This is a genomic window from Lysinibacillus fusiformis (assembly GCF_002845985.1).
Lineage (GTDB): Bacteria > Bacillota > Bacilli > Bacillales_A > Planococcaceae > Lysinibacillus > Lysinibacillus fusiformis_D.
This window is the reverse complement of sequence record NZ_PDFK01000009.1, coordinates 57,672-158,394: the sequence shown is the minus strand read 5'-3', so window position 1 is coordinate 158,394 and position 100,723 is coordinate 57,672. Positions and strand designations below refer to the sequence as shown.

Below are 100,723 nucleotides of genomic sequence, written 5' to 3'. Positions count from 1 at the left end.
CGGCCCGTTGGTCAAGTGGTTAAGACACCGCCCTTTCACGGCGGTAACACGGGTTCGAATCCCGTACGGGTCATCAAGCATGTAGCACAAATATTGTGTTACATGCTTTTTCTTTTATCAATAAATGATACATTAGTAAAGAGTGAAAGCTACGAATCCGCTATCAATGGTTCAGTAGCTTTTTTACATGACTAATATTTTGTTTCTCCTTTCTATAAGATGTCGCCCACCTCTTTTCCTTCTTCATTCACAATATCTTCTAATCATGATTCGATTCATTATAAATTTGAACAAACTATTTCATATATGCAATATGTATGTTTTTTTATAGCTATTTTCGTGGTGCTTGTCGTTTTGTTCCTCTAATATGAGGATAAGTGGAGGAATCGAAATGAATATACAGGAGATCCAGCAATTTTTAAGTTTATATCAGACAGAACAAGATGAATCAGAGCGTTGGTTAGCGAATAGATTACAACAGATTAAGAATGCAGGTGAGTACGACCCAACAACAGAGGAGCTAGCTTTTGGTGCACGGGTGGCGTGGCGTAATAGTAACAAATGTATTGGTCGTCTGTTTTGGCAATCATTGCATGTAGTAGATGCACGTGCCGTTTTAGATGAACAGGATATTTTTCAAAAACTACTGGAGCATATCGATTATGCAACAAATAGTGGAAAAATCCGTCCAACAATAACAGTATTTGCTTCGAACAGAGTGCGTATATGGAATCATCAGCTAATTCGTTATGCAGGCTATGAAACGGAAGCTGGCGTTATTGGTGATGCACATTCTATTGTTTTTACTAAAGTATGTGAATCGTTAGGTTGGAAAAGTGAGAGGACACCATTCGATGTGTTACCTCTTGTTATACAAGTAGATGAGCGAGCTCCGCAGCTGTTTACAATTCCTGTAGAATATATTTTAGAGGTGCCAATTCGTCATCCAGAGTCAGTGGATGTAGAGAAATTAGGAATGAAATGGTATGCTGTACCCATTATTTCAAGTATGCGTTTTCAAATGGCAGGCATTGATTTTCAAGCCGCACCCTTTAATGGCTGGTATATGGGGACAGAAATCGGTGCACGTAATTTAGCAGATCATGACCGTTATAATATGCTACCAGCTATTGCGGGGGTTTTTAATCTTGATACAACCAAGCAAGCTTCACTTTGGCGTGATCGTGCATTAGTGGAGCTTAATATTGCTGTCCTTCATTCTTTCAAAGAACAAGGCGTGAGCATTGTCGATCATCATACAGCTGCTCAGCAGTTTAAATTGTTTGAAGAAGCAGAGGAATCAGCAGGACGAGACGTTACAGGCAACTGGACATGGCTAATCCCACCACTTTCGCCCGCAACGACTCATATTTTCCATAAGCCGTATGTCAATATTTATCATACACCCAATTATTTTTATCAAAAACCATGCTATTAACTGATTGTGGAGAGGACGAAACGCTATGTTGAATGAGCAAATTCCGAGTATCCCGTGGTTACAATTGACGACACCTTATGGAAGAGGAACGGCTATCCCTCAACTGATTGAACAGGAGCAATATATAGAGCTAGCTGAGTTAGTGGAGCATCAAGGTACACTATGGCAGGTCACACCATGGGCTTTGCTTGTCCTTCTAAAAAAGCTTGCTAGCAAAAATACGGGGGATGTCTCTGTACAAGAAGTAGAGCTTTATTTAGCTGTGGCACATGCAATTTCTGAAGATTATCTAGACCCATCCTATTCAGTTCAAACTATGCAGGAGCTGTTAGATGTCAAATATTTATGGATGGATCACGAAGAGAATGATGAGCTGGAATGGGAGGAGGAAACGCCAAAGGGTTATGAGCAGAAAGCTTTTGTAAGCTATTATTATTTTAGTTATATACTCTTACAAGAGGCTGTTCCTATTTTTGCAGCAGTTATAGCTCACAACAAAGAAACAGCGGACCGTCTTACTGAACTGCTAACCTTACTACAGCAATTGGACAAATAAAACGTCTATACCTATATAGAAGTAAAGCAGATGGGAAATATGAGCAGTTATCCCATCTGCTTTATTTTAATGGACATATTCGTCTTTAGAAGCTCTCATTGAGCAAAAGAAAAGAATGGTCGCCACAGCTACAAAGAGCCAACCAGCAATATTCCAGCCACCAAATAAATCATGTAAGTAGCCAAAAAGAATAGGGCCAATGGCGGCAAATAAATAACCTAATGATTGTGCAAAGCCTGATAAATCTGCTGCTTCAAATGCCGTGCGTGTACGAAGTGTAAAGAACATCATCGCTAAGGCAAATGAAGAACCTCCTGCTAAACCTAAAAGAATCATCCACAGTACCCCAAGACTTGTCCACTCCATGACAACTCCAGTAAAGCCTATTAAATAGAAGAATGTAAACATCACTACAAGAGGTCTTTGAGAAGCCATTTTACTTGCAATGATAGGCACAGCCAATGCCATTGGTACTTGTGAAAATTGCATGATAGAAAACATCCAACCAGCTTTGTCAGGAGCCAATCCCTGGGCGATGTAGATTTCGGGAATCCAAGCAGCAGTCGTATAAAATAATAAAGACTGTAATCCCATTGCACCTGTGACAGCCCAAGTAACAGGTGACTTCCATAAGGGTGTACTCGTCATTTTAGAGGTAGTGGCTGGCTCAGGTTTATTTGATTTCAATTGAGGTATCCAAATTAAAATCGTTACGACCACTAGTACAAGTGCAATGGACAGCGCTCCTTGCCAGCCAAATGATGAATTGGCTATAGGATAGCTAATACCTGCGCCAAGCCCAGCCGTTAAGTTCATCGACATAGTGAAAAATGCCATTAATAAACCAACATGGTATGGAAATTTTAATTTTAATAATCCTGGAATCAGCACATTTCCAAATGATATGGCTATGCCGATGAGTACAGTACCAAATACAAGTAACCCCGTTGTACCAAGGGAACGTAGAACAATCCCCAAGGCTAATAAAATAGTGGATAAAAATAGTGTTAGCTCAAGCCCTAGTTTGCGTGCTACAACGGGCGCAAATGGTGAGATGGTAGCAAAAGCGAGCAATGGAATCGTTGTTAGAAAGCCTGCAAGTACATTAGAAATACCAAGATCGTCACGGATAAATGATATAATAGGGCCAACAACAGTTAGTGGCATTCTTAATGTAGAGGCTATAAAGATAACTCCGAAGACTAAAAGTAAGGTTGTTCCCCTCCAGCTAATTTTTTTACTCGGAAAACTAGCGGAATGATCATTTGTAGTCAAAATAAATCCCCCTGTTCGTAACCGTTCTAATTGAACTACTATAACACTTTAACAAACTAATAAAAATAGTAGAAGATTCACAAAATACAGAACATTTATTGTTATATTGAAATGTCAAAGGTCTTATGCTAATATAATAAGCATCATAAATTTAATAATTATATGCCTCATGTTTGTATTGAGGTAGAGGTCGCGATATTTATAAGTATGCTAATGGAAATGACAAGCATTGATGAGATTAGCTGAAAGGGAATATTGCCGAAGTGTGAGGGGACTTGAAAACCTCATGCTGGGGCTGTCTCCGAAAGGAACAGAACTGTCACGTTTGCACAACGTGTTGAGCTATCATTTAGGAAAAACTGAGGATTAACTTAGCCATCACAGTGTATATGTGATGGCATTTTTTTGCCTCGTAAATAGGAAGGAAGCTATATCGTGAGTGAAATAAAAGTAAATCAGCTCGGACATAAAGCGCCAAAGCTGAAAAAAGAATTGAAAAGCCGTCATATCACAATGATTTCTTTAGGCGGTACAATTGGTACGGGACTATTTTTAGCCAGTGGTGGTGCCATTGCACAAGCTGGACCTGGTGGTGCATTGCTTGCCTACGCCCTAATCGGTATTATGGTGTACTTTTTAATGACAAGCTTAGGGGAAATGGCTGCCTATATGCCATCATCCGGTTCATTTAGTACGTATGCAACAAAATTTGTAGATCCAGCACTAGGCTTTGCATTAGGCTGGAACTATTGGTATAACTGGGCAATCACTATTGCAGCAGAAATTGCGGCAGTATCCTTAATTATGAAATATTGGTTCCCTGATAGTTCATCAGCCCTTTGGACAGTATTATTTATTGCTGTTGTACTGTCATTTAATTTACTTTCTGTAAAGAGCTATGGAGAAAGTGAATATTGGTTTGCGATGATTAAAGTAGTGACAGTCATTGTTTTTATTATTATCAGTTTATTAATGATTTTTGGTATTTTAGGTGGACAGGCGCCTGTAGGCTTTACTAATTTCTTTATTAGTGATGGACCATTTCACGGTGGCTTCCTAGCTACATTTGGAATTTTCCTAGCAGCCGGATTTTCATTCCAAGGAACAGAGTTACTTGGGATTACAGCAGGTGAAACAGACGATCCAGGAAAAAATATTCCAAAGGCTGTTAAATCCGTATTCTGGCGTATTCTTTTGTTTTATATTTTAGCAATTGGTGCAATCGGAATGTTGATTCCATTTACAGATGAACGCTTATTATCAGAAGATATCGCAGTATCACCGTTTACATTAGTGTTTGACCGCTTAGGTATTGCCTTTGCAGCTTCGTTAATGAATGCCATTATTTTAACGGCTATGCTGTCAGCTGGAAATTCAGGGCTTTATGCATCATCACGTATGCTATGGCAATTAGCAGTGGATGGACATGCGCCTAAGTTCTTCACAAAGCTAAGTCGTCGAGGAATACCAATTTATGCATTGATGGCAACATTAGCTGTAGGTTGCTTAGCTTTTTTAGCGTCTTTCTTTGGTGATGGCGTTGTTTATATTTGGCTATTAAACGCCTCTGGTATGTCTGGTTTTATTGCATGGCTCGGCATTGCCTTTAGTCATTATCGCTTCCGTCGTGCATTTGAGGCACAGGGCCTAGATCCAAAGCTATTACCTTATAGAGCAAAATTGTACCCGTTTGGACCACTATTTGCCTTTACTGTTTGTATGATTGTGGTCATTGGGCAAAATTACACGGCCTTTACGGGAGACCAAATTGATTGGTATGGGATATTAGTTTCTTATGTTGGAATCCCACTATTTTTACTGTTATGGTTTGGCTACAAAATCAAGCACAAAACAAAAATGCTTTCACTTCAAGAATGTGATTTAAAAGTGGAAGATTAAATAGTAGGGCTGTTCTGTAAACTAATGAATGATTGGTTTATGGGACAGCTTTTTATGTCTTAATCGTCGTTAACTAGCCATTCGAAAGTCGATGTCTAATCAAATAAAAAACAGGTACCCATTCTTGAACTGCCCCGTAATAGTTAGAAATCAAACTTTTACGGGGCAGTTCATCTCGAGTACCTGGCTTTTTATTATCCAAATATTGTTTCCCACAGTAAGTAAATATTCAATGTCACAACGATAACAACAACAAACCAACCTAAAAACGTTGTAATACGGTGATTGACTAAACTGCCCATGATGTTTCGTTTGCTTGTAAACATCACAAGAGGGACAAGAGCAAATGCAATACCGAAAGATAAAACGACCTGACTTAGAACGAGCGCATAGGTTGCATTCACGCCTGATGCAATAATGACTAGAGGCGGCACCATAGTAATCGCTCTACGTAAATAAAGTGGTATTTTTCTTTGAATGAATCCTTGCATGACTACATCACCTGCTAACGTCCCGACAGAGGAGCTAGCTAGCCCGGCAATAAGTAAACCAAGACCAAATGAAATAGCAGCCATGGGGCCGAGCGCATCTTTTAAGCCATTGTAGGCAACATCTAAATCTTCTACAACCACGCCTTGTGTGTGGAAGACTGCTGCAGCAATGATCAGCATGCTCATATTAATCGCCCCGGCAATAATCATAGCAATGATAATATCGATAAATTCAAAACGGAAAATACGTTTTTTTTCATTTTCATTCCGACCAACAATACGATTTTGCGTTAACGATGAATGTAAGTAAATAGCATGAGGCATGACAGTTGCTCCTAAAATACCTGTTGCTAATAATAGTGAATCTACACCTTCAAACTGTGGCGTGAACATGCCAATCGCTACATCGCCCCATTCTGGCTGTGCTAAAAATGTTTGGAAGGCAAATGCTAAGACAACAATTAACACCATGCCCGAAATACCAGCTTCAAAGGCTCTAAATCCTCTTCTTTGAAGTTCTAAAATAGCAAATGAACCAACTGCCGTAATTAATGCTGCGGGCAGCATAGGGATATTGAAGAGCAAGTAAAGCCCTAATGCTGCACCAATAAATTCAGCGAGATCTGTAGCAATGATGACCAATTCAGCCTGTATCCATAAAAAGATGGATGTTTTTTTAGAAAAATGCTCGCGTGCTACTTCAGGCAAGTTTTTACCTGTCGCAATTCCAAGCTTGGCAGATAAGGATTGAATTAACACGGCCATTAAATTAGAAAAGGCTATAACCCAAAGTAGCAGGTAGCCATATTGAGAGCCTGCTGTAATATTTGTAGCAAAATTACCAGGATCGATATAGGCGACGGCTGCAATAAATGCAGGTCCTAAAAATGGTAAAAAGCGTCGCCAACCTTTTATATCTCCATCTAAAACCGCCTCGGCAGACGATTTTGTGACTCGTTTGTAAACCATATTGTTCCCTCGTTTCAAAAAGTATCATTAACGAAATAAAGTTTCCTATAGGAAAATAAGATATTAGTATTCTAACGCTAGGAATCAAAAAAGTGAAGTGGTTTGCTTTAAGTTTCTATAAGTATGTGCCATTCTCATCATTTTCTAATTAGACTTTCACCACCAGCATCGTTTACGATGAAAAGAAAAGATGAAGGACGGATTCGACATGACCAATCGAATTTTAATTATAGAAGATGAAGAAAATATTGCGAGAGTGCTACAGCTTGAGCTTCAATTTGAAGGCTTTGAGGCGGAAATGGCTCATACAGGGACAGATGGTTTGCTTCGTTACCGTGAACAGCCATGGGATTTGATCCTACTTGATGTCATGCTGCCTGAGATGAGTGGCATTGATGTGCTAAAGCGGATTCGTGCAACGGAATCCCAGACACCTGTTATTATGCTTACTGCCAAAAGTGAGGTGGAGGATAAAGTAAAAGGATTGGATTTAGGAGCCAATGATTATGTGACAAAGCCGTTTGAAATTGAAGAATTGCTGGCGCGTATTCGCAATGCTTTACGATTTTCACAAAAGGCTAGTTCAAAACAAGTTGCCCTTGCATTTGGACACTTATCGATAAACGAGCAAACAAGAGAGGTCGTATATTTTAATAAAGATATTCAACTGACACCTCGTGAATATGATTTATTGTTCTATTTACTAAAGCATCCTAAACAAGTACTGACTAGGGAACAGCTACTAGAGGCTGTATGGGGCTATGACTATTATGGGGATACAAATGTTGTGGATGTCTATATTCGCTATGTACGACAAAAGCTTGAAGCTGCTAATGCAACGCCTATTATCCAAACAGTTCGTGGAGTTGGCTATGTGTTGAAGGAACATCGTGATGAGACTTAAAACAAAAATTCATCTACTTACAACATTGCTGATGCTAGTAATATTAGTGGCCACAAACAGTGGAATTTATTTATTGTATGAGAAATCTGCCTATGATACGGAATATCATCAGCTTCAAACACGTGCCAATGATTTAAGCTCCACATTCAGTCAGTTAAATGCTCAAACTAACCTACAGCAAGTATTAAGAGCCTATATGCCGACAGATGGTGCCGTCTACATTTATGATGGAGAGCGTTTAAAAACAAAGGTTCAGGCTACCCTTGACATGCCAGAAGGCCCTTCCATTACCTATACAATGCCTGCTATTTGGATAGACGGAACGGTTGTGGATATCACATTACAGCAATCCATGGAAGAAGTGGAACGGACATTAAGTTTGCTAAAGGTTATATTGATTATTGTATCTGTTATTGCAACGATTCCTATTTTCTTAGCAAGCCTAGTACTTGGGCGACTTATTTTATTACCGCTAGAACGTTTAAATGAGACTATGCGAAAAAGTGCATCGACAGGAAAATATGAAAAAATGGATATACCAGTAAAAGGTGGGGATGAGTTAACAAACATTAACCGTACTTTTAATATGATGATGGAAAAGCTTGAACAGCATTATCGAAAGCAAGAAGAATTTGTATCGAATGCTTCCCATGAATTGAAGACACCCATTACGGTTATTGAAAGCTATACAAAATTACTGCTCAGAAGAGGTTTTGACAATCGGGAAGTTGCACAGGAATCATTACTAGCTATTGCCAATGAATCATCACGCATGCATGAAATGGTGCTGCAATTGCTAGAACTAGCTAAAAATAATGAGCATCTGGACATTCATTTTGAACAGCTAGAGCTTGCGCCGTTCTTGAATAAAGTGGCTTCCCAAATGCAGCATGCGTATCATCGAGCATTTATAGTTGATGTGAAGAAGCCAAGTTTTGTTTATAGTGATGAAAAAATATTAAAGCAACTACTCTTTATTTTGCTGGATAACGCTAGGAAATATAGTGAGGATGAAGTGCATATTCTCGCAACAGAAACAGCTAATCATGTATGCATTACCATCCAAGATTTTGGTATTGGTATTCCAGCGGAGCATATTCCACATTTGTTTGAGCGATTTTATCGTGTAACAGGAGATCGTAACCGTAAGACAGGTGGTTCTGGGCTAGGACTTGCCATAGCGCATGGGCTTGCAGAACAATTGGGGATAATGATGGATGTAAAAAGTACAATTGGAGAAGGGTCAAGCTTTACCTTATGTATACCAAAGGAGGGACAACAATGAGAAAGTGGCTGTTGATGATTGTTGTGATTGTCCTTCTCGGTAGCGGAACGTTTTGGTTTATTCAAACGCGTTATTTTCAAGTCGAGCCTCTTAGCGAAGCGGAGGCCATTCGCCATGTTGAAACAATCTATAAAGGTCATGTTACTCAGGTGAAGAAACAAGGAAAAACCTATGAAATGCTCTTTACGCGAGATCATATCAAGTATGGAGCTGTGCTCGATGCTACGACACAACAGGTGACTGATTTAAAAATAAAAGAAGGACAAAGTAAATTACTGTTAACAGAAAAGCAAATCAGGCAGATGGTTAAACAGGAATATGGAGATGTAGAAAGTGTTATGTTAACAGATTCCATTTATACAGTGCGAGTTAAAAAAGATAGCAAGCAAAAAGAAATCACACTTGATGGCTATTCCGGTGAAGTATTATCGGAGAAAATGGTGGAGCCACAAGAACAATCTGTAGAAGGGCCTATTATTACTGAGCAGCAAGCTGTTCAAATAGCACTGGAGCAATTGAAGGGAGAGGTGGATTCAGTCGATTTTGAAGAAACCTCAGAGGGTGGTTACTATTTAGTTGAAATTGAAACACAGGATGACGAAGCCACTTTTCAAATTCATGCCGTTTCAGGAAAGGTTCTGTCTGTTACATGGGATGACGAACAATAAATCACTTCTCATGAAATTCTAATGTTCCTCTTATAGTTCTATCATCTTCGCTTGCTAAGCTAAGAATAGATAAAACAAAGGAGAGATGAATATGAAAAAAATAATTATGATTCCAGCATTGGTAGTTACTCTTGGGGTTGGAGCAGCAATTGGCTCGACAACTTTATTATCAGGAAATGCGCAAGAAAATAAGGTATTAACAATGCAGCAGATTGAGAAGAAAGCATTAGCAATAGTTGATGGGACTGTTGCGGATATCGAATTTGATCAAAATCAATTTCGCTCTATTTACGAAGTAGAGGTGCATACCGAGACAGCGGAATATGATTTAAAATTTGATGCTTATACGGGAAAATTACTGAAGCAGAAAAAAGAGCGTCGAGATGACGATGATTGGGATAATTACATTTCTGTTAGCACGCCAACAGCGAAAATTATTACAAAAGAACAGGCTATCGAAACAGCCTTAACGAAAGCAAAAGGTACCGTGACAAAAATTAAGCTGGATGATGGCTTATATGAAATAGAATTGAAAGATGGTCAGTATGAATATGAAGTAGATGTGGATGCAATGACAGGGAACATTGTTGATTTTGAACAAGATATGGAAGACTAAAAGAGCGAGCTGTCTTAAAAGTAGAGCATACTTTTAAGACAGTTTTTTGTTGTAGCGAGAGTATTGGCAGCAATGACGAGTATTAACATATGCTCGAAAAAAGTCTATGTTTTTCACTCGTGAAAATGAAAAATTTTCTTCTTTACTTTTTCAATCAGCAGGCGTAATATGACATCATTATAAAAGTTTCAAATTTCTAAATCGCTGAAGCAACTAAACGCGGGGGAACCAATTTTGATGTATGGCATAAGCCATTCTTGGGGTGAATCTCTTCCATTTGGAGGGGTAGGGCTACTCAGGCCCGAATCCGACAGCTAACCTCGTAAGCGTTAAGAGCAGAAAAGTGGAGCTTGGCAGACGGATGAACGTCTACAAGTCTTATTTAGTGATGACTTGTAGACGTTTTTTGATGTTATTTAGAGAGGCGAAACACATTCTATGAAACTAGAAGGTGTTTATCAATGAAATCCTCATTCAAACGTTATGTAATCGGCAAACCATTAAGATCCGATGAGTTAGGGGAACAAAAGCTTAGTAAAGCAAAGGCATTGGCAATCTTATCGTCCGATGCTTTGTCTTCAGTAGCCTATGGACCAGAACAAATTTTAATTGTTCTTATGACAGTGGGCACACTTGCCCTTTGGTATTCTTTACCGATTGCCGTTGGAGTGGTCGTTCTGCTTGTGGCACTGATTTTATCTTATCGTCAGGTTATTTTTGCTTATCCACATGGTGGTGGCGCTTATGTAGTATCGCGAGAAAATTTAGGAGTGAATGCAGGTCTTGTAGCTGGAGGCTCTTTGCTTGTTGATTATATTTTAACAGTAGCAGTTAGTGTTTCAGCAGGTACAGATGCTATTACATCGGCATTTCCAAGCCTTCATCCATACAATGTACCCATTGCTATCGTTTTTGTGATTTTCTTAACAATTTTAAACCTACGAGGTGTAACAGAGTCAGCCTCTATCTTGGCATACCCAGTCTATCTATTTGTAGGCGTTATGCTCTTGTTAATTGGGATTGGGCTCTATCAGGTTACAACTGGTCAGGTGCCAGCAGAGCTGCATCCAAAGGTTGGTACACCAGTGGCAGGGATTAGCTTATTTATTTTATTAAAGGCATTTGCCTCAGGTAGCTCAGCGTTAACCGGGGTAGAAGCTATTTCTAATGCTATTCCTAATTTTAGAAATCCTGCTCCTAATAATGCAGCAAAAACACTTTTAGCGATGGGCGCCATTTTAGCTGTTTTATTTATTGGTATTGTAAGTTTAGCTTATTTTTATGGGATTGCCCCAACGGCAGAGGCAACAGTAGTTTCCCAACTGGCAGAAGCTAGTGTTGGTCGGAATTTCCTTTATTATATTGTACAGGGGACTACGGCAATGATTTTAGTACTTGCCGCAAACACAGGGTATTCAGCCTTTCCATTGCTTGCTGTAAATTTATCGAAGGATGGTTTTATCCCAAGAATATTCCAAATTCGTGGAGATCGTCTTGGTTATTCAAATGGCATCATGATGCTAGGTGTTGCGGCCATTGTCTTAATTATTCTTTTTGATGGAGCCACAGAGCATTTAATTCCGCTATATGCAGTTGGGGTATTTATTCCGTTTACATTAGCGCAAACGGGAATGATGCGAAAATGGTGGCGCGAAAAACCTAAAGGTTGGGTAGCAAAATTTTCTATCAATACAATTGGAGCAGCGATCTCTTTCATTGTAGCTATGATGTTCTTTGTGACAAAAATGCCCCAAGTATGGCCAGTGTTCGTCTTTTTACCAATCATTATTTTTGTATTTCATCGGATTAAGCACCATTATCAAGCCGTTGGAGAACAATTGAGATTGAATCAGGAGGAGCTGACTACTATTGAGGGAAATGTGTTCATTGTGCCAGTCGCTGGTATAACAAAGGTAGTTGAAAACTCTCTTCATTATGCTAAATCACTTAAGGTGGATAAAGTGATCGCCTTTTATGTAGCTTTCGATCAAGCAGAAGCAAAAGCTTTTGAAGAGAAGTGGAACGCATGGCAACCTGATGTACGGTTAGTGACTTACTATTCACCATATCGTAGCATTACACAGCCATTGATGAAATTTATTGATAAAGTAGAGCACCATTGTACTAAAACAAATCATAAAGTGACGGTTGTGATTCCTCAATTTCTACCGAAAAAAGGGTGGCATCATATGCTACACAACCAATCGAGTCTACTCATTCGTACGACACTGTTATTTCACAGAAATGTCGTCATTATGACAGTCCCTTTTCATTTATCAAAATAATGCTAGCAAGCTAGAAAATAGTCTGTTATAATCAGTACGTTGATTGAAAACACGAACGTTTGCAATTGAAAAGTTGCGAAATACCATTAAATTCCGAAAAATCAAACTTTATTTCGTAAAAGTTATAGGTTCTTGCCGAATAAAGTGATAAATTGGATATTCTGATAGTTTCATACAAATCCACTCATATAATAGCGAGAATAGGGCTCGCAAGTTTCTACCGATTTACCGTAAATAAATCGACTATGGGTAGCAATGCTTTTAGAGAACTTCAATTATAATGATGTTTTCTATTCGTTTCGACGTTTTTACGCTGAATGCTTTGCTCCACTCGTAGCTGAATGGAAACAAGGTATTTAGCGTTTTTTATTACTCTGAAAGAAAGAAGGATATAAAAGAAATGAAGTTATTACAAGACAAAATTATGCAAGAGGGTAAAGTATTATCTTCATCCGTATTAAAAGTTGATTCATTTTTAAACCATCAAATTGATCCAATGTTAATGAAGGAAATTGGTCATGAATTCGCAAACCGTTTCTCTGATCAAGTGATTACAAAGATTTTAACAATAGAATCTTCAGGTATTGCACCATCTGTTATGTTAGGGTTAGAAATTGGCGCGCCTGTCGTGTTTGCTCGTAAACGCAAATCGTTAACACTTTCAGATAACCTTTATTCATCAAAGGTACATTCGTTTACAAAAAATGAAACAAATGAGATCTCTGTATCACGTAATTTCTTAAATGAGGACGATAATATTTTAATTGTTGATGATTTCTTAGCAAATGGTGAAGCTGTCAAAGGCTTACTAGATATTGCTGCACAAGCTGGTGCGCATGTTGTGGGTGTGGGCATCGTTATTGAAAAGGGCTTCCAAGATGGTGGAAAATTATTGCGTGAGCAGGGAGTTCGCGTTGAGTCATTAGCGATTGTAGACTCTCTTGAAGATGGCAATGTAACATTTGCTACGGAGGCTCGCTCGTAATGAATACCTTTAAATCAACTGCGCTAGCGATTCAACATTTACTTGCGATGTATGCTGGAGCCATTTTAGTGCCACTGATTATTGGTGGAGCAATTGGCTTTGATTCAACACAAATGACGTATTTAGTAGCAATTGATATTATGATGTGCGGGATTGCAACACTTTTACAGGTATATTCAGGTAAATTCATCGGGATTGGCTTACCTGTAGTACTTGGCTGTACATTCACAGCAGTAAGTCCAATTATTGCGATCGGCACCAATCCAGAGCAAGGTATTACAGATATTTATGGTTCTATTATTGCCTCTGGTGTAATTGTAATGATTATTGCGGGCTTCTTCGGCAAGCTTGTGAAATTCTTCCCTCCAGTAGTAACTGGATCCGTTGTTTCGATTATCGGTATTTCCTTATTACCAGTAGCTTTAAACAATATGGCAGGTGGACAAGGTGCTGAGGATTTTGCTTCTGCTTCTAATGTGGCATTAGCGTTTATTACATTAATCATTATTTTAATCGTGTATCGTTTTTCTACAGGTTTTGTTCGTGCGATTTCTATTCTGATTGGATTAGTAGTAGGTACCGTTTTAGGTGCATTCATGGACAAAGTGGATTTCACGCCAGTAGCGGATGCTAATGTATTTCACATGGTACAACCTTTCTACTTTGGCATGCCAACATTTGATGTAACGGCAATTATCACCATGACACTTGTAGCAATGGTATCTTTAGTAGAGTCATCTGGTGTCTATTTTGCACTAAGTGATATTTGTAATAAAAAATTAGATTCAAAGGATTTAGCTCGCGGCTATCGTTCAGAAGGTCTAGCTTCAGTAATCGGTGGTATTTTCAATGCCTTCCCTTACACAACATTCTCACAAAACGTGGGACTAACACGTATGTCAGGCGTTAAGGACCGTAAAGTCATTTATATCACAGGTGGTTTACTAGTAGCACTTGGCTTCCTACCAAAAATCGCTGCATTAACAACGATTATTCCAACGTCTGTACTAGGTGCTGCCATGCTTGCGATGTTCGGTATGGTCATTACACAAGGTATGGGGATGCTTGTACCAGTTATGAACGAATCAGCAGAAAATGCGATGATTGCTGCTATTGCAGTAAGCTTAGGGGTTGGTGTATCAGTGGTTCCTGGCATTTTTGATGCACTACCAGAAAAAGTTTCTATTTTAACATCAAACGGTATCGTCTGTGGTTCTGTCACAGCGATTATCCTTAATATTTTATTCAATATGATTGGGCCGAAGCATAAGCAAGACCCGATGCATGGTGAAGTATAAAGGGAAAATTAAATAACTTTCATCTAAATACCCCACATGTTTTGATGAAAAGAACGTTGTAAAGTCGCCTATCTTTTGGCTATTAATTTAGTTGAAAGTAGGTGGCTTTTTTGTATGCGTAAAAGATTATTCTTTAGAAGAACAAGCTAAATTGAAATTCAGGTTATTAAGTTTTTTCTTATTTTTATTCTGCCAAAAAGGGGAAAGAAGTTAGAAAAGTATACTTCATAACTTATGATGAGCACTATATATTTTTTGTTCAATGGTTAGAGCTCTTGAATATAAAATAACTAAAGAAATGAAATAGTAGTCGCAAAATTGACATCAGACGTATTCGGAAGAAATTTAACTTTTTGTAATTGGATTAATTTGATATATGAATTAATTGTGAAAATTGGGAAAAAAGTAATATTTACCATTTATGTAAAATGGATTATAATAATATTTGTAATACATATTATGAAAATGGAGGTATTAATTTACATGTTAAAAAAACTTATATTAGGTGCAACAACAGTAGGATTGTCTTTAGGGATTGTTGCCAATGCAAATGCAGAAGAACCTATTGAAACTAATTTACCACATCAAGGGAATACAGTGATTAGCATAGATCTTCCTATTACTACTTTTAGTAATCAAATATATGAAAGAGTTTTTGAGCTGTATCCTAAAAGCCAGTATCAGATGGCAGCAGATACTCCTAAAACAAAATTTGTGTATAAACAACTAAATAATGGAAATAAATACGGAGGAACACTAAGCAAAGAAACCACAACCATTGAACACGGTGGCGTAAATGGTGACTATTGGAAAGTCTGGTATTCTGGTATGCTATCAAGATATCTTGATTAGTTTTTAGTAAGAGGCTGGGACAAAACTAGCTGATATTCAAGATAAAAGGGAAATCGATGTTGTTCGATTTCCCTTTTTACTTATTTGACTAAGTTTTTTGATTTTCTTTACCTCATTTCTTGATTAATGGCAATATATTTCCGAACTGCCATTAATGCTAAACGTATTTCGTTTTCAACCTTCGATTTTCCTCGTATTAAAAACCGAATGGAACTCAAATTAGCCTTTAAGAATCCAAAAACTGGGTCCGCATCGACTTTGCGTTTTCGATAGATGGCACTCGTTTTCTCTTCCGAAAGCTTGACTCTAACATATTCTTTTTGCTGTTTCCATTTTTCATTCACCATGATTTTCTAATTGGTGCCTTCCTTTGCTTTTGTACAAGATGAACGGAATGAACATCCTAAACAGTCTTCTCATGAACGTACGTTGAAAGCATGTACAATATTCCGTACAGATGGATATTCCAATTCTAGACGTTTCTGATGTTGGGTTATGTCCCAGTCTCTTTTTGATCGTATTCATAATATTGTGAGTGACCTGAAGTAATAACATCCTATTTTCGAAAATTAAGCTATAAAAATGTGACATTTCATGCTAATGGATTATGGAGCTGGCGAGAGTCGAGATTTTCACCCTCCATTTCCTATCATTTCTGAACATTGTTTTTTACAATTAAATAAAAAATCCTTTTAGCAGTCTAGTACTTACTTCAAGATAATATGGAAATACGCTAAATTTATTTTTATTGATACTTGTATCAATAGCACTACTTTCCCTTGTTTACATATAATCATCATTATTAATTATTTTACTCACTTTAAAATGATTTTTTCTTTCGAATCTGTTTCATACCATTGGTCAAACAAGAACCACTTTCCAAAAATATATAAATTTGTGTCTAAGTGCGATTAACATATCTCATAAGCAATACTTAGGTAGTATTATATCGCGCAATTAGTTTAGAAGAGCACTTTTAAAGCAATGCCATCTGCAATGTTTAAAATTAGGTTATAAGGGGAATTTAAAAATGAGGATGGTTTTTAATAGAATGTAATTCTCTCTTTCAACATACACTTATATATAACTACTCTGAGAAAGGTCTAGTACAAATGCAAAGTATCGTTTTAATATTAATTCTTCAATTAGTTTATGTACCTTTTTTAACATTGCGAACAATATTTTTGGTAAAGAATATCACGTTCCTTGCTGCGATATTTGGTATGCTGGAGATGTTAGTGTATGTATTTGGCCTTTCACTCGTTTTTAGTGGGAAGCAAAGCATGTTATCTATGGTTGTCTATGCAGTTGGATTTGGATTAGGTATATTTTTAGGAGCAAAAATAGAACGTAAGCTAGCGATAGGCTATGTTTATACAACCATTAATACGCAAAATAAGAATGAAGAGCTTGTGAAATTTCTTCGTAACGAAGGGTTTGCAGTCACGATTTATATCGGAGAAGGGCGAGATAGTAATCGCTATAAATATGAAATTTTAACGAAGAGAAATCGTGAAGGGGAGCTCTTTCAAATAGTAGAGCAATTTGAGCCGAATGCCTTTATTATCTCGTATGAGCCTAAATCATTTAAGGGCGGCTTTTTGCTTGCTCGTATGAAGGCTAAGCAAAAATAATTTAATAAGGAAGGACCTCTGCTAAATGCCGAGGTCCCTTTTTTAGGATGTTAATTAAATTTTGTTTCTACCCAGTCTTTAAATAAACTAAAGTCTGTGTAGACAATTTCCTTGTAGCTCATGGCTTGTAAAATTGTATGCTCTATAAATACATCACGCTCTTTGCCGATCGCTTTTAAAATCTCCTCCTCGCTGTGATAGGTAAAAACATGAGAATAATCGATATCAGCTCGTGCATGTATTTTAGCAGCAATTTTCCCCATAAGTGATGTTGTAGTAAAGTAATCCTCTACATCCTTATAGTTTTTAGGCTTAATCTTCTTTTTATAAGGAGAACGTTCACGAATATAAAATTCCTGTCCATTCATCGTGATAAAGGCTAAATGTGGGTCCTCTAAATGGTGCATAGCTTTTTGAGTTCCGACTACACGTGCTCCCTGATGCTCATAATGAGCCCAAAATAGTTCCTGATAAGGGAGGAAGTAGGCAGGAATTGCTGTACGTACCTCTTTCATTTCTAACACTAAATCCTCGACTCCTGACGCACCTTTTTCGTCTTCCACTAAAATATAGTAACGTTTTAAACCGATAGAAGCTGTACCAGAGCCATACTTATAAGCTATGTCCCTAATTTTATATGTAGATAGTGCGTTTGAAATGGCGCTGTATTCTTCACTAGTAACAGGTTGAATTTCTTCATTCCATAAGAAGGCACGCTGACCATCCTCATTTACATACGAAATATCCTGTAAAAAATGAGATCGCTGGCGTTTATCAAGCTTTTTCAATAATCTCTTTGCTGGTCCCTTTGTATTGTCCTTTGTGAACATCAAGGTTAAAGGATTATCCTGCTTACGCTGGAATCGTTTTAGCTGATCTATGTAGCTACGGAGAAAATACTGAATAGCCGTTTCCTGAGTTGTCTTATGTAAGCCTTGTTCTTCTAAATAGAGCGCAATACTGACGCTCATGCGAATAATATCGTATAAATAAGAGCCGACATAGCCCTCATCGAAATCATTAACATCAAAAACAATCTCGCCTGCCTCATTTTGAAAAGCACCGAAGTTATCCATATGCATATCACCTTGAATCCAAGTTGGTTTTCTATCAGGAGTATGGAAGATTGAGGCGGATTTTGTCATATCAAAATAAAATAGATAGGCACTTCCACGGAAAAAGCGAAATGGGCTTTCAAGCATTTTACGGTATTTTTCCAAGCGCTGTCCCTCTGTTAAACTCATTCGTTGAACATCAAATTCTTCAAAGATTGTTTCTAATTGTTCTTGTCTTAAAAAAGTTCTAGTATGTTTAACTTGTTCCAATAAAGCATGCTCCATACAATAATCCCCTTTGTTAAATCAAAATTTACCTGTATATACGAAAAATAATTGAATAGGTTTCGAAGAAATTTAGCAAATGTTCTCGATAAAAATGGTTATACATCTAAGGGTATTTCATAACATGTTCGATAACCTATTTTCATACTATAAGACATGCTTAATCACGGAGGGGGGTTATATGTATTTCTTTACAAAAGGTCTTGTCATTATAGTAGGAAGTATTTCATTGTCGTTAGGAATTAATTTATTTTTAACGCCATATGAAATTTTAGATGGGGGAGTAGTAGGGTTAGCGCTTATATTACATTATCTATATAAGCTCAAAATCGGTTTAATGATCATTATTATTAGTATTCCTATTTTTATTATTGCTTGGTTTAAATATAGAGCCTATTTTTACAATAGTATACACGGCTTAATAGCATCTTCCGTAATTATTGATTTGTTAAAGCCTGTGCGAAATCTTGTCCAAATGGATGCGCTTTACAGTGCCATTTTGGGAGGTATACTTGTTGGCTTCGGCATTGGTCTGATGCTGCGTTTTCAGACAAGCACAGGGGGGACAGACTTAATCGCTCAATTTATCTGTGACAAGACAGGTATTAATGTTGGAATATTAATATTTTTTATTGACTCCATTGTTATTGTTATAGGAGGCTTCCTACTATCCACATCGACCTTCCTATTATCCATTATTACCGTATTGGTAGTAGGCATTACGACAAGCGTTATTACTAGTCGAAGTCGAGTATCAGGAACGTAAAAATAGTCCCAGTATAAAACTGAAACTATTTTGGCGTCTGATTATCAAGTGTTTTCATTAGCTTCTTTTTAGGATGTGCTGGTTTGATCTCTGCAATGAGTATAGCTAGTAAAATAAGTACTGCACCTACGACCATGCGACTTGTTAAGATTTCATGCAAAAAGATGACGGATAACACCATACCGAAAAAGGATTCAGTCGATAGGATAATCGCAGCTTTAGTAGCAGTTGTATATTGATTGGCTACATTTTGGAAGAGGTAAGCAATTGTCGTAGAAAAAATACCTAGGTAAATAATCGAATAGATTGCTTCTTTTTCGAGTGATGTCGGGATATCCCCTTGGCTAATGACGACTAGAACACCTATAAAGGATGCCGTCAGAAATTGAATAATGGTAAGAGCAATGGCATCTTCTTTTTGAACAAAAAGATTAGTATAAAAGATATCAAAGGCAAAAGCAACGGCACATGCTAGAGAAAGTGCATCCCCAACATTCATTGTTAATGAGCCTTGTAGTGATAAAAAGCCGATTCCTGCGATCGCAATTAGAGAACCAATGATTTCATAGCCGTCAATGCGGCGTTTATAAACCGCATAGGCTATTAAAGGAACAATAATAACATTCACTGCGGTTAAAAAGGCATTTTTAGACGGTGTTGTATATTGGAGTCCAACGGTTTGAAGGGCGAATGCTATATACAGAATTGTACCTAATAAAGCTCCCTTCCAAATAACAGATTTCGAAGCTTTTTTTAATCGAGAACCAAATAAAACCAATAATATAATGGAAGCTAATAAAAATCTACCAGCCATCACTTGATAAGCTGTTAAATATTCTAAGGCAATAGCCGTTATAACAAATCCACTACCCCACACGATTGCAGTAATCAATAGCATGCCATCAGCTATGTAAGTTTTCATGTTTTCTTCCTCCTGACTTCAATAGAATAGCATAGGAGTGAGGAAAAGAATTTGATTTTATTTCTAAATATTCAGGCGTTTTTTTGTACTTATTCCAAAGCGATTACTCAAAACCTACCTTGCTATGTAATAAGTACAATTTAACGGCTGCAGCTAAGTGTTCATAAAAAACATAATCATTATCTGTCGGTGCTACTAAATGACGTATTTTAGCCATACGATAGCGAATTGTATTTGGATGACAAAATTGTGCTACGGCAACTTCCTTAATATTTCCTTTTTTTACGATATAGGTTATGGCAGTTTCCATTAAATCGGGATCAGCCTTATCATCAAGTAAAGGAGCTAAAAAAGAAGTAACATAATCCATTGCAAATATAGGATCTTTACGATACAACTCAATTAATAAACGATCCGATGCGAGATGCTTATAATGAAGGCTAGGCAGCATGTCAATCTCAGCTAATATACTAGCAAAGAAGGCTTCGCGTAAAGCAGTAGGAAAGCCAGTTTGAGTATCGTAGCTACTGCTATAGCCAAAAGTGATCTTTTCCGTTGGGATGGCATATAATGCTAACCATTCATGTAACACCTTGTCAAATTGAAACAGCTGGGATGGATGTGTCATGATGATAAAAAGGCTCTGCTTATAGGAACAAATCAGACCTGATTTAAGTAGTGGCTCTAACGAAAAAATAGCATGCATCCAGTTATGGTGAGATGTGTCACTTGCTCGTAAAGTTGCTACAAAAACATATTTTTCAAAGGGTCTATTGAGCTGCTGTAAAATGGATTTGATTTGCTCTTGTGTAATATCTTCCTCCATTAATCTCCGTAAGATCGTTTCTAAAAAGAATGAATAATCCTGTGTTTTAGCGTAGGCCATTGTTTCTAAAATAATCTTCTCAAAAAACTCATCTCCACCAAATCTTAAAATAGGAAAATCTTGTTCCTCTGCATAAGTCAAAACCTCTTCAGGTAAATCTCTGAAAATAACAGGCTTATAAGCTAAGGCACTCGCCCCGAGCTCCACTAGATTTTTTACTGCATTTAATAAATACTCAGGCTTTTGTTTGGCAAATAATAAACTACTTAATACAACGCTGTTGGGTGTGAAAATTGTATCTCGCACATGGGGTATGTCTGGTGAAAATTCAAAGTCTAAAATCTCTACATTTTGAACAGCTTTATGCAAACCGTTGTGGCCAGCGACAACAGTGAAATTCTTTGTAATGGGTAATTGTAAAAAATTTTCTACATTCATAAACGGACCATTGCCTTTCTTGTAGTAAGGTACTAACTTCTATTATAAATTTACTTGTTCATAAAAAACCATTTGTATTCATGCAAATGGATATCCACCACAAAAAAATCTGCTCATTCAGCGGTAAACCGTGAAGTGAGCAGATTTCAGTACTTATCGTTTAAATGTTAGCAAAAATATTTGGCTTTCTATTTCTCAGTGGATTCGTTTGCTCAACGGCATACCCTACATTTAAAATGCGTCCTTCTTTAAAGGCAGGGCCAATAATTTGTAGCCCTATTGGTAAATTCCCTTTAAAGCCACAAGGAACGGAAAGGGCAGGTAAGCCTGTTAAGTTGCTAGGGCCTGTAAAGCGAATAATATTATCAATTAAATCCACTTTTTGACCATTTAACTCTGCGAAATCATCACCAATTGTATTAGCCACAACAGGTAGAGTAGGGGTAATAAGCACATCTACCTTATTAAAAATCTCTGTAAACTCCTGTTTGATTTGACGACGTACCTGTTGTGCCTGTAAGTAATCGACTGCAGAAGGCAATTCACCGAGCTCAAAGAGTAGGCGTATATCGTCACCAAAATCTTGTGGTCTCTCTTGTAAATCGGAATGGTGTATAGCTGCCGCCTCCGAAAGGGACGTCACAAGCTCTGCCCATTCTGCATATTGTAATGAAGGAATTCGCACTACTTCCACTTTCGCACCTTGATCTACTAAGTTTTGAATACTTGCTCGAACAGCTTTTTCTATATCAGCATCCACATTTTTAAAGAAGTATTCTTCATTGATACCAATCACTAAATCCTTGATATTGCCAGAAAGCTGCTGCACGTAGTTGTCTGTTGGAACGTCAATGCAAGTAGGGTCTCGATGATCAAAGCCAGAAATGACTTCAAGCAAGCCTGCTGCATCCTTTACTGTCTTTGTCATTGGGCCAATATGGTCTAAACTCCAAGCGAGTGGGTAACAACCATATTTACTTACACGACCGTGTGTAGGTTTTAAACCAACAATGCCACAAGCAGAGGATGGAATTCGAATGGAACCAGCTGTATCCGTTCCTAATGAAGCAACACTGGCCCCTGCTGCAACAGCCGCCCCAGAGCCGCCGCTAGAACCGCCAGGGATTTTATCTAAATCCCATGGGTTGCGAACAGGTCCGTAATGAGGATTGTTATTGGTAATTCCCCAAGCATATTCATGCATGCTTAGTTTTCCAGTGAAAATTACACCAGCGTCACGAAGTTTTTCAACCACTGTCGCATCATAATCAGAAACGAAGTCCTTATGAATTTTTGAGGACATCGTTGTTATCTTATCTTTGAAATACAAGTTATCTTTTAAGGCCATCGGAATCCCGTGATACATGCCTTTATAGTGGCCTTGGAGAATTTCCTGTTCCACTTCTTTTGCCTTTGCTAAAGCTTCTTCCCTGTAAAAGGCCATATAGGAATTAATTTTAGGCTGACTTTCCTCAGCAAAATCTAAAATCGCCTTCGTTAATTCCACGGGAGATAGTGTCTTCGATGCAAGTAAGGGTGCCAACTCTTCAACGGATTTTAAATGTAAATCAGTTGTCAATATGATCACCTCCAGGAATACTACGTACCGCGATATCTGCATCATCAATCGCAATACCTTCTAAATTGCTACGAAGTGACTGCATGCCCTCCCAGCGTGTTTTTAATAGTTCAAGGTGTTCAGGTTTCGGTGTAATTCCTTTGTTCTCCAATAATTGTTGAATAGACAAGCTCATTAACAGGATCCTCCCTTGAATAATTTTTATATCTAAATAGGTTTCCCTATTAAGATCGATAGGGTAAAAACGCAAAATATTATAATAGGTAATATAAACCTATTATTACAATCATACACTAACAATAATTTATATCAAATAAATTATTTGTAATATATTTAATATTATGAAATATTTACTACGCTAATAAACGGTCAAAGTCTAGTGTGTGTGCTTGCTCTTTTTACATACGATTCACAGTCTATTTACAATCAAAGCGTACAATGAACCATAATAACCAATTGAAGAGGTGCAAGAATGGAGTCTGCTGTGGGGCAAAATATAAAAACTAGTAATATATTTTCTTTTGTTAAATATTTATATGGGCAACATCAAAGCAATACGTTATATATGAAACGTTTAAAAGCATTGAAACAAATTATTCAGCATAACGATTTACATACATATTTTCAACCTATTGTAGATTTACAGTCAAAACAAACGATGGGATTTGAAGCATTAAACCGTCCAGTTTCCTCAGCATTATTTAATAGTGTCGACCAGTTTTATGAGTTTGTTGGACAAACAGATTGTGTATTTTTATTTGAATGTTTTTGTCGAAATCTTTCCTTACAACGATTTAAGGAACGTATGCCTAACGATTTGGCGAATAAAAGCTTCTTAGTCTTTCTTAATATACATCCAAATGTATTAGTAGATAAAAATTATCATTGTGGAGAAACACTGCAATTGCTAAAGGAACTTGGCATTAAACCGCAGCAAGTCGTGTTTGAATTAACTGAGCGTAGTGTCGTGATAGATTTTGTAGAGTTTGAGCGTGTATTATCACATTATCGATCACAGGGCTATCGCATAGCAGTGGACGATGTAGGCTCAGGCTATAATAGTTTAAAAACGCTCATTTATTTAAAGCCAGAATTCATTAAATTAGACCGTTCCTTAATTCAATTTATCGATCAAAACAGCGAACAGCAACAACTCGTTACCTTATTAATGAAGTATGCCGAGCAAGCTAACACTAAAATGATTGCTGAAGGGATTGAGCGACAAGAAGAGCTGGCGTATCTGCATCATATTGGCATTCACTATGCACAAGGTTATGCAATAGGAAAGCCCGCAAAGGAAATACAATTGGGGAAAATAAGGGTGGGTGACAATGAAGATAGGGGAAGTCATTGAAAAGGTTCCATGTATTGATGAATTTGTGAAAAATAAAGAAGTAGATGTACTTTTTACAAGTAATCCTTCATTGCGTAGTATTGTTGTCGTTCGGGATGAAAAACCAATTGGACATATTACACGCACACATTTCTATCAAAAAATAGGTACTCAATATGGCTATCATTTATTTATGGGACGGCAAAATCAACTTATCATTAAAGAAAATCCTTTAATAGTAGATCGCTATACTCCAATCACTGAGGTTAGTACACTAGCGATGTCTAGACCTCCTGAAGACTTATATGATGATATCATTGTGACGAAAAATGACTTATATGACGGAATGGTTAGCATTCGTGAGTTACTGTTAAAGCTTGTTGATACACAAGTAGCTATCGCCAGTTTTTTAAATCCGTTAAGTAGTCTTCCAGGAAATACATTAATCGATGAAAAGCTAGAGGAAGCATTACAGCTAGCACACTATAGTTTGATCTATTTTGATTTAGATCATTTTAAATCCTACAATGACACATATGGCTTTAATAAAGGAGATAAAATTTTACGTTATTTAACAGATATACTAAAAAGATATATCTGTGGGGCGGAAGATTTTTTAGGACATATTGGTGGCGACGATTTTGTTGCCATCCTTCCGCATTATGAAATAGAAAAGATTTGTCAGAAGATCATAGATGACTTTGATGCCAATATTTTAAGCTTTTATGAGCTAGAGGATTTAGTGTATGTGCAGGTAGCTAATAGAGCGGGTGAGCTAGGTACTCTAACATGTACATCCTTATCCATTGCCGTTATTACGAATGAATATCAGTATTTTAACTCCGTCGAACAATTATCCAATGCGGTCACACACGTGAAAAAGCAGTGTAAAAAAATTGCAGGCAGCTGTTACCTTATCAACGAACAAAAAACCTACTTCGTTCATTAAACGATGTAGGTTTTTCATGTTGTTGAAAAAAGATCATGTCAACGGCAGAAAAAGCAAATTTGCAAGGTGAGAGGTTGATTTCCGTTCCTCCAGCGCCCTTTCCAGGGGGCGTCCGATGAGCCGCTTCACTCACTTACGCTCGCTCCAGGGTCTCATCTGTGACGCTATGAGCTGCACCCAAAATATTGGACTTAAAAATCTACTATAGGGGGTGCAGGTAGTGATTTCTGATGAACAAAAATTAGCCGCAGTTCTAGCTTACTTTGAAGAAAAAGAAAGTACGTATCAGATTGCCAATCGATTACAGAGGGATCGACAGTACATTCGATTATGGATTGAATTATATCGCTATCATGGCATCGAAGGAATTATTCGTCCTCAAGGGTTCACGAATTACGAAGATTCTTTTAAAATAAAAGTAATTCAACACCTGATAGAGACGGGCGATTCGCTCCTTCAGACTGCTGCGAAGTTTAATATTCCTTCCCGTGAAACCGTTCGGAGATGGAAAAAACAATGGATGTCAACGGCTGGTGAGGTGCTCTATCAAGTAGAAAAGGAGCGCCAATCAATGCCAAAAAAACAACCACCTTCGTCCGATTTAAATGGAAAAACAACGGATGAGTTAAAAGCCGAAATTGAGTATTTACGGATGGAAAATGCCTATTTAAAAAAGTTGAAAGCCTTAGTTCAAGAAAAGGATGCCTTCAAATCCAAGAAAAAGTAAGAGCTGTCTATGAGCTAAGGTTGGATTTTCCTCTTCAAGCTCTATTAAAAGTCGCGAAACTTAAGAAAAGTACGTATTATTATCATCTCCAAAAATGGGTAAAACCAGATAAATATCAGGCGATCAAAGAACGAATTCAGACGCTTTTTCATTACCATAAGGGGCGTTATGGCTATCGTCGTATTTGTTTAGCCCTCCGAAATGAAGGGTTTTTCATCAACCATAAAACGGTCCAACGATTGATGCAAGAATTGGGCTTAAAAGGGACGGTACGCCCTAAAAAATACCGTTCGTATAAAGGGACAGTCGGCTATGTCGCAGAGAATGTCATCCAACGTGATTTTGAAGCCACTGCACCCAATCAGAAATGGGTAACCGATGTAACGGAGTTTAAAATAAACGGTCAAAAAATCTATATATCCGCTGTATTAGATTTATTCAATCGAGAAATCGTTGGGTATGAGGTATCAAAATCACCTAATTTTGAGTTAGTTCAACAGTCTTTTAAGAAGGCGTTTACGTATACAAAGTTATCGAAAAAGAGTGGCTTAATCGTCCATTCTGATCAAGGATGGTTATATCAAATACCACGTTTTAAAGCGTTATTGGCAACACATGAAATCAAGCAAAGTATGTCACGGAAAGGAAATTGTTTAGATAATGCCGTGATAGAAAGCTTTTTTGGCATTATGAAATCAGAATTTCTATACGCAACAACGTTTAAGAACTACGAAGCATTCAAAAAAGCGTTAGTAGACTTTATCCACTACTACAATCATGAGCGGATAAAAATAAAACTCAACGGAAAAAGTCCAGTTGAGTTTCGAAGAGTTTCTTAAAAGTTCAAATTTTTGGGGTCAGTTCACTAAATCCCCTAGGAGTGACGCTGGCTCCACTACAATCAACCATTCTGCAAAGTGCCTTTACTTTTTTCATAGTAATATAGCGATTAAATAGCCCATTATTTTTAGAGGGAATAAGCTCTTATTTTCAATGTGGGGAAGTGATGTGTGACAACACCTCTCCATAAAGAGTAGTGAAGACCTTCGCCTTATTTGAAAACCTTTGCTAAAAAGGTAATACTTTTGTAGGTTGGAGTCAAGTAGCCTGCAACGGAAATCCATTTCTACCTTTCAATTGACTGTTTTGTTTTTCAACACTAAGAAAAACCTACTTCGTTCATTAAACGATGTAGGTTTTTTGTTCGTCAGTAAGGCATTTTGGGTATAGATTTTGTAGTTAATATGAACAATTTTAAAATTCTGGTAACCATTTTGTCACCAACTTCTATGTTTTTGACTAGAATATTAATACAACTGAAATGAGCAATTCTATCAAGCCTTATAGTTTAGCTGTCTATACGTTAAAAGTTAGCCTCATGAACGTTTTCGATAACTATCTACTATTCCCTTTTATAATGGCTCCTTTTACTTATTGCTAATAAATATTATTGATTTTAATTTTAAGGGCATAATCAAAGGAAGAAATCGTTTTTATTTTAGGAATTTATTAATCTTAATAAAACATACTTGAATTATAGGGATTATGGGTATATAATTCGATTACATTATTATAAAACATCTTAGGAGGCATTCCATTGTCGAATTTACAAATCATTCTTAACGTAGCAGTGTTACTTGTGTTCGTTGGAATTTTATATGTTATGAATAAAAAACACGTCAAGTTTTCAAATCGTGTTTTTGCAGGTTTAGGTTTAGGGATTGTACTTGGTCTTGGACTTCATTTTATCTATGGTATAGATTCTGAAGTGTTAGCCAAAACAACATCTTGGTACAACATTATAGGTACAGGATATGTAAAATTGCTACAAATGGTAGCAATGCCACTAGTCTTTATTTCTATTTTAATTGCCTTTACGAAAATGAAGATTGGCAAAAACTTTGGGAAAATGGCAGCTCTTATTTTAGCCATTTTAATTGGTACAACAGCGGTTTCTGCGGCTGTCGGTATTTTTTCTGCAACCGTATTTGATTTAGATGCAACACAAATTTTACAAGGTGATGCAGAAACTGCACGTGGTCAATATCTTGAAGAAAAAACAACGGGCTTAGCAGCTCCAGATCTACCAACACAAATTATCGAGCTATTCCCTGCAAATCCATTCCTTGATTTAACAGGTGCTCGTTCTACTTCAACAATTGCGGTTGTTATTTTCTCAGCATTCCTTGGTTTTGCTTATTTACGTGTGGCACGTAAGGATGAGGGGACAGCAGCTACAATTAAAAAAGGCTTAGATGCAATCTATGCCCTTGTAATGGGTGTCGTAACGATTGTCTTACGATTAACACCATACGGCATTTTGGCTATTATGGCTCGTACTGTTGCAACATCAGATTTCGGTGCGATTTACAATTTAGGTAAGTTTGTTATTGCTTCTTATGTGGCGTTATTTATTGTTTTACTAGTACACTTATTAATTCTGACATTAAGCGGATTAAATCCATTCACGTATTTGAAAAAATCTGCAGAGACATTATTATTCGCCTTTACATCTCGTTCTAGTGCGGGTACTTTACCGATGAATATTAAAACGCAAACAGGTCGTCTTGGGGTATCTGAGGGTATTGCAAACTTCTCAGGCTCATTCGGATTATCAATCGGTCAAAATGGCTGTGCTGGTGTATATCCTGCTATGTTAGCAATTATGATCGCACCAACAGTTGGCATTAATCCACTCGATCCTATCTTCATTATTACAGTTATCGCGGTAGTAGCGGTTAGCTCATTTGGTGTAGCAGGTGTTGGTGGTGGTGCAACATTTGCAGCTATTCTTGTGTTATCAGCACTTGATTTACCAATTGCACTTGCAGGTGTATTAATTTCTGTAGAGCCTTTAATTGATATGGGACGTACAGCATTAAATGTAAGTGGGTCAATGACAGCGGGTGTTACAACAGCACGTATTACAAAAGAATTGGATACAGAAATGTACAATGATAAAGAATTAGGTGCTCAAGTAGCAGATCTATAAAATCAAAGAGGCCCCTTTAAAGGTAAAACTTTAAAGGGGCTTACATTTTATATTATTTTTACATAAAAATCTTTACCATTAATTAATTCGGAAACTTCAATTTTATAATTTTGTTTATAGTAATCATAAATATTGTAGGCTAGACCAGAGTGTCCATTTAAATAGGTTCCCTTTTTAATCTCTTTCCGAGGATTATGGAAATCGAAATAGAGGCGTGCATCATTGCTCATTGTATTTAAAATAGCTAGAAATTCTTGTTCTTCAATATGAATTCCTCGTGTATAGCGGCATTCTCTGCGGTAGGTATCGTGAGCAACATTTACGGGAGAAGCTTCAAGAATCATTTCAATCTGTTTATTCAAATGATGATAGCTCCTTTCAAATTATTAGTAACGTCCGTGTGTGAACTAGTTACAAATAAGGATTTTATTAATTTTAGTATATAATTATCAGAAAATTATATCAATATTTTTCTACCAATCTTGTTGCTGTATGTCCTCTGCTATTACTTGTAAATCATAGGCATTTACGATTAAAAGAGTGTAGTCATGAGATTCCATATATTTTTCAGCAAGTCGCTTAATATATTTCGGAGAACCTTCATTTTCTTCATCGTAAATTAATAAAAGCCCATCTGTATTTTGAATAATAAATTTATCCTTCTCAACAAATTGCCAGGGTGCTTCGTATGGTTTTTTGGTCACGCTTGTAACAAAATCGGCTTGGGCAATTAATGTTTGATACTTTTCCCTTTTATGGTCCTGCCAATTTTTCTCTTGCTCTAAAAATGGTGTAATAACGGCATATTTTAAATGTGGAAATTCTTTTTTTAGCATTAAAACAACTTCAGCACTCCAAGATTCTACACCCTGCTGACCACTGATAATAACCCATTCCAGTCCTTCATCAAGTAGTGTGCGTAGACGGGCTTCCAGTGCTTTTTTTATGATGGCAATGCCAGGATGTTTATCATTAAAAATACCAAGTTCATGTGGCTTATAGCCAGTAATCATAATACGCTGTAACAACAAAATACCCCCTAAGCTGTATAGTTGTAGTTCTAGTATACAGTAGGGGGCAAATGAAAACGAATTCCATGCAATTGTCTATGAAAATGCAAGTAGTGTTAGAATCACTGCTACAGCCGCACAAATACCTAAAAACCACCATGAGTCTGTAAAGTCTTCTTTAGTGTCACTATTCATATAAAATAATTCCTTTCTTATTTGCCTACCTGTTGAGTTTTATTTTACCTGCCCAGTCCAAGACCAATTCGTCCATATCCGTAAGATTGTCTCAAATGGGCCACGTTTAAATTTCTTTAAATAGGCAAGGCTGAAAACACATTGCAAGCCATATACAACGATTCCGAATAGGATACCACCAAAGACGCCCAGTTTACCGTATAATCCGAGACCATAGCCATAAAAAACAGTTGTACAAATAATGGTTTGTAGTAAATAATTGGTTAATGACAGTTTTCCAACGCTCTCAAATGCTGGTGCAAGTAGTTGTACAGGACGTGTTTTATAAATGAGTGCTGCAAGGCAAACATAGCCAACCGCTAGTAACTGAGCGCCACCCATTAATAAGATGGAAGAAAAGGCACTTTCTATAAAACTTAGACTTTTACATACGAGCCCAATAGGAACGAGGAGAGTACCTAGCTTATACCATTTCATTTCCTTATCCATCTCCATGAAGGCTTGCTTTTTAGCAAGTGCCATACCGAAAAGGAATAGAGGCGCGTAGAACAACGGTGTAAAAATTAATAAAATGAAGAGGAAGGCTGGCTCTTCCATTCCCGGTACTTCAGCATTAGCTCGAAAATCAAAAATTTCTGAGTAGCTTCCGTTAGCGTAAACGTTATCTGCTTTTTCAATATAGGTATCTAGCTCTTTTTGTTCCTTTTTTGAAGCTTCCATAGAGCCGTATGTTAATGCCGTTGTTAGGACGAAAAGGATACTGGCCCATATAAATAGCGTTTTCGGCTTCCGATTAATAAAGGGAATCAAAAATAAAGTCATACAGCCATAAGAAAATAGAATATCGCCTTCCCATAATAAAGTGGAATGAAGTAAGCCGAGAGCAATCAAACCAGTTGCACGGCGTAAAATAGACCAGCGGCTTTTATTCTTTTTCTTGCGAATGGATTCAATCAATTTAATAAGCGAGAAGCCGAATAATATAGTGAAGATAGGCATAAATGAGCCTTCAATCACAATTTTCACAAAATATAAAGCTCCATTATCTAAGGTAGAAAGATTTTTTAATTCATCTTTGCCATACATCCCGTACTGGAAAATCAGCAAATTTGCCATTAAGATGCCAAATAAACTAAATCCACGCATCGTATCAATGAAAGTAACTCGTTTAGTTATCATTGCGTTTTATCTCCTTAATTGGTTATCTTATACATAGAATAGTGAAAAAAGCTTATGGTGAAATAATGACTACCTTAAATTAATCTTAAAAGTAGGTGAGGAAATGCAGGACGCATCAATTTTAGTGTTAGAGGATGAACGTGCCATTGCTGAAATGATTGAAATCATTTTAAGAAAAGAAGGAATTACCAATATTACATTATGTAACACAATTGAAGAAGCAAAAGATGAAATGAATACTAAAACATTTGACTTTTATCTATTAGATATCATGCTGCCAGATGGAAGTGGGCTGGATATCGCGAATAGGATTCGGGAAAAAAGTGATGCCCCTATTTTTTATTTAACTGCAAAAAGCAGTGATGCAGATAAACTTCGCGGTTTTATGAATGGCGCAGATGATTATATTACAAAACCATTTAACCCATTAGAGCTTGTAGCACGAGTAAAGGTACAGTTAGTCCGTTACATGAAGAAAAAGAGTGTACCAGAAAATCATGTATTTACTTGCAGCCGTTTTACATTTGACATTGACGCAGCAGAAATCGAGGTAGACGGGGTGAAAGAAATAATCAGTGGTCGCTTGTTTCATTTATTAAAATATTTATGTGACAATGTAGGGCAAGTGTTATCAAAAGAGCAAATATACGAGCGCGTATGGGGTGATTGCTTATTTGATGATAATACAGTGATGGTACATATAAGAAAGCTGCGAGAAAAAATAGAAAAAAATCCTGGAAAGCCGACCTGCATTATCACTGTCAGAGGTATTGGCTATAAGCTTGTTGGGGACATTTCTTCATGAAGTCTGCTGGAAAATTAACACTCCGTTTTGTGTCGTATTTCATCATATTCTATCTATTGATCATTTCAGGTTTTATTATAAGTCTGGTGTTTTTCGCTATCTTTATCAATGAACGTGTTGGTGACAATATTCATGTTATGAGCTCCTTTGAAATTGAAGATGATGCAGTTGTAGAGAAAGGGAAGACGGTTAAAATTGCTGATTATTTAGTGAAGAGAGCTGAGGAAAATGTAGGACAGCTCTATTTATTTGATTCATCCATGACAATTGTTGATTATACGGGAGATACATGTGGATTATGTGGCAAGTCAGATAATGAACTATTGGCATTGAAACAACCGGGTATGCATACGTGGGAACTGCCAAATTACTATTTATTATTTCTTCCGACTACTCCTGTCCAACCACTTTTTGAGGAGGCACTTGAAAACTGGACAGCAACAGGGAATATTTCTGCTGTAACACGGCAACGTCTAAAAGAAAATAAAGCCAGTGTTGAAATCTATGACGAGCAATGGAATCGGATTGAAGTCATTGGCGAACGCTATGAGAAGCTAAATAAGCCACAATTACTAGAGGAAAAATACGATATTTTCGAGCATGCGGAGCTGAAGCAAAGCACAGCCTTAGCCAACGATATGACATTTGTTGTGCGAATGCCTAACCCATCTTATAAGCCTTTTGAAGAGCCTTTTAATAAGGCGATGGTATTGTTCGTTTCTATCTTCTTTGGAGGGCATATTATATTGCTGTTGGGCGTTATCTTTTTATCCATCAGTATTTCACGACAATTTGTACGACCATTAGTCTATGTTATATCACGCATTGAACGACTAACTCAATTTGATTACAGTGAAATTAGTGATAAAAAAATCCATCATCAAAAAACAGGGAAGTTAAAACGGAAATTTAAACTGTTTCAACCTGTAGAGGAGTCACTCAATCATCTATCTGAACGACTTGATTCAAATGAAAGGCAAATCAAGCATGCAGAGCATTTACGTGAGGAGTGGATAACAGGCTTATCGCACGATCTAAAGACCCCGTTAAGCTCCATTTATGGCTATTCCACTATGCTTGCATCTGAGGAATATGAGTGGACAAAGGATGAGATGCGTATTTTTGCACAAACCATGCAAGAAAAGGCGACATACATGGATGCACTCATTCAGGATTTAACCTATACGTACCAATTAAAAAATAAAGCGATACAGCTGGATAAAGTGTTATTACCGCTAGCCATATGGTTACCACAATTTGCAGATGAACAGGTATGTGTAAAGGTATATGGTGATGTGTTGCTGCAAGCAGATGAGCTTTTACTTAAGCGGATTATGGATAATTTAATAACTAATGCGAAAAAGTATACGCCTGAAGGCACGAAGGTCGTTGTGGAGGCACAACATACTGGTAAAGAAGTAATGCTAACCATTGCTGACCAAGGCCCTGGTATTCCGCAGGAGGAGCTCGATAATCTATTCGAACGCTATTATCGAGGAACGAATACGACAGATGATACAACAGGAACAGGGCTAGGACTAGCCATTACGAAACAGCTCATTGATTTACACAATGGCACAATTAGTGTTCGTTCAGGCCAAGATGGAACCATCTTCGTTCTAAAATTCCAATGTCACTAGTGTTAGATTCGATTTCTAGAGAGGAATGCTCTTGAAGGACGAGGCTTATTAAACAGAGTAAAGAGGTATCAAAGTGTTTTATTTGATACCTCTTTTTGTTTTATTTATTTTTCGTACAACGCTCGGCTGGCTGTTCAATTTTAACATAGCGCCATAAGTTATTAGCGATATCGCGCGCTTCTGCGATATGTTCTGTGCCAACGAATGCCTTACGGAAAGGAGTAAGAAGTGATTCGATGATAAAAAGCTTTGGTTTTTCGCGCTGTAGCTCTTCTAATAAGAATTGAGCATATTCCAAACCTTCCATTGTTTCGTTGTTCGACAAACCCTTTGTAAAGCCTTGTAATTGTTCGATAACCATTTCTTTTGTAACGGTTTTATAGTTCACCACATTTTGAATGGTATTGATCATTTCAACACTCACGATGATTTCTTTCGACTCAAGCATCGTGGGTATAATTACGCTAATATTACGCAATGCTACACGTACAATAGCTTCTCGATTGATATATTTATAATCGGCAATAAAGACAGCACGTAGAGTGAGGTTAATCATCCCAAGTGTTTGGACAGCACATTCATAGCTAATTGGGCTAATCTCTTCGCCAAAAACTTGTACTAGTCGGCTGGCTAGCCATTCTAATTCTTGTAAATGGTAGTTAATAATGATTTTCTTTAGTTCTTTATCTCTTGATTGGAAGACGGATTCGAAAATCTGTATTAAATTATGTTCACGATTGACATACATGAGAACAGCGACTTGCTGTGTCAATACTTCTAAATCTGTAGGGTCTTTACCATAGATAAGCTCATGACGACGATTACTAGCTTCTTCACGCCCTTCATCCAAAATGGCGATTAAGCATTCGTTTTTCGAAGTAAAGTGATTATAAAATGTACCTTTTGAGATTTTAGCTGCATTGATGATGTCATTAATCGATGTATCTAGAAAACCCTTTTCAATAAAAAGTTCACGTGCTGCTGTAATAATCTGTCTTTTTCTTTTGTTCATAACCTCACCTTTTTTATATTATTATACTCTTATTCTACACTTAAAACCCTTGCATATCAACGTTTATAAAAAATATAAACTTATTTGTTGAAAAAAGTAGACTACGAGTATAAAATAAGTTTTATCGCAAAACACAAGAAAGAATTGAGGGATATAAATGAATAGTGAGCAAACAATGAAAAAGCCCCCTTATGGCATGATAGCTATTCTATTTGTGGGTGCTTTTGTTGCTTTTCTAAACAACACATTGTTGAATGTGGCATTACCAACAATCATGAAGGATTTTGGGATTACCTATTCAAAGGTACAATGGTTAGCAACAGGGTATATGCTCGTGAGCGGTATTTTAGTGCCCGCTTCAGCATTCTTTGTGACACGCTTTAAAAATAGACATCTATTTATAACAGCGATGTCCATCTTTACAATCGGTACAATTATGGCAGGCTTTGCGCCAAACTTTGGTGTGCTGCTAGCAGGTCGTATGGTGCAAGCAGCTGGGGCTTCTAGTATGTCACCACTTTTAATGAATGTTATGCTAACAAGCTTCCCGAAAGAGAAGCGTGGAGCAGCGATGGGGATCTTTGGTTTAGTAATGATCATGGCGCCAGCAATTGGTCCTACATTATCAGGCTACATTGTGGAGCATCATGATTGGCGTATGCTCTTCCAAATGATTATTCCATTTGCAATAATTAGTTTATTATTTGGTGTGTGGAAACTAAGAAACGTGATGGAGACACGTGAAGTTCACTTAGATTTCCCTTCAGTCCTTTTATCAACAGTTGCATTCGGTGGTATTTTATACGGCTTTAGTACAGCGGGGGATAAAGGCTGGTCAAGTCCATGGGTATATGGAACAATTACAGTTGGCTTCATCGCTTTAATAATTTTTATCATTAAGCAGTTGAAAATGGATGAGCCACTTCTGGAATTACGTATTTATAAATACCCAATGTTTGCTTTAGGGTCTGTCATCTCAGTTATTATCTCTATGGCGATGTTCTCAGGGATGATTTTAACACCAGCATATGTACAGTCTATTCGTGGTATTGAACCATTTGAGGCTGGTTTAATGATGCTTCCAGGGGCACTTGTTATGGGGATTATGTCACCAATCACTGGTAAGCTTTTCGATAAATTTGGTCCTCGAGTGTTGGCCATTATTGGCTTAACAATCACAACAATTGCAACATTTGGTTTAACAAAATTAGAAATTGATTCAAGCTACACATATATCGTATCAATGTATACAATTCGTATGTTTGGTATGTCGATGGTCATGATGCCAATTATGACAAACGGTTTAAATCAACTACCACAAATTATGAATCCTCATGGTACAGCTATTAACAATACATTACAGCAGGTATCAGGAGCAATCGGTAGTGCGATTTTAGTTACATTTATGAATAATCGTACAAAAGCAAAAGCAGAAGAATTAATTGTAGAAGCCAAAGCGAATGCTGCACAATCAGGAGCGGCACCTACAGCAGAGCAAATGCAACAAATGCAAGATCAGATTATGCAAACTGCCTTATTAGATGGTATTACACACTCCTTCTTAATTGCAGCGGGTATAACAGTGATTGCAGTAGTACTTGCCTTCTTCTTAAAACGTGTAAAAGTTGAAAGCACAGCAGCTTCAATGGATTTAAAAAAACCAACTAAATAATGAACAGAACCCCCTTTATAGGTAAAACATTTACCAACGAAGGGGGTTTTTTATATGTTTATTTGAAAAAAAATTTTAGGATTGTTGTTATTTTTCATCATTTTATTTTATATGATAATAATAATTTACAGAAAATTTAGATTTTTATATAATGAGGTGCTTTCGTGGTAGATGCATATATCAATGACTTAGTGAACGAAAAGGAACTGCCAGGAGCTGTATTAATTGTTCAACAGCAACAAAACAGGCTATTAACAGGCAGTTATGGAGCCTATACAGCTGAGGATGGTAGCAAGCAAGCTATTGTAAATCATACGCTGTTTGATTTAGCTTCCTTAACGAAGGTTGTAGCTACAGTACCAGCTATTTTACTGCTGATAAGTCGAAATCAATTAACATTAAGAGAGCCTGTTCAAACATTTTTGCCTACATTTCATTACCCAGATATAACGATTCAACAGTTATTACAGCATTGCTCAGGGCTACCGGCAGATTTAACACCAGTGGTAGAGCGGAATCACAGACGTGACATCATGCAGGAGATAATGGCAAGTGAAGTAGTGTGTCAGCCAAATAAACAGGTGGTATATAGTGATTTAGGCATGATTCTACTAGGAAAGGTGATTGAACAGGTTACTGGGTGTTCATTCAACAGTTTTGTAGAGCAAGAGATTTTTAAGCCATGGGGCATGCACCATACTCGTTTTCGATTGCAGGAGCAACAAAGAAGGCTTGCGGCATCAACTGAAATGTTTGCAGGGAAATTTGTTCAGGGGATTGTTCATGATGAAAAAGCTCTATTACTCGATGGGGTTGCTGGGAGTGCAGGCTTGTTTTCGTGCGCAGAGGATTTAGCAAAGTATGCGGAAATTTTTTTAGGGATCAGGCAACAAACGGTTATTCCATATGAATGGATGGAGCTTACCTATACAAAAACATTCAAAAATAGGGGACTTGGTTTTGAAGTATGGAGAGGGGACGATACATCACTTTGTTTTGGTAGGAGGTGGAGCAAGAACTCATTTGGTCATACAGGATTTACAGGCACGAGTATTTGGATGGACCCTATTCAAAAAGCATTTGTTATTTTCTTAACGAATGCGGTGCATTATGGGAGAAATATAAAGCTGCGAAGGATTCGGGAGAAGCTTCATACGATGATTTATGAAAAATTACTGATATGAAGGGTGGATCTGTTGGTATGAGACAAAAGAGTAAATGGTTATTGCCGTTTCTTTTATTACTCGTTGTAGCTTTAGTAGGCTGTAACACCGATAAGAAATCAACGAACGCAACTACATCTGGTAAAGAAGACGGGCCGAAAACAGAAGAGGTTTCTCTAACAATAGGGAGTTGGCGGACAGAAGATGTTGCCAAATATGAAAAAGTAATTGCTTTATTTAATGAACAACATCCTGATATACACATTTCCTTTAACCCAACTAAAAATACAGAATATAACACAGTCCTCAATACAGCATTACAAGCGGGGGAAGGACCAGATATTTTCCACTTGCGTCCATATGCAGCTGGGTTGAAGCTTGCAGAGGCGGGTTATGTTGAGAAAATAAATGACTTAAGCGGTTTGCGTGCATATCCTGAAGAGGCATTAATGGCTTCACGTGATGAACAAGGGAATCAGTATGGTGTACCAATTAATTTAAGCTCAACGCAATTTTTCTATAATAAAAAGATTTTTAAAGATAATAATCTCGAAGTTCCTACTACATGGGGTGAATTTATAGCCTTAAATGATCAATTATTAGAAAAGGGCATTACACCCATTGCAATGGGTACAAAAGAAGGCTGGTTATTATCGTTGCTACACGGTATTGTGGGCCCCGCTATTTATGAAGGAAATGATTTCTATCAAGCAGTGCTTACGGGAGAAAAGGATTTCTCAGACGCTCAGTTTATCGAATCTATACAAGTGATGAACGACTTGAAAAAGTATTTTCCAGCTAATTCAGAAGGCTTGGGAATGGATGATATTCGTACATTGTTCGCTTTAGAGGATGCAGCGATGTTCCCGCTCGGTAGCTGGGAAATTCCTGTTGTCTTAGAAATGAATCCAGATTTAGATTTAGGGTATTTCCCGATTCCTTCAAAAGAAGGTCATAAAACAGTGACAACTTGGGTAGATGGTTCATTTGCGATCAATGCAAATTCAAAAAATAAAGAAGCAGCTAAAGAATTTTTAGCGTTTTTAACAACAAAGGAATTTGGTGAACTGTTTGTGAGGGAATTTTCTATGATCAGTGCTATTCCTGGCATTACTTCTGATGACGCCTTGCTAAATGACATTAGTAACTCGACTGCTAATGAAGCAACACCATATATGTGGGTGACTAATTTTACTGGTGGGGACCCGACAACAAAGAGCTTGCTTGAGAGTGAGCTACAGGGCATGTACTTAGATCAGGTAACGCCTGAAGAGGTAGCCAAAAAAGTACAGGAAAACGCTAAAGCTTGGTTTACGCCCTTTCAGCAATAAGTAATGTATTAAGATAGACCCCTGAAACTTCACTAAGGTGTATAGGGGTCTTGTTGTCTCATTATGATTAAAGGGGGCTGTTCAGCATGAAAGAATCTACAGCTTCATCGTCAAGAAAGAGGAAATCGTGGGCAAAATGGACAATACATCTTTTCCCAATTCCTGCACTAATAGTATACGGAATGTTTGTACTTTATCCGATAGTAGCAGCTTTATCCTATAGTTTTTTTGAATGGAAAGGGATGGCTCGTGGCGGTTTCATTGGCTTCCAAAATTTTGTGACGCTTTTTACGACAGAACCTTATAGCTCCATGTTTTGGAACGCCTTCAAACATAATGTCCTGTATTTTGTTTTGCAAATGGTAGTGATGAATGGATTAGCATTCTTTCTTGCATTTATTATCTACCAAAAAGTTAAGGGAGCGGCGTTTTTTAAGGCGGCTTTCTTTCTACCACGATTATTATCAGTAATCGTAGTAGGTTTCTTATGGAAGCTCATCTTAAATCCTAATTTTGGTACCTTAAATGTTATTTTAGAGAAATTGGGTCTTGAAACCTTACAAAAGGCTTGGCTTGGAGATCCTGGAACAGCTTTAATAGCGATTATTTTAGTGAATTGTTGGTTTGGGCTTGGTTTTGGCGTTTTAATATTTTTAGCTGGCTTTCAAGGAATTCCAAGTGAGTTAGTTGAAGCAGCAAAATTGGATGGTGCCAAAGGCTTTACATTATTACGCACTATTTATTTGCCATTAATGGTGCCATCTATTATGATCATGGGAATTTTAACGTTTATCCAGTCCTTTGAGGCATTTGAGCTTGTATATGCGATGCAGGGCTCCATGGGAGAGCCATATTATTCTACAGATACTTTAGCTGTATTTTTCTATCGCTTGGCATTTGGTAGCTCTACAGCTTCTGGAGCGACAGCTATTGGGCTAGGTTCTGCGCTAGCAACGGTACTATTCCTATTTATTTTAGTTTGTACCACGGTATTTTTACGCCTGGCCAATAAAAGGGATGTCCAAATGTAGGGGGTGAATATAGTGAAGCAAGGTGCAATATGGGTTCGACCTTTTTATTATCTTGTGGTATTTATGGTGGCGACCATTAGTTTATATCCCGTTTTGTTAATGATTTTATCTTCATTTAAAAAAAGCGTGGACATTTACAAAAATCCATTAGGCTTACCAACTAGCTTTAGCTTAGAGACTTACCGTACATTATTATCTAAAATCCCATTTACAACGTATTTTTTAAACAGTCTGTTTGTCAGCGTTGTATCTGTTGTATTGATTGTTGTTGTTTGTTCATTGGCTTCATTTTATATTGCTCGCTTTCAATTTTCTTGGAATCATGCATTGTTTTTTATTTTTTTATTAGGCATGATGATCCCTATAAAGCTAGGTATTGTACCGCTCTTTATTTTAATGCGTGATTTAGGATTAATTAATTCCTTATGGTCTTTAATTTTGATGAATATGGCGACAGGCATACCATTATCCATGCTGATCTTAACAGGCTTTTTTAAAACGATGCCCTATGAGCTGGAAGAGGCTGCCCGTATAGATGGGGCAGGAAACTTAAGAGTCCTTTGGCATGTGGTATTACCGTTAATGAGACCGGCACTTGGAACAGTCGTCATTATTAACTTTATCGCTGCATGGAATGATTTTTTCTTCCCGCTTATTTTTATTACAGAGAAAATGAAACGGACGATACCTGTTGGAATGATGTCACTCTTTGGGGAACATTCCGCAGATTGGGGCTCGCTGTTTGCAGGCCTAACATTAGCATCATTACCAATGATCCTATTATTCTTCATTGCTTCAAAGCAATTTATGGAAGGGCTGACGGCTGGTGCTATTAAATAGACAATACATTATTGCGGTAGATGGAGGCGGAACGAGAACTCGCGCAGTAGTCGGAACGAAAGAAGGAGAAGTGCTGGCAGTTGTTGAAGGAGCCGGAACAAATATGAAGGCGACACCACCAAACGTGGTAAGGATACAGATTGAGCATCTACTAGCCCAGTTATTACAAAAGATAGCTGCGACAAAGAGTGATGTTTCGACTGTGTTCTTATGTGTGGCAGGAGGAGATCGACAAGTAGATAAAGTCCGCTGGGAGCAATGGATTGGTTTCATTTTCCCTGCTAGCTCTTGTAAGGTAACGATCACCAATGATGCAGTAGCGGCTCTTACTAGCGGTACATTTACCCAGCAAGGGCTCGTTGTAATAGCAGGCACAGGCTCCATTGTATACGCTGTCAGGAAAGATCATCAAGTTAGTCGTGTTGGAGGATGGGGTTATTTATTTGGAGATGAAGGCAGTGGCTACTATATTGGGCAAGAGGCATTGCGTGAAATTGCTCAGCATTATGATGTTTTTGGCATGAATGGAGATGTCTTTACTGCGGCCATTTTAGAGCAGTTAACATTAACAAATCCTACTGACATCATTACCCATGTTTATGAGCATCCACAACCACGTGTCCTCATAGCCTCTATAGCTCGGACGGTGTTAAGTTTAGCTGAACAACAGAATGATAAAGCAAAGAATATTATCGAACAGGCTATTCATCATTTAGTGCAATTCCTCCAAACGATGCTGAAAAAAGAACCACAAGTGAAAAATTGGCCTATTGTCATATGTGGAGGTTTATTTGAAAATCTTTATTTTAAGCAATGTTTTCAAGAGACATTACGGCTAGCAACTAGGCATAATCGGCTCATACAACCTGAAGTGCCACCTGTTATTGGTGCTTTCATTAATGGGCTTTTGAGTGAGGGGATTCAAATGACAGAAGCTTTACAGCAAACGGTAAAGGGAACTTGGATGAGCATCTATGAAAAGAGCGCGGGAGGGATTTAAATTCAATGGAACGCATGACAAAACTGACGACTGAAGGCTACCATCCAGATACGACAAATCTAGATTTAATGTCCACTGCTGAAATTGTAAAGCTGATGAATGAAGAGGATAAAAAAATACCGTTAGCCATAGCCAAAGTTTTACCTGAGATTGAACAAGCTATTACAGCTACTGTTCATGCACTGAAGAATGGTGGCCGTTTATTTTATGTAGGTGCAGGGACGAGTGGGCGAATTGGTTTGCTTGATGCAGTGGAATGTCCGCCCACATTTAGTACCTTACCAGCGCTTGTACAGGCAATATTGGCTGGTGGGGAAGAGGCAGTCATGATTGCCGTAGAAGGAGCGGAGGATGATCTGTCATTAGGCGAAGCAGAATTAAAGAAACGACAGCTAACAAACCGCGATGTAGTGATTGGAATTGCGGCAAGTGGTAGAACACCTTTTGTGAAGGGGGCATTAATATACGCGCAGCAAATAGGAGCGAAAACCATCAGCTTAGTTAGTAATTCTCATTCTGCCATTAGTCAGTATACGGACATTGCGATAGAGGTGATTACTGGTCCGGAAATTTTGACAGGGTCTACAAGATTAAAGGCTGCCACTGCCCATAAACAAATACTGAATATGATTACAACAGCCACAATGATCAAGCTTGGCAAAGTCTATAAAAATTTAATGGTGGATGTCCATGCTAGTAACTTTAAATTGCGAGAGCGAGCCAAACAAATAGTTTGTGATGTGACAGGTGTTGCTTATAGTCAGGCTGAAAGTGTTTTGGAGCAAACTAATTTTCAAGTGAAGCTATCGATTGTGATGCTACTGACGAATACAACAATAGAAGAAGCAACGGAATTACTAGCCCAATCCGAAGGGCATGTACGTAGAGCAGTGGAATGAAGAAAGTTTTGATGCGAGATGTGAATGGAAACCTCCATTCAACAAGAGATGAGGATGGAAGAATGGACAAAATAAATGCTGGCTTAATTATGCTTGCAGAAATGCGAGAGAAGCTACCTCCTTCAGAAAAAAAGGTAGCGAGCTTTATTTTAGACTACCCAACACAGGCAATTAAAATGACTGCGGTTGAATTGGGAGAAGCAAGTCATACAAGTAGTGCGGCTGTCATTCGTCTGTGTAAATCGTTAAATATAAGTGGTGTTCAAGAGCTGAAATTACGTATCGCTGGTGATTTACAACATACGAAAACAGTAGATCGGGATATTGAGGCAAATGAAGCATTGCCATCGATTGTAGAAAAGGTGACGATGCAAAGTAGTGAAATTTTGGCACAAACAGCTAATTTAATAGATATAGTTGAATTAGAGCGTGCCGTCACTGCTTTATCACAAGCTCGTAAAATTATATTTTTTGGAGTGGGTGCTTCAGGTATAGCAGCAATGGATGCAGATCAAAAATTTTCAAGAATCAATAAAAATAGTAGAGCTTTTATGGACCTACATTTAGGAGCTACAGCGGTAGTCAATGCACAGGAGGGAGATGTCGTAGTGGGCATTTCCTTTTCTGGAGAAACACATGAAGTGGCTAAAATTCTTGAGATAGCTAGGGAAACACCGGCAACTACAATTAGTTTAACGCGCTATGGTAGTTCTTTAGCAGCTAGTTTAGCGGACATTTGCTTATATGTATCTCCAAATGTTGAAGCTACTTTTAGAAGTGGTGCAACCTCCTCACGCCTTGCCCAACTACTCGTCATTGATATTTTATTTATGGGAGTCGTGACGAGTGCCTATGAGCAGACAGTTGACTATTTAGACGAAACACGTTCAGTCATTCAAGGGCTGCATAAAAAAGTGGCGAAACGAAAAAATAAAATAAAGTAAACGAAGGCGATCTATTATCCCATAGTATCGTCTTCGTTTTTGGTTTCGATTCAGCTGTAGTCGACGCCTTCCTCTAGAGTGTATGCTTAAAGGCGCTCTTCTGTTTCAGGGTCAAAGAAGTGGATTTTTTCCTCCCTCATGACAAAGGAAACCCTATCGGATGGGTGTGAATTATTGTCAGCCTGTACGCGTGCAATGAAATTTTGATTGTTTAAAGAACAATAAAGATAAGTTTCTGCACCTAGTAATTCAGTAACATCAATAGTTGCCTTAAAAGCAAAGGGAGAAACGACATCCGTAATTTGTAAATCCTCAGGACGTATACCCATAACAATCTCTTTCCCAAAATAATTTTTTTCCTTTAACAATGGTACGTACATGGATGGGATAGGGAAGCTCTGCTCTCCTAAAAGGATCTCTGTTTCTGTAAGGTGGCAATGGAATAAGTTCATGGATGGTGAACCAATAAAGCCTGCCACAAACATGTTATGAGGTGTATTATATACTTCCTTTGGCGTCCCGATTTGTTGAATAAGACCATCCTTCATCACGACGAGGCAAGTAGCCATTGTCATAGCCTCTGTTTGGTCATGCGTAACATAGATTGTAGTTGTTTGAATTCGTTGATGGAGTTTCTGGATTTCAGCACGCATTTGCACACGTAATTTGGCATCCAAATTAGAAAGAGGTTCATCCATTAAAAATACTTTAGCGTCTCTAACAATAGCTCGACCAAGTGCCACACGCTGACGTTGTCCACCTGATAAAGCTTTTGGCTTTCTTTTTAAATAATCCTCTAAACCTAATATTTTAGCAGCCTCTTTGAAGCGGTGATCTATTTCCTTTTTATCGACCTTTCGGAGCTTTAAGCTAAACGCCATATTATCATAGACTGTCATATGTGGATATAAAGCATAGCTTTGAAATACCATGGCAATACTACGATCTTTTGACTCCACATCATTCATTAGGACATCATCAATATAGAGTTCTCCTTTTGATATGTCCTCTAAGCCAGCAATCATACGCAAAGTTGAGGTTTTTCCACAGCCAGATGGACCTACAAACACAATGAATTCTTTATTATGAATATGCAGATTGAAATCAGTTACAGCCTGAATATTTTTATCGTAAATTTTATAGATATGCTCTAACCGTAATTCCGCCATAATATACACCCCTTTGTAAGACATAATTTTATTGTAAATAACTTCAGCACAGAGTGATAGAGAAACAGTGCACAGTGTTGAGGCCATTAATTGTGCAGTTAACCTAAAGTGATTCTAAGAAAATAATTGCGAAATAAACATCTAGTCGATGAGAAAAATGCCGAATGTCCTTTTGCGTCAATAGCTGAAATTTTTCTAAGCGATTTTGTAGTGTATTGCGATGCATATACATTTTTTTAGAAGCTAATGTGATATTCCCTTCATATTCAATCAATTGCTTTATCGTATGGAGTAATTCAGGCTGAGAGGTGGCACTTTTTAAGACAGAGGAAATAAAAATCTCCTTTTCATGTGACTCTATACGCTGCATGACATATGGCACTAAAATCTCCTGCTGTGTGAGTACATGCTTTGGTGTATAGGTCCAAATAAATTGTTGAAGGTGGACATACCAGCTAAATCGCTCCTTAGTCGTCGTTACGTCTGGTATAACATCAGATACGAAAATCTTAAAATGAGCCTGTAAATCCTCGATTAATGGATCAAGATAATGAGCAAAATTTAATATTTCATCACCCTTAATACATTCGATTATGACAAATAATTGTGGATGTATGGATAGCATGAAAATATCTTTTCCTAGTAAAGCTTCAAAGATTGTGCGGAGTAATGCAGGTGCTGTAAAATCTTTGTCGAAGTGAAGAAATAACAAACGATGTAGAGGAAGGATAGATGGAGCAATATCCGTTAGGTCTGTTAAATAATCTAGCCAAATCCTATCGTAGTCATGTGGCAAGGCAATGGGATCTGAGAAAATTTGCAACAGCTCAAATTCACTTTGTGTCACGGTATGTGCTGGAATTTCATAAAGATGGTTGTCAAAATTAAATACATAGTTTCCGTCTGTTTTACCTGAAAAGGGGGTTAATAATGGGAAGCGTTGCTGTAGTTTTTGAAGGTTCATTTATGCCACTCCTTTATTTGAATGGAGAGTAATAAAGTTAAATTAGTATAATTATATGATGAAATGTTTATAGTATTAATAGAAAAAACACGGATGTTAGCAAGTATGATAGTCATACTTATCTAATGTCCGTGTTATCTGTTTAGGCCTCTTTTTTAAATAACTTCCCTGGCCAAAATGCATATTTACCTAGTACTGTTGTGATTGCTGGTACAAGCAATGGACGTACAATAAATGTATCGAGAAGCACACCGATGGCTGTAACGAAACCAAATTGAACAAGCACCTGAATCGGTAAAGTTGCCAACACAGCAAACGTACCTGCCAAGATGAGTCCAGCGGATGTAATAACACTTCCTGTTCGGACGACACCTTCTTCTACAGCTGTTAAATGATCAGCAGTTTTACGCTTTTTCCAAATTTCTGAGATCATAAAGATATTATAATCTTCTCCGAGTGCTACTAGGAACACGAAGGAATACAGTGGTATAGCTCCAGAAATGGCTTCTGCACCCATGATATGATGCAAAATTAGCCATCCAGCACCTAATGCTCCAAAGTAGGAAATAATAACGGTTGCTAATAAATAAACCGTAGCAGTAATAGAGCGTAAATAAACAAACAATAATAATGCGATTAAAGCAATCATGGTTGGCATGATCACGGTCTCATCACGCTTAGTTATTTGTTGTGTATCGTATTGGCTGGCTGTTTCTCCACCAATCCAAACATGCTTCTCAGCACTAGTGAGCCCTTGTACCTCCAACATTTTAATTACCTCAGCTTGAAGCTCAGGAATATGGGCTAATGATTCCTTTGCATAGGGGTTGACATTGAAAGTTAATTCGTACAATTGAATAGCCTTATTTTTATCGCCAGTTTGTACATCTGCAACACTATCAATATAAGAGATGTCAGCAAGTTGTTGCTGTAAATTAATATCGGTACCTTCAGTATCAATAACCAATTGAACAGGAGCTAGCTCTCCAGGAGAAAAATTCTCTTCTATTAAAGTAAAGCCTTCTCGGGACGGCATATCTTTTGGGAAGGATGAAAGCAGATCAAACGTGTATTGAATACGTGGAACGAATGCTGCCAATCCCCCGAGTAAAATGACTGTTACAGCAATAACAATCCATGGTTTATGTGTAACAAAACGTCCGATTTTATGACTAACCTTATGTGAAGGTTTATGCTGCTTTTTACCTTTTTTATTTGCCATTTCCTCAGTACGAGGGATGAAGGGAAAGAAAGCTACACGTCCTATTATGACAAGAATAGCTGGTAGGACAACAAGTGCTGCAATTCCCATTACAAGCACGCCAAAGCTAAATGGCACAGCAAAGCGTTGGAATGCACCATAATGAGCAAGACTAAGAGTAGCTAGACCAATGACAACCGTCAAAGCACTCATTAAAATGGCACCACCTGATTCTTTGACAGTCAGCTTCATAGCAGCAGTCTTATCCTCAACATCTAAGAGAATTTCTCTATATTTAGAAATTAAAAATAAACAATAGTCAGTACCTGCACCAAAGAGTAAAACAGTCATAATGGATACTGCTTGCGAATCCTTATCTATCCATCCTTGGTCAGCAAAGAAACCAAGTGTCGGACTAATAACACCATAGGCAAGACCTACAACAATTAAAGGAATAATAGCCAGTAATGGTGAACGATAAATGATAATAAGTAATACTAAAACGAGCAATACGGTTGCTATTAATAATTTCACATCTGCCTGTGAAAATAAACTGACAGCATCAGTGGCAATCCCAACTGGTCCAGAATAGCGGACATGGAGTGCATCACTGGATAATTTCTCATCTAATTGAACTTGATAGCGTTCCATTACCTTTGTCAGATGATCTAAACTATCCTGTAGCATATCTGTAGCGACATCTTTTTCAAAAAACACTGGTGTCACAATCGTTGTGCCATTTTCGGAAGCGGAAGTCATTAAAGCCTGTGGTGGCATTTGATCAAATGGTGGGATCATTGTTTGATGGGCTAAGGGCTTTGCCTGAAGCTCGCTATAAACACCTTGGATAGCCGTAAAATCCCCAATGCTAAGACCACTGTCACGATGCCAAACTAGTAATAAAGGTGTTCCAGCATCGTTAGGGAATTGCTCGGCAATAATCGCCGCTGCTTGCTCAGACATTTCAGTATCAGGTAAATTTTTACCGGATTCACTTTCTATACTATTGATTTGTGGCCATGCAAACGACAGCACCACTACTAATAACACCCAAAAAGCTAATGCTAATAAGCGACCCTTTTTACTTGCAACCATTGAGCCCCATTGCTCAAGTGGATGTTTTTTCATGAGAAGACCTCCATTTCATGTAAGTGATTTAATTATATATACTAGAAGGTTAATTAATCAACCTAGAAATATTCATATGTTATACTATGTGTAAAAAGTATGCTTAATTTAAGGAGGCGAACTTGTTGAAACAATCACCGCGTGTTCTCGGGAGACCTCGCCATGATGGAAATGCGAAACCAACAAAAGATCTTGTCCTTGAAACGGCCACAAGACTTTTTATTAAAGAAGGCTACAAAAATATTTCGATGGATGATGTAGCTAAAGCTTGTAACGTAACAAAGGCGACTATCTATTACTACTACCCAACTAAAGGTGAATTATATACATCTGCATTAATTGCTATGATGGATCGAATCAAGCTATCTATCCTAGAAATTTTAGAGCAGCCTATACCATTTAAAGAGCGATTAGAGCAGCTTGTGGCAGTTCATTTATCAGCGACTATCGATATTGATATGAAAAATTTTATGAAAGAGGCAACCATCAATTTATTGGAACCACAGCTGAAACAAGTACAGGCATCTGAAAATGATATGTATCAAACAATAGAGCAGACCATGCAAGTGGAGATGGATAATGGCACGATTCGAAAAGGAAATGCTAAATTTTTCGCTCATAACTTTATGGCATTAATGACAGTAGGATATTTTAAAGATGGCGACGGTAAAACTTTGCTAGGCTCAGTAGATGTGACGGCAAAGGAAGTAACAAATTTCTTTTGGCTGTCTGTTGAAAATAAATAAAACTTAATGATTATGTGATTTTTGATAACAGGAGTTATCTCATTATTCGAGGTAACTCCTGTTATGTTGTTGAAAAAAGATCATGTCACTAGCAGAAAACGACCTTTTAGCAAGGTGGGGGGTGATTTCCGTTCCGCCAGCGTCCTTTCCAGGGGGCGTCCGATGAGCCGCTTCACTCACTTCCGTTCGCTCCAGGGTCTCCTCTGTGACGCTAAATCCCCTAGGAGTGACGCTGGCTCCACTCCAATCAACCATTCTGCAAAGTGTCTTAACTTTTTTCATAGTAGCATAGCAATCAAATCGCCCATTATCTGTATTCTTAATGAGTGACAACACCTCTTCATAAAGAGTGGTGAACACCTTCATTTATTTGAAAACCTCTGCTAAAAAGGTAACATTTTGTAGGTTGGAGTGGAAGGCTACTTGACTCCCGTGGGATAGTGAGACAGGCAAGCCTCTAAACGGAGCGGCTATGCGCTCGCCCACAGGAAAGCAAGTAGCCTGCAACGGAAATCCATTTTCACCTGTCACCAAAACTCTATGGATTGTTTTGTTTTTCAACACAATTAAAGGAGTTATCTCATTATTTGAGGTAACTCCTTTAATTGTGATATGGGTCACATACATTGATAATGGTTCTCATTTATAGTGTAGCTATAGATGACAGAGGAGGAGAAAAAATGAATTCGACAGAACAGCGTTTACCTACACATCTCTTTTTAGCGAAGTTAGGAAAGACAATTTTACGTCCAGGTGGAAAGGAGGCTACGAACCGAATATTAGAGGCTTGTCAGCTACATGAAGATAGCCATGTCCTGGAGGTGGCTACGAATACAGGAGCGACAGCAATACATATTGCCAAAGCATACAATGCTAAAGTAAGCGGAATTGATATTAATAAAGAGGTAGTTCAAACAGCAAATGAGATTATTATTCGTGAAAATGTACAGCATCTCGTTCAAATTCAACAAGGAAATGCTACACAATTACCATTTGATGATGCAACCTTCGATGTGGTTATAAATGAAGCGATGCTCACAATGCTACCACAGGAATTAAAAGAACAGGCTTTAGCTGAATATAGGAGGGTTTTGAAGCCAGGCGGTATTTTAGCAACACATGATTTAGTTGTTAAAGCATCAAGTGAAGAAAGTGTTACTGATGAAATTGAGGCACTGCGTAATGTCATTGTTGTGAAGGCACAGCCACTATCAAAGCAGCATTGGCAAACTTTAGTTGAAAATACAGGATTCAAACCTGTAGATGTGCATACTGGAGAACTCCACTTAGTATCTTTGGTAGGGCTTATACGAGATGAGGGCTTAGATGGTTTAATACGTATCATTGAAAATGCACGGAAAAATTCGGATGATGAGCAATATTTCCTTGAAATAATTGAGCATTTTGATCATGCTCGCCATCATTTTGGTCACATTACCATCATTGCAAAAAAGCAAGGATAGCCAATGAAAACAGCAATTCAATTTGAACACGTATCTAAATTTTTTGGAACGAAGCAAATTATTAAAGATTGTCATTTAAGTTTGCAAGAAGGCGAAGTGGTGGCTATTGTTGGACCTTCAGGATGTGGAAAAACTACCTTTTTACATCTTGCAACGAATGTACTACAGCCAACATCTGGTCATATTACATGCATCACAGATAAATTGGGTTATGTATTTCAAGAACCAAGGTTATTACCATGGTGTACATTATATGAAAATGTCACATTTAGCTGTAATGGTGTAGTAGATAGATCTCAAATTATGAATCTATTAGCTCGCGTTAAGCTTGACAATGAAATGGATGCGTTTCCTAAGCAATTATCTGGTGGCATGAAGCAGCGAGTTTCAATTGTTAGAGCATTTGCATGCAAGCCTAAGCTTATTATGATGGATGAACCTTTTTCAGCATTAGATTATTGGATAAAAAAAGAACTTGTGCAGGACCTTATTGATTTAATAGAAAATGAGCAAGTAGGTATGTTTTATGTAACTCATGACTATGAAGAAGCTGCAACGGTAGCAGACCGCATTATTAATATTGCGTATGCAAATGAAGGAATCTACAAGGAAATAGTTTTAGATACACCAAGAAAACATCGTAACTTTGATTATATAAAAAATATTGAATATCAATTATTACAACTTTAAATAAGGGAGAAAGTATGCTATGAAAAAATGGCCTATAGTAAGTCTTTTAATAGTATGTCTTACAGTTGTCTTAACGGCTTGTGGCAATACAGAAAAAGCAAAGCAAGCTCAAGAACCAGAGAAAAGTGTACAAGCTACTACTGAACAACCAAGTGTATCAAAGGTTGAAAAAATGACTATTCAGGCACCGGCAGGTATTTCGATTGCTGCACCACTCTATAAAATGATTGATGATAAATCGTTACTAGAAGGTGCAGAGGATGTTGAGTTTCTAACTTGGAATACTCCTGACGAATTACGTGCACGTATCAGTGGAGGTCAGGTGCAAGTGTCTGCTGTGCCAACATATGTAGGTGCTAACCTTTACAATAAAGGTGTAGACATTCAATTGGTAAATACATTAATTTGGGGTATTTTATATTTTATTGGACCAGAGGGTGAAGCAATATCATGGGAGGATTTAAAAGGTAAAACGGTCCATGTACCATTTAAGGGAGATATGCCAGCATTAGTATTTCAGTATTTATTACAGAAAAACGGGCTAGATATAGAGAAAGATTTAACGGTGGAATATACAGCAACTCCTCAGGAGGTTGTCCAATTATTAGCGGCTGGCAAAGCACAATATGCTGTATTACCAGAGCATACTGCTTCCCTTGTTATTGCGAAGGCGAAAAAAGAGGGAATTGCCCTACAAAAATCAATGAGTCTACAAGAGGAATGGGCAGCAGCAACAGGAAAGGCACCGCGTATTCCTCAAGCTGGCCTTGTTGTGGATAAGGCATTAATTCAAGAGCACCCAGAAACTGTAGCATTGCTACAAGCAAAAATAGAGGAATCTATTCAATTTTTAAAAGATAATCCTGAAGCTGCTGGTGAGCTATTGGCATCGTATCAAGAAGGGCTTGATCCAACCTTTATTGCAGGATTATTACCTTATTTAAATATCGAATTTGTCACGGCGCAAGAAGCCAAGGAAGAGCTTGAGTTTTTCTTTGAACAACTAGCTTCACTATCGCCAGATATTATTGGTGGGCAATTACCGGATGATGATTTCTATTATGAACCGTAAAAAAAGCTTGATTATTCAAATGAGCACTTGCAGTGGCATCGTGCTCATTTGGACACTATTATCTTTAAATTTCCCGAGCATTTTAATACCCTCTCCATATGAAACACTAACAGCACTATGGCAACTTATAGTAAGTGGTGAGTTGCTTCATCAACTTTATTTAACAATGGTTCGTATGGTAGTAGGTTTATCAATCGGTATGTTTTTGGCAATTTTATCGGGTTTATTGGCGGGTAGATTTGCAGTTATTTATGAAATGTTCCGCCCAGTTATTGCATTTTTATTAGGTATTCCACCTATTATTTTAGTCGTAGTTGCAATGGTATGGTTTGGTACTAATTCAATCATACCAATATTTGTCGTAAGTATTTTAGTGTTTCCAACATTTTATATTAATATTGCTAATGGTTATCGACAAATAGATAATCAACTCTTACAAATGGCGACCGTCTATCAAAAATCAACATGGCAAAAGTTACGTTTCATCATATTACCAAGTCTGATGGTGCCATTTTTTACAGCCTGTTCGCTGGCGGCAGGAGGTGCAGTAAGAATGACCATTATGGCTGAACTATTAGGAACGAATAGTGGTATTGGAGCGGCTTTAACGATGGCACGCATCAATATTAATACGGATAAAGTATTCGCTTGGACGTTGATAAGTGTACTAATAATTTTAGCAATCGATAGTTTTATTTTAAACCCATTAAAAGCAAAAATGATGACATGGAATAGGGAGGAATGACAATGACAATTATACAAGTTCAAGCAATGCTAAAAGAGAAGAAAAAGCATATTGGTAAATTGGGCAGTATTGAGGGTGCAGATGTTTTAAACATTCAATTGCGAGCAGGTGAAAAAATTCCTGAGCATCATACAGACAATGAAGTTTTAATTATTGTTCAATTTGGGGAAGTTCGCTTTATTATTGAAGGGGTGGAAGAAATTTTAACACAGGATACCATCTTAGCCTTAAACCCATCTGAGAAGCACAGCTTAGAAGCTATTACAGATGTTCGCTTGATTGTGATTAAATTGAAATAAAAAAGCTCCTAGCGAATGGAGCTTTTTCTATGCTTCATTTTTAGCTGAACTTTAAGTGATGTTATTAAGGCAGACGCGCAATGATAGAGATGCCTTGTAGGTTTTGATTATGCTTCATAAACGTTTTACGCATAAAAAGTACGCGCTTACGAGCTTTCGAATTTATTACTACATTTTTGATGATTTTTAGAACGCCGAATAAGCCTTCATCTTCAATTAAGCGTTTCGGGTAGAGGAGATGCATAGGTGCCGTTTCTACATGTTCTATAGTAAAACCATGTTGCTTTAAAGCATCTTCCCATTCCTCTACTGTTAATGGTAGGGCATTGACCTTTATAGCTTGGACTAAATCTTTACGAATCTCTTCACGTTGAGTGCTAGTAATAGTAGATGGTGTTAAGCACATCTCATGTATGGCATAGATACCACCAGGCTTTAATAGTCTTTTTGCCTCGCTAATAATGGCATTTTTCTGTTTAGTTGATTGCATGGTCAACATGGCTTCACCGTAGACAACAGTAGCCCATGCATCTGGTAAACCAGTTTGCTCAGCACTACCAATGATACAGCGTTGATTATCCCCATTTAAATATTCTCTTACCTTTTTTGCAGCTTCCTCATCACGTTCAACGGCTATGTAGGTTGGATTTTTTGCTAATGTCATTTTTGCAGTAGTGCCAAGTCCAGGTGCAAATTCTACTACATAGTCCTGTTCTTTAATGGCTAAATGTTGAAGCATTTGACATGTCATTTGAATGCCACCAGGGCGAAGTACCGTTTTTCCTAAGCTCGCTAAGAGCCAATGACCAGGCATTTTTTCGTAGTTTAAGGTTTGTTTAGTCATTTATGTATCCTCCTTTTATTGAAAATGATTATTATTCTCACTATTATAAAGGTAATATAACATTAATTACTGTGATATATGTCAAATTTGGAGGTAGATAAATGAACTGTCAAAAACAATACTGTTTTTCAAAGGTACCAATATTTCAACATCTAAAAGCACATGAAATGGAAGAAATCTCACACATTATTACACATCATCATTTTGATAAGGGAGAAATTATTTTACTCGCAGGTGACCGGAAGAAAAAATTATTTATCGTAAGGTATGGCCGTGCAAAAGTATCTCATATTTCTACAGACGGTCGGGAGTACGTTATGAGAGTTTTGGAAGCAGGAGAATTTTTTGGGGATGTTACATTGTTTAATAATGAGCCGCAAAAATCGACAGTAGAGGCACTAGAAAAAACTGAAATTTGCTCACTTGATGGTGAGGAACTGATGAAGATCTTAGCAGGTACGCCTGTTACGCTGTTTCATATGCTTGCCCAGCTTTCCTCACGATTAGAGGAGACAGAAAATCAATTGAGTGAAGCTGTTTCTAAAGAGGTAAGTGAAAGACTGGCTGCCTTTGTTTTAAAATCTGCTGCTACAGCAGGAAGCGATACATTTTTATTGACACTTACAAAAAAAGATTTAGCCTCTTTATTGAATACTACAAGAGAGACATTAAGCCGTCGTTTATCTGCATTTCAAAAGGAAGGTTATATAGAGATGACAGGAAAAAGAATTATCATAAAAAATTATGATGCTTTGGAAAATTTATTATAGTAAGACAGTTAATAGTTGATAAAATCAATGAGTTTTGAAAATATTGTCGAAATTGTGATATAGCTCATTGAAATAATGTACAAACAGTCTTATAATGAAGGTTGTAATGTCACCAAGACAAGATAAGGATGGTATTATGATGCGCTTTTTGCGATTTAAAGTAAACATTGTAATAACAAGTCATACGAATCGCTATCCAGCCCTTGTGACTGGTGATTGTGTAAGATATACGCTGTAACGACTGTTAAGTTTTACCTTAATGGTCTTTTTTACATGTAAGCAATAAAAAATAGTACTAGTGATGGCAAAGGAGAGTTCAAAATGTCAGAAACGAATAACCAAACACAGGCTGAACAAGTAACTGTGAGTAAAGAGCAATTAGATGTACTAGATCAATTATTAAAGCCTGAAGTTCAAGAATCACTTACAACTTTAGTTGAGCAATTACCAAAGTTAACTGAAATGATGACATTATTAACGAAATCATACGAGTTTGCTCAAGCTGTTGCAACAGACGAAGTGCTTAAAAATGATACTGTTGGAGCAGTAACAGAAATGGCTGGTCCTGTAGTAGGCTCTGCGAAAAACCTTGCAGCAACTGCAATTGAAGCGAAAGACCGTGCATCTGAAAGCCAAGAAGTAATTGGTTTATTCGGTCTTGTGAAAATGTTAAAAGACCCTCAAGTTCAAAATGTTTTCCGTTTTGTTAATGCTTTCTTACAAGTAAGCTCAGAACGCAAAGCTAAATAAGACTCAAGGTAAATTCAATTCGTAAGGACGGAGGATTAATTAATCATGTCAAAAGAAATCGTCATCTTAGGTGCAGGTTACGCTGGCGTTTTAACTGCATTAACAGCACGTAAATATCTATCAGCTGATGAAGCTAAAATTACTGTAGTAAACCAATTCCCAACACACCAAATTATCACTGAGCTTCACCGTTTAGCAGGTGGTACAATTGCAGAAGGTGCTGTTGCATTACCACTTAAAAAAATCTTTAAAGGTTTAGATATCGACTTACACATTGCAAAAGTATCAAAATTCAATGTAGATAATAAAAAAGTTGATTTAGATAATGGCTATACATTAACTTACGATACGCTTGTAGTATCTTTAGGTAGCCAAACTGGATTCTTCGGTATCCCAGGATTAGAAGAAAACTCTATGGTCCTTAAATCAGTAAATGATGCTAACAAAATTAACAAGCATATCGAAGACCGCATTAAAGCATACGCACAATCTAAAGATGAAGCAGATGCAACAATCGTTATTGGCGGTGGCGGTTTAACAGGCGTTGAGCTTGTTGGTGAAATTGTGGACAACTTCCCGAAAATCGCTGCAAAACACGGTGTTAACTTTGCTGACCTTAAAATTAAACTTGTTGAAGCTGGTCCAAAAATCTTACCAGTACTTCCAGATACACTGATCCAACGCGCTACAGAAAGCTTAACAAAACGCGGTGTAGAATTTATTACAGGTACGCCTGTAACGGGTGTTGACGGCAATGTTATTTCATTAAAAGATCGTGAACCAATCGTTGCAAACACACTTGTATGGACAGGTGGGGTAGCTCCACTACCAATCGTAGGTGAATCAGGTTTAGCAGCTGATCGTGGTAAAGCAACAATTAATGAATTCTTACAATCTACTTCTCACGAAGATGTATTTGTTATTGGTGATGCATCAGTAGCTCTACCTGCTGATGGAGGTCGTCCATTATACGCTCCAACTGCACAAGTTGCATGGCAAATGGGTGAATGCGCTGGTTATAATGTATTTGCACAATACAGAAACCAAGAGATGAAATCATTCTCAGCAGTAAACTCAGGCACACTTGCAAGCTTAGGTCGTAAAGATGCTGTCGCTACAATTGGCGCAAGCAACACAGAGCTTAAAGGTCTTCCTGCAACATTAATGAAAGAAGCTTCAAATATTCGTTATTTAACACATATTAAAGCTTTATTCGGTTTAGCTTATTAATAAATAAAACACTCACTTTTATCGGGATTACGCTGATAGAAGTGAGTGTTTTTTTCTAAAAATGTATATTAATCACTTTAAATCCAGTAAACTAAATACATATTCAATAATCTACTTTCTGGGGTGATAGGCTATGTTAACAATGTTTCAATCAAAAAAAGAAGATATAGAGCAATTTAAGGCTAAAATTGATGAACTGAATGCAAAGCTAGATAAGAAGGATCATGAATTTCAGATTTTCCTCAATGAACTACATAAAGAACTAATTTCAACGATTGGACAACATGATATAGTCAATAACCAGCATATCATTTTAGGAGAGATGGTTACTGAAATATTAAAAGAATTTAATAGAGTAGAAGATAGTACAATACAATCAAATACCATATCTGGACATGCACTTGAAAAAGGTAGTTCTTTAATTGTCTCATCAGATAAAATGGTTTCTTTATCGATTGATAGCAAACAAGCGGTTAAGGAAGTGCAGCATGTTATTGATGAGCTAGGTGAACAATCAAGAAAAACAACAAATAGCATGAATCATTTAAGTGAACGATCAAAGCAAATAACGGATATTGTCAAAGTGATTAGTGAGATTTCCAACCAAACTAATTTACTTGCTTTGAATGCCTCAATTGAAGCAGCACGAGCTGGCGAACATGGCAAAGGGTTTTCAGTTGTTGCAGAAGAAGTACGTAAATTAGCAGAAAATACAAAGTCAAGCACAGAAGATATTGTAAACCTTACGAAAAAAATAGAGGAACAAATCTCTGAAGCCTATGAAGATAATAAAAATAATATGCAGCTAGTAACAGAGGGCCTACAAAAAAGTACAGATACTTCTGAGCAAATCAATGCTTTACTCCAAATCATTATGAATGTGCAGGGTGAAGTGAAGGAATTGCTGCAATATATTGATAGTCAAAAAATATCGACTGAGGATGTTATGAGTAAATTCCAAACAACAACAGCGCTATTTGATGAAACGAATAAAGTTTTAACAGAACATATTGATGAATCGGAAATAGTAACCAAAAAATTACTAGAAGCTGTAGATAAAGTGAAATGCTTCCCGAATAAAATGTAGGTACATAAAAAAACACCATTCGATTCCTAATGAATCGAATGGTGTTTTGATTAGATTAATGGTTTGATTTGAATATTGCTTTAGTTGTTTTCTGTATGAGTTTTGGTAAAACGCCAAAGGAGTAAGGTTTGTAAACTCTCTCAGTCCATTTGTGTCCATCCTTCCCATATACACCCATTGTAACGGAAGGGATATTTAGTGCTTTTATTTTGTCAAAGGGTAGGGGATAAAGGGTATTCCATTCTGGAAAATTATGAAGCAATTCTTGTAGTTCTTCCTCTGTCGCATGAATAGATAAGAAACTACCATCAGCTAAGTAAGGGAAGAAGCGTTTAACTTGGAATAGCTCACCTGTTTCCATAGCAACCTCTTTGACAATATGCTCAATAGTTTGTTTCAATACTTGATCTCTTTCCACATTTTCCTTTAAATAATTATGTGGTAAGAATGGTGGTGCAAAAAATAGGACAACACGAGGTTGATGTTCTGGATCGGCCTTTTGTAGGGCATCCACAAGAGCAAATGACTGTTGGCGTAATTCCTTTCCTTCATTCTTTTTCATTACCTCTGCAAGAATAGCCTCAGTTTGAACACCTTTTTCATTCAAGTATGAAATCAGTTCATCATACGTCATCACCTCAATATGCCAGGACAAAGAGCGTTTTGGGACATTGGACCATTCACTATATTTTTCATATTGAAGTTGTAGGTATTGCTCTGCTTCAGTACATGCCTGCTGTGTAACAGCTTTTAGTTTACTGACGACATGAGCTGGAGATTCTTCATATAAAAAATAGTTAAAATAAATTTGGCTTGTAGATGCTGTTTGAACTGTGTAGGATTCCTTTGTGTCACGCTGATATAAGCAAGTAGGTGGGAGTATCGTTTCACCTGTAATTTGCTCAGTCAATGCTAAGTTATTATGAATGCGTTCAGTAATTTTAGCTGCTATATAATTCGGGTCGATACCACTTAATGTATCACCCACATGTACCTCACGTCCGTAGATATAGAATGCGGGAAGAAGCTTACCAGCAACGCCTGTATAAATATAACGATGTGGATCATCCCCGTATAATGGTGTTGTAAAATCGGTATTGATTGCCATTAGAAAATCCAACCCATGTGCTATTTTTAAATGACTAAGTTCATCTAATGCATCAATAATCCCATTATGCTCTGACTCTTCACCACCATTTAAAATTAGAAGTAGGTTTCCATCTAATTCTTCAAGATGCTGTGTGAAATACTGAATATTCGCCACATGGACAGCGGCACCACTTTTCATATCTACAGCCCCACGTCCAAACATCCAATCGCCACTTTGAGCATCCTTTTGTACTTCAGCGTTTCCTTCATATTTTCCAAAGAACTCCTCAAGCTTGTAAGGGGAAAAAGCAAACTCCTTTAGATGACCATAATCCTCTATATCGACCGTATCCAAATGGGCATGATAAATAATTGTTTTCTTTGTTTCATTAGGACCTTTTACGAATGCAAAGAGATTTTTGCGTCCGATCGGATCATGCTTCACATTTGTCGTCCAAAGAAATGTAGGGTTTTCTTGGTAATAAGGGAATGCTTGCATTTTTTCATAGATGAACTCAATGATTTTCCCTTCACCATGTGTACCATTAATGCTATTAATATGGACTAATTCTTTTGTAAGCTCTTCGATATGTGTTGCAAGTGGTAATTGACTTAGTTGTTGACACATGTATATTGCTCCTTTTTTGTTCGACTACATATCATTCAAATTAGCAACCATTTCAGTTCAATTGTTTTCATTATATGAAAATTAATCCGTATAGTGGAATATGAAAATATCATATAAGAAAAACGTGTAATAGTCAATTTTAATTTTTATAAAATTCTGTTATTTATTATTAATTTATTCGCTAGGAAGTCTATTTAAATGAGTAAAAATTCGTTAAAATGAATAAAAGGAGGAGTAGTGATGATTCAATCTATTGAAAGAGCAATGTTGATTATTAATGTACTAGCTAAACAACCGAAGAAATTCTATTCTGTGCAAGATATCTACAATGAAACAGATTTACCGAGCAGTACGATTTATCGTCTATTGTATACATTAGAAACTTTCGATTTAGTAGAAAGAAATGAGGAAAAAAAGGAATTTCGTTTAGGGTATACTTGGTTACAACTAGGAATGAAAATGTACCATCATACAAATATTCGAGAAAAAGCACATCCATTATTAGAAGAGCTTGCAAATAATGTTCGTGAAACTACATATTTAAATATTCCCAAACAATTTAGCTCAATCATTATTGATAGAGTAGACAGCCCAAAAAACGTCCGAATCATAGATATGATTGGTGAAAAAATTCCTTATCCAATCGGGGCTGCCAATAAAGTGCTACTAGCCTTTTCAAGCAAAGAAATCCAAGCTACTTTTTCAGAGAATTATGAAGTGATGGAGCAACTTCAACAAATTAAAGAGATGGGCTACTCTATTAGCTACGGTGAAAAAACAAAGGGAACCGTTTCTGTTGCAGCGCCTGTTTTTGATTTGGATGAGAAACCAATTGCAGCTATCAGTGCAGAATGCTTTGAATATGATACAGATGATGAAAAATTAGAGGGTATTGTGAAAGAAGTAACCAAAACAGCCTACCTTCTCTCACAAGAACTCGGGCATATAAAATAGGTCTTTCCTATTTAAGGAAAAGACCTATTTTTATGTTCTTTAGTCATATTCATAGTAATGGGACTTAGAGGATTGTATATTTAAAAACAATAAAATAATAGCGACGATGATCATAACAAGGGAGGCACTCACGACGACAAATCGTATTGTGATTAGTTCAGCAGTAATGCCAAAAATGGCTGTTAAGAGAATGATGAAAAATGCGTCCAAGAATCCATAAATACTGCCTATTCGCCCCATGCTCTCAGATGGGATATTATTTTGATAAAAGGTATAGAATCCTGTATTTGCAAAGGCAGTCGCAAATGATAATAGAAAGCAGCCTAGAGCAGCAATAAGAAAAGTGAAGGATGAAGTAAACACCAAATAGCCTAATGCTGTTAGAAGAGACCCCAGTCCAATCAACCAGGCAGTGGACACTTTTTCAACTACCGCTGAATTGGTGAATGAGCCAATTAATACACCTATTCCAGCAATACTAACTAAAATTCCATATTGTTCCTCTGATAAAGCAAGTATTTGAGTTGCAAAGGCAGCCTCTAAAGAATCAGTCGCTGTCATTAAGACGATGGTAGCACTAAACAATAAATAGACGCTCATTACATATATATTTTTTAAGCTAAAGCGTATGACCATTTGCCAATCATGAAATAGTACTTGGTAAAGGGATTTTTTTTCTATAGCATTATCAAACTTTAGCCGTTTAAAGGCTTCAACACTCGGCATGTTAAACGTTATACAGGCTGATAAAAATAAAGCAAAGGCATTTAAGTATATAGCCATATTGGGTGTTCCTAGTGTAAATAGAAAGCCGGCAATTGCTGGTCCAGTTAGAAAAGCCCCTGAGTCCAGCAAGCTACGTAATGAGTTAAAACGTTTCCTTTGTGCTATAGGAATTAATTTAGTGATGTAGGTCATCGAGGTTGGATGATACATAGAGCTAGCTACTGTAATGATAAAAACTAGCGTATACATCCATGCTAAGCTATAGAAGAGGGGAAGTATAACAATTAGTATAGATTGCACAAGATTTAAAGTAATCATTAAATGTTTCTTATTATAGCGATCGATAAGGCTTCCTGCCCAAAAATTAGTGAGCAAAGATGAGATTGCTCTTACAATATACAAGCCAGAGACAGCAAGAGCTGATTCTGTAACATTTAATACAATAAGATTTAAGGCGATAAAATAAATCCATTCGCCAATACTGGAAACACCAATACTACATAATAGGATGGCAGGATAACGCCAGTTCTCTAAAGATTTCTTCATATCAATTCCTCCTTAAGCAAAGTCAAGATCTGCAAAATAAAAAATCCCACCCCCAAGACGATTAGTCTTAGGGACGAGATTGTGGAATTTATACTCACGTGGTGCCACCCTAGTTCACTACTATGTCACCATAATAGCCTTTTCAGTACGACATAATTACTTATGTTTATACTGTAACTCTATAACGGGAGTTCCCGTCGCACCATCATTCAAATAGAAGTCCAATGCGCTACTCCGAGACTTGTTTCAATCATTCGTTCTTGCTCGTTTTCAGCGACCCGAGCTCTCTGGGAAGAACAGCCTTATTTACTCTTCTCTTCAATGTATTTTTGCTAGTGTATCATATGTACATAATTTTGGTAAAGTGTGATCTGAAAATTTCGTCAATTCCTTTACTGATAATTTGTATGGTCAAGCAACAGTTGACGCAACTTTAAGTAAGTGATCGAGATTCTTCAAAATGGTAAGATCCAATGTCGTTAGTTGTACTATTTTTTTCTGTGAATAGTGAGCCTTTGTTAATCGTCCTAATTGGCAAAACCACTTGTTGTTTTAGACTAGCATTATTGCTCCAGTCCATTGTCAGGAAGATTATCCATCCATTCTAAATTTAGTATATAATTTTTCTTAACAAGGAGGGAGAAATGAATGAAAGCTATTGTGATCCATGAGTTTGGTGAGGCAGAAGTTTTAAACTATATAGACTGTTCAGAGCCTACTTTGACTAAAGGCGAAGTCCTAATACGCACAACTTATACGAGTGTGAACTATGCAGATATTAAAAACCGCACAGGCAATAAAGCTAAAGCCAATTTCCCAATGATTCTTGGCTTAGATGTTGCAGGTGTTGTAGAAGAGGTCTTCGATGATAACAGTAACTTTCAAAAGGGCGACCAAGTCATCGCATTCCCTAAAAATGGAGCTTATGCAGAATTTGTTGTAGCTAAGGAACAGCTGGTTTTTAAAATTCCTAGTGATGTACCAATTGACAAGGTAGCAGCTGTACCGACGGTTTCATTTTTGGCGTATATGCTAACACATCAAATAGCAGCTATTGGTCAGCATGATGTCGTCTTGATACATGCTGCTTCCGGTGGAGTAGGGACAATGCTCATCCAAATGGCAAAAAAGCTAGGGGCAAAGCAGATTATTGGGACTGTGAGTAATTTAGAGAAAGCTCCAATCGTGTATCAGCTTGGTGCAAATCATGTTCTCACATATGATCAATTCAGTACACAAGTGCATGAACTAACGGAGGGACGTGGTGTTGATATTGTGTTTGATTCGATAGCAGGTGCTATAACAGAGGAAAGTTTGAATTGTTTAGCGCCTTATGGCACTCTTGTACAATTCGGCAATAGTGGAGGTAGAGCTGGTAATATTAAAACATCAGATTTACATAGCAGCTGCCGTACTATAAAAGGCTTCAGCTTAGGCACGACTAGAGCTTCAAAGCCAGAAATGTTGCAGCAGGTTGCGCAGGCTATTTTTTCTTTAATAAAAGAAGATAGCTTTCAGGTCCCCATTGCTAAAATTTTTGCCTTAGAAGAAATGAAAAAGGCACATGAATTGATGGAAAGCCGCCAGCATCAAGGGAAAATTCTTATTAAAATATAAAAATACAAAAAGATGACACGTCAATAATAGTGCCATCTTTCCATTTCTATTAATGTTCTAATTCATTTAGTTTTTCATATATACGTCTTTTTCGGTAAAGCATCATGCCCGTTTCAGCGACATCCTGAATCATTCCTTTATTGGCATAGGCTCCAAAGACCATTCCAGCAATAGGAATCATTTGAAACAGCTTTTTCCAGCCAAGCTGATCTCGATAGGTGTAAAATACTTCCTGCCATCCTTGGAGCTGTGAAATCATATTATCAGAAGCCTTTTTCGAGCTATTCATAGTTGAAAGTTCCTGCAAAATGGCTTCTTTACCGACAATATCAGCAGAAGTAAATTGTAGACATTTCACTATGAAAACACGCTCCATCTTATCATTCGGATCATAGCCATGAATCATCGCTATTTCCTGTAATGTTTTTAAAGCAGTTCCTAAAATAACTGGAATATCAATAGCTAAAGTAAAAATGCCTCCGAAGCCAGTAGAGGCCCCTTGTACCGTAGCAAATTTTACACGTTCATTTTGTAATTTATCACTGAGAGCAATCATGTCCTCTAAAGGAATTTGCCCAATATCAGCAATCGTCAAAATATGCTGTGTAGAAGAATGGTTGCGGATTTTTTGAAGTATGGCTTGTTCATTAATTAAATATTTCCCGCCCGATTGAATATAATTGCCTAATTCATCAACTAATAAAGCAATTTTATTTTGAATAAAGGCAGGCGTCATTTTATCTAATATCTTAAAAGGTATTCTCCCTAATTTCTCCCAAAACCATAAATCCTTTTGATCCTTCTCCCACAATTGAATCTCTTGCAAATACTGTTCTAATTGCTCGCGTTTCTCCATTATTATCTAATCCCCTTATTTGTCCATATCATTTGAACTTGATTCAGCCAATGTTTATTTTCAGCGTGTCGTAATTGATATACGAAAAAATTTTTATAAGGTTTCGCTCTATTCAATGAAGATTTAGACAAACTAATGAATTCATCATGATTGCCAAACAGAAGCAAGGAGTGCAATGCCGTCATTAATTTGCTGAAGTGTCAGTCCACCATAGCCAATAATGACCTTCGCGTCAATCGTACCATTTTGATAGGAGGTAGAGCATGGATAGACTTGAATTCCTACCTCTTGAGCTAGCTGGATTGCTCTATTTTCGGCAAGATATGGAGGTAGCTTTATGACAAGATGGAGCCCAGATTTTTCACCGATCACTTGAAATTCATTTGAAAAATGTGTAGAGATGGCAGCCAGTAATGCCTGCTGTTTTTTACGATAAATCGTCCGCATTTTTGCCAAATGCTTATCGAATTGCCCTTGTGCAAGAAAATCTGCTAAAACAAGCTGGTCTACTTTGGAGACAACTGATTTTTGATCTTGATGAAAAGTCATAAACGGTATGACTAGGGATTTTGGTAGAATCATATAACTAATACGTAATGATGGAAGCAATGTTTTCGAGAATGTTCCGAAATAGATGACTCGTTGAAGCTGATCCATTTTTGCTAAAGAAGGGATTGGTAGCCCTTTATAACGATATTCAGAATCATAATCATCTTCTATAATAAGAGCCTCGTTCGAGTTAGCCCATTGTAACAATGCCGCTCTTCTTTCCATCGTCATAATCATGCCTAAAGGAAATTGATGAGCTGGTGTTGTGTATAACATGTGAATTGTTGTTGGAGGAAGTGTAACCCCTGAATTATCCACAGGAATCGCTTCTGTAGATAATCCACATTGCTGTAAAACGGCACGTACTCGTTTAAACCCTGGTTCCTCTAAGCCAACGCGAGTCGTGCCACCAAGAAAATGACAGAGAGCTTGAAGCTGGCTTTGTGTACCACTATAGACAAACACTTGTGATGCAGCACAAACAACCCCACGCGAACGTTCTACATAGCGAGCAATCTCTGTGCGTAAAGTTGCCTCTCCTTCCCAGGGGCTTGTTGATAAGTTGTTGCTATTAAAATGCTTTTTAATTAGCTTGTGCCAAACAGCATAAGGAAAAGCTTCGTTATCCACATGTCCATTCGTAAAGTCGAATTGAATGTCATTTGCGTTACTGATACTAGGAGTAAAAGCAGGTGGCTGTTCTTGCTGTAGCCAATCAAATTCAAAGGGAGCGATATAATAACCAGATCTTTCTTTGCTATAAATATAGCCTTCCGCAAGTAATTGTTCGTATGCTTCCTTGATGGTGTGCACGCTCACATCCAATGTTTGAGCAAGAGCTCGTTTAGAAGGCAGTTGCGTATGTGCGTGTATTTTTTTCGTTATAATAGCGTGTTTTATTTCTTCGTAGATGTGTATATATTTCGCTGAATCCCCTGTAAATGAAATGGAAAGCTCCACAAAAATGCCTCCTTTGGTATGGTCGGTTTTTTAGTAATTGGTTATATCTATCATATCAATTTTATCGTTAAATAAGTAAAAAAGGAGTGAGCTGTAATGGAATTTATTGCATTAGAAAATAATGTGGTTAAACTAAAGCCTTTAGAGTTAAACGATTTACCGGGAATAATAGAGGCTGGGCGTTATCCAGAAATTTGGTCACATATGTCCACAACGATCAAGAAAAAGGAGGATGTGAATAACTTTGTGGAAAACGCATTAATAACAAGAAGCGGAAAAACAGAATTCCCGTTTGTAATTGTGGATAAAAAATCAGGAGATATTATAGGTTCAACTAGGTTTATGGATATTGATGATAAGCATCAGCGACTAGAAATAGGCAATACATGGCTGACTCCTGCATACTGGCGTACAGCTATAAATACGAATTGTAAATATTTATTACTGCAATATTGTTTTGAACAGCTTCATTTAAAGCGAGTTCAAATAAAAACGGATCATGAAAATATTCGTTCTCAAAAGGCCATTGAGCGTATAGGTGCCACAAAGGAAGGAATATTGCGTAATCATATGATTCGCAAGGATGGAACAACGCGGCATACTGTGATGTATAGTATCACGATTGAAGAATGGTCAAAGGTAAAAAAACATTTAGAAGAGCTATTAGTGCAATTTGGTTATAATTAGGAATAAAATGGATTTTTTTTAATCTAGAAAACCACTTTTTCTTATAAAAAGTGTCAAAAAGTAATGGGAAGGGTAGAGTACTTAAAACTTGAAAGAGGGTAATCTACTTGAAACCAAAATATACTTTAAGACAAATTTATGGTGATAATGCTGTATATACGCCAAGAACGCCGTATAGTGATAATCCGTGGATGATGGACGAACCTCATAAGCTGGATGCTTTAACCTCTAGAGAAGTAGCTATTGCTGATATCCCCGTATTAGTACACCGAGCCACACAAACAGAAAAAGCCCAGGAGCTTCATCAATTAGCAGGGTTACCTTGGATGGAACAGCCGTATAGCTATGACACACAGGAAGAATATCTGGCACAGATCCAATCTTGGTGTGAGGAAGGGAAGACAATTGTTTGTCAGTATATACATGACTTAGAGCATATGGATCGTCAATGCTATTGGATGGATGCCGAAAAGTTTAATGAGCTGAATACAAAAGCATATATCGATCATTTAATTGATAGTAAATTCATTCCAAGTCGTTTAAATGTAGAAACCTATAGACTCTCTGATGCCATAAAAAATTGGCAGCCACCTGTTGTACTAAAGCCTGGAGATGATTCCCCAACATCGGGAGGATATGGTGTCATCATTTGCCATAATAAAGAAGAGCTGACAGAAGGTATACGCCAATTTCGAATGACTGGCACTGACAGTATCATTATTGAAGAACTTTTACAAACAAAGCACAATTATAGCTGTCAATTTATTTACTGTGAGGAGCTAGGGATTCAATACTTAGGAGCTTCACAGCAAATAACAGATGACAACGGCATTTATGAAGGAAATATCATAGTAGATAAAGTACCTGAAAAAGTAATTGAGGCAGGAAAACATATAATGAAGCGTGGTGTGGAGGAAGGTTTTGTTGGTGTGGCAGGCTTTGATTTAATTGTGACAGAGGCTGGTGATGTTCAAGCCATTGACTTAAATTTCCGTCAGAATGGTTCTACCTCTATGCTGATGTTTCATGATGCTTTAGGAAAGCCCATTAATAAATTTGCTTCCTATGCTGCACAAGATCCGCAACAGAATGATCACTTCTTTCAAACAATTAAGCAATGTATAGAACAGGAAGCATTATTTCCGTTATCTTTCTATGATGGGGATTACTTTGATGAGCCCGTTGCCTCTAGATTTGTCGGCATATGGTACGCTGAAACGCTAGATGAGATTGAAAAGCTAGAGAAGGAATTATTATAGTTAAAAAGAATGGTCATTAATCGACCATTCTTTTTTTATAGATAACTGCTGCGAAAAACCAAGAAACAAGTGTCCATACAATGATTGTCAACAGAGGAATGACCACATCTGGCATGGAATACGAACCTTCTAATGCCTCTGCTAAAAGTAATAATTGTGAGCTAGGCAACCATTCTGCTATTTTTAAGATTGGGTTGACAGAAGATAAAGCTAGAGCAAAAGGACCGAAAGAGAATATTAACATTACAGGCAACACAATGATGGATGCCTCCATAATGGATTTAGCAAATAAACCACATATTGTACCTAATGCAATATAAAACAAAGCTGAAAGTAATAATGCTATTACTATGATGAAAAGATTAGCAGGCTCATAGCCAACTAGAAAAATAGTCACAGCTTCAGCTAGAATTGTAATTATTAAAACAAACAAGCTTTTACCAATTAAAATATCACCAAGTGATGCTGGGGATAGCATGAGACTGCGAAGAGTGTTTTTTTCTTTTTCCTCTGCAATTAAGCAACATTGGACATATGTTGTTACTACAGCAAAGGCCATGTTGATTGGTAGAAAATATATACTAATACTATTGGAGCCTGATTGATTATATAAATAAGCCATTATTAGCGGCAGAAGCACCATCGTCGATACAGCATAGTTACGTGAAAATTCCTTATAATCCTTCACCAATATAGCTTGAATACGTGTCATTGAAAAATTCATACTAAATCACTCCCTGTTATTTGCATAAAAATATCACCCAATGTCGGCTCATTTGTATTAATTCTTGTAACTTCGTTGGAATGCATCCATTGATAAAGCTTCTCTGCATCTTGTGCACCGTTTTGTATAATCTCTTGCATGCCATTTTTGAGTTCAACTGTAATAGAATCAGAGCCAAATTCCTGTTTTAAATCCTTTGGTGCACCTATTGCTCGAATTTTTCCCTTATGAAGGAAGGCTACACGGTCACAAAGTATCTCTGCTTCGCTCATATCATGAGTGGTTAAAAAAATAGTTGTCCCCATATCATTTAATTTTCGTAAGCCATTATAAATATGCTGTGTATTGACAGGGTCTAAAGCAGAAGTAGGCTCATCTAAAAATAATAATTCAGGCTTATGCATAATAGCACGAGCAAGGGTAACACGTTGAATCATTCCTTTTGAAAGCTGACTGATCTTCTTTTTACGTTCCGCATATAAGTTTACAAAATCTAAAGCCTCTTTTACGGCAGAGTGGGATAGCTGATATAAGTTACTATAAAATAATAAATTTTCTTCAATAGATAGTCTTGTATACAAACCACTATTATCTGTTAAAATACCAAAACGTTTACGATTTTGACTTTGCTTCATTTCAGATGCTGGTTGCCCAAATAATAGGACATTACCAGCCGACTTATCTGTTTGTGCGGTTAATATTTTAATAGTAGTTGTTTTACCAGAACCACTTGGACCAAGAAAGCCGAATATTTCCCCCTTCTGAATTGTAAAAGAAACATCTTGCAATGCTGTTTCTTTATTAAATGTTTTTTTCAAGTGCTGCACATCAATCACTGTGTTCATGTGTAAACCTCCTGTTTGTTGTTGATGTCTACACTATAAGCAACAAACATAAGGTACACAGTATAAATCGGGTGAAAGGCGGAAAAATGATCCTCAGTGAAACAATATTAAAGGTGACAGGAGTCGTTTATTTCCTGGGAAATCTACTATATTCCGAGTATTTCCTTTAAATCTGCTAATTTATTTTTCGACAGTGGGACAACAGCCTTTTCAGTGCTATTGAGTGCTAGACTATAGCTGTTACGTGTCCATGTAATGATTTCACGAACCTTTTGCAGATTCACAATATAAGAACGATGGCTTCTAAAAAAGCCGAATGGTGTCAATTTTTGCTCTAGCTCATTGAGCGATAAAGTACATGGATATGCTTCTCCAGCCACATAGATAGAAACATCACCTTCAACACTTTCAATATAATCAATTTCGGGTGGATTAAATAAAATAATCTTATCATTTTTCTTTGTTGGGATTTTATCAATGCGAATTGGTGCAGATTCAATTTGCTGAGGTGATTGTTCTATTTCATCCTCCTTTACATCTAACGCATGCAAACCAGCTCCGTCTAATCTATGTATAGCTGTACTCATAATCATTAAATCTTCTAGATTGGTCGATAATAAAATGATGGTTTTTTGCTGTTTTATTTGACTATTTAATAATTGTTGGATATTTTGTTTTGAAAATTCATCTATATTTTGAAAGGGCTCTTCTAAAATTTGAATAGGTGCTTGATGGAGATACGTATTCAATAACTTTAATCGCTGTTTTTCACTATGAGAAAGCCGACTAATTCTAGTGTTTTTTTGTTCAGTAAGGCTAAAGAGCTTTAATAGATTCTCCGTTTCGTTCGTTGGACGGTTAAAAAGTCTCAATAAAAACTGGATATATTCACGAGCAGTAAGTCGCTCATATAACGCACTTTCACGAAAATGAGTATATGTATCATGTCGGTTCATAAACCATCGCATTAATGTATGTATTTTTGAAATATCTGTATAGATGCCGATAATAGTGCCAGGTTGTAAAGAAAGCTGAAAGCTCGGATAAATAACATTGCCTGCTTCAATATAGGGTTCAACCTGAATATCAATATTTTGTTCCATGTTTATTCCTCCTGAAATTTTCTAGCTTGTAAAAAGCTTCGGATGTCATTGTGTGCCTGCAAGTAGCTCCTTTGGCAATAATTAGAGTTAGAGGCGTCCATAAAACCATGTAAACCCTGATATTGTTTGGTCTGAACATTCGGTATGCGACCAAGTGCATTCTTTAATATTTGCACATCAAAACTACTTTCATAGCTAGGTAAAACGACTAAAGTTGGACATGCAGGTAGGATATCGAAGTATTGGCGGATACGTGAACCATACACACAAATGACGCGGTGTAGGGGGAGTGTGGCTAATCGCCAAGCCAAAGTTGCACCTACGCTATAACCAATTAATACCACTTCATTATAATTTTGAGCTGCCGCCAGTATTTTTTGAGAAAGTAACTCTAGAGGGGCATCGAAGCCAACTGTCTGCATGTAAAATTCATATGCTTGCTTTTCTTGCTCATATGAAAAGGATAAACCATCTGAATAGAACGAAATACAGGAAACGGAAGTGTTTTCATCACTATATGTTTGGACTTGTTCTTTTATAAAATGATTAACTCCATATATTTCATGTAATATAAAAATTTTTCTCCTCATTATTGCCCTCTATTATCTTTTTTCCAATAGTGTATCAAAAAGTAAGTATAACGTATATTTAACGTTAAAATGAACAGTGATAACCTCGTTCAAAAAGTACAAAGCTGGACATTTTTACGTTTATGGATAAAAAAACACAAATTTGTTCATCGAGTATTATATGTACTCAAAAAATTGAATTTGCTATCATCTTTTTGATAATGATTCTCATTATTTTGCTAGAAAATTAAAGGAGGACATACAATGAAGAAGCCGTGGATAATGGTGCTGTTCACTTTGTTACTATCAGTCTTGCTAGTAGCATGTAATAATGCCGAAGAGAAGGTAGCGAATCAAACCCAAAAAGAAAAAGAGGAAATAAAGGAAGAACCGTCCATTTATCCTCTAACATATACAGACGCTTTAGGGAAGGAAGTAATAATTGAGAAAGAGCCGAAACGTGTTATTTCTTTGATGCATGTATTATACCCAGATGTTCTATTAGCATTAGATACCAAGCCAATAGGTATAGCAAATGCTGATACTATGTTTAATTTATGGGAAGCCTATCAATCTTTTGTGGAAGAACAAACATTTACTGATATTGGGGATGTTAGAAGCCCAAGTCTTGAAAAAATACTAGAACTAAAACCAGATTTAATTTTGGCTGCTTCAGGTGTTCATGATCAGCTATATGACCAATTGTCAGCAATAGCACCTGTTGTGTATTTAAATCAAAGAGCGATGTCTACGGATCAAGAGTTAGCTGTAACGGAAATTTCAAAGGTATTGGGGAAAGAGCAACAAGGAAAGGCACTGCTAGAAGAAGTAAGCAAAAAAATCACAGATGGCCGAGAAGCTTTGAAGAATTTTACAGCCAAAGGAGAAACTGTAGTCTTTACATCCGTAAATACGAAAGAAGGGTTTTGGATATATGGGAAAAATATTGCGCCAACGAATCCTGAACATGGTTTAGGAATTAAAGTTCCACAAAATTACCCAGAAGATATGACAAAGGAAGTAAGTATGGAGGGGATGTCAGTCTTAAACCCAGATCATCTATTTATTTTCCTTGATAAAAGTGGAATTACCATGAGTGAAGGGGAATTTTTAAAATCCTATGAAGAAAGCGCGGTATGGAAGAACATCAATGCAGTTAAAAATAAAAATATTTATATAGTCGATCGTTCTTTATTTGCACAGGATGCACCAATTGCAACTATGTATGGAATTGATATAGTAGTAGATTTGTTAAAAGATAAATAAATATGATTAAAATGAAATAGTATGCCTAGTGCATACTATTTCTTTAAGAATATTAAAAAATGGTGACAGGATATGTATTATTATTATGTTTTGTAATAATTTTATTTGATAATGATTATCATTATCGTATAATGGAATTAAGGAGGAAGTTCAAAGTAGTTTAGACAATTAGAAATACACAGTAGGGCTGTCATGCAATGTTAGTCCAATTGTTGAGATAGGTAATGACAAATTGAAAGGTGTGTTAAGTATTGTTAGAACAAGAATTGTATGATGTAACAATCATTGGTGGTGGACCTGCAGGTCTATATTCTAGTTTTTACTGTGGTTTACGAGAAATGAAAACGAAGCTAATTGAATCACAACCACAGCTAGGCGGTAAAATTCATGTTTACCCAGAGAAAATGATTTGGGATGTTGGGGGTGTAACGCCTATTTCAGGGGGACAACTAATTAAGCAATTAGTTGAGCAAGCCTTAACGTTTAACCCTTCTATTTATACAGATGAAAAAGTGCTGTCCATTGCCAAAAATGAAGATGGCATTTTTATGATCACTGCGGAGTCAGGAAACATTCATTATTCCAAAACGGTTATTGTCGCTATTGGCGGAGGTATCCTGAATCCTCAAAAAATTGAAATTGAAGGCGCTGAACGCTTTGAAGTTTCTAATTTAAATTACACAATTAAATCCTATGAAAAATTTAAGAATAAGGCAGTTATTATTTCCGGTGGTGGTAACACTGCTGTAGACTGGGCATTAGAGTTAATGGAAGTAGCTTCCAAAGTCTATTTAACATATCGAAAAGATACATTGTCTGCACATGAGGCTCAAATTACAGAGCTTACAAATAGTTCTATTGAATGCCATTTCAATTCTGAAATTACGAAACTGATTGCAGACGATCAAGCAGGAATGATTAAAGCGATTTCTTTAACTAATCATGAAACAGGCACTGTAACAGAGATTCCTATTGACGAAGTGGTCATCAGTCATGGATATGTACGTGATAAGGAGCTATTAGATAATAGTCCGTTAGCCATTGACCGTAAAAATGATTATTTTATAGCTGGTTCGATTAATAGTGAATCGTCCATTCCGGGCCTTTATGCAGCAGGTGATATTCTTCACCATGATGGTAAAATCCATTTAATTGCAGCTGCCTTCCACGATGCACTCCATGCAGTAAATAGTGCGAAGAAATATATTCAACCTGATGCTTCTGAGGGCGGTATCGTTTCCTCACATAATGATATTTTCAAACAACGTAATCGCAAGCTACTACAGGAAAGTTTAAAATAATCGATTTTAGGAGCACTGATGCATTGTTGGTGTTCCTTTCTTTTTGTCTTAATACTATGAAGTGAAGGAGAGCATTCAAAATGGATATACAAGAAATCATAGAATTTTACACAACTGCTCCATTAACATTTTTGGATGTGATTACGGAGAAGATTTCCTCCGAAACGGTCGTTACGAATTACAAGACGATGACGAATGCAGCTGGTTTAATATTTCCTATCAATGGAGTAGCAGATGTTAAAATTGAAGGCAAAAATTACCGATTAGAAAAAGGGCAGATTATCCATGCGGGTCCAAACTTATCTATCCAACGAACAATTACAAGCGATACTAAATTCGAGTATGCTGTCATTCATTTTCAACTATCAGACGGAGAAAATTCAAAGTTTCCACTCTACAATCGTCATTTTGCCTTACAGGTAGGAGAGCAGCTAAAATTAATGAATTTGTTGCAGCAATTAATACAAAATTATGTCATGGGTAGTCATTTATCATTTCTTCAATCGAAAGCTCTTTTTTTTAATATTTTAGAAGAAATCATTTTAGTCATTAAAATGAGGGATTATCAATATAAAAAAGAAAATATAACGTTAATTACGGAGTATATGCAAGAAAACTATACAAAGAATATGACTGTTATGGATATCGCGAATCATTTTAAAATGGAAAGAAGGAAACTGTCCTATCTATTTGAGAAAAAAATGGGTGTTAGCCCGAATGTTTATCTTACTGTTTTGCGTATTCAAAAATCTAAAGTATTATTGAGAACTTCTCATTTATCTGTTAAAGATATTGCGGAAAAAGTGGGTTACACAGATTACTTTTATTTTAGCCGTGTATTTAAAAAAATAACAGGTTTATCGCCTAGCCAATTTCGTAAACATATAAACTAACAAACACCTAGTGAAAAATAACTTTCATTAGGTGTTTTTCATCTAAAAGGAACATATCTTTTCCTTTTTTGGACAACCTAAGCTAGAAAAAATAACATGAGGTGATGATCATGAAAATAGAAAGGTCGTCCGAGTGGGAAGAAGGCTTTAGCAATCGATTAAATCATCTTGAACAATGGCAGAGCTGGACATTATATAAGATGAACTATGATATTGTGAAAAGGAAATTAATCCCTGATTTTACGGGATTACAAGCAACTAAGTATTTACCGCACTTAAAACCATTAGTACACCAGTTAGAAGCGGCTGAAACAGTTATTGAGCGCATGAATGGAAAAGCGATTTTAGCCGATGAAGTAGGTCTTGGTAAAACGATTGAAGCGGGCTTAATTTTAAAGGAATACCTTATTCGAGGCCTTGTTAAAAGGGCATTAATTTTAGCACCTGCTTCTCTCATTAATCAGTGGATTGAAGAGTTAAATTTAAAATTTCATATACCGGCCATCGCCTATAAGAAAAATTGTCCAATAGAGCGCTACGATGTCCTCATTATGAGTATGGATACGGCTAAAAAAAGTCCCCATAAAGAGCGCATTTATGAGCAGGATTACGACATGATTATTATTGATGAGGCACATAAATTAAAGAATAATAAAACACAAATTTATGAGTTCGTACAAGGGTTAAAGAAAAAGTTTTGCTTATTATTAACAGCCACACCTATTCAGAACGATGTGTTCGAACTGTATTATTTAATTTCCTTATTAAAGCCAGGGCATTTAGGGAATTACGATACATTCCAGTCAGCCTTCTCTGCTAGTAAGCATCATTTAGAACATGATGATTATTTAAAAGAATTGGTCAATCAGGTAATGGTGAGAAATCGGCGAGAAGATACAGGGATTGAATGGACAAATCGCTGTGTTCAAATTGTACCGATTACATTTACGGAGGCAGAGAGGGAAGTTTACGATTTGCTTGGAGCCCTTGAAAATACAGGTTCCTTTTCATTAATTACTTTACAAAAGGAAATGTGTAGTAGCAAGGAAGCCACAGCATTAACACTAACGAATATGCTAGATGATCATGTGCAGCCACAAGAACTTGAAGCGATTTTAGCAAAGCTTATGGCCTTAGAAGTAAATTCAAAGGCGGAGAAAACGCTAGAAATCGTAAAACAAGCAGATGACAAGGTTATTATTTTTACAGAGTATCGGGCTACTCAAGTTTATTTACAATGGTATTTGCATACTAATGGCATAACGAGTGTCCTGTTTAATGGGAAGTTCAATAAAAGCAAACGAGATTATATGAAGCATCTCTTTAAAGAGAGAGCACAGGTACTCATCGCAACTGAGGCAGGAGGCGAAGGAATCAACCTTCAATTTTGTCATCATGTCATCAACTATGATCTACCATGGAATCCAATGAAGCTAGAGCAACGTATTGGTCGTGTCCATCGTTTGGGACAGGAGCATGACGTCCATATTTATAATCTTGCGATTGAAAATACCATTGAAGAAAAAATATTGGAGTTACTTCATACAAAAATTGATGTGTTCGAGAAAGTGGTTGGCGATTTAGATGCGATTTTAACAAACTTTAAAGAATCTGTATGAGGTAAGGAGGGGCAACCATGTATCCGCAACAAGTCCATCACTATTTAAAAGAATTTTTTAACGAGAATGACTGCGCTATTTTAGGTGAAGAGGATCATTATTTAACAGTTCAACTAACGGTGGATATTGATAAAAGGATTATGAATAGGCCATTTTATTGGCAGTATATTGAAGCGACTAATAGTGAGCCAAACCCAGCTCAAGTAACCTTCATAACAAATCAAACGTCAATAGCTGGTAACTTATTTGGAGAGGCCATTCATTACGGCTCACCACGTTTAAATCAGCTATTTGTAGCAACAAAAGAATTAGGAGCCTATGTTCAACTGTTTGAAAAGGTGGATAGTGCAATGGGTCAGGTCATCCTAACACCTTGGTTAGGTGTTAACTTTAAAGTTTCTTATTGCTGTGATCGCACAAAAGAAATGCTTTATTCATTTGGTATCAATTTATTGACAGGTGTGGTAAAGGAAGATTTTCATGAAACGATTTGTACCTCAGAATTCGACATGGAGCCCGCAGATAATGTATTTCATGTGCAATATATTATTAAGCCACTTCGAGCACTGGAACGACTACATGCAGCAGTTGAAGCCATCATTGAACAAGATGATCATTCATGGGCAATTGAAGCACAGAAACGTTGGCAACGAGATCAACGAGTCTTAGATTATTTTTATGAGGATGTGGAGGATAAACCTGAATGCTATGAAATTGAACGCAAAGCATTAGAGGAGCAATACGAATCTAAAATTAAAATTGAAATCATTAATGGGGGGGTATTTTATCTCTTTTAAATGTGGAGCTGTCCAGTATAAAGACAGCTCCTTTTTTGCTTTAATCCTCTTCAACCATTCTTTGAAGCTGCACCAATTTATTGTCCCAAAATAAATGGAAGTACTGAAGCCAATCTTCAATTTCCTGCAAACGCTCACTATGCAAAGTATAGATTTTTTCTCGACCCTTTTTTTCAGCAGAAATGAGCTCAGCCTGCTCTAATATTTTTAAATGCTTTACGACAGCAGTTCGACTAATAGCAAAGTGCTCAGAAATATTGGAAATAGGTCTATCACTTGCGGCAAGTAGCTGTAAAATATTCCTTCTTGTGGGATCAGCAATGGCTTGAAAAACATCATATTTTACGGCTGATTGAGTCATTAGGATTCGGCAATCTCTTTTAATTTATGCTGAATAAGTATTGTCCAGCCGTCATCCATTTTTGTCCGAATAGCTTCAGCAGCAGTATTCGCTTTAGGAATAATATGAGAAGCTTCCTTCCAGCCACCATGCGTTAACGTAAATTCTGTTTGATCGCCAACCTCTTTTAGCTCAAAAGTGACGAACCAGCCATCTTGATCCCAGGCAAAACGTAAATAATATGGTGCTTCGACACGTTCTACTTTACAGGGTGAAGGACCAAACGGTGATTGAATAGTGAATTCATGTCCTTCGAGTGGTTGAAAATCATTTGGCATAAACCATGAAGCAATTTTTTCAGCGGTTGCGACTGTCTCCCACACTTTTTCAATAGGGGCATTCAAAGTAATCGTTTTGACAATATCCTGTAATTTTTCAGTCATGTATAGTTACTCCTTTATTGTTTGATGAAATGACACTGATGGTACGAGCCTGCTCAAACCAAAAGCGTTTGCAGAGTTGAGTGACATATAACCATAAGGTGTTAAGAACATATAACACCTTATAGTTATATGTCAATGGAAAAAGATGAGATTATTTTGTATCTTTCTGTAGGTCAATGCTTATGTTAAAATTATTTATAATTTTCTGACATGGAAAGGAGATGTACTATGGTTAACATATCCGTGTTCTTAGTTATGTGCATTTTGCTCATTATTTTACCTGGTCCTGATACAGCGATTGCAACTAAGAATACCTTGACTGTAAGTAGAAAGGGAGGATTACAGACGATCTTAGGATCTTGTTGTGGTTTATTAATTCACACATGTGCTGCTGTAATTGGTCTTTCTGCTATTATTGTGAAATCTGCCTATGTATTTGCTGCTTTAAAGTACATTGGTGCAGTTTATTTATGTTATTTAGGTATCAAAACATTATGGACACTACGGACAATTCGCACACAATCACCTGTAGTGCAAGATGCTGCAAATATGGATCACAAATATTCGCAGCAGTCCTGCTTTAAACAAGGGTTTCTTACAAATGTGACAAATCCAAAGGTCGCTGTATTTTTCCTAACGTTTCTACCTCAATTTGTAGACGGTACGAGCGGTACATTTTTTCCATTTTTAATAATGGGTCTTATTTATACAGCATTAACAATGTTATGGTTTGTCTTCTATGTGTATCTATTAGATCGAATTAGCGCCTTTATGAAAAAGCCATCGACGAAGGCAATAATTGAAGGAGTAACGGGTGCTGTATTAATTGGATTCGGTATTAAACTGGCATTAGAAAAAGCCCATTAAATGGGTAGTGACTCCTTAAAAATAGAGTTTTAGTTATGTAGCTAATCGGCTGGCATAAGTTCGGTATTTTACCAGGCTCATGTCTGCCTATTTTTGCTTAATTCGATCGTTATTATAGTAATCGATATATTCCTCTATTTTCTTCTTTAACGCTTCATAGGAAATTAATTCTTCTCCCTATTACATTTCTTGTTTGAGTAAGCCAAAAAAGTTCTTCATGTGATAGTGATACGTTGCTTCTGGAATATCGACTTGTTTAAAGATGTCTTTTAATCGGAACCCTTCTTCTTTGGGTTCTTTATCCAGTAAAGGATTAAACGAATTGAAGGAGAATTTATTACTAAAAGGAATTCTACATATCATTTCATAATAAATATGAACAAATGAGGAAGATGTTTATGGAATTACGGGATTTAAAAGCATTTATGGCTGTGGTTGAACAGGGAAGTTTTACAAAGGCTGCAAATGTGTCCTTTGTATCTCAGCCATCACTAAGCAAAAGTATCAAGAAATTAGAAGAAACATTACAAGTTGAATTGTTGAACAGGTCTACTCGCAAAGTAGAGCTAACAGACGCAGGGAGTATTGTCTTTCAACAGGGACAAAAAATATTGCACGGTGTTCAAGAGTTGCATATTTTATTGGATGATTTATTGAATATTAAAACAGGCGCTATCAAATTAGGGATTCCACCTCTAATTGGCACATTATTTTTTCCTGACATCGCCAGGAAATTTCATCAACTATACCCAGAGGTGCATTTAGAGCTTGTCGAACGAGGCGCTAAAATGGTAGAAATGCTAGTTGAAAATGGCGATGTTGATATGGGCATTGTTGTATTACCAGCAGATGAAAGGAAATTTTCCGTTCAGCCATTTGTAGAGGATCAATTTTTTGTATTTATGAATGAATCCCATCCATTGGCAAAAGAGGATTCTATAGCTTTGAAGGATTTAAAAAACGAAACGTTTATTATCTTTGCAGAGGAGTTCACGCTCCATGACTATATTATTAAATCATGTAAAAGCGTAGGCTTTACACCGATAGTCGGCTATAAAAGTTCACAATGGGATTTGATTTTGGAATTAGTATCCTCCAATCTGGGCGTTACACTATTACCCTTCTCAATTGCCGCGAAGCAAACAAATGCCAATGTGAGAACGATCCCATTACATCAATTTCATATGCCATGGCGTTTAGGGATTATTACGAAGAAAAACACGTATCAATCTTATGCATTAAAGCAGTTACTCAAAACGATTGGTAGAAATACTGAAAATGGATTTATTCCAATAAGGAATAAATAGTATTCGATTTAATTCCTTTACTTGTAAAATAGCAATGATGTAGAATTTTTCTTAATAAGCGAGCAATTATAGGGGGGGTTCGAGATGGGGAATGGGAAAGTATGGAGTTCGTTTGAGGAAGCTGTTGCGGATATTAGAGATGGAGACACATTAGCTGTAGGAGGCTTTGGGCTCTGTGGTATACCAGAAAAATCGATTGCAGCGTTAGTACAGCAGGGCACAAAGGATTTAACGGTTGTCAGTAATAACTGCGGTGTAGATGATTGGGGTTTAGGTCTACTCTTAGCGAATAAACAGATTAAAAAAATGGTGGCTTCCTATGTAGGAGAAAATAAAATTTTTGAACAACAATTTTTAAGTGGTGAGCTAGAAGTGGAATTATCGCCCCAGGGAACACTTGCGGAGCGACTACGTGCAGGTGGCGCAGGAATTCCAGGATTTTATACTGCGACAGGTGTTGGAACGCCAATTGCGGAAGGAAAAGAAGTAAAGGTTTTTGATGGGAAGGAATTTATTCTGGAAGAAGGCATTGTGGCTGATTTTGCCCTTGTCAAAGCATGGAAAGCAGATAAGCAAGGAAATTTAGTCTACAGAAAAACATCACGTAATTTTAATCCATTGGCTGCTATGGCAGGGAAAATTACGATTGCTGAGGTTGAAGAAATTGTGGAAGTGGGCGAGCTAGATCCAGATCACATTCACACACCAGGTGTTTTTGTACAACGTGTATTAGTAGGTGAAAATTATGAGAAGCGTATCGAGCGTTTAACGGTGAAAAAGGGGGAAGCGTAATGGATACAAGACAAAAAATGGTTAACAGAGCAGTAAAGGAAATAGCAAATGGGATGAATGTTAATCTAGGTATAGGCATCCCAACACTTGTTGCCAATGTGATCCCAGCCGATTATGACGTGCTGTTACAATCTGAAAATGGCCTTCTCGGTATTGGACCTTACCCAGTAGAGGAAGCCGTTGACCCTGATTTAATTAATGCGGGGAAGGAAACGGTTACTGCAGTTCCAGGAGCATCCTTCTTTGATAGTGCAGAATCATTTGCAATGATTAGAGGCGGTCATATTGACCTTGCCATTTTAGGTGGCATGGAGGTATCTGAAACAGGAGACCTTGCGAACTGGATGATTCCAGGGAAAATGGTAAAGGGAATGGGTGGCGCTATGGACCTTGTTGTAGGAGCTAAAAGAGTGATCGTCGTAATGGAGCATGTAAATAAAAACGGTGAATCTAAAATTAAAAAGCAATGTGAGCTCCCCTTAACAGGTAAAGGAGTAGTACATCGCTTAATTACAGACTTAGCTGTTTTTGATTTTACTAAAGATGGCATGCAACTGATAGAGTTAGCCGAAGGTGTTACTTTAGAGGAAGTAAAAGAGAAGACTGCTGCTTCGTTTAGCGTTGCTTTAGCATAATAACTTCAGACCTAGGACTGTTTCCAGCATTATTGTCTCATTCTACAATAGTTTAAAAAGGGAGGCATAACGATGGAACAACAATGGACAAATGAATTAGCAGTTGCACAGGTTAGAATAGCAAGACCAACAGATCAATTACAAGAAATAGAGCGTTTTTACTGTGAAGGAGTCGGCTTAAAGAAAATTGGCTCTTTTACGGGACACCGTGGCTATGATGGGATTATGATTGGTCTCCCGAATGTAGGCTATCACCTAGAATTTACAGCGCATGTTGATGGAAGTCCTTGTCCTGCACCAACTAAGGACAACCTTTTAGTACTTTATATTCCAAATAATGAAACCATTCGTCGTATTACCGAACGTCTCGAACTTATGGGATATCCCGAAGTGGAGCCTGAAAATCCTTATTGGGCAGAGCAAGGGATAACTATTGAAGACCCAGATGGCTGGCGTCTTGTATTAATGAATACAGCAGGCATCTAACTAAAGAATCCAAAGCACGAGCTATACATATAGTCTCGTGTTTTTTTATGATGATAAATACCCATTGTGGTATATAATGATTTATAAAGGAGGTTATGCTATGCAACGAATAAAGACATTGGATAATTGGAGCGAGGTGTTAGAGCAATCAAAGCACATGCCATGTCTTGTATTAAAAATTAGCATGACATGTATGAGCAGTATTGCAGCTATAAAGGAATATAAAGCACTCATAACAAAATTGCCGAAGTATCTTGTGATTGTCCAAATGGATAGAGTGGTTTCTAATGCTATTGCAGGTGATCTTCAGGTGAAGCATGAATCACCACAGCTATTAATATTGCAAGATGGGAAGGGAATTTGGCAAGCAACACATGACAAGATAAAACAACCTCTTTTAGTAGAGGCTATAAAGCAGTATGTAAAAACAACAACTTAAAAAAGATACCTCACAATAGGTTGTGGGGTATCTTAATGGTTAATCCTCTAAAGCCTCATCTTCGTGAAAGTTCGTAGCGCTAGATTCTATATCCACCTGTAGATAATTTGCCCAGTCTATTTTATGATAATCCTCTTCACTAAAATAAATATTCAAGACCTCTGTCATTGTTTTATCACCATCAGGCTCAGTGAGTGGAGCATACCAAGTAATAGCAGGTGTCTTCACACTTTCTAGCTTGGATAATTCAGCAAAAATTTTAGTGGAATCCTTCAACATTTGACTTTTTGATCCCTCTGTCACATCTGTGTCCTGAATGGAAATTGTGACAACACCATCTTTAGATTCCTCTACAGAGAATTCATTTTTCACAATCGCACCTACTATATCTTCAACGGTCGTGTTTTGATCGACAGCTACTTCCTTTGGCTCCGTACTTTTTCCACAGGCTGCTAAAAGTAGTGAAGTGAATACAAGTAAATAAATTATTTTTTTCAATATCCTAACCTCCCTTGTTACTCCATATATGCGCAAAATGGGAAGGAATTATACAGGCTATGGAAAGGTTGTACAGACTTTTTAAATTAGGAGGGGAACTAGTCGTATTATATAAAGAAGAAACGTTCCATATTATGTAAAAGATTATGACGTTTTCTATAATGAAATTTGTAAAGTGGAAAGTATATTAAAAAGGTATTTGCAAAAAAATTTAACACCATTGATGAAAAAAAGCACAGACTGTAGACAAACTCGATGAATTTTGAGTTTGCCTACAGTCTTTTTTCTTTTACAATAAAATAAAGTAAAGCCGTTGATTTCCACTACGGGCGGACGCTTTCCGCGGGCGGGGTCGAGCTGCTTCCCTCGCTTCGCTCAGTCCAGGATCTCGACTTTCCCGCTTTTCCCGCAGGAGTCGCCGCCCTTCGTTCCAATCAACTTCTACATAAAGTACTCTATCTACATAGGGTGTTGAAAAGTAAACTTTTGAGGTGATCAACCATGATGACGAAGAATCAAACCAATGAACGTGAACAATTAGAAATGTTAACGATTGATCAATTAGTTCCCAACGATCATTTAGTGCGAAAACTAGAGGCTGCTATTGATTTTTCATTTATCTATCCTTTAGTAGAACATCTCTATTCACCTAATGGGCGTCCAAGTATTGATCCTGTTGTTCTCTTTAAAATGACGTTTATTCAATATGTTTTTGGCATTCGCTCCATGCGTCAAACGATCAAAGAAATTGAAACGAATATGGCGTATCGCTGGTTTTTAGGATTTGGCTTCCATACAGAAGTCCCGCATTTCTCTACCTTCGGTAAAAATTATGCCCGTCGCTTTCAAGACACCGATATATTTGAACAGATTTTCTATCGTATATTAAAAGAGATTATGCATCAGGGACTCCTCCATGCAGACCATTTATTTATCGATTCCACGCATGTGAAAGCGAGTGCGAATAAACGGAAGTATGATAAAAAGGTCGTGCGAAAAGAAACACGGGCTTATGAAGAGAAGCTTCAATTAGAGTTAAATATGGATCGTGAAGAACACGGAAAAAAAGTCCTTTCCCCCCAGAGAAGTTTGAAAAGAAATAATGGAAAGCACGACAGATCCTGAAAGTGGCTATTACGTGAAGGATGAACGTACGAAGCAGTTTGCGTATTCCTTTCATGCAGCGACAGAAGTAATTCTCCTCTACGTAAGCCGGCAGTTACCGCTAATGTGAATAGAAGTCTCCAGTGTGAAGGCTCACTTTGCACTAGCTGTAATAGTTGAGCTATTTCATCCTCATTATAAACCTGTAACTTCTCCTTTACCGCATCTTTAGGCGGTTTAGGCTTCTTAATGCCGTCCATGGGATTCTTTTCAATTACTTTCCATTCAGTGGCATACTTAAAAACACTTTGAAGCGTGCGGTATATGTCTTGTTTGGAATGGTAGGTTAACTCTCCTTTATTACCATCTTTTCGTGTAAGGTTTTGCATTAGATTCAACAGCATGAGCTGGTTTATTTTATCCATGTGCATGTGACCGTTCACTGGCAAGATATGATTTTTCAGTTTTAATCGATGGTTACTTATTGCTGTTTGTGACAGTTCAGTTAGGGCGAATTTGATTTCCCATTCCTTTGCAAAGTCTGAAAATATCATATTGGATGGCGCAATGTATTCTCCAGATAGCACCTCTTTTTTAAACTTCATGTACTCATTAAGGACATACTCTTCTTTTTGTTTAGGTGTGAGGTTTTCATAAATAAAAGGGACGAAATTTTGACCCTCCTTACTCACTATCAGTGCTGCTTTGTGTATTCAAGTTGTGAGTCTGACGGTGCTTTGTATAGAGTCGCACTTGGACCACAAAATAATTCTATTTAAAAAGCATGATAGTGATAATTCCGCTTAGCACTAGAAATTTGAACAGATTCTCCCTAAGAATCGACGTAACCCTAGTAATCTCGTTATCAAACATTTTTAGGAATAAGCCCACCACTAAAGCGAGCACAAGACTAATAATTATTTCTGTTGTTGTCATAGTGTCGACCTCCTTTGATTTAATTGTGGCATATATCGAGGGCAATAGAACTTAAGTTCAAAATGCCCTATATTGATTCATTACGCGCCACAAATCGCTATTTAACTAATGTTATCAATTTTTTAAAGATCGAATAAATTGTTTCATGATGTTTCACAATGAAAAAATTTTAGGGAGGTCATAACTTATTGCTTAGATAACTGTGGGAGAAACATAAGAACTAGGTAGTTCATCAAGGTATACAGTTTCGATTACTCTTACGAAGTTTGGAATTATCAAGAAACATACATTTTAAAATAAACTACACATGAAAAGAGGAAATTAACAATGTCAGAGACTATGAATATAGCGAGATTAGATTAGAGGCAGTTGATGTTCAATTTACAGAATGGAAAGCTTCACAAACACATCCGTGTACTTATGATAAAGCAGCACAATACCTGGATAAAATCTTTTATGTTGAAGTGCAAGATGTCATGAATCGATCAGAGCTAGAAGTGAAACAATTTGTAGAATACTTCAATCTTTATTGTAATGACTGTTTAGCTGATGTAGCTATAGAGATGGAGAAAATAGCTGTATGCTTCATTATCCGGGTAAGTGGTGAAATTCTATTCGATAATGATAGCGAGGAAATGATAATGTTTAAGACTGCAGCAGAAGCTTATGAGTACATCGAGGTTTTAAAGCGTAATGGGGCTTTAAAGGATTACTTCTTTATTGATGTTGAAGTCGATTATATGGTTTACGCTAATGAATAAATGATGTTTAGGTACTCACTTTTTGTGGGTACCTTTTCTTATGTAGATATACGTAGCCTTCATCTTGTAAAGGGAGGGAAACATCATGTTTGAAAAGGACTTAGCAAGAATGTATGCATATCTACCCGTAGTATTGAGTCAACTTGCTAAGGTAAATCCAGATGCAGCGCTTGAGATAATTCAAGATTGGGGAGATGGAAGAAAAGACATCCGAAAACTATGGGATACGACAATTAATGCTTTGAAGGATGCTGGTACTTATTCTGATAGAGTGAGCGATTTAGATGTGAGAGTTAGGGGTCTGAAGGATGAATAGAGGCATAAACAATAGTAAAGGAGCAGAGCATTGCAGAATAAAGAATTAATTCAAATGTATGCTTTTCTACCGTAAAGTTAAGTGAGCTTTCTAAAGTAAATCCCGAAGCTGCAATAGAAATCCTACAAGATTGGGGAGCTGGGAGAAAGAGTATACGTAAACTATGGGGTGCTACAATCGATGCTTTAGTTGAGTTTGATACAAAATCAAATAGTGATCATGAATAAGGTAGAAATTAAAAGGAAGTATTTTAGTAAATTGAGGAATTAAACTAGAGGAGGTGGGGAATTTGCAATTCAAAGAATTAGTTCGCATATATGCTTACCTTCCTGTAAAGTTGAGTGACCTTTCAAAAGTAGATCCTGAAGCAGCAATTAAATTGTTACAGGATTGGGGCGAAGGGAAAAAGACTATTCGTAAGCTTTGGGATGAAATTCATAAGGCCTTATATTTAAATAATGTAGGTGATTAGATTAATATAGAGACTAAAACGAGTTTTTAGTATCTTTAACAATCGGAAGTCCTTACCTTTTGGCGAATAATGCATAAGTAAGAGGTCGAGAAAAATAAATCCGTGGTTTCTGGTACCCCTATACAACTACTGAAAAAGAAGAGTTAATATCAATACAACATATTTTTTAAGAAAGCTATGTTGCTAAATGTAGGAAATACATAATTATACATAACAGTTTAATGGTATATTTATTATAAATATATAGTTTCTAAAGGAAAGGGGCGTTTGTTTAATGACAAATCCTGCAAAAATTTTTATTAGTTCAGCTAACGAGCCCGCATTGCGGGAGATAAGAAAAGAATTAAAAGCTTCTTTAACTAATGCTGGTCATAGAGTTCTCATCTTTGAGGATGGTGATTTTGCTCCTTGGGATAAGGATACTTTACAAACTTGTATTGATAAGGTAAAAGAATGTCAGATTTTTATCTTGTTGATTGGAGAAAAGTCTGGAACATATCTAAATAATTTAAAAACGACTCCTACTTATATAGAATTTCATACTGCGGTTGAAGAAGGTTTGTATATAATTCCGTATGTTCAATGTGATGTGAAAAATAATTATCTCTGGTACATGCAGTCGGAGATAAAGCAAAAAATAGAAATTTATGAACGAGAAAACGGGCGACGTCCTAACGAGTTATCAGAAATAGTCGGTGAGATTATCGAAAGCCACACAGAAAAAGAGAAACTAAATGGAATTGATTCATTTGTATGGGAGTTCATTAGTGATGTTGAGTATAAATGTGGTTGGCTTTATAGTTTAGATTATAAAAATAAAGATGAATTTTATGAAGAAGTAAAACATTATTTAAGTACCCAGTTAGCTATAGGCATTAAGTTTGTTCCATTGAAGGAGGAAATTATATCCAACGCAGGGTATGTTGAAGAATATCAAAAATTCCAGAGATACACAAATAATTTATTGTCTTTACTTGATGGGGGTATTGTAAAAGACTGGGAAAGATTTCTTGCGTTTATTGTTAGAGAACTCCGTGGTGGAAAAATTGTTGATCAAAAAGGTTATTTATCGAGGACATTAAATGAATATGAGAATTGTAATGCAGCAAGTATGTATAAATGTGAGGGTTCCCAAATGCATTTAATTACCTATCAAGGTGCAATTACACCACCTGAAGAATATCCATTGGATGATAAAGAATCATTTGTAGTTGACACCTATATAAAAGATGCTCAAAGCATATACTATAGTATGGAAAAGCAATTGTTGTACTTTGCAATTAAGGCGGGTAAGTTCGTATTATGTTTCCATTTTCCTTTGAAAAAAAGATGGACAAATGACCAAGTATCTGCCTTTCATAATGAGTACAGAGAGGCTATAATTGAATCAAGTTCTGCTGTATTTGTGGAATTTGCGATTCGATTATTAGGAGGGATAATTGATGAAGGCTAAAAATGATTATAATAATCAAAAGGTGAAGTTAGTTGCAACTGATAAATCAGAATCTGTAAAAAAATACGCTGATGAGCATATGAAGACTGCAAACAGATCAAGCTCCACAATATTAAGAGCTTTTAGTGGGAAGAAAAAATCAGAATAGTAATAACGGGGATAGCTACTATGTTAAGTGGTTATCCCCATTTTATTGCTGAAAACATCAAGTATATATGGACTATTTATTTTAAATGTAATGAAATAAAGTCCGTTTTATATTAAAATGGTTGTTATAAAAACATATGGTGGTGGACTAAAAGTGGATATATTTGATTATTTCGTCCATTTAACGAGGTTAAGTTTACAAGGGAGTAAACAAGACATTGTTAGATTAGTGAGAAAAAATATTAAACAGTTTTCTAAGGAATATCCAGAATTCGCTAAGGAATTAAGTAAAGAGTTATTAAATGTGGGTGATAATGTAAATCTTACTAGAAAAGCGGTACCTCCTAACCCTTTACCGATAGATGTAGACAGTAAATTAGAGTTGGTAAAAAAAGAAGAAATTAAATTTGAAGAAATTGTTTCTTGGCAGAAAATTGTTAGTGACGAACTTGAATTGATAATTAAAGAAAGAAAATTTTGTAACGAATTAAGAAAAACAGGACTTTCTCCTACTAGATCAGCACTGTTTGTGGGTCCTCCTGGTGTGGGGAAAACATTGGCTGCGAAATGGATATCAGCACAATTGAATAAACCATTGGTGACACTAGATCTTGCTGCCGTTATGAGTAGCTATTTAGGTAGGACAGGGAATAACATCAGGGCAGTTTTAGAGTTTGCGAAAAAAAACGATTGTATCTTACTATTAGATGAATTTGACGCAATAGCCAAAAAGAGAGGCGATGATTCTGAGCTGGGAGAGTTAAAAAGGTTAGTAACTGTACTTTTACAGGAGATTGATGAATGGCCCGATTCTAACTTATTAATTGCTGCAACTAACCATGAGGAATTATTAGATCCTGCAGTTTGGAGACGGTTTGATAGAGTTGTACAATTTCCTAAACCTTCCTTTAAAGACCTTCAAATAACAATAAAAAGACTACTGTTAGATGAATTTCCAGAAAAGGATATTTTTATTGATACTTTAGCAATATTATTGGAAGGTGCTTCATATTCCGAAGTCACAAAAAAAATAAACAACATTAGGAAGGAAAGTATACTATCTGAAACTAATATAAGGGAAAGTATTGAGGATTACATTTCCAAAATGTGTGATAATATGGATAAGAGCGTAAAAATACAAACTGCGTTGAAGTTTATTCAACAAGGATATTCACAAAGAAAAACAGCTGAGATTTTGGGGATATCTAGAGATACTATTAGAAAATATCAAAATACAGGGAATTGATGTTTGGGGGAGAGGTATGTGTCGAGAGAAAATAATTACTTATTGGGGAATGGCGAAAAATTAACAGATAGTGTAAAAATTAAAAAAAGTAGTGGAGAAAAAAAGCCTCCTTATGACTTTGAGACAGCAAAAGAACAAGTAAGTAGTTGGTTAAACACAACTATAGAAGACTTTGATAATTTACCCGACGATGCCTGCCCAGATGAACAAGTAAGTGTTGTTATTACTATGCATCCTAGATATATTTCAAAGAGTGAGTTCCCTAAAGACCTACTTGAAAATATAGGGGTACGTGCTGTAGGGGGACGTTCTCGAAAAATTAAACCTAGGGCATGGGGAGTTAAAACTCATCCAGAGGAGGCATTGACGGATGAAATTATAGTCATGGGACCAAAAAGTAAATTTTATGAATGGTCTAATTCTATTTCAAGATGGGATTTACAAGTTAAAGGTGCTGAATCTTTAACACATTTGGAAGGAATCCGTGCATTTTCATCGGAGGAGAAAGTTAAAAACTTACCTGAAACTGATGAGCGCTTTTTATTTGAATTTGTTTTACATGAAGGAAACAGTTTATTGAATATGAATAGGTTCAAAAGATTTGTGGAGACTCATGACGGGCAAGTTGTTGAGGAAAAAATTAGATATGTGGGAGATTTAGCGTTTGTTCCTATTTATGCTTCAGTAGAAAATAGTAGGGATTTAGCAAGCTATACTTATGTTAGGGTGTTGAGAGCTATGCCTAAGCTTAGAACTTACATGCCTAGTGCTGGTAATTATATTGGAGAAAATGATTTGTTTTTTTCAGAAAAACCAGTACCAAGTACTGATTTAAGAGTTGCTATTTTTGATGGTGGGATTCCAGAAAACTCACCTATCAGAAAATGGGTAAATGTTATCGATCCTGAAGGGATTGGTCCAGCTCATGAGGAAGGACTAGAACATGGTTTAGGTGTAACTTCTGCATTACTGTTTGGTTCAATTGATAAAAATTCTTTAGAGGAGTTGTATCCAATCTGTGAAGTAGATCATATTCGCGTAATAGATTCTAATACTGATTCCTCTGAAGATTATGAGTCCTATGATGTATTGGATCGAATTATTAAGACATTAAGAAAAGCAGAAGAAGACGGAAGGCCATACCAATTTGTGAATTTAAGTTTAGGTCCTGATATTCCAATTGAGGATGACGAGATTAATCGCTGGACTGCAGAACTAGATTCTTTATTGGTAGGTAAGAATACTTTTGTAACTGTAGCTGCTGGGAATTCTGGCTGTGAAGATGATGTCTTAAAGTTTAATAGAATTCAGCCACCTTCTGATGCTGTTAATGTGTTGACGGTAGGTGCGTGTAATACAGAAGGAATGGTTTGGGAAAAAGCGGATTATAGTAGTGTTGGTCCGGGGAGAAGCCCGGGAATTATTAAACCAGATGGTGTGGTCTTTGGAGGTAGTGATGAAGATGAGTTTGTAATTTTGACGAATGATTCGAATAATCCTCTTATGGGCACTAGTGGTACTAGTTTTGCTGCACCATATCTTCTAAGATCATCTATTGCAGTGAGTGCACAGTTGAATATTAATAATCCTTTATTAAATAAGGCATTGTTGGTCCACCGAGCTGAGCGGAATGAAAAACTTCATAAAATTGAAGAAGTAGGCTGGGGAAGGTTTGAAACAGATTTTTCTAAACTAATCACTTGTGATGACGATGAGGCTATAGTGATTTATCAAGGTGAATTAAACCCTAGAGAACATCTTCGAGCCTATGTACCATTACCTGAAGAAGCGCTAATAGGAAAAGTATCAATTACTTCAACCCTTGTTATCTCTCCTGAAATTGATCCTAGTTATCCTAATGTATACACTAAGGCAGGATTAGAGGTTACTTTTCGACCTAATACAGAAAGATTTGGAGTAAATAAAAAAGATGGTACTATTAATAGACATCCAAAAACGAGAGCGTTCTTTAATTGTAAAAATGTTTTTGGCAACGCAGAGTTAGAACTGAGGGAAGATGGACATAAATGGGAACCGTGTCTTAAAGCTTCCCAAACATTCTTAGCCGGTTCCCTTTTAAATCCGGTATTCGACATTTATTATCACAATAGGGAGGAGGGACAAGCACTTAGAATACCTAAACCTATTCCTTATGCTCTAGTGATTAGTATAAAGGCTCCTAAGGTCCCAGATTTATATAACCGAGTGGTTAGAACTTATTCTAATATTTTAGTTCCTCTGAAACCACAGTTAAGAATTCAACTTAATGGATGACAATAATTTAAGCAGTGTATCTATATTAGATATACTGCTTTTTTTTGCATCATAATAAAGGTGGTTTCAGAGGAGGATTTTTAAAAATTTGCACACGATAGAAAATCGCATAAAAAATCACCCTCCAACAATAGAAGGGTGACTCACTTCAAAGCCATGTGGCTGTAAGATCAAACTAAAAAGCCGCGTATGCCGTAGTTATTATAGAAAGTTTTAAACCACCACTCCTCAAAGTGGGTGTTCGCAGAAGTTTTCCTGCTTATCCTCATGCACCGTAGTGTGAGGCCCGTCATTCCAACTCCAATAATAAAACTCCCTTTTACAGCTTAAAGGTTAAAACTTAATATTATACGAACAATGCAGCCTTTATGGATATAATAAAGCATGATCGACGAACATGCAAGTAAGATGATTACTGCAAATTAGTCAATGGGCAAGTGTTCCAAATGGTGTAATCGACATCTAGAAATACCTTCAAAATGGTGCCACTGCTTCATATTTTTTTCACAAATACGAACGGAAAATACGAACAGTCTTTACTTATTATGATTGATTATGTAAAGATAGGAGCATAAAGAGGATTTTCCTAGAAAATATGTAAAGGAGGAAGCGGAAATGGCAGCTTATCCAAATTGTCCAAAATGTCATTCTGAATATACGTATGAGGATGGCGTAAACTATGTGTGTCCGGAATGTGCACATGAGTGGAGTATGAACGCATCAGAACAGGAGTCGGATGCACTTATTGTAAAGGATGCAAATGGCAATCTGTTAGCTGACGGCGATTCAGTTACCATTATTAAGGATTTAAAGGTGAAGGGTAGTTCTTCCACTTTAAAAATTGGGACAAAGGTAAAAAGTATTCGTCTTGTAGAAGGCGATCATAATATTGACTGTAAAATTGATGGCTTTGGTGCTATGAAATTAAAGTCAGAATTCGTGAAAAAAGCATAAAAACCAAAAGGCACCTAAACTTTAGAAATCAGTTTAAGGTGCTTTTTGTATAATTATTTATTGAAAAACCCTACGTAGTAGAATGGCAAAAGCAGCACCTAATAAGGCGAAAATTGTATGTAAAAGAGCGATGTAGCCGGCTGCAATCACGAGTGCTCCTATTTCTGCGAAGGAATAGGTTGTAATATAGAGCCCATTATTTAGATTATTAATGATAGCCCAAACAAATACAGGCACGGAGCTTATGATAAAGACAATCCAGATGTTTTTATAGAAAAGGTAAGAAAGACAACCGAAAAGTGCATATGAGATAACAAAGCCCTTTTGATTGCCGAGTAAGGATGAATTAATGGCAAACATAAAAGATAACACAATAAATATGATGTGAAAAAAGGATAATGTTCTTTTCATGGGTAAGTATTCATCTTGAGTTGGCTGTGAATGGGCTAGCCGCTGACATTGCTGACAAGTTGTTAGATGTTGTTCTACAAATTCTATCGTCGGTGCTTGGAGCTTTTGTTTTTTATAAAGAGGTATTAAATCTTCTACAATCGAGCATTCCTGTGACAATACTTTCCCTCCAATCCATGTCCTCTCATTATACGATTTTTTTTAGAAAATAAAAAAAGCCTTCCGTGAATTTTTCAATCGGAAAACTTGTACATGCATCTTATTTATTTGGCTTTAGTACTTCATCTGTTAAGGCTTGAATATCGATATGCGTTTTTTCCTTTACTGCATCCTTTAAAATTTCTGTGCGGAAATATTGCACTGTTGCTTCAAGTGGAATCGCCAAAAGCTTTGAAAGGGCTGATTGGTACATATAGACAAATTCTTTGTCAGTATTGCCACGCTTTAATTCAGCGAAAGCTTCATAAAATTGATCGAGCTTATCCGCAAATTCGAGCAAACGCCCCTCTAACGTATTGTCCTTACCTTCTTTCATCCGTTCAAAGAATATAGCCTGAAATTCTTGTGGAATTTCATTGATAATAAATTTTTCCATCATCTTTTCTTCCACATGTGCTAGCATTTGCTTTAGCTCTGGACTCGCATGTTTGACAGGGGTCTTTATATCTCCAATAAAAACTTCAGCAAAGTCATGGTTGATGGTTTTTTCATATAAGGACTTCCAATCCACTTCTGCTCCATTCATTTCTTCTAATGTTGCGAAGAACATTGCGTATTGTGAGACTTTCCAAGAATGGGCAGCCACATTATGCTCTTCGAACTTGAAGCGACCAGGGCAGCGAATGATACGCTCTAAGTCATTAAGGTTTGTAAAAAATTGATGAATTCCTATAAAAATCACTCCTTTTTGTTCTATAAATGCATGTTACTATAAACAATACCCTCTTTGTGCAGTTTTCAAACAATTTAACAATGATTCAAGCTGTGTTTACAAAGGATTCACAATTGCTGATAAAGTAGACTTAGGTTGGGTGCTATAATGTAGAGGACTGATGAAAAGGGGAGTACACATCATGTTTTCCATTTATACACTTCTTCTTTATATACATATTTTAAGTGCCGTTCTTTCGATTGGGCCTTTGTTCGTTGTGTTAACGATTGTTAAAAAAATGCGCACAGCTTCCAATGATGAAATGCCACCATATATAGAAGCGTTTAAAGGGGCTATTGCTATTGTTAAACATTCAGGACATGTCCTAGTAGCCTCAGGTATTTTGCTAATGTGGTATGCAGGCTATCATTGGAATACTTCATGGATTGTCATGACCTTCCTTGTGATGTTTGCATCCATTGTATTTTTAGCTAGAGCGTTTAAACCGACGTTACGTACATTTAATACGCCTTCTTATAATCAACAACAATTTGTTTCTCTTTTACAGCGTAAAACATGGATGTATATTTTATTATTGCTTATCATGCTTTGGTTAATGGTAGCAAAGCCGATTTTCTGGTAAAAAGAGCATGGAACAAAAAGATTTTAGCCAATAAAACCCGGACTATTTGACAAAACACAATTAGTGTCTTGTCATAGTTCGGGTTTTCTGCGTATATCTATTTGTTAATTGTATCTAGATTGCGTGATGGCCAAAGTTGTGGTCCAGCCTCTTTAGCTTACAAGGCGTTTAAAATAGCTTTTACGAATAAATAGGTAACTAATGAGGAAAAGCACAAAGAAACAGCAAGAGCTAGCCATGGAAACCTGTAAAAATGCCGTAGAGACCATTGTACGCATAGACAATAATGTCGTCAGCAATAGCATAATGGCAATAGTGAACGGCACAAATATAAGGATCGCTAACTCTTTGGCAATAACGGTAGCTAATTCTTTTTTGGAAAGCCCTAGCTTACGGATGCCAATATACTTTTCCTTCTCCTGTAGTAATGTAGTTTGCAAATAGAAATACAGTATACTCATGGCAGCACTTAAGAAAATTAAACTTAACATGGAGCCTATAAAGAACATGACGCTTTTGATAAACATCTCCGTGTCATACAAATCAATTTTGGAAGTAACATAACGTTCTCCAGGTAGAGATGGTATGTTTTTAGTAATTATATTCGCCAATTCTATATGGGCTGCCCAGTTGTCTAGCTCATAAATATAGGTTTTATAAACTGGGTAGTCTATGGCTTGGTAGATGCTGTCAGGTACAATGAAATAACTATGCTGGAAACCAGTAGATAGCAGATTTTGCTCAATCGTTTTAGTAAGTTTGAACGACTTTATATACGGGTCACTGGCATTGTCTGTTATAGTCGCTACACCTCGACTTCCTGCTACAGCAATAAATTCATTTTGATGTAGGACATTTTCCTGTTGTTGTAACAGGTTATAATCCGATAATGCCATATAGCCAATGCGTTGATCCTCATTTGATTTAAATTCAATAAAAAACTTTTGTGCACGAACCGATGATAGATTATTTTCAAGATAATCAAGATCAGTCTTTACCATATTGTCGTCAGCCTTTGGATCAGCAATGTATTGAAAGCTATACGGGTAATTTTCTTCACTATCCTTTTTTACATTGTAATAAGAGCTAAATAAAATGCTAGTGCATAGAAAGACACCGCTTAATAGGATAGTGACTAGAAACAGCATATTTGCATGTGATTTCATTTTTGCATTTAAATTGGATGCCAACAGCATATTCGTTTTACGAAGATAGGCAGGGGACCTTTCAAATATTTTTAAAAATAGCCTCAAGCCCTGTGCGATGACTAAATGAATTGTACAAAGAATACTAGTGAAAAATAACAGATAATAGAGAATACCTAGCGTGTCTACAATGGCATGCTCGGTTTTTAAGAAGTACGCTAATATACCAGTTATCATTATGCTTAAAATGAACAACACATAATGCGGCTTAATCGATTTTTCGATAATCGTATCACTTTTTAAGAGCTGAATAGATGCTTCTTTATTAATGAACCTCGTTATGACTGTCGATATCACCACAAATAAAATCAGAAATAAGCCAATCGTTAAGCCAATTGCTTGTAGAGGCATGTACATACCAAACGTTTCTGCCTTTAAAACAACCTTTGCCCCCATTAAAAAAAGTGGCGTAATGACAAGTCCAAGAACGATCGCAAATAGAATAGCTAAAATGCCAATTAACAAATTTTCTCGGAATACAAGCTTACGAATTTGCTTCATGGAAGCTCCCGTAATCATAAATATTCCTAGCGTTTTGGTCTTCTTGCGTAAAAACGCCATAATTGAATAGGTGATATAAATAAAAGAAAATAAATAAACGAGCATACTAGCTAACATCAGTGAGATACCAAGTGTCGAATCGGGGTCTAAGCTTTTCAGACTTGGATGAAAGACGATCACAGAAAATAAAAAGAAAATAATAATGGAAAACATGCTACTTAAGAAATAAGAAACGTATGTCCATTTGTCCCGTAAAATATTTTGAAGGACGATGTGATTAAAGCTCATGATGCCCACCACCTAAAAAAGCAAGCGTGTCCATTATTTCTTGGTAAAATTGCTTGCGGTTGTTGCCACGATGTATTTCATTATACAACTTGCCATCTTTCATAAAAATAATTCGATTGGCGAAGCTGGCTACATAAGGATCATGGGTCACCATGAGAATAGCTGTTTTGAGCTCGTGATTAATGGAGGTAAATAAGTTCATCACATCATTGACCGCCTTTGAATCTAGATTTCCTGTAGGTTCATCTGCTAACAATAGGCTAGGTTCATGAATAACAGCTCGAGCTATGGCTACTCGTTGTTTTTGTCCACCTGAAATTTCATAAATACGTTTAGGTAACAGTTCCTCGATACCAAGAAATTGAGCGACATGCTTTAAGCGCTGACGCATTTTGGGTGCAGGAAAGCTATCTAATGTTAATGGCAATAAAATATTTTCTTTCACTGTTAGTGTATGCACAAGATTAAAATCTTGAAAAACAAAGCCTAGTTCAGAGCGTCTAAACTGGGCGAGTTCTTCATCATTTAAGACATAGGGATTTCTATTATTGATGATGATATCACCAGCAGTAGGCCGATCAATAGTAGATACACTATTTAAAAATGTTGTTTTTCCACTACCAGAAGGACCCATGACAGCTACGAATTCCTGTTGACTTAGCTGAAAATCAATTCCGTTTAACGCTTTATATGTGAGCTCACCGATATATTCTTTTTGTAAATTGGTTACTTGAAGTATTGTATTCCCCACTTGAAACAACTCCTTTATGATCATTAGATAACTTTAGTATAAAAAAGGAGCGGGATATAACCTATTTCGCTTGATGACGTGAAGATGACAAAGTTGTCATCTTCGTTCATGTTGAAAAAGGATGACGTCATAGTAGAAAAAGCCCTCTTGGCTGACACAGTTCCTATGTTTATTTTTTTTGGCTGTTTGAAAAATTTATGGAAAAAGTCGTAACACGGTCAGAGGATTGAAGAGTGAAGGGGTGATCTAATGTAGTTAATATCTTTTTCACTAAATATAATCCTATACCTGTTGCTTCGCCACTCGTTCGCCCCTTCATACCCGTATAAAATAAATCAAACACTCGTGATATTTCGCTAGTAGGGATTGTTTCACCATAGTTTTTTATGTGTAAAGTGGCGTTGTCATAATGAATTTGAATTGTGCTTGCTATGTCACTATATTTAATGGCGTTATTGAACACTTGATAAAGTACAATTTTTAACCATTTTCGATCTGAATAAATAATATGGTTTTCAGCAAGCATCATTTTTGGAAAAATGTCATTCATGATAAAGTAATCCTTCAAATCATTGATGACCTCCTGCACTAGTTCCTTTAAAACAATGGGTTCAACTTTTAAATCGGCTACTAAATGAGATGTGCGCTCATACGTTAATAGCTGATTAAGTGTAAATGTCAGTTTATCGCATTCTTTATTAACGATTTGCCATTGTAGTAATTCTTCAGTAGTTTTGTTGGATGCGGATTGAACAATTAATTGAATAACAGATAATGGCGTCTTCATTTGATGTGCAAAATGTGATAGAACCAATTGCTTTTCTTGTGCTTGTTCGTCTAATTGTTGTTGCTGAGTTAAAAATAGATACTGTATTTGTCTCAATCTTTCGCTATAAACTTGTTCAATTGGTGCACGTGGTTCAAACAGATGAAGATCCTCCTGTGTGTGGATATCTTTCTGTAGATGCTTATAAAACTTTCGTCTACGATAATAACGACCTAGTAGCCATATACTAAACAGAAAGCTGGCAAGAAAGATAAAGTAGCCATAGTGTGACGCAAGGTCATCTAAAGTATGAATAATCCAAGGTAATAGCAGAAAGCTTATGCCATAGAGAATAAGAATGCTTAGATGTTCTCGAAAGAATAGCTTCATTTACCTTCCTCCACTAATTGATAACCTAGACCACGAATGGTTTTAATCTCAAGCTGTGAGTGGATTGCTTCCATTTTTCTACGTAGTCGACCAATGTTCACGGACAATGTATTTTCCTCTACAAAGGCTTCATCATCCCAAATAGCACTTAGTAGCTTTTGACGAGGCACAACATTGGGATAGGCTTCAAATAATAGCTTACTTAGCTGCATTTCTTTTAATGTTAACAGGCTCTCATTACCTTCTGCCTGAAGACGAACTGTATCTGGATTTAATGTAGTATTAGCTATGGTCATGGTAGTTGTTTCGGTTGAAGCATATTCACCATATGTGCGTCGGAGTAATCCATTAACCTTTGCCATAAAGACGTCTAATGAAAAAGGTTTCGTGATAAAGTCGTCAGCCCCATTTTCAATACCATATACTTGATCAATATCATTTACTCTGGCAGAAACAATGATGATGGGGCAGGTTGAGAGCTGACGAATTTTTCGTGACCAAAAATAGCCATCATAGGTTGGGAGATTGATATCCATAATGACTAGATGGGGTTGAATGGCATTAAATTCTTCGATAATGTGCTGAAATTGTTGGACAGGATAGCACTCATACTGGTACTTGGATAAATGCTCAACGATTAGTGAAGCAATATTTACATCGTCCTCTATTATGTATATTTTGTACATATCTATCGATCCTTCCTTTCTTCATTCTATATGTATAATGTACCCTGATTCCCTTAAATCTATAGAAGAATTGTAATTTGAAATAAGGAATAAGAGCCACTCCAAACTCGGAAAGAGGATGTAATGACTCTTATTTATTATTTTTTGGGAATATGGAAGGTTACATTTGTGCCTTGATTGACTGTACTTTGAATTTGTAATCGCTGACCATAAATTCTTTTAAGGCGTAAATCCGTATTTCGTATACCTATACCAGAGCATGCAGTTTCGTGATCTGCTTGTAATTCCTCTAATAGACTAGGGCTAATTCCCACACCATCATCAATCACGCTAATGGCTATATAAGTTGTGTAATCTTTAATACGGATACAAACAGTACCGCCTTCTGTCTTTTTTAAAATACCGTGTCGAATGGCATTTTCAACTAAAGTCTGTAAAGAAATGGGGGGTATTTCAATTTCTATATTTTCATCAATATCCCATTCAATATGAATTAATTCCCCAAATCGCTGTTGTTTAATGTAAAGGTAAGAGTGAACTAACTCGAGCTCGTGCTCTAGCGGTACAACTCGTTGAAGATTACGAACATCAAAGCTGGCATGTAAATACTCACCAAAATGGTGCATTAAGTCAATCATTCTATCAGTATCAATGGTACTAAGAGAAGCAATCGTATTGAGCGTATTAAATAAAAAATGTGGTTGGATTTGAGCTTGAAGCCAGGCACTTTCCAAATGTAAGTGTTGTTGAATACTGTATTTTAAATCAATTAAGGCGCGACTTCTTACTTTTAACTCTAATGCATTAATAGGTTTTGTTACATAATCATTGGCCCCATAGGCAAAGCCTGTATAAACATCCTCAGGGTGCTTTCTTATTGTTAGTAATAAGATAGGTAATTCGAGCAATGAGTATTGTTTTCGTATTCTTTCGATTACAGCGTAGCCTGAAATATAGGGCAGCATTGCGTCCACAATCACCAAATCCCATGAGGCTTGCTGAATGAGCGTTAAAGCTTTCTCACTGCTTGTAACAGTAGTAACTTTGTATTCAGACTTCGAAAATATACTTTTCATAGTTGTTAAATTTGTAGGATCATCATCAATCATTAAAATACTGAAATGCTTTTCTGATACTGTGGACAGCCTTTGTTCTATAGTTGGTAACTGAGTATTATCTTGAAACATGTAGGATGTATGTTCGCTCTGTTTACTTTCATCTGCAAGCGGTAATGTAAAATAAATGTCTGATCCTTTATTTTGAACAGATTGTATATGCATCGTACCACCATGTAACTCAATTAGTTTTTTTGAAATGAGAAGCCCAATTCCAATGCCCTCATCATGTTCTTGACCTTGTTCATAAGGTGTAAACACAAGACTTTTCACAAAATCGTCCATTCCTTGTCCAGTGTCACGAATGTGGATAATGGCCATATGCTGTTCCTCACGAGCGGTAATTTCTATAGAGCCCTCACTTGTATATTTTAGCGCATTATGCAAAAGGTTAAAAAGGATTTGAATAAGACGATTTTCGTCAGCTAACACATTTGGGAAATTTCGAGGTACCGATGATACCATATGTATTTGCTTTCCATCTATAATAAAACGAAGCATATCAAAGACCCCATAAACAGCACCTTGAAGGTTTACACTTTGTGTATGAAGATGTAAATTACCCTCTTTTAAGCGGGTATAGTCCAGTATGTCGTTTAATGTGAAGGACATACTTCTCCCTATATCAATCAGATGTTTAAGATTTCGATGATCTTCAGCTACAAGTCTATTCTTCGGATTATCATAAATGGACTGACCTAGGGTAATCATCCTATTCATCGGACTCCACAG

96 protein-coding genes, 1 tRNA gene, 1 other RNA gene, 3 pseudogenes, 3 riboswitches and 1 other annotated feature (1 of these 105 running past the window's edge) are annotated in these 100,723 nt (G+C 36.9%); of the genes and pseudogenes, 64 read left to right on the top strand and 37 right to left on the bottom strand.

What is annotated here, in order from left to right; genetic code table 11:
- The first annotated feature begins 1 nt into the window (after position 1).
- The 3 genes from CRI88_RS20515 (at position 2) to CRI88_RS20505 (ending at position 1,994) form a co-directional block, all read left to right on the top strand.
- Positions 2 to 73 (top strand) — tRNA-Glu (locus tag CRI88_RS20515).
- Between the two features lie 318 nt (positions 74 to 391).
- On the top strand, positions 392 to 1,438 hold the full coding sequence (locus CRI88_RS20510; RefSeq protein WP_058845204.1) for a nitric oxide synthase oxygenase: 1,047 nt from the start codon (positions 392 to 394) through the stop codon (positions 1,436 to 1,438).
- 25 nt (positions 1,439 to 1,463) lie between these two features.
- On the top strand, positions 1,464 to 1,994 hold the full coding sequence (locus CRI88_RS20505) for a hypothetical protein (RefSeq protein WP_058845205.1): 531 nt from the start codon (positions 1,464 to 1,466) through the stop codon (positions 1,992 to 1,994).
- 66 nt (positions 1,995 to 2,060) lie between these two features.
- Here CRI88_RS20505 and CRI88_RS20500 read toward each other — a convergent pair whose 3' ends face one another.
- Positions 2,061 to 3,269, bottom strand: coding sequence for a CynX/NimT family MFS transporter (locus CRI88_RS20500; protein ID WP_058845206.1), 1,209 nt, complete (start codon positions 3,267 to 3,269; stop codon positions 2,061 to 2,063).
- A 176-nt stretch (positions 3,270 to 3,445) separates the two neighbouring features.
- Positions 3,446 to 3,622, top strand: a riboswitch (Lysine riboswitch).
- Positions 3,623 to 3,704: 82 nt separating this feature from the next.
- Between CRI88_RS20500 and CRI88_RS20495 the strand changes: the two genes are divergently transcribed.
- Positions 3,705 to 5,168, top strand: coding sequence for an amino acid permease (locus CRI88_RS20495; protein WP_036122023.1), 1,464 nt, complete (start codon positions 3,705 to 3,707; stop codon positions 5,166 to 5,168).
- A 194-nt stretch (positions 5,169 to 5,362) separates the two neighbouring features.
- On the opposite strand, the gene CRI88_RS20490 is transcribed toward CRI88_RS20495, so the two are convergent.
- Entirely contained in the window at positions 5,363 to 6,628 is a 1,266-nt protein-coding gene (locus tag CRI88_RS20490) for an Nramp family divalent metal transporter (RefSeq protein WP_036122019.1), read from the bottom strand.
- 208 nt (positions 6,629 to 6,836) lie between these two features.
- Here CRI88_RS20490 and CRI88_RS20485 point away from each other — a divergent pair, with 208 nt between their 5' ends.
- From CRI88_RS20485 to CRI88_RS20450, 8 genes are all read left to right on the top strand, one after another.
- Entirely contained in the window at positions 6,837 to 7,532 is a 696-nt protein-coding gene (locus CRI88_RS20485; protein WP_089934923.1) for a response regulator transcription factor, read from the top strand.
- Entirely contained in the window at positions 7,522 to 8,817 is a 1,296-nt protein-coding gene (locus CRI88_RS20480) for a sensor histidine kinase (RefSeq protein WP_089934925.1), read from the top strand. The genes CRI88_RS20485 and CRI88_RS20480 overlap by 11 nt, the downstream gene beginning before the upstream one ends.
- Positions 8,814 to 9,485 (top strand): PepSY domain-containing protein, encoded by a 672-nt coding sequence (locus CRI88_RS20475; RefSeq protein ID WP_089934927.1) that lies wholly within the window; start codon positions 8,814 to 8,816, stop codon positions 9,483 to 9,485. Before CRI88_RS20480 ends, CRI88_RS20475 begins: the two co-directional genes overlap by 4 nt.
- Positions 9,486 to 9,576: 91 nt before the next feature.
- Entirely contained in the window at positions 9,577 to 10,101 is a 525-nt protein-coding gene (locus tag CRI88_RS20470; protein ID WP_089934929.1) for a PepSY domain-containing protein, read from the top strand.
- Positions 10,102 to 10,293: 192 nt separating this feature from the next.
- A riboswitch (cyclic di-AMP (ydaO/yuaA leader) is annotated at positions 10,294 to 10,444 on the top strand.
- Between the two features lie 118 nt (positions 10,445 to 10,562).
- Entirely contained in the window at positions 10,563 to 12,386 is a 1,824-nt protein-coding gene (locus CRI88_RS20465) for an APC family permease (RefSeq protein ID WP_058845211.1), read from the top strand.
- 164 nt (positions 12,387 to 12,550) lie between these two features.
- Positions 12,551 to 12,652: riboswitch (purine riboswitch) on the top strand.
- Between the two features lie 134 nt (positions 12,653 to 12,786).
- Positions 12,787 to 13,371, top strand: a complete 585-nt coding sequence (locus tag CRI88_RS20460) for a xanthine phosphoribosyltransferase (RefSeq protein ID WP_101966985.1) — start codon at positions 12,787 to 12,789, stop codon at positions 13,369 to 13,371.
- Positions 13,371 to 14,669, top strand: a complete 1,299-nt coding sequence (locus tag CRI88_RS20455) for a nucleobase:cation symporter-2 family protein (RefSeq protein WP_036121997.1) — start codon at positions 13,371 to 13,373, stop codon at positions 14,667 to 14,669. The genes CRI88_RS20460 and CRI88_RS20455 overlap by 1 nt, the downstream gene beginning before the upstream one ends.
- Positions 14,670 to 15,152: 483 nt before the next feature.
- The gene (locus CRI88_RS20450; RefSeq protein ID WP_101966984.1) at positions 15,153 to 15,521 is read left to right on the top strand and encodes a hypothetical protein; all 369 of its coding nucleotides are present in this window, start codon (positions 15,153 to 15,155) and stop codon (positions 15,519 to 15,521) included.
- A gap of 128 nt (positions 15,522 to 15,649) precedes the next feature.
- Here the strand turns inward: CRI88_RS20450 and CRI88_RS23055 are convergent.
- Positions 15,650 to 15,937 (bottom strand): annotated as a pseudogene (locus tag CRI88_RS23055) (transposase); the annotation flags it as partial.
- 696 nt (positions 15,938 to 16,633) lie between these two features.
- Here CRI88_RS23055 and CRI88_RS20440 point away from each other — a divergent pair.
- A complete protein-coding gene (locus CRI88_RS20440) occupies positions 16,634 to 17,155 on the top strand; it encodes a DUF2179 domain-containing protein (RefSeq protein WP_004227692.1) in 522 nt (173 codons plus the stop codon).
- 50 nt (positions 17,156 to 17,205) lie between these two features.
- On the opposite strand, the gene CRI88_RS20435 is transcribed toward CRI88_RS20440, so the two are convergent.
- Positions 17,206 to 18,495 carry a DUF2252 domain-containing protein gene (locus tag CRI88_RS20435; protein WP_036121994.1) on the bottom strand — a complete coding sequence of 430 codons (1,290 nt, stop codon included), beginning with the start codon at positions 18,493 to 18,495 and terminating at the stop codon, positions 17,206 to 17,208.
- 181 nt (positions 18,496 to 18,676) lie between these two features.
- Here CRI88_RS20435 and CRI88_RS20430 point away from each other — a divergent pair, with 181 nt between their 5' ends.
- Positions 18,677 to 19,261 carry a YitT family protein gene (locus CRI88_RS20430; protein ID WP_058845215.1) on the top strand — a complete coding sequence of 195 codons (585 nt, stop codon included), beginning with the start codon at positions 18,677 to 18,679 and terminating at the stop codon, positions 19,259 to 19,261.
- A 25-nt stretch (positions 19,262 to 19,286) separates the two neighbouring features.
- Here CRI88_RS20430 and CRI88_RS20425 read toward each other — a convergent pair whose 3' ends face one another.
- The 4 genes from CRI88_RS20425 to CRI88_RS20410 all read right to left on the bottom strand — a co-directional run bounded on the left by CRI88_RS20425 (position 19,287) and on the right by CRI88_RS20410 (position 23,201).
- The gene (locus CRI88_RS20425) at positions 19,287 to 20,183 is read right to left on the bottom strand and encodes a DMT family transporter (RefSeq protein WP_058845216.1); all 897 of its coding nucleotides are present in this window, start codon (positions 20,181 to 20,183) and stop codon (positions 19,287 to 19,289) included.
- 103 nt (positions 20,184 to 20,286) lie between these two features.
- The gene (locus tag CRI88_RS20420) at positions 20,287 to 21,447 is read right to left on the bottom strand and encodes a PucR family transcriptional regulator (RefSeq protein ID WP_089934934.1); all 1,161 of its coding nucleotides are present in this window, start codon (positions 21,445 to 21,447) and stop codon (positions 20,287 to 20,289) included.
- A 160-nt stretch (positions 21,448 to 21,607) separates the two neighbouring features.
- Complete coding sequence (locus tag CRI88_RS20415; protein ID WP_036121982.1) at positions 21,608 to 23,026, bottom strand: amidase; 1,419 nt, start codon at positions 23,024 to 23,026, stop codon at positions 21,608 to 21,610.
- A complete protein-coding gene (locus CRI88_RS20410; RefSeq protein ID WP_009373346.1) occupies positions 23,016 to 23,201 on the bottom strand; it encodes a hypothetical protein in 186 nt (61 codons plus the stop codon). Before CRI88_RS20410 ends, CRI88_RS20415 begins: the two co-directional genes overlap by 11 nt.
- A 297-nt stretch (positions 23,202 to 23,498) precedes the next feature.
- Between CRI88_RS20410 and CRI88_RS20405 the strand changes: the two genes are divergently transcribed.
- The 5 genes from CRI88_RS20405 (at position 23,499) to CRI88_RS20385 (ending at position 29,027) form a co-directional block, all read left to right on the top strand.
- Positions 23,499 to 24,380 carry an EAL domain-containing protein gene (locus tag CRI88_RS20405; RefSeq protein ID WP_101966983.1) on the top strand — a complete coding sequence of 294 codons (882 nt, stop codon included), beginning with the start codon at positions 23,499 to 23,501 and terminating at the stop codon, positions 24,378 to 24,380.
- Positions 24,358 to 25,308, top strand: a complete 951-nt coding sequence (locus tag CRI88_RS20400) for a GGDEF domain-containing protein (RefSeq protein WP_058845218.1) — start codon at positions 24,358 to 24,360, stop codon at positions 25,306 to 25,308. The genes CRI88_RS20405 and CRI88_RS20400 overlap by 23 nt, the downstream gene beginning before the upstream one ends.
- Before the next feature lie 220 nt (positions 25,309 to 25,528).
- The gene (locus tag CRI88_RS20395) at positions 25,529 to 26,035 is read left to right on the top strand and encodes a helix-turn-helix domain-containing protein (RefSeq protein WP_180957783.1); all 507 of its coding nucleotides are present in this window, start codon (positions 25,529 to 25,531) and stop codon (positions 26,033 to 26,035) included.
- Positions 26,020 to 26,874: an IS3 family transposase gene (locus tag CRI88_RS20390; protein WP_145991322.1), complete on the top strand. Its 855-nt coding sequence runs from the start codon at positions 26,020 to 26,022 to the stop codon at positions 26,872 to 26,874. Before CRI88_RS20395 ends, CRI88_RS20390 begins: the two co-directional genes overlap by 16 nt.
- Before the next feature lie 758 nt (positions 26,875 to 27,632).
- Positions 27,633 to 29,027 (top strand): L-cystine transporter, encoded by a 1,395-nt coding sequence (locus CRI88_RS20385; RefSeq protein WP_036118167.1) that lies wholly within the window; start codon positions 27,633 to 27,635, stop codon positions 29,025 to 29,027.
- Positions 29,028 to 29,074: 47 nt separating this feature from the next.
- On the opposite strand, the gene CRI88_RS20380 is transcribed toward CRI88_RS20385, so the two are convergent.
- The 3 genes from CRI88_RS20380 to CRI88_RS20370 form a co-directional block, all read right to left on the bottom strand.
- The gene (locus CRI88_RS20380; RefSeq protein WP_036118164.1) at positions 29,075 to 29,389 is read right to left on the bottom strand and encodes a hypothetical protein; all 315 of its coding nucleotides are present in this window, start codon (positions 29,387 to 29,389) and stop codon (positions 29,075 to 29,077) included.
- 111 nt (positions 29,390 to 29,500) lie between these two features.
- The gene (locus CRI88_RS20375) at positions 29,501 to 30,040 is read right to left on the bottom strand and encodes an SLOG family protein (RefSeq protein WP_371327994.1); all 540 of its coding nucleotides are present in this window, start codon (positions 30,038 to 30,040) and stop codon (positions 29,501 to 29,503) included.
- A gap of 231 nt (positions 30,041 to 30,271) precedes the next feature.
- Positions 30,272 to 31,411: a DUF418 domain-containing protein gene (locus tag CRI88_RS20370; protein WP_101966982.1), complete on the bottom strand. Its 1,140-nt coding sequence runs from the start codon at positions 31,409 to 31,411 to the stop codon at positions 30,272 to 30,274.
- Positions 31,412 to 31,514: 103 nt separating this feature from the next.
- On the opposite strand from CRI88_RS20370, the gene CRI88_RS20365 reads away from it, so the two are divergent.
- Both CRI88_RS20365 and CRI88_RS20360 read left to right on the top strand, forming a co-directional pair.
- A complete protein-coding gene (locus CRI88_RS20365; RefSeq protein WP_101966981.1) occupies positions 31,515 to 32,216 on the top strand; it encodes a response regulator transcription factor in 702 nt (233 codons plus the stop codon).
- Entirely contained in the window at positions 32,213 to 33,856 is a 1,644-nt protein-coding gene (locus CRI88_RS20360; protein WP_089934951.1) for a sensor histidine kinase, read from the top strand. The genes CRI88_RS20365 and CRI88_RS20360 overlap by 4 nt, the downstream gene beginning before the upstream one ends.
- 100 nt (positions 33,857 to 33,956) lie before the next feature.
- Here CRI88_RS20360 and CRI88_RS20355 read toward each other — a convergent pair whose 3' ends face one another.
- Positions 33,957 to 34,868, bottom strand: a complete 912-nt coding sequence (locus tag CRI88_RS20355; RefSeq protein WP_036118149.1) for a TetR/AcrR family transcriptional regulator — start codon at positions 34,866 to 34,868, stop codon at positions 33,957 to 33,959.
- Positions 34,869 to 35,025: 157 nt separating this feature from the next.
- Here CRI88_RS20355 and CRI88_RS20350 point away from each other — a divergent pair, with 157 nt between their 5' ends.
- The 8 genes from CRI88_RS20350 (at position 35,026) to CRI88_RS20315 (ending at position 43,748) form a co-directional block, all read left to right on the top strand.
- Positions 35,026 to 36,540 (top strand): DHA2 family efflux MFS transporter permease subunit, encoded by a 1,515-nt coding sequence (locus CRI88_RS20350; RefSeq protein WP_036118147.1) that lies wholly within the window; start codon positions 35,026 to 35,028, stop codon positions 36,538 to 36,540.
- A gap of 164 nt (positions 36,541 to 36,704) precedes the next feature.
- Positions 36,705 to 37,724, top strand: coding sequence for a serine hydrolase domain-containing protein (locus CRI88_RS20345; protein ID WP_101966980.1), 1,020 nt, complete (start codon positions 36,705 to 36,707; stop codon positions 37,722 to 37,724).
- On the top strand, positions 37,721 to 39,034 hold the full coding sequence (locus CRI88_RS20340; RefSeq protein WP_180957830.1) for an ABC transporter substrate-binding protein: 1,314 nt from the start codon (positions 37,721 to 37,723) through the stop codon (positions 39,032 to 39,034). Before CRI88_RS20345 ends, CRI88_RS20340 begins: the two co-directional genes overlap by 4 nt.
- 86 nt (positions 39,035 to 39,120) lie before the next feature.
- The gene (locus CRI88_RS20335) at positions 39,121 to 40,065 is read left to right on the top strand and encodes a carbohydrate ABC transporter permease (RefSeq protein ID WP_058844868.1); all 945 of its coding nucleotides are present in this window, start codon (positions 39,121 to 39,123) and stop codon (positions 40,063 to 40,065) included.
- Between the two features lie 12 nt (positions 40,066 to 40,077).
- Positions 40,078 to 40,905 (top strand): carbohydrate ABC transporter permease, encoded by an 828-nt coding sequence (locus tag CRI88_RS20330; RefSeq protein ID WP_101966979.1) that lies wholly within the window; start codon positions 40,078 to 40,080, stop codon positions 40,903 to 40,905.
- Positions 40,892 to 41,905, top strand: a complete 1,014-nt coding sequence (locus CRI88_RS20325) for an N-acetylglucosamine kinase (protein ID WP_101966978.1) — start codon at positions 40,892 to 40,894, stop codon at positions 41,903 to 41,905. Before CRI88_RS20330 ends, CRI88_RS20325 begins: the two co-directional genes overlap by 14 nt.
- A 5-nt stretch (positions 41,906 to 41,910) precedes the next feature.
- The gene (gene murQ, locus CRI88_RS20320; protein WP_036118138.1) at positions 41,911 to 42,804 is read left to right on the top strand and encodes an N-acetylmuramic acid 6-phosphate etherase; all 894 of its coding nucleotides are present in this window, start codon (positions 41,911 to 41,913) and stop codon (positions 42,802 to 42,804) included.
- 62 nt (positions 42,805 to 42,866) lie between these two features.
- Positions 42,867 to 43,748 carry a MurR/RpiR family transcriptional regulator gene (locus CRI88_RS20315; RefSeq protein ID WP_101966987.1) on the top strand — a complete coding sequence of 294 codons (882 nt, stop codon included), beginning with the start codon at positions 42,867 to 42,869 and terminating at the stop codon, positions 43,746 to 43,748.
- A gap of 86 nt (positions 43,749 to 43,834) precedes the next feature.
- On the opposite strand, the gene CRI88_RS20310 is transcribed toward CRI88_RS20315, so the two are convergent.
- The 3 genes from CRI88_RS20310 to CRI88_RS20300 form a co-directional block, all read right to left on the bottom strand.
- Positions 43,835 to 44,917: an ABC transporter ATP-binding protein gene (locus tag CRI88_RS20310; RefSeq protein ID WP_101966977.1), complete on the bottom strand. Its 1,083-nt coding sequence runs from the start codon at positions 44,915 to 44,917 to the stop codon at positions 43,835 to 43,837.
- Between the two features lie 103 nt (positions 44,918 to 45,020).
- Positions 45,021 to 45,881: a PucR family transcriptional regulator gene (locus CRI88_RS20305; protein ID WP_058844870.1), complete on the bottom strand. Its 861-nt coding sequence runs from the start codon at positions 45,879 to 45,881 to the stop codon at positions 45,021 to 45,023.
- A 142-nt stretch (positions 45,882 to 46,023) separates the two neighbouring features.
- Positions 46,024 to 48,210, bottom strand: a complete 2,187-nt coding sequence (locus tag CRI88_RS20300; RefSeq protein WP_101966976.1) for an MMPL family transporter — start codon at positions 48,208 to 48,210, stop codon at positions 46,024 to 46,026.
- Between the two features lie 125 nt (positions 48,211 to 48,335).
- Between CRI88_RS20300 and CRI88_RS20295 the strand changes: the two genes are divergently transcribed.
- From CRI88_RS20295 to CRI88_RS20260, 6 genes are all read left to right on the top strand, one after another.
- On the top strand, positions 48,336 to 48,956 hold the full coding sequence (locus CRI88_RS20295; RefSeq protein WP_101966975.1) for a TetR/AcrR family transcriptional regulator: 621 nt from the start codon (positions 48,336 to 48,338) through the stop codon (positions 48,954 to 48,956).
- Positions 48,957 to 49,636: 680 nt separating this feature from the next.
- A complete protein-coding gene (locus CRI88_RS20280) occupies positions 49,637 to 50,419 on the top strand; it encodes a class I SAM-dependent methyltransferase (protein ID WP_101966974.1) in 783 nt (260 codons plus the stop codon).
- Between the two features lie 3 nt (positions 50,420 to 50,422).
- Positions 50,423 to 51,109: an ABC transporter ATP-binding protein gene (locus tag CRI88_RS20275; RefSeq protein WP_036118022.1), complete on the top strand. Its 687-nt coding sequence runs from the start codon at positions 50,423 to 50,425 to the stop codon at positions 51,107 to 51,109.
- A 19-nt stretch (positions 51,110 to 51,128) separates the two neighbouring features.
- Complete coding sequence (locus CRI88_RS20270) at positions 51,129 to 52,181, top strand: ABC transporter substrate-binding protein (protein ID WP_101966973.1); 1,053 nt, start codon at positions 51,129 to 51,131, stop codon at positions 52,179 to 52,181.
- A complete protein-coding gene (locus tag CRI88_RS20265) occupies positions 52,156 to 52,926 on the top strand; it encodes an ABC transporter permease (protein WP_036118019.1) in 771 nt (256 codons plus the stop codon). Before CRI88_RS20270 ends, CRI88_RS20265 begins: the two co-directional genes overlap by 26 nt.
- A gap of 2 nt (positions 52,927 to 52,928) precedes the next feature.
- Positions 52,929 to 53,225, top strand: coding sequence for a cupin domain-containing protein (locus CRI88_RS20260; RefSeq protein ID WP_036118016.1), 297 nt, complete (start codon positions 52,929 to 52,931; stop codon positions 53,223 to 53,225).
- Between the two features lie 64 nt (positions 53,226 to 53,289).
- Here the strand turns inward: CRI88_RS20260 and CRI88_RS20255 are convergent, their stop codons facing one another.
- Entirely contained in the window at positions 53,290 to 54,069 is a 780-nt protein-coding gene (locus tag CRI88_RS20255) for a class I SAM-dependent methyltransferase (RefSeq protein ID WP_058843992.1), read from the bottom strand.
- A 101-nt stretch (positions 54,070 to 54,170) separates the two neighbouring features.
- Here CRI88_RS20255 and CRI88_RS20250 point away from each other — a divergent pair, with 101 nt between their 5' ends.
- From CRI88_RS20250 to CRI88_RS20235, 4 genes are all read left to right on the top strand, one after another.
- On the top strand, positions 54,171 to 54,839 hold the full coding sequence (locus tag CRI88_RS20250; RefSeq protein WP_036118011.1) for a Crp/Fnr family transcriptional regulator: 669 nt from the start codon (positions 54,171 to 54,173) through the stop codon (positions 54,837 to 54,839).
- 321 nt (positions 54,840 to 55,160) lie between these two features.
- Complete coding sequence (locus CRI88_RS20245; RefSeq protein ID WP_036118008.1) at positions 55,161 to 55,589, top strand: helical membrane plugin domain-containing protein; 429 nt, start codon at positions 55,161 to 55,163, stop codon at positions 55,587 to 55,589.
- A gap of 45 nt (positions 55,590 to 55,634) precedes the next feature.
- Entirely contained in the window at positions 55,635 to 56,819 is a 1,185-nt protein-coding gene (locus CRI88_RS20240; RefSeq protein WP_101966972.1) for an NAD(P)/FAD-dependent oxidoreductase, read from the top strand.
- 133 nt (positions 56,820 to 56,952) lie between these two features.
- A complete protein-coding gene (locus CRI88_RS20235; RefSeq protein WP_036118002.1) occupies positions 56,953 to 57,906 on the top strand; it encodes a methyl-accepting chemotaxis protein in 954 nt (317 codons plus the stop codon).
- A 55-nt stretch (positions 57,907 to 57,961) separates the two neighbouring features.
- Here the strand turns inward: CRI88_RS20235 and CRI88_RS20230 are convergent, their stop codons facing one another.
- Entirely contained in the window at positions 57,962 to 59,623 is a 1,662-nt protein-coding gene (locus CRI88_RS20230; protein WP_101966971.1) for a M20/M25/M40 family metallo-hydrolase, read from the bottom strand.
- A gap of 240 nt (positions 59,624 to 59,863) precedes the next feature.
- On the opposite strand from CRI88_RS20230, the gene CRI88_RS20225 reads away from it, so the two are divergent.
- A complete protein-coding gene (locus tag CRI88_RS20225; RefSeq protein WP_058843989.1) occupies positions 59,864 to 60,577 on the top strand; it encodes an IclR family transcriptional regulator in 714 nt (237 codons plus the stop codon).
- 39 nt (positions 60,578 to 60,616) lie between these two features.
- Here CRI88_RS20225 and CRI88_RS20220 read toward each other — a convergent pair whose 3' ends face one another.
- A complete protein-coding gene (locus CRI88_RS20220; RefSeq protein ID WP_101966970.1) occupies positions 60,617 to 61,849 on the bottom strand; it encodes an MFS transporter in 1,233 nt (410 codons plus the stop codon).
- A gap of 66 nt (positions 61,850 to 61,915) precedes the next feature.
- Positions 61,916 to 62,180, bottom strand: a binding site (T-box leader).
- A gap of 317 nt (positions 62,181 to 62,497) precedes the next feature.
- Here CRI88_RS20220 and CRI88_RS20215 point away from each other — a divergent pair.
- Positions 62,498 to 63,466: a quinone oxidoreductase family protein gene (locus CRI88_RS20215; protein ID WP_101966969.1), complete on the top strand. Its 969-nt coding sequence runs from the start codon at positions 62,498 to 62,500 to the stop codon at positions 63,464 to 63,466.
- Between the two features lie 49 nt (positions 63,467 to 63,515).
- Here CRI88_RS20215 and CRI88_RS20210 read toward each other — a convergent pair whose 3' ends face one another.
- Complete coding sequence (locus tag CRI88_RS20210) at positions 63,516 to 64,322, bottom strand: EcsC family protein (protein WP_036117986.1); 807 nt, start codon at positions 64,320 to 64,322, stop codon at positions 63,516 to 63,518.
- Positions 64,323 to 64,466: 144 nt separating this feature from the next.
- Positions 64,467 to 65,831 (bottom strand): MocR-like pyridoxine biosynthesis transcription factor PdxR, encoded by a 1,365-nt coding sequence (gene pdxR, locus CRI88_RS20205; protein WP_101966968.1) that lies wholly within the window; start codon positions 65,829 to 65,831, stop codon positions 64,467 to 64,469.
- Positions 65,832 to 65,927: 96 nt separating this feature from the next.
- Here pdxR and CRI88_RS20200 point away from each other — a divergent pair, with 96 nt between their 5' ends.
- A complete protein-coding gene (locus tag CRI88_RS20200) occupies positions 65,928 to 66,518 on the top strand; it encodes a GNAT family N-acetyltransferase (RefSeq protein ID WP_036117982.1) in 591 nt (196 codons plus the stop codon).
- A gap of 107 nt (positions 66,519 to 66,625) precedes the next feature.
- Positions 66,626 to 67,777 (top strand): L-aspartate--L-methionine ligase LdmS, encoded by a 1,152-nt coding sequence (gene ldmS / locus CRI88_RS20195; protein ID WP_089933104.1) that lies wholly within the window; start codon positions 66,626 to 66,628, stop codon positions 67,775 to 67,777.
- Positions 67,778 to 67,793: 16 nt separating this feature from the next.
- Here the strand turns inward: ldmS and CRI88_RS20190 are convergent, their stop codons facing one another.
- The 4 genes from CRI88_RS20190 to CRI88_RS20175 all read right to left on the bottom strand — a co-directional run bounded on the left by CRI88_RS20190 (position 67,794) and on the right by CRI88_RS20175 (position 71,039).
- Positions 67,794 to 68,501: an ABC transporter permease gene (locus CRI88_RS20190; RefSeq protein ID WP_036117973.1), complete on the bottom strand. Its 708-nt coding sequence runs from the start codon at positions 68,499 to 68,501 to the stop codon at positions 67,794 to 67,796.
- Positions 68,498 to 69,346, bottom strand: coding sequence for an ABC transporter ATP-binding protein (locus CRI88_RS20185; protein WP_036117970.1), 849 nt, complete (start codon positions 69,344 to 69,346; stop codon positions 68,498 to 68,500). The genes CRI88_RS20190 and CRI88_RS20185 overlap by 4 nt, the downstream gene beginning before the upstream one ends.
- Positions 69,347 to 69,492: 146 nt before the next feature.
- On the bottom strand, positions 69,493 to 70,449 hold the full coding sequence (locus CRI88_RS20180) for a LytTR family transcriptional regulator DNA-binding domain-containing protein (RefSeq protein WP_036117963.1): 957 nt from the start codon (positions 70,447 to 70,449) through the stop codon (positions 69,493 to 69,495).
- A 2-nt stretch (positions 70,450 to 70,451) separates the two neighbouring features.
- Complete coding sequence (locus CRI88_RS20175; protein ID WP_036117961.1) at positions 70,452 to 71,039, bottom strand: dienelactone hydrolase family protein; 588 nt, start codon at positions 71,037 to 71,039, stop codon at positions 70,452 to 70,454.
- A 243-nt stretch (positions 71,040 to 71,282) separates the two neighbouring features.
- Between CRI88_RS20175 and CRI88_RS20170 the strand changes: the two genes are divergently transcribed.
- The 5 genes from CRI88_RS20170 to CRI88_RS20150 all read left to right on the top strand — a co-directional run bounded on the left by CRI88_RS20170 (position 71,283) and on the right by CRI88_RS20150 (position 76,894).
- On the top strand, positions 71,283 to 72,284 hold the full coding sequence (locus CRI88_RS20170) for an iron-siderophore ABC transporter substrate-binding protein (RefSeq protein WP_036117958.1): 1,002 nt from the start codon (positions 71,283 to 71,285) through the stop codon (positions 72,282 to 72,284).
- Positions 72,285 to 72,535: 251 nt separating this feature from the next.
- Positions 72,536 to 73,585: an NAD(P)/FAD-dependent oxidoreductase gene (locus CRI88_RS20165; RefSeq protein WP_036117955.1), complete on the top strand. Its 1,050-nt coding sequence runs from the start codon at positions 72,536 to 72,538 to the stop codon at positions 73,583 to 73,585.
- Positions 73,586 to 73,665: 80 nt separating this feature from the next.
- Positions 73,666 to 74,478, top strand: coding sequence for an AraC family transcriptional regulator (locus CRI88_RS20160; RefSeq protein ID WP_036117951.1), 813 nt, complete (start codon positions 73,666 to 73,668; stop codon positions 74,476 to 74,478).
- 104 nt (positions 74,479 to 74,582) lie between these two features.
- Positions 74,583 to 76,097 (top strand): DEAD/DEAH box helicase, encoded by a 1,515-nt coding sequence (locus CRI88_RS20155; protein ID WP_058843977.1) that lies wholly within the window; start codon positions 74,583 to 74,585, stop codon positions 76,095 to 76,097.
- Between the two features lie 17 nt (positions 76,098 to 76,114).
- The gene (locus CRI88_RS20150) at positions 76,115 to 76,894 is read left to right on the top strand and encodes a YqhG family protein (protein ID WP_036117946.1); all 780 of its coding nucleotides are present in this window, start codon (positions 76,115 to 76,117) and stop codon (positions 76,892 to 76,894) included.
- Positions 76,895 to 76,934: 40 nt separating this feature from the next.
- Here CRI88_RS20150 and CRI88_RS20145 read toward each other — a convergent pair whose 3' ends face one another.
- Together CRI88_RS20145 and CRI88_RS20140 are read right to left on the bottom strand one after the other, a co-directional pair.
- On the bottom strand, positions 76,935 to 77,255 hold the full coding sequence (locus CRI88_RS20145) for an ArsR/SmtB family transcription factor (RefSeq protein ID WP_036117943.1): 321 nt from the start codon (positions 77,253 to 77,255) through the stop codon (positions 76,935 to 76,937).
- On the bottom strand, positions 77,255 to 77,677 hold the full coding sequence (locus tag CRI88_RS20140; protein ID WP_101966967.1) for an SRPBCC family protein: 423 nt from the start codon (positions 77,675 to 77,677) through the stop codon (positions 77,255 to 77,257). Before CRI88_RS20140 ends, CRI88_RS20145 begins: the two co-directional genes overlap by 1 nt.
- Before the next feature lie 228 nt (positions 77,678 to 77,905).
- Between CRI88_RS20140 and CRI88_RS20135 the strand changes: the two genes are divergently transcribed.
- The gene (locus CRI88_RS20135; protein ID WP_101966966.1) at positions 77,906 to 78,544 is read left to right on the top strand and encodes a LysE family translocator; all 639 of its coding nucleotides are present in this window, start codon (positions 77,906 to 77,908) and stop codon (positions 78,542 to 78,544) included.
- An 87-nt stretch (positions 78,545 to 78,631) separates the two neighbouring features.
- Here the strand turns inward: CRI88_RS20135 and CRI88_RS23240 are convergent.
- A pseudogene (locus tag CRI88_RS23240) lies at positions 78,632 to 78,763 on the bottom strand (IS3 family transposase); the annotation flags it as partial.
- Positions 78,764 to 78,942: 179 nt separating this feature from the next.
- Here CRI88_RS23240 and CRI88_RS20125 point away from each other — a divergent pair.
- From CRI88_RS20125 to ytxJ, 5 genes are all read left to right on the top strand, one after another.
- On the top strand, positions 78,943 to 79,851 hold the full coding sequence (locus tag CRI88_RS20125) for a LysR family transcriptional regulator (protein WP_101966965.1): 909 nt from the start codon (positions 78,943 to 78,945) through the stop codon (positions 79,849 to 79,851).
- A gap of 84 nt (positions 79,852 to 79,935) precedes the next feature.
- The gene (locus tag CRI88_RS20120; RefSeq protein WP_058843972.1) at positions 79,936 to 80,643 is read left to right on the top strand and encodes a CoA transferase subunit A; all 708 of its coding nucleotides are present in this window, start codon (positions 79,936 to 79,938) and stop codon (positions 80,641 to 80,643) included.
- Complete coding sequence (locus CRI88_RS20115; protein ID WP_036117929.1) at positions 80,643 to 81,278, top strand: 3-oxoacid CoA-transferase subunit B; 636 nt, start codon at positions 80,643 to 80,645, stop codon at positions 81,276 to 81,278. The genes CRI88_RS20120 and CRI88_RS20115 overlap by 1 nt, the downstream gene beginning before the upstream one ends.
- 72 nt (positions 81,279 to 81,350) lie before the next feature.
- Complete coding sequence (locus tag CRI88_RS20110) at positions 81,351 to 81,764, top strand: VOC family protein (RefSeq protein ID WP_101966964.1); 414 nt, start codon at positions 81,351 to 81,353, stop codon at positions 81,762 to 81,764.
- 100 nt (positions 81,765 to 81,864) lie between these two features.
- Complete coding sequence (gene ytxJ, locus CRI88_RS20105; protein WP_036117923.1) at positions 81,865 to 82,203, top strand: bacillithiol system redox-active protein YtxJ; 339 nt, start codon at positions 81,865 to 81,867, stop codon at positions 82,201 to 82,203.
- 39 nt (positions 82,204 to 82,242) lie between these two features.
- Here the strand turns inward: ytxJ and CRI88_RS20100 are convergent, their stop codons facing one another.
- Complete coding sequence (locus CRI88_RS20100; protein ID WP_101966963.1) at positions 82,243 to 82,701, bottom strand: hypothetical protein; 459 nt, start codon at positions 82,699 to 82,701, stop codon at positions 82,243 to 82,245.
- 501 nt (positions 82,702 to 83,202) lie between these two features.
- Here CRI88_RS20100 and CRI88_RS20095 point away from each other — a divergent pair.
- Positions 83,203 to 83,893 (top strand): annotated as a pseudogene (locus CRI88_RS20095) (transposase); the annotation flags it as partial.
- A 683-nt stretch (positions 83,894 to 84,576) separates the two neighbouring features.
- On the opposite strand, the gene CRI88_RS22595 reads toward CRI88_RS20095, so the two are convergent.
- Positions 84,577 to 84,741, bottom strand: coding sequence for a hypothetical protein (locus CRI88_RS22595; RefSeq protein WP_180957829.1), 165 nt, complete (start codon positions 84,739 to 84,741; stop codon positions 84,577 to 84,579).
- Positions 84,742 to 85,217: 476 nt separating this feature from the next.
- Here CRI88_RS22595 and CRI88_RS20090 point away from each other — a divergent pair, with 476 nt between their 5' ends.
- The 7 genes from CRI88_RS20090 (at position 85,218) to CRI88_RS20065 (ending at position 91,410) form a co-directional block, all read left to right on the top strand.
- Positions 85,218 to 85,502 carry a hypothetical protein gene (locus CRI88_RS20090; RefSeq protein ID WP_101966962.1) on the top strand — a complete coding sequence of 95 codons (285 nt, stop codon included), beginning with the start codon at positions 85,218 to 85,220 and terminating at the stop codon, positions 85,500 to 85,502.
- 85 nt (positions 85,503 to 85,587) lie between these two features.
- Entirely contained in the window at positions 85,588 to 85,818 is a 231-nt protein-coding gene (locus tag CRI88_RS20085; RefSeq protein ID WP_101966961.1) for a hypothetical protein, read from the top strand.
- Between the two features lie 289 nt (positions 85,819 to 86,107).
- Positions 86,108 to 86,290 carry a hypothetical protein gene (locus tag CRI88_RS20080; protein ID WP_101966960.1) on the top strand — a complete coding sequence of 61 codons (183 nt, stop codon included), beginning with the start codon at positions 86,108 to 86,110 and terminating at the stop codon, positions 86,288 to 86,290.
- A 274-nt stretch (positions 86,291 to 86,564) separates the two neighbouring features.
- Positions 86,565 to 87,743 carry a DUF4062 domain-containing protein gene (locus tag CRI88_RS20075; RefSeq protein ID WP_101966959.1) on the top strand — a complete coding sequence of 393 codons (1,179 nt, stop codon included), beginning with the start codon at positions 86,565 to 86,567 and terminating at the stop codon, positions 87,741 to 87,743.
- Positions 87,733 to 87,891 carry a hypothetical protein gene (locus tag CRI88_RS22590; RefSeq protein ID WP_180957828.1) on the top strand — a complete coding sequence of 53 codons (159 nt, stop codon included), beginning with the start codon at positions 87,733 to 87,735 and terminating at the stop codon, positions 87,889 to 87,891. Before CRI88_RS20075 ends, CRI88_RS22590 begins: the two co-directional genes overlap by 11 nt.
- 153 nt (positions 87,892 to 88,044) lie before the next feature.
- Positions 88,045 to 89,136 (top strand): AAA family ATPase, encoded by a 1,092-nt coding sequence (locus CRI88_RS20070; protein WP_180957827.1) that lies wholly within the window; start codon positions 88,045 to 88,047, stop codon positions 89,134 to 89,136.
- A 42-nt stretch (positions 89,137 to 89,178) separates the two neighbouring features.
- Entirely contained in the window at positions 89,179 to 91,410 is a 2,232-nt protein-coding gene (locus CRI88_RS20065) for a S8 family peptidase (RefSeq protein ID WP_180957826.1), read from the top strand.
- A 176-nt stretch (positions 91,411 to 91,586) separates the two neighbouring features.
- On the opposite strand, the gene ssrS is transcribed toward CRI88_RS20065, so the two are convergent.
- Positions 91,587 to 91,779, bottom strand: a non-coding RNA gene (ssrS, locus tag CRI88_RS20060) — 6S RNA.
- Between the two features lie 246 nt (positions 91,780 to 92,025).
- Between ssrS and CRI88_RS20055 the strand changes: the two genes are divergently transcribed.
- Complete coding sequence (locus CRI88_RS20055; protein ID WP_036117890.1) at positions 92,026 to 92,364, top strand: zinc ribbon domain-containing protein YjdM; 339 nt, start codon at positions 92,026 to 92,028, stop codon at positions 92,362 to 92,364.
- 57 nt (positions 92,365 to 92,421) lie between these two features.
- On the opposite strand, the gene CRI88_RS20050 is transcribed toward CRI88_RS20055, so the two are convergent.
- On the bottom strand, positions 92,422 to 92,934 hold the full coding sequence (locus CRI88_RS20050; RefSeq protein WP_101966956.1) for a zf-HC2 domain-containing protein: 513 nt from the start codon (positions 92,932 to 92,934) through the stop codon (positions 92,422 to 92,424).
- Between the two features lie 100 nt (positions 92,935 to 93,034).
- Positions 93,035 to 93,676, bottom strand: a complete 642-nt coding sequence (locus tag CRI88_RS20045) for a YfbR-like 5'-deoxynucleotidase (RefSeq protein ID WP_080717022.1) — start codon at positions 93,674 to 93,676, stop codon at positions 93,035 to 93,037.
- Positions 93,677 to 93,848: 172 nt separating this feature from the next.
- Here CRI88_RS20045 and CRI88_RS20040 point away from each other — a divergent pair, with 172 nt between their 5' ends.
- Positions 93,849 to 94,289, top strand: a complete 441-nt coding sequence (locus tag CRI88_RS20040; protein WP_036117885.1) for a DUF2269 family protein — start codon at positions 93,849 to 93,851, stop codon at positions 94,287 to 94,289.
- A 152-nt stretch (positions 94,290 to 94,441) separates the two neighbouring features.
- Here CRI88_RS20040 and CRI88_RS20035 read toward each other — a convergent pair whose 3' ends face one another.
- The 5 genes from CRI88_RS20035 to CRI88_RS20015 form a co-directional block, all read right to left on the bottom strand.
- Positions 94,442 to 96,283 carry an FtsX-like permease family protein gene (locus tag CRI88_RS20035; protein WP_058844793.1) on the bottom strand — a complete coding sequence of 614 codons (1,842 nt, stop codon included), beginning with the start codon at positions 96,281 to 96,283 and terminating at the stop codon, positions 94,442 to 94,444.
- Positions 96,273 to 97,058 carry an ABC transporter ATP-binding protein gene (locus tag CRI88_RS20030; RefSeq protein WP_197413021.1) on the bottom strand — a complete coding sequence of 262 codons (786 nt, stop codon included), beginning with the start codon at positions 97,056 to 97,058 and terminating at the stop codon, positions 96,273 to 96,275. Before CRI88_RS20030 ends, CRI88_RS20035 begins: the two co-directional genes overlap by 11 nt.
- A gap of 145 nt (positions 97,059 to 97,203) precedes the next feature.
- Positions 97,204 to 98,190, bottom strand: coding sequence for a sensor histidine kinase (locus CRI88_RS20025; protein WP_036117876.1), 987 nt, complete (start codon positions 98,188 to 98,190; stop codon positions 97,204 to 97,206).
- Positions 98,187 to 98,876, bottom strand: a complete 690-nt coding sequence (locus tag CRI88_RS20020) for a response regulator transcription factor (protein WP_036117873.1) — start codon at positions 98,874 to 98,876, stop codon at positions 98,187 to 98,189. The genes CRI88_RS20025 and CRI88_RS20020 overlap by 4 nt, the downstream gene beginning before the upstream one ends.
- 137 nt (positions 98,877 to 99,013) lie before the next feature.
- A protein-coding gene (locus CRI88_RS20015) for a hybrid sensor histidine kinase/response regulator (RefSeq protein WP_058844792.1) crosses the window boundary here: on the bottom strand, positions 99,014 to 100,723 show its 3' portion. Its footprint extends 1,332 nt past the window's final position; only the last 1,710 of its 3,042 coding nucleotides appear in the window; the start codon falls outside the window, past its right edge; its stop codon occupies positions 99,014 to 99,016.

Coding starts and splice junctions, on each gene's coding strand:
- CRI88_RS20510 (WP_058845204.1), top strand. CDS start 392: ATGAATATACAGGAGATCCAGCAATTTTTAAGTTTATATCAGACAGAA.
- CRI88_RS20505 (WP_058845205.1), top strand. CDS start 1,464: ATGTTGAATGAGCAAATTCCGAGTATCCCGTGGTTACAATTGACGACA.
- CRI88_RS20490 (WP_036122019.1), bottom strand. CDS start 6,628: ATGGTTTACAAACGAGTCACAAAATCGTCTGCCGAGGCGGTTTTAGAT.
- CRI88_RS20485 (WP_089934923.1), top strand. CDS start 6,837: ATGACCAATCGAATTTTAATTATAGAAGATGAAGAAAATATTGCGAGA.
- CRI88_RS20480 (WP_089934925.1), top strand. CDS start 7,522: ATGAGACTTAAAACAAAAATTCATCTACTTACAACATTGCTGATGCTA.
- CRI88_RS20475 (WP_089934927.1), top strand. CDS start 8,814: ATGAGAAAGTGGCTGTTGATGATTGTTGTGATTGTCCTTCTCGGTAGC.
- CRI88_RS20470 (WP_089934929.1), top strand. CDS start 9,577: ATGAAAAAAATAATTATGATTCCAGCATTGGTAGTTACTCTTGGGGTT.
- CRI88_RS20465 (WP_058845211.1), top strand. CDS start 10,563: ATGAAATCCTCATTCAAACGTTATGTAATCGGCAAACCATTAAGATCC.
- CRI88_RS20460 (WP_101966985.1), top strand. CDS start 12,787: ATGAAGTTATTACAAGACAAAATTATGCAAGAGGGTAAAGTATTATCT.
- CRI88_RS20455 (WP_036121997.1), top strand. CDS start 13,371: ATGAATACCTTTAAATCAACTGCGCTAGCGATTCAACATTTACTTGCG.
- CRI88_RS20450 (WP_101966984.1), top strand. CDS start 15,153: ATGTTAAAAAAACTTATATTAGGTGCAACAACAGTAGGATTGTCTTTA.
- CRI88_RS20440 (WP_004227692.1), top strand. CDS start 16,634: ATGCAAAGTATCGTTTTAATATTAATTCTTCAATTAGTTTATGTACCT.
- CRI88_RS20435 (WP_036121994.1), bottom strand. CDS start 18,495: ATGGAGCATGCTTTATTGGAACAAGTTAAACATACTAGAACTTTTTTA.
- CRI88_RS20430 (WP_058845215.1), top strand. CDS start 18,677: ATGTATTTCTTTACAAAAGGTCTTGTCATTATAGTAGGAAGTATTTCA.
- CRI88_RS20425 (WP_058845216.1), bottom strand. CDS start 20,183: ATGAAAACTTACATAGCTGATGGCATGCTATTGATTACTGCAATCGTG.
- CRI88_RS20420 (WP_089934934.1), bottom strand. CDS start 21,447: ATGAATGTAGAAAATTTTTTACAATTACCCATTACAAAGAATTTCACT.
- CRI88_RS20410 (WP_009373346.1), bottom strand. CDS start 23,201: ATGAGCTTGTCTATTCAACAATTATTGGAGAACAAAGGAATTACACCG.
- CRI88_RS20405 (WP_101966983.1), top strand. CDS start 23,499: ATGGAGTCTGCTGTGGGGCAAAATATAAAAACTAGTAATATATTTTCT.
- CRI88_RS20400 (WP_058845218.1), top strand. CDS start 24,358: ATGAAGATAGGGGAAGTCATTGAAAAGGTTCCATGTATTGATGAATTT.
- CRI88_RS20375 (WP_371327994.1), bottom strand. CDS start 30,040: ATGATTACTGGCTATAAGCCACATGAACTTGGTATTTTTAATGATAAA.
- CRI88_RS20370 (WP_101966982.1), bottom strand. CDS start 31,411: ATGATAACTAAACGAGTTACTTTCATTGATACGATGCGTGGATTTAGT.
- CRI88_RS20365 (WP_101966981.1), top strand. CDS start 31,515: ATGCAGGACGCATCAATTTTAGTGTTAGAGGATGAACGTGCCATTGCT.
- CRI88_RS20360 (WP_089934951.1), top strand. CDS start 32,213: ATGAAGTCTGCTGGAAAATTAACACTCCGTTTTGTGTCGTATTTCATC.
- CRI88_RS20355 (WP_036118149.1), bottom strand. CDS start 34,868: ATGAACAAAAGAAAAAGACAGATTATTACAGCAGCACGTGAACTTTTT.
- CRI88_RS20350 (WP_036118147.1), top strand. CDS start 35,026: ATGAATAGTGAGCAAACAATGAAAAAGCCCCCTTATGGCATGATAGCT.
- CRI88_RS20340 (WP_180957830.1), top strand. CDS start 37,721: ATGAAGGGTGGATCTGTTGGTATGAGACAAAAGAGTAAATGGTTATTG.
- CRI88_RS20335 (WP_058844868.1), top strand. CDS start 39,121: ATGAAAGAATCTACAGCTTCATCGTCAAGAAAGAGGAAATCGTGGGCA.
- murQ (WP_036118138.1), top strand. CDS start 41,911: ATGGAACGCATGACAAAACTGACGACTGAAGGCTACCATCCAGATACG.
- CRI88_RS20315 (WP_101966987.1), top strand. CDS start 42,867: ATGGACAAAATAAATGCTGGCTTAATTATGCTTGCAGAAATGCGAGAG.
- CRI88_RS20310 (WP_101966977.1), bottom strand. CDS start 44,917: ATGGCGGAATTACGGTTAGAGCATATCTATAAAATTTACGATAAAAAT.
- CRI88_RS20305 (WP_058844870.1), bottom strand. CDS start 45,881: ATGAACCTTCAAAAACTACAGCAACGCTTCCCATTATTAACCCCCTTT.
- CRI88_RS20300 (WP_101966976.1), bottom strand. CDS start 48,210: ATGAAAAAACATCCACTTGAGCAATGGGGCTCAATGGTTGCAAGTAAA.
- CRI88_RS20280 (WP_101966974.1), top strand. CDS start 49,637: ATGAATTCGACAGAACAGCGTTTACCTACACATCTCTTTTTAGCGAAG.
- CRI88_RS20275 (WP_036118022.1), top strand. CDS start 50,423: ATGAAAACAGCAATTCAATTTGAACACGTATCTAAATTTTTTGGAACG.
- CRI88_RS20270 (WP_101966973.1), top strand. CDS start 51,129: ATGAAAAAATGGCCTATAGTAAGTCTTTTAATAGTATGTCTTACAGTT.
- CRI88_RS20265 (WP_036118019.1), top strand. CDS start 52,156: ATGATGATTTCTATTATGAACCGTAAAAAAAGCTTGATTATTCAAATG.
- CRI88_RS20260 (WP_036118016.1), top strand. CDS start 52,929: ATGACAATTATACAAGTTCAAGCAATGCTAAAAGAGAAGAAAAAGCAT.
- CRI88_RS20255 (WP_058843992.1), bottom strand. CDS start 54,069: ATGACTAAACAAACCTTAAACTACGAAAAAATGCCTGGTCATTGGCTC.
- CRI88_RS20250 (WP_036118011.1), top strand. CDS start 54,171: ATGAACTGTCAAAAACAATACTGTTTTTCAAAGGTACCAATATTTCAA.
- CRI88_RS20245 (WP_036118008.1), top strand. CDS start 55,161: ATGTCAGAAACGAATAACCAAACACAGGCTGAACAAGTAACTGTGAGT.
- CRI88_RS20240 (WP_101966972.1), top strand. CDS start 55,635: ATGTCAAAAGAAATCGTCATCTTAGGTGCAGGTTACGCTGGCGTTTTA.
- CRI88_RS20235 (WP_036118002.1), top strand. CDS start 56,953: ATGTTAACAATGTTTCAATCAAAAAAAGAAGATATAGAGCAATTTAAG.
- CRI88_RS20230 (WP_101966971.1), bottom strand. CDS start 59,623: ATGTGTCAACAACTAAGTCAATTACCACTTGCAACACATATCGAAGAG.
- CRI88_RS20225 (WP_058843989.1), top strand. CDS start 59,864: ATGATTCAATCTATTGAAAGAGCAATGTTGATTATTAATGTACTAGCT.
- CRI88_RS20220 (WP_101966970.1), bottom strand. CDS start 61,849: ATGAAGAAATCTTTAGAGAACTGGCGTTATCCTGCCATCCTATTATGT.
- CRI88_RS20215 (WP_101966969.1), top strand. CDS start 62,498: ATGAAAGCTATTGTGATCCATGAGTTTGGTGAGGCAGAAGTTTTAAAC.
- CRI88_RS20210 (WP_036117986.1), bottom strand. CDS start 64,322: ATGGAGAAACGCGAGCAATTAGAACAGTATTTGCAAGAGATTCAATTG.
- CRI88_RS20200 (WP_036117982.1), top strand. CDS start 65,928: ATGGAATTTATTGCATTAGAAAATAATGTGGTTAAACTAAAGCCTTTA.
- CRI88_RS20190 (WP_036117973.1), bottom strand. CDS start 68,501: ATGAATTTTTCAATGACACGTATTCAAGCTATATTGGTGAAGGATTAT.
- CRI88_RS20185 (WP_036117970.1), bottom strand. CDS start 69,346: ATGAACACAGTGATTGATGTGCAGCACTTGAAAAAAACATTTAATAAA.
- CRI88_RS20180 (WP_036117963.1), bottom strand. CDS start 70,449: ATGGAACAAAATATTGATATTCAGGTTGAACCCTATATTGAAGCAGGC.
- CRI88_RS20175 (WP_036117961.1), bottom strand. CDS start 71,039: ATGAGGAGAAAAATTTTTATATTACATGAAATATATGGAGTTAATCAT.
- CRI88_RS20170 (WP_036117958.1), top strand. CDS start 71,283: ATGAAGAAGCCGTGGATAATGGTGCTGTTCACTTTGTTACTATCAGTC.
- CRI88_RS20160 (WP_036117951.1), top strand. CDS start 73,666: ATGGATATACAAGAAATCATAGAATTTTACACAACTGCTCCATTAACA.
- CRI88_RS20155 (WP_058843977.1), top strand. CDS start 74,583: ATGATCATGAAAATAGAAAGGTCGTCCGAGTGGGAAGAAGGCTTTAGC.
- CRI88_RS20150 (WP_036117946.1), top strand. CDS start 76,115: ATGTATCCGCAACAAGTCCATCACTATTTAAAAGAATTTTTTAACGAG.
- CRI88_RS20145 (WP_036117943.1), bottom strand. CDS start 77,255: ATGACTCAATCAGCCGTAAAATATGATGTTTTTCAAGCCATTGCTGAT.
- CRI88_RS20140 (WP_101966967.1), bottom strand. CDS start 77,677: ATGACTGAAAAATTACAGGATATTGTCAAAACGATTACTTTGAATGCC.
- CRI88_RS20135 (WP_101966966.1), top strand. CDS start 77,906: ATGGTTAACATATCCGTGTTCTTAGTTATGTGCATTTTGCTCATTATT.
- CRI88_RS20125 (WP_101966965.1), top strand. CDS start 78,943: ATGGAATTACGGGATTTAAAAGCATTTATGGCTGTGGTTGAACAGGGA.
- CRI88_RS20120 (WP_058843972.1), top strand. CDS start 79,936: ATGGGGAATGGGAAAGTATGGAGTTCGTTTGAGGAAGCTGTTGCGGAT.
- CRI88_RS20115 (WP_036117929.1), top strand. CDS start 80,643: ATGGATACAAGACAAAAAATGGTTAACAGAGCAGTAAAGGAAATAGCA.
- CRI88_RS20110 (WP_101966964.1), top strand. CDS start 81,351: ATGGAACAACAATGGACAAATGAATTAGCAGTTGCACAGGTTAGAATA.
- ytxJ (WP_036117923.1), top strand. CDS start 81,865: ATGCAACGAATAAAGACATTGGATAATTGGAGCGAGGTGTTAGAGCAA.
- CRI88_RS22595 (WP_180957829.1), bottom strand. CDS start 84,741: ATGACAACAACAGAAATAATTATTAGTCTTGTGCTCGCTTTAGTGGTG.
- CRI88_RS20090 (WP_101966962.1), top strand. CDS start 85,218: ATGAATCGATCAGAGCTAGAAGTGAAACAATTTGTAGAATACTTCAAT.
- CRI88_RS20085 (WP_101966961.1), top strand. CDS start 85,588: ATGTTTGAAAAGGACTTAGCAAGAATGTATGCATATCTACCCGTAGTA.
- CRI88_RS20075 (WP_101966959.1), top strand. CDS start 86,565: ATGACAAATCCTGCAAAAATTTTTATTAGTTCAGCTAACGAGCCCGCA.
- CRI88_RS22590 (WP_180957828.1), top strand. CDS start 87,733: ATGAAGGCTAAAAATGATTATAATAATCAAAAGGTGAAGTTAGTTGCA.
- CRI88_RS20055 (WP_036117890.1), top strand. CDS start 92,026: ATGGCAGCTTATCCAAATTGTCCAAAATGTCATTCTGAATATACGTAT.
- CRI88_RS20040 (WP_036117885.1), top strand. CDS start 93,849: ATGTTTTCCATTTATACACTTCTTCTTTATATACATATTTTAAGTGCC.
- CRI88_RS20035 (WP_058844793.1), bottom strand. CDS start 96,283: ATGAGCTTTAATCACATCGTCCTTCAAAATATTTTACGGGACAAATGG.
- CRI88_RS20030 (WP_197413021.1), bottom strand. CDS start 97,058: ATGATCATAAAGGAGTTGTTTCAAGTGGGGAATACAATACTTCAAGTA.
- CRI88_RS20025 (WP_036117876.1), bottom strand. CDS start 98,190: ATGAAGCTATTCTTTCGAGAACATCTAAGCATTCTTATTCTCTATGGC.
- CRI88_RS20020 (WP_036117873.1), bottom strand. CDS start 98,876: ATGTACAAAATATACATAATAGAGGACGATGTAAATATTGCTTCACTA.